The organism is Bacillus sp. AFS029533, from assembly GCF_002585125.1.
GTDB classification, from domain to species: Bacteria; Bacillota; Bacilli; order Bacillales; family Bacillaceae_G; genus Gottfriedia; species Gottfriedia luciferensis_B.
Window position 1 is genome coordinate 115344 of sequence record NZ_NUQC01000004.1, and the last position, 115343, is coordinate 230686.

The 115343-nt window shown below is 34.0% G+C and carries 109 protein-coding genes (1 of these 109 only partly in view); 89 read left to right on the forward strand and 20 right to left on the reverse strand.

Annotated elements, in window-relative coordinates:
• The 3 genes from treP to treR form a co-directional block, all read left to right on the forward strand.
• Nucleotides 1–773, forward strand: partial view of a PTS system trehalose-specific EIIBC component gene (gene treP, locus COE53_RS02160; protein ID WP_025568338.1) — the 3' portion only. 646 nt of this gene lie to the left of the window's left edge; 773 of the gene's 1419 nt are visible here — the last part of the coding sequence; its start codon lies off the left edge, out of view; it ends in the stop codon at nt 771–773.
• Between the two features lie 69 nt (nt 774–842).
• Nucleotides 843–2519 carry an alpha,alpha-phosphotrehalase gene (gene treC, locus COE53_RS02165; RefSeq protein ID WP_098947372.1) on the forward strand — a complete coding sequence of 559 codons (1677 nt, stop codon included), beginning with the start codon at nt 843–845 and terminating at the stop codon, nt 2517–2519.
• A 23-nt stretch (nt 2520–2542) separates the two neighbouring features.
• Nucleotides 2543–3268, forward strand: a complete 726-nt coding sequence (gene treR / locus COE53_RS02170; RefSeq protein ID WP_025568340.1) for a trehalose operon repressor — start codon at nt 2543–2545, stop codon at nt 3266–3268.
• Nucleotides 3269–3489: 221 nt separating this feature from the next.
• Here the strand turns inward: treR and COE53_RS02175 are convergent, their stop codons facing one another.
• Complete coding sequence (locus COE53_RS02175; RefSeq protein WP_025568341.1) at nt 3490–4359, reverse strand: acyltransferase; 870 nt, start codon at nt 4357–4359, stop codon at nt 3490–3492.
• A gap of 409 nt (nt 4360–4768) precedes the next feature.
• On the opposite strand from COE53_RS02175, the gene COE53_RS02180 reads away from it, so the two are divergent.
• A complete protein-coding gene (locus COE53_RS02180) occupies nt 4769–5965 on the forward strand; it encodes a class I SAM-dependent rRNA methyltransferase (protein ID WP_098947374.1) in 1197 nt (398 codons plus the stop codon).
• 36 nt (nt 5966–6001) lie between these two features.
• Here COE53_RS02180 and pepT read toward each other — a convergent pair whose 3' ends face one another.
• The 3 genes from pepT to COE53_RS24240 form a co-directional block, all read right to left on the reverse strand.
• On the reverse strand, nt 6002–7243 hold the full coding sequence (gene pepT, locus COE53_RS02185) for a peptidase T (RefSeq protein ID WP_098947376.1): 1242 nt from the start codon (nt 7241–7243) through the stop codon (nt 6002–6004).
• Between the two features lie 117 nt (nt 7244–7360).
• Complete coding sequence (locus COE53_RS02190) at nt 7361–7996, reverse strand: lysoplasmalogenase (protein WP_098947378.1); 636 nt, start codon at nt 7994–7996, stop codon at nt 7361–7363.
• A 131-nt stretch (nt 7997–8127) separates the two neighbouring features.
• Nucleotides 8128–9699: a L,D-transpeptidase gene (locus tag COE53_RS24240; RefSeq protein ID WP_025568345.1), complete on the reverse strand. Its 1572-nt coding sequence runs from the start codon at nt 9697–9699 to the stop codon at nt 8128–8130.
• 346 nt (nt 9700–10045) lie between these two features.
• Here COE53_RS24240 and COE53_RS02200 point away from each other — a divergent pair, with 346 nt between their 5' ends.
• Nucleotides 10046–12226, forward strand: coding sequence for a DNA topoisomerase III (locus tag COE53_RS02200; RefSeq protein ID WP_025568346.1), 2181 nt, complete (start codon nt 10046–10048; stop codon nt 12224–12226).
• Nucleotides 12227–12263: 37 nt separating this feature from the next.
• Here COE53_RS02200 and COE53_RS02205 read toward each other — a convergent pair whose 3' ends face one another.
• Nucleotides 12264–12761: a precorrin-2 dehydrogenase/sirohydrochlorin ferrochelatase family protein gene (locus tag COE53_RS02205; protein ID WP_025568347.1), complete on the reverse strand. Its 498-nt coding sequence runs from the start codon at nt 12759–12761 to the stop codon at nt 12264–12266.
• 270 nt (nt 12762–13031) lie between these two features.
• Between COE53_RS02205 and COE53_RS02210 the strand changes: the two genes are divergently transcribed.
• Nucleotides 13032–13571 (forward strand): PTS sugar transporter subunit IIA, encoded by a 540-nt coding sequence (locus COE53_RS02210; RefSeq protein ID WP_025568348.1) that lies wholly within the window; start codon nt 13032–13034, stop codon nt 13569–13571.
• A 27-nt stretch (nt 13572–13598) separates the two neighbouring features.
• Here COE53_RS02210 and COE53_RS02215 read toward each other — a convergent pair whose 3' ends face one another.
• Nucleotides 13599–14648 carry an acyltransferase family protein gene (locus COE53_RS02215; RefSeq protein WP_025568349.1) on the reverse strand — a complete coding sequence of 350 codons (1050 nt, stop codon included), beginning with the start codon at nt 14646–14648 and terminating at the stop codon, nt 13599–13601.
• 359 nt (nt 14649–15007) lie between these two features.
• Between COE53_RS02215 and COE53_RS02220 the strand changes: the two genes are divergently transcribed.
• From COE53_RS02220 to COE53_RS02245, 6 genes are all read left to right on the forward strand, one after another.
• Nucleotides 15008–15928: an ABC transporter ATP-binding protein gene (locus COE53_RS02220; protein WP_069033694.1), complete on the forward strand. Its 921-nt coding sequence runs from the start codon at nt 15008–15010 to the stop codon at nt 15926–15928.
• Nucleotides 15925–17022 (forward strand): ABC transporter permease, encoded by a 1098-nt coding sequence (locus COE53_RS02225; protein ID WP_025568351.1) that lies wholly within the window; start codon nt 15925–15927, stop codon nt 17020–17022. Before COE53_RS02220 ends, COE53_RS02225 begins: the two co-directional genes overlap by 4 nt.
• A gap of 246 nt (nt 17023–17268) precedes the next feature.
• On the forward strand, nt 17269–19416 hold the full coding sequence (locus COE53_RS02230) for a YhgE/Pip domain-containing protein (RefSeq protein WP_098947380.1): 2148 nt from the start codon (nt 17269–17271) through the stop codon (nt 19414–19416).
• 108 nt (nt 19417–19524) lie between these two features.
• Entirely contained in the window at nt 19525–20451 is a 927-nt protein-coding gene (locus COE53_RS02235; protein WP_025568353.1) for a glycosyltransferase family 2 protein, read from the forward strand.
• Nucleotides 20452–20563: 112 nt separating this feature from the next.
• Nucleotides 20564–21547, forward strand: coding sequence for a YeiH family protein (locus COE53_RS02240; protein WP_069033697.1), 984 nt, complete (start codon nt 20564–20566; stop codon nt 21545–21547).
• Between the two features lie 77 nt (nt 21548–21624).
• A complete protein-coding gene (locus tag COE53_RS02245) occupies nt 21625–22293 on the forward strand; it encodes a uracil-DNA glycosylase (RefSeq protein WP_098947382.1) in 669 nt (222 codons plus the stop codon).
• Nucleotides 22294–22347: 54 nt separating this feature from the next.
• On the opposite strand, the gene COE53_RS02250 is transcribed toward COE53_RS02245, so the two are convergent.
• Nucleotides 22348–23160 (reverse strand): Cof-type HAD-IIB family hydrolase, encoded by an 813-nt coding sequence (locus COE53_RS02250; RefSeq protein ID WP_025569109.1) that lies wholly within the window; start codon nt 23158–23160, stop codon nt 22348–22350.
• A 136-nt stretch (nt 23161–23296) separates the two neighbouring features.
• On the opposite strand from COE53_RS02250, the gene COE53_RS02255 reads away from it, so the two are divergent.
• Both COE53_RS02255 and COE53_RS02260 read left to right on the forward strand, forming a co-directional pair.
• Nucleotides 23297–23587 (forward strand): YwdI family protein, encoded by a 291-nt coding sequence (locus tag COE53_RS02255; RefSeq protein WP_254664593.1) that lies wholly within the window; start codon nt 23297–23299, stop codon nt 23585–23587.
• 18 nt (nt 23588–23605) lie between these two features.
• Nucleotides 23606–23971 carry a DUF423 domain-containing protein gene (locus COE53_RS02260; RefSeq protein ID WP_025569111.1) on the forward strand — a complete coding sequence of 122 codons (366 nt, stop codon included), beginning with the start codon at nt 23606–23608 and terminating at the stop codon, nt 23969–23971.
• 51 nt (nt 23972–24022) lie between these two features.
• Here the strand turns inward: COE53_RS02260 and gerQ are convergent, their stop codons facing one another.
• The 3 genes from gerQ to hemQ all read right to left on the reverse strand — a co-directional run bounded on the left by gerQ (nt 24023) and on the right by hemQ (nt 25834).
• On the reverse strand, nt 24023–24409 hold the full coding sequence (gerQ, locus tag COE53_RS24550) for a spore coat protein GerQ (RefSeq protein ID WP_025569112.1): 387 nt from the start codon (nt 24407–24409) through the stop codon (nt 24023–24025).
• Nucleotides 24410–24437: 28 nt separating this feature from the next.
• Nucleotides 24438–24866, reverse strand: coding sequence for a cell wall hydrolase (locus COE53_RS02270; RefSeq protein WP_025569113.1), 429 nt, complete (start codon nt 24864–24866; stop codon nt 24438–24440).
• A gap of 221 nt (nt 24867–25087) precedes the next feature.
• Nucleotides 25088–25834: a hydrogen peroxide-dependent heme synthase gene (gene hemQ, locus COE53_RS02275; protein ID WP_025569114.1), complete on the reverse strand. Its 747-nt coding sequence runs from the start codon at nt 25832–25834 to the stop codon at nt 25088–25090.
• Nucleotides 25835–26069: 235 nt separating this feature from the next.
• Here hemQ and pta point away from each other — a divergent pair, with 235 nt between their 5' ends.
• Nucleotides 26070–27041, forward strand: coding sequence for a phosphate acetyltransferase (gene pta, locus COE53_RS02280; protein WP_098947384.1), 972 nt, complete (start codon nt 26070–26072; stop codon nt 27039–27041).
• 410 nt (nt 27042–27451) lie between these two features.
• On the opposite strand, the gene lipL is transcribed toward pta, so the two are convergent.
• Together lipL and COE53_RS02295 are read right to left on the reverse strand one after the other, a co-directional pair.
• Nucleotides 27452–28297 (reverse strand): octanoyl-[GcvH]:protein N-octanoyltransferase, encoded by an 846-nt coding sequence (gene lipL / locus COE53_RS02285; protein WP_091024668.1) that lies wholly within the window; start codon nt 28295–28297, stop codon nt 27452–27454.
• Nucleotides 28298–28656: 359 nt separating this feature from the next.
• Nucleotides 28657–29502: an RsfA family transcriptional regulator gene (locus COE53_RS02295; protein WP_069033832.1), complete on the reverse strand. Its 846-nt coding sequence runs from the start codon at nt 29500–29502 to the stop codon at nt 28657–28659.
• A 219-nt stretch (nt 29503–29721) separates the two neighbouring features.
• Between COE53_RS02295 and COE53_RS02300 the strand changes: the two genes are divergently transcribed.
• Together COE53_RS02300 and COE53_RS02305 are read left to right on the forward strand one after the other, a co-directional pair.
• Nucleotides 29722–29949, forward strand: coding sequence for a YuzB family protein (locus COE53_RS02300; RefSeq protein WP_025671004.1), 228 nt, complete (start codon nt 29722–29724; stop codon nt 29947–29949).
• A gap of 121 nt (nt 29950–30070) precedes the next feature.
• On the forward strand, nt 30071–31384 hold the full coding sequence (locus tag COE53_RS02305; protein WP_091024670.1) for an HD domain-containing protein: 1314 nt from the start codon (nt 30071–30073) through the stop codon (nt 31382–31384).
• 50 nt (nt 31385–31434) lie between these two features.
• Here the strand turns inward: COE53_RS02305 and COE53_RS02310 are convergent, their stop codons facing one another.
• Nucleotides 31435–31620, reverse strand: a complete 186-nt coding sequence (locus tag COE53_RS02310) for a 2-hydroxymuconate tautomerase (RefSeq protein WP_025671006.1) — start codon at nt 31618–31620, stop codon at nt 31435–31437.
• Between the two features lie 163 nt (nt 31621–31783).
• Here COE53_RS02310 and COE53_RS02315 point away from each other — a divergent pair, with 163 nt between their 5' ends.
• Together COE53_RS02315 and COE53_RS02320 are read left to right on the forward strand one after the other, a co-directional pair.
• Entirely contained in the window at nt 31784–32452 is a 669-nt protein-coding gene (locus tag COE53_RS02315) for a site-2 protease family protein (RefSeq protein WP_069033700.1), read from the forward strand.
• A gap of 10 nt (nt 32453–32462) precedes the next feature.
• Nucleotides 32463–32975 (forward strand): YwhD family protein, encoded by a 513-nt coding sequence (locus tag COE53_RS02320; protein ID WP_069033701.1) that lies wholly within the window; start codon nt 32463–32465, stop codon nt 32973–32975.
• Between the two features lie 155 nt (nt 32976–33130).
• On the opposite strand, the gene COE53_RS02325 is transcribed toward COE53_RS02320, so the two are convergent.
• Nucleotides 33131–35149 carry a transglycosylase domain-containing protein gene (locus tag COE53_RS02325; RefSeq protein ID WP_180242378.1) on the reverse strand — a complete coding sequence of 673 codons (2019 nt, stop codon included), beginning with the start codon at nt 35147–35149 and terminating at the stop codon, nt 33131–33133.
• 313 nt (nt 35150–35462) lie between these two features.
• On the opposite strand from COE53_RS02325, the gene speE reads away from it, so the two are divergent.
• The 5 genes from speE to COE53_RS02350 all read left to right on the forward strand — a co-directional run bounded on the left by speE (nt 35463) and on the right by COE53_RS02350 (nt 40937).
• Nucleotides 35463–36290 (forward strand): spermidine synthase, encoded by an 828-nt coding sequence (gene speE, locus COE53_RS02330; RefSeq protein WP_025671010.1) that lies wholly within the window; start codon nt 35463–35465, stop codon nt 36288–36290.
• Nucleotides 36291–36302: 12 nt separating this feature from the next.
• Nucleotides 36303–37175 carry an agmatinase gene (gene speB / locus COE53_RS02335; RefSeq protein WP_098947388.1) on the forward strand — a complete coding sequence of 291 codons (873 nt, stop codon included), beginning with the start codon at nt 36303–36305 and terminating at the stop codon, nt 37173–37175.
• A gap of 190 nt (nt 37176–37365) precedes the next feature.
• A complete protein-coding gene (locus COE53_RS02340) occupies nt 37366–38487 on the forward strand; it encodes a PepSY-associated TM helix domain-containing protein (protein WP_180242379.1) in 1122 nt (373 codons plus the stop codon).
• 777 nt (nt 38488–39264) lie between these two features.
• A complete protein-coding gene (locus COE53_RS02345) occupies nt 39265–39687 on the forward strand; it encodes a MerR family transcriptional regulator (RefSeq protein WP_175403484.1) in 423 nt (140 codons plus the stop codon).
• A gap of 23 nt (nt 39688–39710) precedes the next feature.
• Entirely contained in the window at nt 39711–40937 is a 1227-nt protein-coding gene (locus COE53_RS02350) for an MFS transporter (RefSeq protein ID WP_069033706.1), read from the forward strand.
• A gap of 141 nt (nt 40938–41078) precedes the next feature.
• Here COE53_RS02350 and COE53_RS02355 read toward each other — a convergent pair whose 3' ends face one another.
• Nucleotides 41079–41333: a hypothetical protein gene (locus COE53_RS02355; RefSeq protein WP_069033707.1), complete on the reverse strand. Its 255-nt coding sequence runs from the start codon at nt 41331–41333 to the stop codon at nt 41079–41081.
• A 270-nt stretch (nt 41334–41603) separates the two neighbouring features.
• Here COE53_RS02355 and COE53_RS02360 point away from each other — a divergent pair, with 270 nt between their 5' ends.
• The 5 genes from COE53_RS02360 to COE53_RS02380 all read left to right on the forward strand — a co-directional run bounded on the left by COE53_RS02360 (nt 41604) and on the right by COE53_RS02380 (nt 47285).
• A complete protein-coding gene (locus COE53_RS02360) occupies nt 41604–42041 on the forward strand; it encodes a YwiB family protein (protein WP_165346951.1) in 438 nt (145 codons plus the stop codon).
• Nucleotides 42038–43708, forward strand: a complete 1671-nt coding sequence (argS, locus tag COE53_RS02365; protein WP_069033709.1) for an arginine--tRNA ligase — start codon at nt 42038–42040, stop codon at nt 43706–43708. Before COE53_RS02360 ends, argS begins: the two co-directional genes overlap by 4 nt.
• Before the next feature lie 263 nt (nt 43709–43971).
• Entirely contained in the window at nt 43972–45312 is a 1341-nt protein-coding gene (locus tag COE53_RS02370) for a DUF5667 domain-containing protein (protein WP_069033710.1), read from the forward strand.
• Between the two features lie 183 nt (nt 45313–45495).
• Nucleotides 45496–46224, forward strand: a complete 729-nt coding sequence (sigI, locus tag COE53_RS02375) for an RNA polymerase sigma-I factor (protein WP_069033711.1) — start codon at nt 45496–45498, stop codon at nt 46222–46224.
• 2 nt (nt 46225–46226) lie between these two features.
• The gene (locus COE53_RS02380) at nt 46227–47285 is read left to right on the forward strand and encodes an anti-sigma factor domain-containing protein (protein WP_069033712.1); all 1059 of its coding nucleotides are present in this window, start codon (nt 46227–46229) and stop codon (nt 47283–47285) included.
• A gap of 469 nt (nt 47286–47754) precedes the next feature.
• Here COE53_RS02380 and COE53_RS02385 read toward each other — a convergent pair whose 3' ends face one another.
• The 3 genes from COE53_RS02385 to cls form a co-directional block, all read right to left on the reverse strand.
• The gene (locus COE53_RS02385) at nt 47755–48123 is read right to left on the reverse strand and encodes a YybH family protein (RefSeq protein ID WP_069033713.1); all 369 of its coding nucleotides are present in this window, start codon (nt 48121–48123) and stop codon (nt 47755–47757) included.
• A 212-nt stretch (nt 48124–48335) separates the two neighbouring features.
• Nucleotides 48336–49292: a UV DNA damage repair endonuclease UvsE gene (gene uvsE, locus COE53_RS02390; protein WP_025569254.1), complete on the reverse strand. Its 957-nt coding sequence runs from the start codon at nt 49290–49292 to the stop codon at nt 48336–48338.
• Nucleotides 49293–49335: 43 nt separating this feature from the next.
• The gene (cls, locus tag COE53_RS02395; RefSeq protein WP_069033714.1) at nt 49336–50529 is read right to left on the reverse strand and encodes a cardiolipin synthase; all 1194 of its coding nucleotides are present in this window, start codon (nt 50527–50529) and stop codon (nt 49336–49338) included.
• Between the two features lie 213 nt (nt 50530–50742).
• On the opposite strand from cls, the gene COE53_RS02400 reads away from it, so the two are divergent.
• From COE53_RS02400 to COE53_RS02425, 6 genes are all read left to right on the forward strand, one after another.
• Nucleotides 50743–52851 (forward strand): heterodisulfide reductase-related iron-sulfur binding cluster, encoded by a 2109-nt coding sequence (locus COE53_RS02400; protein ID WP_069033715.1) that lies wholly within the window; start codon nt 50743–50745, stop codon nt 52849–52851.
• Nucleotides 52852–53011: 160 nt separating this feature from the next.
• Entirely contained in the window at nt 53012–54193 is a 1182-nt protein-coding gene (locus COE53_RS02405; RefSeq protein WP_069033716.1) for an acetyl-CoA C-acetyltransferase, read from the forward strand.
• A gap of 401 nt (nt 54194–54594) precedes the next feature.
• The gene (locus COE53_RS02410; protein ID WP_069033717.1) at nt 54595–55725 is read left to right on the forward strand and encodes an acyl-CoA dehydrogenase; all 1131 of its coding nucleotides are present in this window, start codon (nt 54595–54597) and stop codon (nt 55723–55725) included.
• A gap of 127 nt (nt 55726–55852) precedes the next feature.
• Nucleotides 55853–59092: a fused isobutyryl-CoA mutase/GTPase IcmF gene (gene icmF / locus COE53_RS02415; RefSeq protein WP_069033718.1), complete on the forward strand. Its 3240-nt coding sequence runs from the start codon at nt 55853–55855 to the stop codon at nt 59090–59092.
• 267 nt (nt 59093–59359) lie between these two features.
• On the forward strand, nt 59360–59908 hold the full coding sequence (rpoE, locus tag COE53_RS02420) for a DNA-directed RNA polymerase subunit delta (RefSeq protein ID WP_069033719.1): 549 nt from the start codon (nt 59360–59362) through the stop codon (nt 59906–59908).
• A 314-nt stretch (nt 59909–60222) separates the two neighbouring features.
• Nucleotides 60223–61824, forward strand: a complete 1602-nt coding sequence (locus tag COE53_RS02425; RefSeq protein ID WP_069033720.1) for a CTP synthase — start codon at nt 60223–60225, stop codon at nt 61822–61824.
• A 68-nt stretch (nt 61825–61892) separates the two neighbouring features.
• Here the strand turns inward: COE53_RS02425 and COE53_RS02430 are convergent, their stop codons facing one another.
• The gene (locus COE53_RS02430; RefSeq protein ID WP_175495665.1) at nt 61893–62417 is read right to left on the reverse strand and encodes a DUF2529 family protein; all 525 of its coding nucleotides are present in this window, start codon (nt 62415–62417) and stop codon (nt 61893–61895) included.
• A gap of 200 nt (nt 62418–62617) precedes the next feature.
• On the opposite strand from COE53_RS02430, the gene COE53_RS02435 reads away from it, so the two are divergent.
• The 38 genes from COE53_RS02435 to COE53_RS02620 all read left to right on the forward strand — a co-directional run bounded on the left by COE53_RS02435 (nt 62618) and on the right by COE53_RS02620 (nt 98379).
• Complete coding sequence (locus COE53_RS02435) at nt 62618–62995, forward strand: response regulator (RefSeq protein ID WP_025671030.1); 378 nt, start codon at nt 62618–62620, stop codon at nt 62993–62995.
• 295 nt (nt 62996–63290) lie between these two features.
• Complete coding sequence (locus tag COE53_RS02440; RefSeq protein ID WP_069033722.1) at nt 63291–64145, forward strand: class II fructose-bisphosphate aldolase; 855 nt, start codon at nt 63291–63293, stop codon at nt 64143–64145.
• Nucleotides 64146–64585: 440 nt separating this feature from the next.
• Entirely contained in the window at nt 64586–65884 is a 1299-nt protein-coding gene (locus COE53_RS02445; RefSeq protein WP_091024568.1) for a UDP-N-acetylglucosamine 1-carboxyvinyltransferase, read from the forward strand.
• Nucleotides 65885–65951: 67 nt separating this feature from the next.
• Nucleotides 65952–66917, forward strand: coding sequence for a class II fructose-bisphosphatase (gene glpX, locus COE53_RS02450; RefSeq protein WP_069033724.1), 966 nt, complete (start codon nt 65952–65954; stop codon nt 66915–66917).
• Nucleotides 66918–67272: 355 nt separating this feature from the next.
• Nucleotides 67273–68547 (forward strand): transcription termination factor Rho, encoded by a 1275-nt coding sequence (rho, locus tag COE53_RS02455; protein WP_069033725.1) that lies wholly within the window; start codon nt 67273–67275, stop codon nt 68545–68547.
• A gap of 159 nt (nt 68548–68706) precedes the next feature.
• A complete protein-coding gene (locus COE53_RS02460) occupies nt 68707–68952 on the forward strand; it encodes a type B 50S ribosomal protein L31 (RefSeq protein ID WP_025671035.1) in 246 nt (81 codons plus the stop codon).
• A 209-nt stretch (nt 68953–69161) separates the two neighbouring features.
• Nucleotides 69162–69776, forward strand: coding sequence for a thymidine kinase (locus COE53_RS02465; RefSeq protein WP_091024570.1), 615 nt, complete (start codon nt 69162–69164; stop codon nt 69774–69776).
• A 230-nt stretch (nt 69777–70006) separates the two neighbouring features.
• Nucleotides 70007–71074, forward strand: a complete 1068-nt coding sequence (gene prfA / locus COE53_RS02470; protein ID WP_025671037.1) for a peptide chain release factor 1 — start codon at nt 70007–70009, stop codon at nt 71072–71074.
• Nucleotides 71074–71934 carry a peptide chain release factor N(5)-glutamine methyltransferase gene (prmC, locus tag COE53_RS02475; protein ID WP_091024574.1) on the forward strand — a complete coding sequence of 287 codons (861 nt, stop codon included), beginning with the start codon at nt 71074–71076 and terminating at the stop codon, nt 71932–71934. The genes prfA and prmC overlap by 1 nt, the downstream gene beginning before the upstream one ends.
• Before the next feature lie 137 nt (nt 71935–72071).
• On the forward strand, nt 72072–72977 hold the full coding sequence (locus COE53_RS02480; protein ID WP_025569178.1) for an ATP-grasp domain-containing protein: 906 nt from the start codon (nt 72072–72074) through the stop codon (nt 72975–72977).
• A complete protein-coding gene (locus tag COE53_RS02485; RefSeq protein WP_091024576.1) occupies nt 72974–73831 on the forward strand; it encodes an ATP-grasp domain-containing protein in 858 nt (285 codons plus the stop codon). The genes COE53_RS02480 and COE53_RS02485 overlap by 4 nt, the downstream gene beginning before the upstream one ends.
• 283 nt (nt 73832–74114) lie before the next feature.
• Nucleotides 74115–74945: a stage II sporulation protein R gene (gene spoIIR / locus COE53_RS02490; protein WP_091024578.1), complete on the forward strand. Its 831-nt coding sequence runs from the start codon at nt 74115–74117 to the stop codon at nt 74943–74945.
• Nucleotides 74946–75002: 57 nt separating this feature from the next.
• A complete protein-coding gene (locus COE53_RS02495) occupies nt 75003–75461 on the forward strand; it encodes a GNAT family N-acetyltransferase (protein WP_025569174.1) in 459 nt (152 codons plus the stop codon).
• Between the two features lie 106 nt (nt 75462–75567).
• Entirely contained in the window at nt 75568–76608 is a 1041-nt protein-coding gene (locus COE53_RS02500) for an L-threonylcarbamoyladenylate synthase (protein ID WP_069033731.1), read from the forward strand.
• 173 nt (nt 76609–76781) lie between these two features.
• Entirely contained in the window at nt 76782–77339 is a 558-nt protein-coding gene (locus COE53_RS02505; RefSeq protein ID WP_029715294.1) for a manganese efflux pump MntP, read from the forward strand.
• A gap of 122 nt (nt 77340–77461) precedes the next feature.
• The gene (locus COE53_RS02510; protein WP_025568583.1) at nt 77462–77902 is read left to right on the forward strand and encodes a low molecular weight protein arginine phosphatase; all 441 of its coding nucleotides are present in this window, start codon (nt 77462–77464) and stop codon (nt 77900–77902) included.
• Nucleotides 77903–78026: 124 nt separating this feature from the next.
• A complete protein-coding gene (gene rpiB, locus COE53_RS02515) occupies nt 78027–78476 on the forward strand; it encodes a ribose 5-phosphate isomerase B (protein ID WP_025568584.1) in 450 nt (149 codons plus the stop codon).
• 107 nt (nt 78477–78583) lie between these two features.
• Nucleotides 78584–79150 (forward strand): TIGR01440 family protein, encoded by a 567-nt coding sequence (locus COE53_RS02520; RefSeq protein ID WP_025568585.1) that lies wholly within the window; start codon nt 78584–78586, stop codon nt 79148–79150.
• 168 nt (nt 79151–79318) lie between these two features.
• Nucleotides 79319–80560: a serine hydroxymethyltransferase gene (glyA, locus tag COE53_RS02525; RefSeq protein WP_142350389.1), complete on the forward strand. Its 1242-nt coding sequence runs from the start codon at nt 79319–79321 to the stop codon at nt 80558–80560.
• Between the two features lie 216 nt (nt 80561–80776).
• On the forward strand, nt 80777–81295 hold the full coding sequence (locus tag COE53_RS02530) for a DoxX family protein (RefSeq protein ID WP_025568587.1): 519 nt from the start codon (nt 80777–80779) through the stop codon (nt 81293–81295).
• 272 nt (nt 81296–81567) lie between these two features.
• Nucleotides 81568–82197 carry a uracil phosphoribosyltransferase gene (gene upp, locus COE53_RS02535; protein WP_025568588.1) on the forward strand — a complete coding sequence of 210 codons (630 nt, stop codon included), beginning with the start codon at nt 81568–81570 and terminating at the stop codon, nt 82195–82197.
• A 112-nt stretch (nt 82198–82309) separates the two neighbouring features.
• A complete protein-coding gene (locus COE53_RS02540; protein ID WP_025568589.1) occupies nt 82310–83251 on the forward strand; it encodes a DNA-binding transcriptional repressor DeoR in 942 nt (313 codons plus the stop codon).
• 313 nt (nt 83252–83564) lie between these two features.
• Complete coding sequence (gene deoC / locus COE53_RS02545; protein ID WP_025568590.1) at nt 83565–84230, forward strand: deoxyribose-phosphate aldolase; 666 nt, start codon at nt 83565–83567, stop codon at nt 84228–84230.
• A gap of 139 nt (nt 84231–84369) precedes the next feature.
• Nucleotides 84370–84774 carry a cytidine deaminase gene (locus COE53_RS02550; protein ID WP_069033737.1) on the forward strand — a complete coding sequence of 135 codons (405 nt, stop codon included), beginning with the start codon at nt 84370–84372 and terminating at the stop codon, nt 84772–84774.
• 120 nt (nt 84775–84894) lie between these two features.
• Nucleotides 84895–86079, forward strand: a complete 1185-nt coding sequence (locus COE53_RS02555; RefSeq protein ID WP_025568592.1) for a NupC/NupG family nucleoside CNT transporter — start codon at nt 84895–84897, stop codon at nt 86077–86079.
• 114 nt (nt 86080–86193) lie between these two features.
• Complete coding sequence (locus COE53_RS02560; protein ID WP_025568593.1) at nt 86194–86826, forward strand: AmiS/UreI family transporter; 633 nt, start codon at nt 86194–86196, stop codon at nt 86824–86826.
• 176 nt (nt 86827–87002) lie between these two features.
• Nucleotides 87003–89207 carry a S8 family serine peptidase gene (locus COE53_RS02565; RefSeq protein WP_091024584.1) on the forward strand — a complete coding sequence of 735 codons (2205 nt, stop codon included), beginning with the start codon at nt 87003–87005 and terminating at the stop codon, nt 89205–89207.
• Nucleotides 89208–89469: 262 nt separating this feature from the next.
• Nucleotides 89470–89694 carry an AtpZ/AtpI family protein gene (locus tag COE53_RS02570; protein WP_025568596.1) on the forward strand — a complete coding sequence of 75 codons (225 nt, stop codon included), beginning with the start codon at nt 89470–89472 and terminating at the stop codon, nt 89692–89694.
• A 4-nt stretch (nt 89695–89698) separates the two neighbouring features.
• Complete coding sequence (locus COE53_RS02575; RefSeq protein WP_025568597.1) at nt 89699–90079, forward strand: ATP synthase subunit I; 381 nt, start codon at nt 89699–89701, stop codon at nt 90077–90079.
• Nucleotides 90080–90143: 64 nt separating this feature from the next.
• The gene (gene atpB / locus COE53_RS02580; RefSeq protein WP_439097782.1) at nt 90144–90815 is read left to right on the forward strand and encodes a F0F1 ATP synthase subunit A; all 672 of its coding nucleotides are present in this window, start codon (nt 90144–90146) and stop codon (nt 90813–90815) included.
• Nucleotides 90816–90895: 80 nt separating this feature from the next.
• A complete protein-coding gene (gene atpE, locus COE53_RS02585) occupies nt 90896–91111 on the forward strand; it encodes a F0F1 ATP synthase subunit C (protein WP_025568599.1) in 216 nt (71 codons plus the stop codon).
• A gap of 205 nt (nt 91112–91316) precedes the next feature.
• Nucleotides 91317–91820, forward strand: coding sequence for a F0F1 ATP synthase subunit B (gene atpF / locus COE53_RS02590; protein ID WP_029715296.1), 504 nt, complete (start codon nt 91317–91319; stop codon nt 91818–91820).
• On the forward strand, nt 91817–92356 hold the full coding sequence (locus COE53_RS02595) for a F0F1 ATP synthase subunit delta (protein ID WP_025568601.1): 540 nt from the start codon (nt 91817–91819) through the stop codon (nt 92354–92356). The genes atpF and COE53_RS02595 overlap by 4 nt, the downstream gene beginning before the upstream one ends.
• A 22-nt stretch (nt 92357–92378) precedes the next feature.
• Nucleotides 92379–93887, forward strand: a complete 1509-nt coding sequence (atpA, locus tag COE53_RS02600) for a F0F1 ATP synthase subunit alpha (RefSeq protein WP_025568602.1) — start codon at nt 92379–92381, stop codon at nt 93885–93887.
• An 85-nt stretch (nt 93888–93972) separates the two neighbouring features.
• Complete coding sequence (atpG, locus tag COE53_RS02605; RefSeq protein ID WP_025568603.1) at nt 93973–94827, forward strand: ATP synthase F1 subunit gamma; 855 nt, start codon at nt 93973–93975, stop codon at nt 94825–94827.
• A gap of 63 nt (nt 94828–94890) precedes the next feature.
• Nucleotides 94891–96303 carry a F0F1 ATP synthase subunit beta gene (atpD, locus tag COE53_RS02610; protein ID WP_025568604.1) on the forward strand — a complete coding sequence of 471 codons (1413 nt, stop codon included), beginning with the start codon at nt 94891–94893 and terminating at the stop codon, nt 96301–96303.
• 83 nt (nt 96304–96386) lie between these two features.
• Entirely contained in the window at nt 96387–96788 is a 402-nt protein-coding gene (locus COE53_RS02615; RefSeq protein ID WP_098947394.1) for a F0F1 ATP synthase subunit epsilon, read from the forward strand.
• A 604-nt stretch (nt 96789–97392) separates the two neighbouring features.
• Nucleotides 97393–98379, forward strand: a complete 987-nt coding sequence (locus COE53_RS02620; protein WP_091024586.1) for a nuclease-related domain-containing protein — start codon at nt 97393–97395, stop codon at nt 98377–98379.
• Here COE53_RS02620 and COE53_RS02625 read toward each other — a convergent pair.
• A complete protein-coding gene (locus tag COE53_RS02625) occupies nt 98376–98996 on the reverse strand; it encodes a TetR/AcrR family transcriptional regulator (RefSeq protein ID WP_025568608.1) in 621 nt (206 codons plus the stop codon). The genes COE53_RS02620 and COE53_RS02625 overlap by 4 nt on opposite strands.
• Nucleotides 98997–99222: 226 nt before the next feature.
• On the opposite strand from COE53_RS02625, the gene COE53_RS02630 reads away from it, so the two are divergent.
• The 16 genes from COE53_RS02630 (at nt 99223) to murA (ending at nt 115066) form a co-directional block, all read left to right on the forward strand.
• Complete coding sequence (locus tag COE53_RS02630; protein WP_483295418.1) at nt 99223–99867, forward strand: HlyD family secretion protein; 645 nt, start codon at nt 99223–99225, stop codon at nt 99865–99867.
• 12 nt (nt 99868–99879) lie between these two features.
• The gene (locus COE53_RS02635) at nt 99880–101661 is read left to right on the forward strand and encodes a DHA2 family efflux MFS transporter permease subunit (protein ID WP_098947396.1); all 1782 of its coding nucleotides are present in this window, start codon (nt 99880–99882) and stop codon (nt 101659–101661) included.
• A gap of 385 nt (nt 101662–102046) precedes the next feature.
• Nucleotides 102047–102415: an NADH-quinone oxidoreductase subunit A gene (locus COE53_RS02640; RefSeq protein WP_056469320.1), complete on the forward strand. Its 369-nt coding sequence runs from the start codon at nt 102047–102049 to the stop codon at nt 102413–102415.
• A complete protein-coding gene (locus tag COE53_RS02645; protein WP_056469321.1) occupies nt 102406–102924 on the forward strand; it encodes a NuoB/complex I 20 kDa subunit family protein in 519 nt (172 codons plus the stop codon). The genes COE53_RS02640 and COE53_RS02645 overlap by 10 nt, the downstream gene beginning before the upstream one ends.
• On the forward strand, nt 102921–104249 hold the full coding sequence (locus tag COE53_RS02650) for an NADH-quinone oxidoreductase subunit C (protein ID WP_098947398.1): 1329 nt from the start codon (nt 102921–102923) through the stop codon (nt 104247–104249). The genes COE53_RS02645 and COE53_RS02650 overlap by 4 nt, the downstream gene beginning before the upstream one ends.
• An 8-nt stretch (nt 104250–104257) precedes the next feature.
• Complete coding sequence (locus COE53_RS02655) at nt 104258–105358, forward strand: NADH-quinone oxidoreductase subunit D (RefSeq protein WP_025568980.1); 1101 nt, start codon at nt 104258–104260, stop codon at nt 105356–105358.
• Nucleotides 105358–106359, forward strand: a complete 1002-nt coding sequence (gene nuoH, locus COE53_RS02660; RefSeq protein ID WP_097974912.1) for an NADH-quinone oxidoreductase subunit NuoH — start codon at nt 105358–105360, stop codon at nt 106357–106359. The genes COE53_RS02655 and nuoH overlap by 1 nt, the downstream gene beginning before the upstream one ends.
• Nucleotides 106360–106390: 31 nt before the next feature.
• A complete protein-coding gene (nuoI, locus tag COE53_RS02665) occupies nt 106391–106810 on the forward strand; it encodes an NADH-quinone oxidoreductase subunit NuoI (protein ID WP_025568978.1) in 420 nt (139 codons plus the stop codon).
• Nucleotides 106807–107325, forward strand: a complete 519-nt coding sequence (locus COE53_RS02670) for an NADH-quinone oxidoreductase subunit J (RefSeq protein ID WP_098947400.1) — start codon at nt 106807–106809, stop codon at nt 107323–107325. Before nuoI ends, COE53_RS02670 begins: the two co-directional genes overlap by 4 nt.
• Nucleotides 107322–107636 carry an NADH-quinone oxidoreductase subunit NuoK gene (nuoK, locus tag COE53_RS02675; RefSeq protein ID WP_025568976.1) on the forward strand — a complete coding sequence of 105 codons (315 nt, stop codon included), beginning with the start codon at nt 107322–107324 and terminating at the stop codon, nt 107634–107636. Before COE53_RS02670 ends, nuoK begins: the two co-directional genes overlap by 4 nt.
• 17 nt (nt 107637–107653) lie before the next feature.
• The gene (gene nuoL, locus COE53_RS02680) at nt 107654–109510 is read left to right on the forward strand and encodes an NADH-quinone oxidoreductase subunit L (RefSeq protein ID WP_098947402.1); all 1857 of its coding nucleotides are present in this window, start codon (nt 107654–107656) and stop codon (nt 109508–109510) included.
• Entirely contained in the window at nt 109507–111015 is a 1509-nt protein-coding gene (locus COE53_RS02685; RefSeq protein ID WP_098947404.1) for a complex I subunit 4 family protein, read from the forward strand. Before nuoL ends, COE53_RS02685 begins: the two co-directional genes overlap by 4 nt.
• Before the next feature lie 3 nt (nt 111016–111018).
• Nucleotides 111019–112515, forward strand: a complete 1497-nt coding sequence (nuoN, locus tag COE53_RS02690) for an NADH-quinone oxidoreductase subunit NuoN (protein ID WP_025568973.1) — start codon at nt 111019–111021, stop codon at nt 112513–112515.
• A gap of 177 nt (nt 112516–112692) precedes the next feature.
• Nucleotides 112693–112929 (forward strand): DUF1146 family protein, encoded by a 237-nt coding sequence (locus COE53_RS02695; protein WP_025568971.1) that lies wholly within the window; start codon nt 112693–112695, stop codon nt 112927–112929.
• An 80-nt stretch (nt 112930–113009) separates the two neighbouring features.
• Nucleotides 113010–113729, forward strand: a complete 720-nt coding sequence (locus COE53_RS02700; protein ID WP_098947406.1) for a YwmB family TATA-box binding protein — start codon at nt 113010–113012, stop codon at nt 113727–113729.
• A 32-nt stretch (nt 113730–113761) separates the two neighbouring features.
• The gene (gene murA, locus COE53_RS02705) at nt 113762–115066 is read left to right on the forward strand and encodes a UDP-N-acetylglucosamine 1-carboxyvinyltransferase (protein ID WP_025568969.1); all 1305 of its coding nucleotides are present in this window, start codon (nt 113762–113764) and stop codon (nt 115064–115066) included.
• The last annotated feature ends 277 nt before the right edge of the window (nt 115067–115343 follow it).

The following is a 115343-nucleotide window of genomic DNA, read 5'->3' on the forward strand; positions in this document are numbered from 1 at the left end:
TTTGGGACTTTGGTTTTGCTAAAATCGATATGATTGGTTATCAAGCGCAAGTTATTCCAGCTATTTTAGCCGGTTTCACTTTAGCGATTTTAGAGACAAACATTCGAAAAATCGTTCCAAGTGCAATTTCAATGATTGTAGTACCGTTCTTTGCGCTAGTACCAACAGTGTTAATTGCACATGTAGTATTAGGTCCAATTGGTTGGAAAATCGGTTCAGCTATCTCACATGTAGTTTATTCAGGATTAACTTCTTCATTTGGATGGTTATTTGCCTTAGTTTTTGGGTTCTTCTATGCACCACTAGTAATAACTGGATTGCATCATATGACTAACGCAATCGATCTTCAACTAATGAGTCAGCTTCACGGAACGAATCTGTGGCCGATGATTGCTTTATCAAATATCGCACAAGGCTCAGCTGTTTTAGCAATCCTTTACTTAAATAGAAAGAATGAAGAAGAAAAGCAAGTATCAATTCCTGCTGCTATCTCTTGTTTCTTAGGGGTAACAGAACCAGCAATGTTTGGTATTAACTTAAAGTATGCTTATCCATTCTTAGCTGCCATGATTGGCTCGGGTATTGCTGCTATTGTTTCAGTTGGTACAGGTGTAATGGCGAATTCAATTGGTGTTGGAGGTCTTCCAGCAATTTTATCTATTCAGCCAAAACATATTGGAATGTTTTCAATCGCTATGCTAGTTGCAGTCGTTGTCCCATTCACTTTAACGATTATCTTTAACAAGAAAAAACTGCTAGTGAAAAACTCATAATTATTTAAGGGGAAGGAAATTTATTTTCCTTCCTTTCGAATTTATTTATTAATCAAGGAGATTATCAAAATGAAGGATTTTAAGAACAGTGTCGTATACCAAATTTATCCTAAGTCTTTTTATGATTCGAATGGAGATGGTTTTGGAGACTTAAGAGGAGTTACAAAAAAGCTTGATTATTTAAAAGAATTAGGTGTTGACTACATTTGGCTTACTCCATTTTATGTATCTCCTCAAAATGATAATGGTTATGATGTCGCGGATTATCGAAATATTGATCCAGCATACGGAACAATGGAAGATTTTGATGAATTGGTGAAAGCTGCGAAACGTTGTGATATAGAAATAATGCTGGATATGGTATTTAATCATACTTCGTCAAAACATGAGTGGTTTGAGAGAGCCCTTGATGGAGATGAAAAATATAAAAATTATTATATTTTTAGAGAAGAAATGGACGGAAAAGAGCCAACGAATTGGATTTCCAAATTTGGTGGTTCAACTTGGGAAAAAGTTGAGAATTCAAATGAATATTATCTGCATCTTTTTGATAAAACTCAACCAGATTTAAACTGGGAAAATGATGAGGTACAAAACGAAATATTCGATATCGTTAATTTCTGGATTGATAAAGGAGTAAAAGGATTTCGTTTGGATGTCATTAATCTGATTTCTAAGCCAGAAGTTATGGTTGATGACGAAACAGGTGATGGTAGAAAATACTATACAGACGGACCTCGAATTCATGAGTTTTTAAAGAAGTTAAATAATGAGACTTTTGGTAAGAGGGAAGAAATCATTACTGTTGGTGAAATGTCTTCAACTTCAATCGACCATTGTATTCAATACTCAAATCCGTCAGAGAATGAGTTATCGATGGTTTTTAGCTTTCATCATTTAAAAATTGACTATAAAGATGGCCAAAAATGGTCATTAATGGATTTTGATTTTATGTCACTTAAGTCAATTCTGGATCAGTGGCAAAAAGGTATGCAATCAGGAAATGGATGGAACGCCTTATTTTGGTGTAACCATGACCAACCGCGTATTGTTTCACGAATTGGAAACGATCAAAAGTATCATAAAGAATCAGCCAAGATGCTTGCTACTTCAATGCATTTATTAAGGGGAACTCCATATATTTACCAAGGTGAAGAAATTGGTATGCCTAATCCTAAATTTGACGCAATTGAAGACTATCGAGATGTAGAAAGCTTAAATTATTATAAAATATTAAAAGAAAATGGGGTTCCAGAAAGGGAAATATTAGCCATTTTAAAAAGCAAATCAAGGGATAATTCTCGCACGCCTATGCAATGGAATGATTCAATACATGCAGGATTCACAACTGGAACACCTTGGATCTCAACAGGAAAAGATTACGAAGAAATAAATGTCGAAAAGTCTCTAGCTGATGAAGATTCAGTGTTTCATCATTATAAAAAACTAATTAATTTAAGAAAAAAATTCGACATTATTTCGACAGGTACGTATGATTCTTTATTACTAAATCATGAACAAATCTTTGCATACACTCGTAAGCTGGATGACCAAATGCTGTTAGTCGTTAATAATTTTTATGGCGAAGATACTCTTTTTAAATTACCAGAAGATATTACTATTGGAGAGTATAACAAGCAGATATTAATTTCAAATTATAATGATTCTAGTCAGGATTTAACCGAATTTACGTTGCGCCCATATGAGTCTATTTGTTACCTTCTTGAGAAAAATGTGAGAATATAATAAAATTTTTCTAGGTGATGAAAATGAACGCAAAGTATATTTCGATCTATCATAAGTTAATTGAACAGATTGAAAAAGGGGCTTTTACTGTTGGGAGTAAAATACCTTCTGAAAAGTTATTAATGGAGCAATTTGATGTTTCTAGAGATACAATTAGAAAATCATTACAAATGCTTGAGCAAAACGGATATATAAATAAAGTTAAAGGTAAAGGTTCGTTTATTTTAGACACTGCAAAATTAAATTTCCCGGTAACAGGTTTAATTAGTTTTAAAGAATTATCAAACCAAATCGGTAGAGAAGCAGAAACGATTGTAGAAATTCTTGAAAAGAAGTGGCCTAGTAAATTTATAAGAGAACAACTAGAAATAGACGACCAAACAGCGATTTGGAAAGTAGTTAGAGCTCGAAAAATCGACGGGAAAAAAATAATTTTAGACAAAGAGTATTACAATAGTTCATATGTCGAAAAACTTTCAAGGTCAATCTGCGAAGGATCAATTTTTGACTATATAGAAAATACTCTACACTTAAATATTGGCTTTGCGAAAAAAGAAATTGTAGTCCAAGCTTGCACAGAAGATGACCAAAAATATTTAGATTTAGATGGCTATGATATGGTAGTAGTTGTAAATACTTTCGTCTATTTAGACGATGGTTCTCTATTACAATATGGGCAATCTAGACATCGCCCGGATAAGTTTAAATTTGTTGATTTTGCTAGAAGAATTCAACAGGTTAATGAATGATATAAAATCTTACTTAGTTCGACTGCACCCCTTAAAACCTCTGTCGGATAACATTGGTTTTAAGGGGTGTTTTAATATTTTAAGAAATACGGAAAAACTAGTTAATAGCTCAAATGAATAAAACCAGAACTATTTCCAAAAGAAAATAACTCTGGTTTTTACATTTCTAGAGATCTTGCCTATTACTGAACTAAAGCGGCGTTCATTTATTTTTTTTAACATTAAATACTTTTGAACATTTTTTTAATTTTTTCTATAAAACTCTGGTTTACAATAGGTTTTCCAATGAAAAAACGGTTCTTCTTTCGGTTCATCTGTAAATTCTCTATTATAAAATCTAGTTTTTCTGAAACCAACTTAAATTCTGTTAATGATTTTTCAATTGAAGGAAATGGGAGCGCCTCATTCTGAGTATATGAATAAATAAATTCGTCACTCTCAAAAATTTCATGACTTCCTGTTTCTAATTCTGTAAACGCATGTACACTGTCACTAGTATAAAAAATCGATTCGCCAACTTTTCTCACTGGATTGCCGGCATATGAAGAATTAGATTCAATTTTTTTCCCACTAACTAATGACATGCCTCCGATAATGCTGCCTGAACCAATTTGAGTTCCTTTTAAAATAAATGCATGTTGACCAATCCAAACATGATCGCCAATATATATACTTTTACTTGGATTAACTCTTTTCTTTGTGAAAGAATCATAAATGAGATGAGGGTCCGCTGTTCTAAACCAACAGTCGAATGAAAATAAACAACCTTCACCCACAATTATATTTTTTTGTTCTGAAATAATTAAATTTAATTTGTTGTTAAAATAATTATCCTTTCCAAAAAATAATACAGAATTATTGTAAACAATTGCATTAAGTATATAGTTAAACCTGTTATTACAAAGAAAAATAATTGTGTCATTTCCATTAAACTCTATATTACTATTTACTAAATGAACATTTTCATTATCACAATATAGAAGATTTCCTTTTCCTCTAAAAATGATTTTTGAATTTGTTAGTTTAGGTTTCCCAATTATCTTATTCTCTTTTAAGTCCTCTATTTGTATTGTTTCATTAATAATTTCCATATTATAATCCCTTTCACTTTGAACAAGAATGTTCTGGCCTAGATAATTTGGCGCTTATTTTAGTATTGCCACTTTTACCATTACATCAAAAGGTATTTTTTGATATTAATATTACAATGACTAGTAGGAGAAAATCCATGGTCTTTTATGTGAAAGAATTTATTTTTAGTTTCTAAAAAAAAAAGACTACTATTATTGTTGCTTAGAAAAAAGCGAGATCGATTAATTTGTTTGTTCGTCATGTTATAATAAAAGACTTGATAGCGCGTTGTACGCAAAATGGTTTTTAGCGGTTAGTTCATAGAAAAAAATTATATATTAGCAAAGTTTGCAGTTTTGTCTAACAGACCACACTATAATAATTGATTATGGAAATAATGAGTAAAAAAGACAATGAATGGATGGGCTTATGGATAAAGAAATGAATTTAAAAATTAAACAAAAATTTGTAAAAGATTATAAAAACGGGTATCCACTAATTTCAAAAGAATCAATCGTGAATAGTAAAGATTTCATTAATGAAGGAACAATTATTAATCTAGTAGATGAACGTAATGGTTTTATTGGAAAGGGCTACTACGGAAAGCAAAATAAAGGTTTAGGCTGGATTCTAAGCCTGAAGGAGCATGAAAAGCTAGATCCTAAGTTCTTTGAAGATAAAATTAAACAAGCGATCGAAAACCGCCAACAATATTATATTAGCTCTGATACGACAGCATTTAGAGTATTTAATGGAGAAGGCGATGGAATTGGTGGATTAACAATTGATTTTTTCGATGGATTTTATTTGATTAGTTGGTATAGCGAAGGAATCTATCAATTCAAAGATTGGATTATTCAAGCAATAAAGAATATTGTCGAATTCAAAGGGATTTATCAGAAAAAGCGCTTTGATACAAAAGGTCAGTATATTGAAGAAGATGATTTTGTAATGGGAGAAAGAGGTCAATTTCCTATTATCGTAAAGGAAAATGGAGTTAATTTCGCCATTTATTTAAATGATGGCGCAATGGTAGGCGTATTTTTGGATCAACGTGAAGTTAGAAAACTAATTAGAGATAAATATGCTTACGATAAAACAGTATTAAATACTTTCTCTTATACAGGGGCATTCTCGGTTTTTGCAGCAGTTGGAGGGGCGAGTAAGACTACTAGTGTTGACTTAGCAAATCGGAGCCTAGATAAAACAAAAGAACAATTTAAAATTAATGGAATTGACCCTGCTACCGAGAGCATCGTCGTTGAGGATGTATTTCATTACTTTAAATATGCAGTTAAAAAAAACCTTACATTTGATATGGTTATTCTAGATCCACCAAGCTTTGCAAGATCTAAAAAACATACCTTTAGCGCCGAAAAGGACTATAAGAACCTGTTGAAAGAAGCGATTACGATTACAGAAAATGATGGTGTAATTGTTGCTTCAACGAATTGTAGTACTTTTGGAATGAATAAATTTAAAGGGTTTATTGACACAGCCTTTAAAGAATTAGGCGGGCAATATAAATTAATGGAAGAATTCAGCCTACCTAATGATTTTAAAACAACTAAACAGTTTAAAGAAGGTAACTATTTAAAAGTCGTATTTATTCGTAAAATTAAGTAAAAAAATGGACTGACAGATACATGTCAGTCCTACTTTTTACTTTGAAGTTGCTTTTTGTTCATATAATTTGATCACTTCAATCATAACATTCGTTGCTTTAACCATATTGTCGATTGAAATGTATTCAAATTTGCCGTGATAGTTTTCTCCTCCAGTAAAAATATTTGGAGTAGGTAGTCCCATATATGAAAGTTGTGAACCATCTGTACCACCACGAATTGGTTCTACAATTGGTGTAATTTCTAGATTTGTCATTGCCTCATGAGCAATATCAACAACCTCTTTAACAGGTAAGATTTTCTCACCCATATTATAGTACTGGTCTTTTAACTCTAAAATAATGCTGTTTTCACCATGTTTTTCTTTTAATTGATTTACAATATTCGACAATGTCTCTTTTCGATTAGCAAATTTTGTTTTATCATGATCTCTAATAATGTAGTGCATTTTTGTTACCTCTACATCACCTTCAATTGATACTAGATGATAAAAGCCTTCGTAACCTTCAGTTGATTCAGGCGCTTCTTCTACAGGTAATAAATTATTTATTTCCATGGCAATTTTCATAGAATTTATCATTTTACCTTTGGCCGTACCTGGGTGCACATTTTTACCTTTTACTGTAATCATTGCACCTGCAGCATTAAAGCTCTCGTATTGAAGCTCTCCTAGTGGACCACCGTCCATTGTGTAAGCATATTTAGCATCAAATGCCTTTACATCAAATTTATGTGGGCCTCTACCGATTTCTTCATCTGGTGTAAATGCGACTCTTATTTTGCCGTGTTTGATTTCAGGATGTTGAACTAAATACTCCATCGCAGTCATAATTTCAGCGATACCAGCCTTATTATCAGCACCAAGTAATGTTGTCCCATCAGTAGTCATTAATGTGTGACCTATATACTTACTTAACTCTGGTGAATGACTCGGAGATAATACAACATTTAAACTTTCATTTAAAACAATGTCATTTCCATCATAGTTTTCAACTAGCTGAGGGTTAACATTTTTTCCCGTAAAGTCTGTCGCTGTGTCTAAATGTGCTAAAAATCCAATTGTCGGAATATGTTTGTCGGAATTTGAAGGAAGTGTAGCCATTACATAGCCATTGTCATCCATTGTTACGTCAACTAATCCAATTTTGTTTAATTCTTCTACTAGCATGCGGCCCAAAGTTAATTGGCCAGGTGTAGAAGGGCACGTTTCACTACTTGCATTTGATTGTGTATCAACTTTTGCATAACTAATTAAACGATTAATTAACTCATTTTTCATATGAAAATCTCCTTTTTTACATTTCATAATTCGTATGTAATACGCTTTCATTTCTTGTTTTTAGTGAAAAGAGGCTACAGTTATATTGTAGTTCTTTCTTTATTTGAAAGTAAAATATTACGCAACGCTCTTTCTATTTAAAATGCTTTTAGAAATTAAAAACTGTGCTGTGTAGTAGGTGATCATAATTAATTCATGACCATATTTAACGCTTTCTACAAATAGGTCCCATGATAATATAGAATCTGAAATGATAAATAAGAGGCTCCCCAAAATGGCCCATTTGTTTCCAGTCATTATAGCTGTAAATACCATCATTGAAATTGCTACTGAATAGGCAATTACCGGAATAACTAAATTCTCCTGTCCACTTTCGTTTAAAGAGCCTACTAAATTAGAGCATAGAAAAAATGCATAAATTGCAATTGGGATAATCGATAATACGCGATAAATAGAAAATTTCCATCCTGATATAAAACCGGCAGCGTAAAACAAATGCCCAATTAGAAAAGCACTTAAACCGACAACAAACCATATTAACGTTCCGTCCCCAATCATACAAAAAATAAGACCTAAAAGTATAAGAGAGCGATATTTAGTTGATTGAAGTGGAATTTGTGAAAAGGCATAACTGATAATCAACACCATTGGAATTACCTTAAATAGTATTTTTATGCTTACAGGCTCTGAAGGAATAAAAAAGATATAGAGAATACCAAAAAACAAAATAAGTATAGGTAGATACCTCTTCAAAATAAAATTACCCCTTTCTAACTATTTCCTTTTTACTAAATATTATCAGTGAAAAGTGAAAAGAATGCTATTAGAAATAAAGATAGCAGTCTATTAAACTATAAAAAAAGCAAACCGGAAAGGTTTGCTTTTTACGCGATTGCTATTCCATATGAGTGAGCAATCTGCCCATTAGTACTAGAAGATTTTGCAATAATAACTGTTGTTCCAACATTTATTTGATCGAATAACCATTCGATCTCACTGTTATGCATTCGGATACAACCGTGACTAACTGATTTACCGATTGAGCTCTCATTAGCATTTCCGTGTATTCCGTATGCGCTACCGACACTTAAGCCCATCCATCTTTTACCTAGAGGATTATTTGGAGCTCCTCCAGGAATATTTTCTTTATACCAAGGTCTATTTTTAATTTTATTTACGATTTTAAACTTTCCAGTAGGTGTAGGACTCGAAGCTTTTCCTGTTGCTACTCTAAATGTTTTAACTAGTTTTCCCTTGTTATAATAAGAAAGTTTATTTGTATTTGTATTAATAATAATTAGCTGCCCATTCGAAAGTGGGTAAGAGCTCTTTGCCTCAGTATATGAAAACTTACTTTGATTTCCAGCAGCGTCAATTGACTGTACTTTTATAGGAGTAAATACTTTTAATTTACTGACCTTAAAACTATAACTACCATTTTTTGTTGCAGCCGTTTTAGCTGTATATTTACCGTTTAGAAACAGTTTAACAGAAGCATTTGGTTCTGTTTTCCCACTAATGACAGTGGCATTTTCTTTAACGGTTTGAATTGTAGGTACTGAAGGAGCAGTACGATCTAATACACGAATTGAAACGGGTTTACTTTGATTTTTACTCTTATCAACTGCAACGACTTGAAGAACTGTGTTTGCCTTTTGCTTCGCCATTTTAATAGTAAACTTACCTGCCGAGTTAACTTTACCTTTTGCTAATACTTTCTTGTTTAAGTAAATAAGAACATCAGCATTTGGTTCTGATTTACCTGATATACTTTGAGATTGATCTGAAATTGATGGTATGGAAGTGATAGAAGGTGCGATTACATCTGAAACATATGATGTAGTAGTTTTACTTTTTAATCCAATTGAAACACCAACTGCATTTATTTTAGTAAATTCTTTTAGAGGTTTAGTATTGAATTGAAAATTGCCTTTTGTATCCGTTTGTACAGTGCTGACCAGCTTATTGTTGATGAGAATTTGGACACTGCTTTTTTCTAAAAATGCTCCTGACACGGAAGTAGATTTATTAGTAATTGGATTGATTTTTGGGGTTGGTAAATCTTTAACCATAAATTTAATATTCTGGTCTGAAACAGTTAGAGTTTGATCATCAAGTGTAATTGAACTTAGTTGATAAGTTCCTTTTATAAAAGAAGCTGTAATCCCAATTTTCCCAGCATAGTAAAGATCTGAAGACGAAGGGTTTTTTAATAAAACTTCTGTCAAATTAGTTCCATTTTTAAATGTTAAAGATACATTGTCGAAATGTTCTTTAGTTGTTAAACCAACTTCAATCGATTGTCCAAAAGTGGCTTCAGTAGTGTTTAAATTTAGATTATCTATATATTTCGATAACTCACCATCACTAAAACCTTGAGAAAAAGAAGTTGCATTAGCAGTAGGTAAAAGGAATAAAAATACCCCCAAAAGTACAGATACAATCTTATTTATCATTTTCTCTCTCCTTATATATGGAATTTAATTACTAAATTTGCCATATGGAGAGTGAATTCCTTTGTTTTTCTAATAAAATAAAACGTCATTTTTCAGCAAAAAAAGAACATTTGTTGAAAAAACAGGAAGAACAGGGAATATAGTAAAATTAGGTAGAATAAAAGAGAAAATAGAAATTTTGTAGAATTAATGTATTTTTAAAATCTTATATTGTCATAACTTCCACGCTTTCTTTAATCATATAATTCAGCTTTTCTTTGATTATATTCCGTTCACTTCCCTTTCCCCTGTACTAAGTGTTAAAGTTAGTTAATAAGAAAATTGTAAATAAACTAAGGAGCATGATATGAGCAAAACAGTAGTATTAGCGGAAAAGCCTTCAGTTGCTAGAGATATAGCTAAAGTACTTGGATGCAATCAAAAAGGTAATGGTTTTTTAGAAGGGAAAAAGTATATTGTTACCTGGGCATTGGGGCATCTTGTGACTTTGGCTGATCCTGAAGGGTATGATAATAAATATAAGTCATGGAATTTAGAAGATTTACCAATGATTCCAGATAAATTAAAGCTTGTTGTTATTAAAAAGACAGGCAAGCAGTTTCAAGCTGTGAAAACCCAATTATTAAGAAAAGATGTTTCAGATATCGTTATCGCAACGGATGCGGGGCGAGAAGGTGAGCTTGTTGCAAGATGGATTCTTCAATTGGCAAAGGTTAATAAACCAATTAAAAGACTGTGGATATCATCTGCAACAGATCAGGCGGTAAAAAAGGGCTTTGAAAATTTACGTAGTGGCAAGGAATATGAAAATTTATATCTTTCTGCTGTAGCAAGAGCCGAGGCAGATTGGATCGTAGGGATTAATGCAACAAGAGCCCTTACTTGTAAGCATAATGCTCAACTTTCATGTGGTAGGGTTCAAACTCCGACACTTTCGATGATTTTAGAGCGTGAAAAGGAAATAAAAGAATTTAAGCAACAAACTTATTATGGGTTACAAGTATTAGCAAATAATGTAACCTTTACGTGGCAAAATCGTAAGTCGAATGACCAGAAAATTAAAACGACCGATGAATTACAAAAAATTATTGGAGCGATAAAAGGAAAACAGCTAAAGATTAAGGAAGTTTCGACTGCTGAAAAAAAATCTTTTGCTCCTCAGCTTTATGATTTAACTGAGCTCCAAAGAGAAGCGAATAAAAGATTTAACTTTTCACCTAAAGAAACATTGTCAATCATGCAAAAGCTATATGAACACCATAAAGTTGTTACGTATCCACGAACTGATTCTAGATACTTATCATCAGATTTAGTTGATACATTAAAGGAACGTTTATTAGCATGTAACATAAAACCTTATGGAAAAATCATTATGAAGTTAACGAATCAACCGATTAAGGTAAATAAGTCATTTGTAGATGACAATAAGGTTTCAGATCACCATGCGATTATACCAACAGAGCAGGCACCTATATTAAGTGAACTTTCTTCAAAAGAATTTAAGATATATGATTTAATCGTAAGAAGATTTTTAGCAGTCTTACTACCTCCATATGTATATGAACAAGAAAAAGTTATCGCAGAAATTGATAATGAGCTATTTGTTACGAAAGGTAAAAGGGTTATTTCACTGGGATGGAAAGAAGTCTTTAAAGACGAAGATGATCTTGATAGTACAGAGGATCAACGATTACCAATAATGAATGAAAATGAGCGTATAGAAGTAGCTAAAGTTATTGAAACTAAAGGGCATACGAAACCACCGGCATACTTTAATGAAGCCACACTTTTGAGTGCAATGGAAAATCCGGTCCATTTTATGTCAGGTAATAGTACTGATTTAAAGAAAACAATAGGCGAAACAGGCGGATTGGGAACAGTTGCAACTAGAGCGGATATTATTGAAAAGCTTTTTAGTAGCTTTTTAATTGAAAAAAAGGGAAAAGATATTTTCATCACTAATAAAGGCAAACAATTATTAAACCTTGTTCCAGAAGCCTTGAAGTCACCAGCCCTAACTGCCGAGTGGGAGCAGAAGCTTCAAGCCATCTCCAAAGGTAAATTAGCTAAATCAAAATTTATGAGTGAAATGATCCGTTTTTCTTCAGATGCTGTGAAAGAAATAAAACAAACTGAACAAAAATTTAAGCATGATAACATGACTAGCACTAAATGTCCCGACTGTGGAAAGCTTATGTTAGAAGTAAACGGTAAACGTGGAAAAATGTTAGTTTGCCAGGATAGGGAATGTGGTCACCGTAAAACAATCTCTCAGTCCACTAACGCGAGATGCCCTAATTGCTTCAAACGTTTAGAGCTAAGAGGTGAAGGTGAGGGTCAAATTTTTGTATGTGCATGTGGACATAGAGAAAAACTTTCTACTTTTAAAGATCGACGTTCGAAAGAAAAAAATAGTAAAGTTTCTAAACGAGATGTTCAAAAATATTTAAAGCAACAGAACAAACAAGAGGACGAACCATTTAATAACCCATTTGCAGAAGCCTTAGCAAAGCTGAAAAAAAAATAAAAGCATAGTCCCTGCACTTCTAACCAGTCATATGAGTTTACTCTATGACTGGTTTTTTTCGTTCAATTGCATATTCATCCACGACTTCACTATAATGATCGTCAAAATAAGTGTCCAGTTCCTTTTTTATCTTTTTAGATAAGACTGGACTTTTACCTGAAGTTGAGACTGATACAATAAGGTCTCCTCTACGAACCACTGCTGGTGTGTGGAAATCACTATTATTTTGATCACTTACATCATTAAACCATTGGAAGTCTGATGTACAATCTTTAACGAATTTATTTATATTTTTATCGTCTGTTGCTGCAATAACAATATGAGCTCCAATTAGATCGGCTTTTTCAAAATACTTATTTAGCCATTTTATTGTAGGTAACTGTTTAAATTCATCACATAGTTGAGGGCTAATAATCGTAATTGAAGCACCACTTTTTATAAATGCTTTTGCTTTTCGAAATGCAATTTTACCTCCACCGATGATCGCTATCTTTTTATTTTGAAGTGAAAAAACTAATGGAACCATTTCAGTCATCTAATCGCTCCTATCTATTAATTATGGACAAATATTTATTTAGCTAATTTTATCATATGTGTAACCAATTTTTAGAACTAGCTAATTTATGATTAAAGAGAGGATTTTTATGTCTTTTATTGTAAAAATGATACAGTTTGGTTAATAATTCAATAAAAGTTCATCTTTTCTTTAGCATAAAAGTATTTTTTCTGTTAGGATAATTAGTATTATTTTTTCTGAAAAGATAATGATAAGACTGGAATCTAAATTAAAGAAAAGGTGAGTAATATGTTTAACAAATTAAAAAAAATGTTCGGTTTAGAGGAAGAACAACAACAAGGATCTGCTCCTGTAACGAAAGAAGCAACTAAGGAAGTTGTCATTAAAGCGCCATTAACTGGAGAAATACATCCACTATCTGAAGTACCAGATCCTGTATTTGCAGAAAAAATGATGGGTGATGGATTTGCTATTACACCTTCAGAAGGTGTTGTTGTAGCTCCTTTTGATGGAGAAATCGTACAAGTATTCCATACGAAACACGCTATTGGAATTCGTTCAAATGAAGGTGTTGAAATCTTAATTCATGTTGGACTAGAAACAGTTAAACTAAATGGTGAAGGTTTCGATGCTCATATAACAGAAGGACAAAAAGTTAATGCCGGAGATCATTTATTAACATTCAATATGGACTATATAAAAGAAAATGCAAAAAGCACAATTACTCCAGTTATTTTTACAAATGGAGATGTGCTAGAAAATATTAAAGTTACAGCAACTGGCTCAATTCAAAGAGGATCAGATGCAGCTGTTGCTACATTAAAATAAAAAAAATAGCCCTGGGGCTATTTTTTTTTATGCTGTTCTAACTTTTAAATGTTGTTTTCGTTTTACATTTAAACCAATGAACAACGGTTTTATAGTAGGTTGTGACTCAATAATAAATTTCTTTGCAATCATAGGCACAGCTAAACCAATCAATGTATACAATAACGGTCCATAATCGAAAAATTGTGAAAAAACAGCATTTGCAAAAATATGGATGTACATTATTGTTAATGATTCTTTACCAAATATTGTGCAAGGCTGGATAAATTGTAGTTTTGCTAGCTTTTGACATAAATATAGTACGGCAATCGTCATTGTTATTGGAATTAAAGCATCTAAAAATAAATGGTTATATCTTAAATATTTAAGACTTAGATGGTAGTCTAATTTATTCAATTCATATAAGGTCATATAAACGATACTAAGCGTAATACATGATATTCCAAGGACGTTAGAAATTGATGCTATCAATTTTTTCGTAAAGAAGCCTAATCCTAAAAAGAAAATTGCTAGTAGAGCAACATCCATATTCCACGGAATCGAAATTTGATTAAAGGTATTTTTACCAATTTGTGGAATCAATTTAATTGTCTCAAAATGTGCAAGCAAATAGCAGGCAATTACAATGAATAGACGTGTACTATTCTTTTTAAAGTATAAACAGATTAACGCAAATAATATTTGTGTAATAAATAAACATGTCACATACCAAAATACGCCATGGACTCCAGTAATAAATCTTCCACCGATTAACAATGAAAGGACTTCTTTTGATAAATTCGATTGGTTAATAGTTCCGTCTATTACTTCAATTGTCATGTTATATAAACTAAATAAAACCAAATACGTACAGTAAGGTACAAGCAATCTAAATGTTAGTTTTTTTATAAAAAATTTGAGTTCATTAATTGAATTGACCGGTTTAAATAAATACCCACTAATAATAAAAAAGAGCGGCATATGGAACCAGTAAATAAATGTAATAGAATTCGGACCTTCTGTAGAATGACCATAAACAACCAAAAAGATACCGATCATTTTGGCAACATCCAACCATTTTTCACGTTCTATTTTCATTTTATCACCTTGTTTTTATGGCCCGCTTAAAGTAAAAAACTTCAAATCATAGCCAATTTTTTTAAATAATGTCCAACATATTGTAACCGATGAGTATTACAAAGTGACAACATGGACGTTACAATCAAGTTATAAAATGTAAATGAATATTTCATAAATGATACAAACAAATTTGGATATTAAGTGTAGCACGGGATGATACACACTGGTAAAAAATGTAAATTTTTATTAAAAATTATTAATAATCAGTTCTTTCGACAAATATATTCTGTTTTGCATTATATACTTAGCAGGCTGAATTATAAAAGATCGTGCACTTTTTAAATAATCATTTCATTAGTCGAGGTGAAGGAATAATAATGGGCTCAATTATTAAAGTTGAAAATCTTAAAAAGAAATATGGAGATTTTTACGCTGTAAATGGAATTAGTTTTGAGGTTGAAAAAGGTGAAGTATTTGGATTACTCGGTCCAAATGGAGCTGGTAAATCGACGACAATGGAGATGCTTGTAGGATTAAGAAAACCAGATGAAGGTACGGCTACTATTGCAGGGCATGTAATCGGCAAAGACTCATATAAAATCAAACAAGAGATTGGGATCCAACTCCAATCAACTTCATTATTTGAACTGTTAAAAGTAAAAGAAATCATTGAAATGTATGCAAGCTTTTATCCAAGTCATATCCCGATTCAACCGTTGATCGATGAAATGCTTTTATCTGAAAAACAAAATAGTCTAGTAAAAGGATTATCAGGAGGACAAAAACAGCGATTAGCGATTGCATTAGCATTAATTCATGATCCTCAAATTATATTTTTAGATGAGCCAACTACAGGACTTGATCCACAGGCTCGTAGAACGTTGTGGGATATCATTTTAAAACTAAAAGAACGAGGTAAAACAGTAGTTTTATCAACCCACTATATGGATGAGGCTCATGTACTAGCAGATCGCATTGGAATTATGGATAAAGGTAAATTAATTGCGCTAGATACACCAAACAATTTAGTTAGTTCAATTTCTGCAGAGAGTGCGATTGAATTTAAGACAAAGCTACCAGAGCAAGAAGAAAAGTTCGCACATTTAGACAATGTAATGAATGTCGTGATCAATCATGATTTCGTAACATTGTATACTCGTAATCTACAAGCTTCATTAATGGCCTTGCTTGAGTATACAAAAGAACAGGATATGATAATTTCGGATTTATCGACAAGAACTGCGACTCTTGAGGACGTATTTTTACATATGACTGGAAGGGGGTTACGTGAAGAATGAAGGCTTATTATCAATTAACTTTAGCCCAACTTCGGATTTATGTACGTAATCGTCAAGCACTAATTTGGACACTTTTATTCCCATTTTTCTTTATGATTATTTTTGGATTAATGTTTAACGATGGGAATACAACTAGTTATTCAGTGAACCTAATTGATTATGACAACACACAAGTAAGTAAACAAATTACAACTGTTTTAGAGAAACAAAAGTCACTTAAAATTCATAAAAAAACAAATGAATTAAAGTCTAGGAAATTATTATCTGATGGTAAAACTGACTTTGTAATCGTCATTAACAAAGGTTTTCAAAATCAAGTTACAACTAAACAACAATCTGCTCCTGCTCAAATAAAAGTACTATATAATGAAAGTAATGCAGGCCAGCTTCAAGGTGGAATAGCAACGATTACTGCATATGTTGATGCTGCTAGTAAACAAATGGCAGGTTATACACCTAAAATTGTAACAGACTTTAAAGGAGTAGCTGGAATTACCCTTTCATATTTAGACTTTTTAGTGCCCGGAATTATTGCAATGCAAATCATGAATAATAATATGAATGGTGTCGCAGGACAAATTGCCTCTTGGAGGGAACGAGGCGTGCTAAGACGAATGCAAGGCACCACATTAAGAGCCTCAACGTTTATTGCTGCTCAAATCACAGCAAGGCTAATATTAAATAGTTTACAAGCCATCTTAACAATTCTAATTGGCTACTTTGGATTCGACGTTAGTATTCGAGGATCATTCTTATTAGTAGTATTGTTAGTTGTATTAGGTACATTAACATTTATGAGCATCGGATTTATTATAGCAAGTTTAGCAAAAAGTCCAGAAAGTGCTGGACCAATTGCAGGCTTTATTTCGTTCCCACTTATGTTTTTAGGTGGAGTATTTTTCCCTGTAAATAACATGCCCGAATATTTACAACCGATTATAAAGACAATTCCTATTACGCACTTATCAACTGCAATGCGAGACATCATGAATGTCGGAGCATCATTTGGAGATTTACTCCCAGATTTCGGCTGGTTATGCGTCTGGATGGTCGTAAGCTTCTTAATCGCTGCTCGTACATTTAGATGGGAGTAAGGGCAGAACAAGGAGGCTCAAGAATATCGCCCCTTTGAAAGCGAGCACCCTGTAGTGGAAAACAACATCACATTACTTATGTAATTGACAACTTCTTTTTTCAACAGCATGAAGACTTTCGCTAATTTTAGTGAAAGTCTTTTTATTTTACCTTTTTTTTCCCGACTACTCCCATTCTTGTCTTTAAGAATAGTTATGCAGTATTTATTGCATACTATTTAAAAATTAAGATTAGGTGAGTTATAGGTGAGTTCAATATTCGAAATCTATTTTCGTGATGTAAAGCGGGTTATAACAAATTGGGCAGCATTGATGATTATCATTGGTTTAATTATCATGCCCTCAATGTATGCATGGTTTAATATAAAGTCTTCTTGGGATCCGTACGGCAATACAAAGGGCTTAAAGATCGCAATAGTAAATGAAGATCGTGGTGCTACGGTCTTAAATAATAAAATTAATATCGGCAACGAAGTAATACATTCTTTAAAACAAAATCCTTCTTTAGGCTGGAGGTTTACAAGTAAGCAAGTCGCAAATGAAGGGGTTAAACAAGGAAAATATTACGCTAGTATTTTAATTCCAAATGATTTTTCAAATAAAATTAGCACGGTTTTAACAGATCATCCACAAAAACCTGAACTAGTTTATCAAGTTAATGAAAAGCTGAATATAGTTGCTCCGAAATATACTGAAAAAGGTGCAACCAGTATTGCGGGTGAGATTACAAAGAAATTTGAAAAGACCGTAAGTAAGGAAGTATTGCAGGAGTTTAATAAAATAGGAATTGACTTACAAGCAAATTTACCTGAAATAAAAAAATTTGAGCAAATGGTTTTTAAGCTTGAAAAAGATTTACCGGAAATAAAGAAAACTGTGAATACAGCCTTAAATGACTATAAAAAAGTACAAAGCGTTATTCAAACTACAAAAAAAGACATGGAATTGATTAATAACATCGTAGCAAATAGTGAGAAATTAATGGCAAGTTTAAGTGGGTTTTTTAATCAAATTAACAAAGCAATTCAAGATTCAACTCCATTTATTAAAGAGACACTTAACCTACTTCAAAACCAGTCTGTTGTTATACAAAGTACATTATCACAATTACAGAATCAAACGATTAGTAAAGACGAGTCCATGCGGCTATCAAATGAAATCGGAAAAGTACTACCGAATTCAAAAAATATGGTTACTTCTTTAAATCAAGTGCTTCAATCGTTTAATAGCTTAGGTACTACAGCAGATTTTAGTAAAGATATTAGTTCATTAAAAGATCTAGAAGCAGACTTAATGATGATTCAAAATGAAAATTCTCAATTAAAAAGTGCAATACAAAGCGGAAACGGTCTACCGAATGATTTACTTCAAAAAATGAATGAGAGCGCGACAAGTATAAATAACAAAATAAACAGTTTAACTGGAAATTTTGATCAAGATTTAGCTCCAAAAATAAGTGAAGCTTCAAGATTAGTGAATGAATCATTAAAAAATACTCAGACTGTTTTAGCTGATGCAAAAACAAGTATACCTATAATAAAAGGTGTTCTCCAGGACACATCAAATTTATTAGCAACCAAAAAAGGTGATATACATCAATTAGTAAATGAATTACCAATAATTGAAGCGAAAATAAAAAAAATTGCTAATGAAATTAGAAAGGCTAATGCAAAAGGAAACATCGAGGATTTAATTAATTTTCTACGAACAGATATAGAAAAGGTTAGCGATTTTTATTCGAACCCAATCGTAATAAAAAAGGAGCGAATGTTTCCAATACCGAATTATGGTACAGGTTTGACCCCTTTTTATACAACATTGTCGTTATGGGTAGGAGCTTTATTAATGGTATCGTTATTAACAACTGAAGTTCATGAAGAAAAGCCATATAAAAGTAGAGAAGTTTATTTCGGAAGACTATTGACCTTTATAACTATAGGGGTATTACAGACATTAGTAGTGACAACGGGTAACTTCCTGATATTAGGGACTTATGCAGCAAATAAAGGTTATTTTATCTTATTTGCACTATTGATTAGCATTGTATTTACGATTATTGTCTATACGCTTGTTTCGGTTTTCGGAAATATTGGGAAAGGCATCGGTATTATCTTTCTGGTTCTCCAAATATCTGGAGCGGGAGGAGTTTATCCGATTCAAGTAACTCCGCCATTTTTCCAAAAAATAAATCCGTTTCTACCTTTTACCTATGCATTAAGCTTGTTAAGGGAGGCGACTGGTGGAATCGTTTGGGATACCATTTATAAGGACCTTCCAATACTAGTTCTTTTTGTCGTCATTGCAATTATATTGGGGGTAGGTCTTAAAGCAACTATTAATAAAAGAGCAAGTAAAGTTGCTGATCTTTCCAAGAAGAGCAGACTTATTCATTAATCGTTTGAAAAATAAATTCATATAAAAATCATTGAACTGTTTTACCAAGTGCTATAACATAGATAAAAGTTATATCTTTATAGCTTTTAGGAGAAGTAGGTGTTTTGTATGAAATTATCAGTTGTTGTGTATTGCTATAACAATGGAGAAAATTTTGAGAGATTTCACGTTAATTTATCAAATACAGTAAAGTTACTTAAAGAAGATTATGAAATTATTTATATAAACGACGGAAGTGATGATGATACACTACTAGCACTTCAAGTTGTTGCAAATCATAGCAGTCATTTGAAATATATCTCGTTTACTCGCCGCTTTGGAAGAGAGGGAGCAATTAGTGCTGGACTTGAACATGCAAAAGGCGAGGTAGTCATCCTAATGGATGGAAACTTTGTACATCCACCCAATGTTATTTTAGAGATGATGGATGAATACAAAAAAGGACATAACCATGTAGTTGCATCGAAAAAAATAGAGAATTCAGTTCTAAAAAAAGCAAAAAAAGGCATTTTTGAGAAGGTTGTTAAAAAATTTGTGGACCCTGATATTTTGCAAAACGAATCAGATTTTCGTTTGTTAAGCAGAAAAGTAGTAAATGCTATTTTAAGCATGCCAGAATCAAACCGCTATTCAAAAGGTATTTTTAACTGGGTTGGTTATAAAATAAAAACGATTGAGTATGAAATAACATCAAGAATCATTAACAAAGAGACAGAGGTCAAAAGACTAGATTCAATAAAAAGAGCCATTGAATATATATTGTGCTTTAATACAAGGCCATTGAGGTTGTTAACGAAAGTCGGGTTATTATTAATTGGAATAAGTATTGTAATCTTTATTATGATGAGCTTTAAAGTTCTTTTTGTTGGGATTAGAATTCCTGGTTTATATACGATCTCAAACTTCATTATGTTATTTGGCGGAGTTCAAATCTTGATGATTGGAGTATTAGGCGAATATTTAGGTAAGATTTATTACGAAACAAAGAGAAGACCCCAATATATCGTTGAGGCTTCAAGCTATGATGAAAAATAAATATTACGATATGATAAATTTGGAAATTCGGCAAGAATCTTGTCGAATTTCTTTTTTCGTTACATAATATTTAAAGATAGAATAATATTTTAATGAAAGCTTGGAGAATAAAATGGGGAGTATTTATAAAGCTATTCCGGGGGTAGTTCTTTGCCTTATTATTGCACTTACTAGTGAAACACTTTCTTATCTATTGCCTGTTGGAGCAGCTACATTTTCAATAATAATCGGATTGATTGTCGGTAATACAGTACACTTAAAGTCTTATTTTGAAGGTGGTAGAAAGTTTGCTGAAAGTAAATTATTAGAGGTCTCAATATTTTTATTAGGGGCAACGATCAGCATTCAAATGATTAGCTTACTAGGATTAAAAGGAATTTTGTTAATCGTGACACAAATGTGTTTAGTCATCATTTTTACGATTTGGTTTGGTGAAAAATTAGGTTTTGGTTTAAATTTTAGCTATCTAATGGCAAGTGGAAATGCAGTTTGCGGTTCATCAGCAATTGGCGCAACAGCCCCAGCTATACAAGCCACGCAAGAAGAAAAGGGACTGGCTGTCACACTTGTAAATATGATGGGAACAGTCTTAATGTTTATTCTGCCTTTAATAGCATCTGTATTATATCACTCAGAAACATTGCCTACCTCCGCACTAATCGGAAGTACATTACAATCAGTGGGACAAGTAGTTGCGAGTGGTAGTTTAGTGAATGATGAAGTAAAGAATTATGCCACTTTATTTAAACTGATTCGAGTAGTTTTTTTAGTTTTTGTAGTTTTTAGCCTATCTACTATAAAAAGAAGGCACATAGCAGAGGAATCTATTGAAAAAGTAAAAATTCAATTTCCTTGGTATGTAATTGGATTTGTGATCCTTTGTGTTTTTTATAGTTTAGGATTACTACCGAGTTGGGCTGCGAATTTTTCAAATAAGACTAGTCACTTATTTGAAATTATTGCACTCGCTGCAATAGGTTTAAATGTAAATTTAAAAATGATCATTAAACAAGGGAAGTCACTTTCACTTTATGCATTAAGCATTGTAGGTTTTCAAATCATCATCGCAATTTTGCTTATTCAAGTAATCTATTAATAATCGTGAAACAACGACAAGAAACAACAAATCATATCTATTTCTCGGGAAATTTCGTCAGGAAAGGTGGTATTTCATTGCTTCAACTATCATCAAATTGGAGAGAAAAATTAAAACTAGAGTTTGAAAAACCGTATTTTAAAGATTTATTGCAATTTCTTGAAAAAGAATACAAGGAACAAACAATATACCCTGCCAAAGAGCATTTATTTCAGGCTTTAAACGAGTGTTCATACGAAGATTGTAAAGTAGTGATTATTGGACAAGATCCTTATCATCAGCCAGGTCAAGCGCATGGGTTAAGTTTTTCTGTATTACCGGGAGTAAAAATACCGCCTTCTTTAAGAAATATTTATAAGGAATTAAATAGCGATTTAGGGATAGAAATACCAACGAGCGGTTACCTAATTAAGTGGGCGAAGCAGGGGATTTTATTATTAAATACTGTTTTAACTGTTCGTGAAGGGGAACCAAATTCGCATAAAAATAAAGGATGGGAACTATTTACGAATACAATCTTATCCGAGTTAAACAAGCAAGATCGTCCGATTATTTTTGTTCTATGGGGTAAACATGCTCAAGCTAAAGAAGAATTGATTACGAATAACCACCATGTAATATTAAAATCACATCATCCAAGTCCATTGTCAGCTAGTAGAGGATTCTTTGGAAGTAAACCATTTTCACAAATTAACCAAAAACTAGTAGAACTTCAACTAGAACCGATTGACTGGTCAGTTGAGTAGTCTATAAATAAGATTTAAAGAAGGGTTGTTGTGATCAACCCTTTCTTGTATTTATTACTTATTACTTAATATAAACTTTTCAACAACTTTAGCGACGCCATCTTCGTTATTTGTAGCAGTGACATAATCTGCTTGTTGCTTTATTTCTTCAGGAGCATTTCCCATCGCAACGCCTAGTCCCGCAAACTTAATCATCGGTAGGTCATTATATCCATCTCCTACTGCGATTACTTCGTCCTGTCGAATTCCTAAAATTTGAATTAAGTGATTTAGACTTTTACCTTTATCTACTTCACTGTTCGTTAATTCTAAAAAGAATGGCTTTGAGCGCATGACACTAATTTTACCTTCAAGCTCTTTTTGAAGTATTTTTTCAACTTGAGCTAATTTTTCTGGATCCTCCAACATTAAGAGTTTTACAACATCATTTTGCACATGCTCGGTAAAGCTGCTTACTTCTTTAATAGGCATGCCTGTGAGCTGGCCTTCAATATCAGTATATTGATTCCCTTTTTCTGTAATAATATCATTTTCAACATATGTATGAACGAAGACGTTATGTTTCTTACTAAGCTCATAAAGTTCATGTGCTTGCTCTTTTGTTAGTGTACATTCATAAACATTATTTTTTGTTTGATAATCAGTAATGATTCCTCCATTAAATGATAGGACATAGCTACCATAATCATGAAGTAATAGTTCCTCAGCTAACTTATGCATAGCAAAGGTTGGTCTGCCAGAAGCTAACACTACTTTTACACCCATATCTTGAGCTTTGAGTAAAGCTTCCTTCGTTTTTTGAGAAATAACATGTTGGTCCGTTAAAAGCGTGTCATCGATATCCAAAACGATCATTTTATAGTTCAAATTACAATACCTCCTAAAAATTAACTTTTTTAGTATACCACCGTTCGAATAAAATAGTGCTTAATTTGGTTGGTATTCGCTTTCAGAAAAAAGCCATAGTATAATAGGGTTTATTGGATGGTGTTAATAAAGTTTGGTGGTGATTTATCTGAATATCAGTGTAGAAAAAGTAATCCAGCAAATTGAAAATGAGTTACATAAGGCAAAAGTAAGTACACAAAAACCTGGACAGTTTCGGGAAAGAATTGCCAGTATTCGTTCTTTATGTGAGTTACTTCTTGAAGACGAGAGCGGTGTAGAGGTTCCAAAGAATATAGTAACTAGTAGTATTGTTCAATCAATACCAAGTCAGCCTATTATGTCTAGACCTTCTGTTATGCCTAAATTGGACGATTCGGAACAAAGTGGATCATTATTAGATTTTTAAGATAAAGGGGGAGAAGATGTGAAGCTATTTTTCTTACTAGGTAGTATTTTTGCATTTTTAGTAATCGCATTAGGTGCATTTGGAGCACATGGACTTGAGGGGAAAATCTCTGAAAGATCACTTCAAATTTGGCAAAAGGCTGTTCAATATCAAATGTTCCAAACTGGTGGACTATTTATTATTGCATTTTTAATTGATAAATTTGGTTCAACGACACAATTAATGTGGGCGGGATGGTTATCTGTAATAGGGATCATCTTATTCTCAGGTAGCTTGTACATATTAAGTGTATCTGGAATTAAAATACTAGGTGCAATTACTCCATTAGGTGGTTTAGCATTTTTAGTAGCTTGGATATTAGTAGGAATATCAGTAATGAAATAAAAAAAGTGTTCAATAAAAGTGCAATTATTGCACTATATTGAACACTTTTTTTTAAAGTTGATAAGGTAAAGCTATTTCTTCGTCAAATGTGACGTAATCTAAGTAAATTGTTAACAATATGAAAGTTTTAGTTGTATTTACATCTCTGAGTACAATATGATCACGTCCAGCTCCCATAATATACCCTACAAATACTTGTTGTTGGTGACCAGTGAACGTCATATAAACCGTAGCAATTTTCCCACGATTGGCTCTAAGTATATTTTCTACATAGGATTGTTCAAACATACTAGCTGAGGCGGTAACTTGACCTTGTTGGGTAATCATCCCCCCTGATGGAGCTGCAAATCCTTGCCCCTGTCCTGTTTGTTGTCCTTGACCTTGGGCAGGTTGCGCCGCACGATAAAGATTTGGATAATATTCGTAAGGATTACTCAAAGAAAAAACCTCCCTTAGTTAAATCAAATTAAACACTGTAAACTTTCGGACAATCTTGAGCAGTTGGTTGATAAAAGCAATGCGACTTAAATCTCCCTGCTAGTTTTTGGTTAAACCAAGTTCCTGGGCATGAACCTGCAGGTCTGAAGAACCATAGGCCATAAGTTGCTGGCCAAAAACGCTGTCCAGCTATTACTTTTCTAGATAACTCAATATCTTGGTCTCTGGCACGTTGATAAAAGTAAGATTTTTGAACAGCTTCGAATCCACCTGGATTCTGATAAACCATATCTTTTATACTTCGAATGTCTCTAAAATCTAAGCAATCACATAAAACCCTATTAACACATACATTTCCAACCATTAACATACCTTCTACACCTTCGCCTTCAGCTTCAGCACGCATTAATCTAGCAAGCAAAGCAACCTCAGCGTCAGTATAACGAATTACAGCCATAAAAAAGCCTCCTCATCCGAATTAAATATTCTGCATGAATCCCATTGGTGATCGGAAAGCGAGGACTAATTAGTTCGTTCACTACTGTAACTATATTAAAATTGAAAGAAACATATGACATCTTTTCCAACAGGAAAATAAAAAAACTTCTCAAAAAAGAGAAGTCTTTTTATTTATATACTATGATTTTTTGTATTAAGTGGATACCCTTAAGTATTCAATTAAACGTAAAGATATTTTGAGAATGCATCTTCTTTTAGGATTGTTCCAACAAAGAATGAACCAAATACTCCGTAACGAGCACTTACTTCATCAAAACGCATTTCATAAATTAATTTTTTGAATTGAAGTACGTCTTCTGCGAATAAAGTAACGCCCCATTCATAATCATCAAATCCTACAGAACCAGTAATAATTTGTTTAACTTTACCAGCGTAACCACGACCAATTTTTCCGTGGCTGTACATCATTTCTTTACGAGCAGCTGAAGGAAGCATATACCAATTATCTTCGCCTTCACGCTTTTTATCCATTGGATAGAAGCATACGTATTGAGATTTTGGTAAAGCAGGGTAAAGTCTAGCGCGAACATGCGGATTTTGATATGGATCGCCATCTTCTTCGCTTAAGTAATTACTTAATTCAACTACAGAAACGTATGAATAAGTTGGAATCATATACTGAGATAATGTAGTTTTATTAATTTCTGTTTCAATATGTAATAACTCATCCATTGTAGGTCTTAAAACCATAAACATAATGTCTGCTTTTTGACCTAAAATATTGTAAATAGCATGGCTACCTTCACCAGAATCAGCAACTTGATTCCATTTTGAGAAAACTTGTTGGAACTCTGTAATCGCCAGTTGACGCTCATCACTACTTAATTGTTTAAAAGCATGCCAATCCATACTTCTAAAATCATGTAAACAATACCAGCCATCTAAAGTTTTTGCAGCTTCACTCATTTTAAATCCCCCAAACGTTATCGTATTGATTTTCATTTATATAGCATACTACAAATAAAAGTATTTTGTAAAAACATACAAAATTATACAATATCCAAATTTAGTTAGAAAATTAGGAATTAATTTACTTTAAATGATAGCGCTTTATTAAATATATTATATTTTTCATTACTCTAAAAAGGTTTTATTCTAATTATGTACAAATAAAATAATTTTAAAGATTTTGGAGGCAATTATGAGCAACTTATTTGAAAGCATTAAACAAAAAGTATCAGGTAAAGGTATTTCAATCGTTTTACCAGAAGGTACAGATGAGAGAATTTTAACAGCTGCTGACAGACTTGCGAAAGAAGATGTATTAAAACCGATTTTAATAGGTAACGTAGAAAACGTAAAAGAAAAAGCAAATAGCTTAGGTTTAGAACTTCAAGGAGTAGAAATTTTAGACCCATCTACTTATGGAGAAATGGAGCAACTAGTTGCATCATTTGTTGAACGCCGTAAAGGAAAAGCAACTGAAGAGCAAGCTCGTAAAGCATTATTAGATCCAAACTACTTTGGAACAATGTTAGTATATGCAAACAAAGCTCAAGGATTAGTTAGTGGTGCTACACATTCAACTGCAGATACAGTACGACCAGCGCTTCAAATCATTAAAACAAAACCAGGCGTTGCAAAAACATCTGGAGTATTTATCATGGTTCGTGAGGATGAGAAATACGTATTCGCAGATTGCGCGATTAATATTGCTCCAAATAGCCAAGATTTAGCTGAAATTGCTATTGAAAGTGCAAAAACAGCTAAACTATTTGACATTGAACCTAAAATCGCAATGTTAAGCTTTTCAACTAAAGGATCTGCAAAATCGCCTGAAACTGAAAAGGTTGCAGAAGCAGTTAAAATTGCAAAAGAGCTTGCGCCTGAATTAACTTTAGATGGCGAGTTCCAATTTGATGCAGCATTTGTACCATCTGTTGCAAAAAGCAAAGCTCCTGATTCAGTTATTCAAGGTGATGCGAATACATTCGTATTCCCAAGCTTAGAAGCAGGTAACATTGGTTACAAAATTGCTCAACGTTTAGGTAACTTTGAAGCAATCGGACCAATCCTACAAGGCTTAAATATGCCTGTTAATGACTTATCTCGTGGTTGTAACAGTGAAGACGTTTATAAATTATCAATCATCACAGCTGCTCAAGCACTATAATTAGGGCAGATTAAGTAAAAAGAGTGCTCTTAAGTCAATGAACTTATGAGCACTCTTTTTTATGGAACACCTTGAGAAATTGGTTTACTTATTGATGCAACCTGATTTTAACAAAAAACCAAAAGGAATATTCAGTGATGGATAATCCTTTTTTATTAAGAAGTTGATTGGAACGAAAGGGTGCACGACTCCTATGGGATTAGCGGGAAGGCTAAAGACCCCACAGGCTGGCCGAGGAGGCTAAAGAATCTCGCCCCATGGAAAGCGAGCAAACTGTAGTGGAAATCATACCACACAACTTATTTATCAGTGATAAAATTAATTGACAAAGTCCTTTTTCAGCAGCATGAACCAAAAGGAAGATTCAATTCCCTTTTGGTTTTTCATTTTAAAGAGTTCTTTTGTTCTTATCAGTCTTGCATAGAACTTATATCCGAATTACGATCAATCATTCGTTGCAAATGATAATTATATAATTCTATTTCATCATCAAGTAAGGAGTTAGGTGTTAATTTTGGAGTTAATTTAATTAATGATTGAAGTAGTCTTGTCATTACATCCGTCACTGTTAGATTTAATGATAGTAGTTCGGAAAGAGATGCCATTGTATCAGGTATAATTGTAGGATATTTAAATGAAGTTTCTTTGTGATCAATCGCAATTTCATAAAAATCTTTAATAATAGAAGCACGTTTTGAACCACTTTCGTTAATGCATAAATAAATTTGAACAGCAACCCCTTTACGTATCCTACGTTGAGAGATACCCGCAAATTTCTTGTCATCAATACTTAAATCAAAATCTCCTGGACAATATGATCCTACTATTTCTTTTGCCACTATTTTATCTGTTAAATCCTTAAACATATCTTGAATTAGTGCATACATCGTTTCATAACCATCATTAATTTGCAGTTTATGTTCAGCCTCTGGAAAGAGGATCGATATATTTAGAACACCTTCATCTAAAACAACAGCTAGCCCACCTGAATTTCGTACGATTGCTTTGTATCCATGGTCATTAAGAAATTTAACCCCATTTGTTAGATTCGGTAGTCTAGTATCTTGTATTCCTAGAACTATTGTGTTGTGGTGTACCCAAGTTCGAATTGTTGTAGGAGACTCCATTTTCCCAATTTTTGTACATAATGTGTCATCTAGTGCAAAAGATTGGATCGCCTCAAAGGATGGCCCTAAAGTTGAGCCGTCTATAAAACGTATTTCATCTGTTTGTAACCGATTCAAATGTTGATTCATTAAATAAGCCCCTTGCGTTTTGCGTTTGTTTTCCTATTTTAGCATGATTTTAAACTAAATAAAAAAACTTCATATTCAGGAGATTTCATTATTTAAAGTAAATACGCAGATATATTATTCCAGAAAACAAGTACATATAAATCTATCCCAGCTGTAAAAAATAATCGTGTATATGAAATGCTTGGCAATGGCGCTTCGTTCAGTGAACCAGTTACACTTGAAAAACAGCTAGCATTCTTTAAAAAATCATTTTTAGGAAATTAATAGATTGTAGCGGGATTATCAAATTTAGTATGCATTAAAATAGAGGAACCAAATCAATATTAAGATTTAGTTCCTCTATCTTATAAATGACAATGTTATTCTGCAATTTTTTCTAAATTTCCGTTTTTATCCATTCTAAAGGATGTTGCCGCTGGTTTCTCTTCCTCTTCAAATAATACTAATTTTCTAGCACGGTTCATTATTTTCATCATTGTTTCATAGTCTTCTTGAACAGTAGTAGCATCTTTTTCAAGCTTTTCTACTTGTCTCTGTAATTGTGAATTTCGTTCCTGTAATTGCATAAGCTCTCTTTTTAGTTGATCATTTTCACGGACTAAACGATCGCTACCAATCTGACTGCTTGAGAGACCTTGTAAGAACTGGATGACATCAAACATTGTAATTGAACTTTTTCTTGTATTCATTGGTGGTGCTGGTGGTGGAGTCTGTGATTGATACTGATTTTGAACGGAAGGTATACTTGAAAATATCTCAGTCGTTGGTTCCTCGTTATGCGTTACTTCTACGCTTGCATCATTTTCATTATCAGTTTCCACAAAGGATGCAAATTCTTGATCGAGTTCAACACCATACTCTAAATCTTGTTCATCATTTAAATAACGATCAAAATTACTAGATACATCTGTTTGTATATAACTAGATTCAGAAGGTGTATATAATAATTTTTTCTTAGCATCTTCACCTTTAGCGTGTCGAAGCTTTTCTTTACGGAATTTCTTTGCTAATTGAAGTGCTTTTTCATAATTATAGCGAACTACGGCATTCCAACGAAAACCACATGCAGCCGAAGTACGTTCTAAAACATCGCCTACTTCTTCAAAGGCATTTAATTGGGTACTACCTTCTCGTACATGACGTAAAACGGTTTCCGCTAAAAGTAAATCATTTTCTTCAGTCCAAGCATCCTGTCTTAATTTCATCATAGGAATTTCCCCTCAACTTTCTTTTATTCAATTAATCGATTTAATAACTAGCTGATTAATAGAAGTTTGGACAAAAAAATAGAAAACTATACAAAAAATAGAAAATAGTAGAATACTATTTGGAGTGATTTAATTGGAAAACTTGCATGTCCTTTTTGGAACGAGTAAAATTACTGCTGAGTATGTTCAATTTAGAACAGAAAGGATTGTAAAAAAATGTCAAATGAATTTAGAATATGTGATGACTGCCAGGCGACAAATATTAAAACATTAGTCCCTCGCTTAAAAAGAATAGATGATGAAGCAGAGATTAAAATTGGTTGTCAATCTTACTGTGGGCCAGGACGTAAAAAATCATTTTGTTTCGTAAACAATCGTCCCTTATCTGCACCAAACGAAGATGATCTACTTGTAAAGATAAAGTCAAAACTAGGTAAGAATTAAACGCTCCTTCATCTTTAGGAGCGTTTTTTTGATATAATAGTAAAGATAGAAGAGTCCTGTTCAGAAAGTAAGCCCATTAGCATATAAAGAATTAGTATACATATTGAAAGGGGGCCAAGATATGTCATATCGTTTCCAAAAGCTTTATGAGGAAAAAGTATTTAAAGATCCTGTACATCGTTATATTCACGTAAGAGATCAAGTTATTTGGGATTTAATAGGTACGAAAGAATTTCAGAGACTACGCAGAATTAAACAGCTGGGTACTACATATCTGACGTTTCATGGAGCTGAGCATAGTCGATTTACTCACTCGCTTGGCGTTTATGAAATTATAAGACGTATGGTAGATGATGTTTTTTCTGGTCGTCCTGAATGGAATGATGATGATCGCTTATTAGCTCTTTGTGCTGGATTATTACATGATGTTGGTCATGGTCCTTTTTCGCATACATTTGAGAAGATATTTAATTTAGATCATGAAGAATTAACGAGAGAAATTATAGAGGGTTCAACAGAAATTAATGAAATCCTAAGAAAAGTTGGGGATGACTTTCCTAAGAAAGTATCAGAAGTGATTGAGAAAACATCGGTGAATAAGTTAGTTACAAGTATGATTTCAAGCCAAATCGATGCAGATCGAATGGATTATCTCCTTAGAGATGCTTACTACACTGGCGTAAGTTACGGCAATTTTGATATGGAACGAATTTTGAGAATTATGCGCCCTCGACCTGATGGTGTCGTTATTAAACAATCAGGTATGCATGCTGTTGAGCACTACTTAATTAGTCGATTCCAGATGTACTGGCAAGTTTATTTTCATCCAGTGTCTAGGAGCGCGGAAGCCATTTTACAAAAAATATTACAAAGGGCTAAATATTTGCATGAAACAGGTTACCATTTTAATTATGTACCAGTGCATTTTGGTCATTTATTTGAGGGAAAAGTTGATTTAGATGAATATATCAAATTAGATGAATCAGTTCTTTTGTATTATTTCCAAGTATGGCAGGAGGAATCTGACCAAATCTTGAGTGATCTATGTCAACGGTTCTTAAATAGGAAATTATTTCAATATGTAGACTTTGATACACAAAAACATACTGAAAAGTTTGCTGAATTAAAAGAGTTATTTTTAGAAATAGAGATAGACCCGGAATACTATTTAGTCATCGATACAATTTCTGACGAAGCTTATGATTATTTTAGATATGGTGAAGAAGGTGGAAAGAAGCCGATTTTACTATTGCAAACGAACGGTGATTTGAAAGAAATTTCGCGTAAATCAGAGCTAGTAGATGGAATAACTGGTAAAAAGTTATTCGATTCTAAGTTATATTTTCCTCATGATTTAATTTATAATAATCCTGATGAAAAGAAAAAGAAAGTAATCGAAATGATTGAAGAAATAGCAGGGGCTAAAAGAAGATAAAAACAGTAAACGGAAGTTATTCCGTTTACTGTTGATGTATGTAAGGAATTCTATTCGTCACTAAGGCGTTTACCTGCAACTGCATAATGGTTTTTTGTCATTTCTTCAATGAAAACAACAATCTTTTCAGTTGGAGCACCTGTTGTTTCACTTACAGCATCAGTAACTTTTTCAACTAATGCTTTCTTTTGTTCTTCAGTGCGACCTTCGAGCATTTTTACTGTAACGTATGGCATATTATGACCTCCTTCGTTTTATCATTTTTATTATAACTCAGGAAGTCAGAATAATAACGATTAAATCGATTAACATTGAAGAAATCATAAAGAATAAATTAAACTATTAATAAATTAACCGTTAAATTATATAAAAAGCAATTTTTCTCGAAAGGAGCAAAGAATGGGATCATTTTTTCAATATCCATTAAAAGATATACCATTAATATTATTAGTTGTTGCAATTTCGTTATCAGTTCACGAATTCGCGCACGCTTATGTAGCTTATAAATTTGGAGATGACACGGCAAAAAGACAAGGCAGATTAACGCTTTCTCCATTTAGACATTTAGATATTTTCGGTACAATTGCGATAATTATTTTAGGCTTTGGTTGGGCAAGACCAGTTCCTGTAAATCGACATAACTTTAAACATCCGAGATTAGCAGGAATCTTAACCACTGCAGCGGGGCCGATTAGTAATCTAATTCTGGCGACGCTAGGTTTAATCGCTTATTCACTATTATATAAGTACGGATTTTTTCATTCTTTCCCACAAGCACTATCACTTACTTTAGATTCTTTTTTTAATATTTTCATTCAAATGAATATAGTATTATTTGTATTTAACTTAATTCCTCTTCCACCACTAGATGGATATCGAATTTTAGAGGATTTAGCTCCTAATGATCTTCGTGCAAAAATGTCACAATATGAGCAATATGGAGCATTTGTATTTTTAGTTTTAGTATTAACTCCATTAGATAACTATACAATTCAACCAATTTTCCAGGTTGCTATACCTTCAGTTTTCCACTGGATTAATTCAATCGTTACACCATTAATTTTTTAGGAGGGGCACAATGTCTGATCAACCAAAAAAGAAATCACTAGGTTTTAATATATTAAAAAATGATTCAACAAGTGGGCATGGCGGATTTGGTGTTGGAGCAATTAGTTTAGAAAATATTTCTCCAGTCTTTATTGATATACAAGAGAATGATGTTTTTGTAGATATCGGTGCAATGCACGCAAGAAGTTCAGTTGAAAAGGGGATCAAGTTTTTAACGAATGAGGATGAAGTTCCTAATGGAAAACCTTATTGGTTAGTATGGGTCGCAACTGAGCGAACTGAAAACGGTCCTTATTATGCTGGGGTAACAGGTTGCTACATGACTGTTGATCGCGAAGCTAGAAGGGGATATAAGCTTCTTCCTGACCATGTAAATAAAATGGATAGAGCGATGAAACGTAAAATAATTGTTGAACAGATGGATGAAAAGTCTCGTAAATTATTAGCCAATTTCTTAAAATCGCACAATGAAGAGATGTGGAATAATTCATCTGAACAATTAAAAACTGAACTTTTAGGATAGTATACTTTTTCTGGTAAATTATATAAAAAATTTGAAGAAATCGTCGAATAATCTTTTTACATTTAAGACTAAATAAAGTAAACTAATAATAGCTTGGACAAAGCTAGGACTAGGACAAACAAAAGACCTTACCAATTTGGTGAGGTCTTTTGTTTTTAAAGTAAATATTGTGAATACCAAGGCTTACTGTCTTTATTTTCCTTTTTATGTTTTTGGTTTATTTTTTTATTCATACAAGGCTTTGTTGGTTGTGTCCCTTTACGAAAATAAAGTGAAACCTTATCGCCGCAGCCTTCCTTAAACAAAAGACCAGTCTTTTCATCTACAGCAACTTTAACTAGGTCATTAGGTAGTTTAGTGTCTATATTTTTATCCAATAAATTTGTCATAACTGATGCCCATACCTTCTTCGACAGTGAACTTTCCTCTACGGTTAAATTTTTTGAATGATCATAACCTACCCATACTCCAACAATAAGATTTGAATGGAATCCAATCATCCAGCTGTCCGTTTTTGTAGTGCCAGTTTTACCATAATAATCTTTTGATAGTTCAGGAATAATACTAGTACCTGTTACTGGCAAGTAGCTTGAAAAACTTGTATTGAACATGCCATTCATTAGTTGTTTAAGAATAATGGTTTGATCTTTATCTAATCTTTGTTTTTCATCAAACTTTTCTTTATAGAGCGTCTTTCCGGTTTGAGTTTTAATCTCTTTTACGAAATGAGGAATAACTTCTTTACCATTATTTGCAATTAAAGCATAAGCTCTTGTCATATCGAGCAATGAAGCATCTTGAGTGCCGAGTGCCATTGAAGGTAGTTTATTATTTGGTGTGGTTAAATGGAATAACTTCTGTGCTTTAATAAATTCATCAGCACCAACTGCCTGCTGGGTTTTTACAGCATATATATTGTCTGAAACAGCAATAGCTTTAGCTAGTGTAATTGAACCATGTGCGTATAGATTGCCACTATTTTTGGGACTATATGAATCTCCATTTTCAAAGTGAAATATAGTAGGCTTACTTTGAAGTCTTGTTGATGGGGTATATCCATTTTCAAGTGCACTATAATAAAGAATTGGTTTTATTGTACTTCCTACCTGCCTTTTCGATGCTATTGCTCGATTAAATAAAAACTGTCCTTTCTCACGGCCTCCAGTCATCCCTAATACTTCACCAGTTTGACTATTTAATACAACTACACTAGCCTGTAAATCAGGTTTTGGTCTAATATACTGATCAAATGCTTGATCAATGTGCTTTTGAATAGCAGGATTAAATGTTGTATAAATTTGGCTACCATTGTTATTGATTGATTGTCCAATAGAGGCTGTAATTTCTTTTTGAACGCTTTGTTGAAAATAGGACGTAAATGAAGAATTTGAATTATGTTTAATCGGTTTTAACTTAATCGTTTCATCAATTGCATTTTTAACACTTTTTGAATTGATTAATTTATTCTGTTCAAGTGCTGATAAAATTCGTTGTTGCCTTTTCTTTACAGATGAAAAATGAACATAAGGATCATATTTTGAAGGATTGGCCGGAATACTTAATAAAAATGTAGATTCACCAATTGTCAGCTCGTTCGTCTCTTTTCCTAAGAAGGTATTTGCCGCAGTTTCTAGACCATAAATACCATGTCCAAAATAGATGGTGTTTAAATATGCTTCTAATATTTTATTTTTACTGTAAGCTGATTCAAGTCTCATCGTTAAATAAGCCTCTTTTAATTTACGATTAAGCGTTTTTTGTTGTGAAAGATATAAATTTTTTGCAAGTTGCTGAGTTATTGTACTTCCGCCTTGAGCGTATTGTCCCTTCGTTATATTAATTAAAATAGCAGAACCCATCCTTTTTAAGTCGAAGCCATGATGATGAAAAAAATTACGATCCTCAGAAACTAAAATACTATTGATCGCAATCGGAGGCACATCTGCAATTTTAAGTGTTTTACGATTTTGAAGTAGCTTAGTTTTACTAATCAGTTTTTGATTGTGATCATAATAACTGGAATTTGACTCAATAAATAATGAAGGTTTTGTAGACGTCATAGCAAATAAATAGACACAAGATAAAAATAGTGTACCTGAAATTGAAATAATCGTAAGCAAAATACCGACCTTTTGAAGTGTACGCCAATGGTAAGAGTAGTTGATATTATACAAAAATGTATCCTCCTCTCGATTCATTTCTCTAATTTAATACTAGTATGGTAGATTAAGAGAAATTTTATTCAAATTACTGTAGTAAAAAATATCAAATAATTTAGCTTTAAAAATCTTGCATTTCACAAAAATTACTCTATACTTTTCTTTTGTACGGCAAAAAATTGTCGTAACAACACAAATCCGATAGGAATTAGGAAGAGTGGGGATAATACGAAACATAATCGAAAGAGTGGAGGCTCCTTAGTCAGCCCCGACAAAACGATACTTATGTTTCAAACTAAATCTTGATAAAGAAGGGTAGATGCATTAAATGGAATTATGGTTTACTGAAAAACAAACAAAAAACTTTGGAATTACTGCTAAAATTAATAAAACTTTACATACAGAGCAAACTGAGTTTCAAAAGCTTGACATGGTAGAGACAGAAGAGTTCGGAAACATGCTTATTTTAGATGGTATGGTTATGACAACTCAAAAAGATGAGTTCGTTTACCACGAAATGGTTGCACATGTACCTTTATTCACACACCCAAATCCTGAAAACGTATTAGTTGTAGGTGGCGGTGACGGCGGTGTTATTCGCGAAGTATTAAAACACCCAAGCGTAAAGAAAGCAACTCTAGTTGAAATCGATGGAAAAGTAATTGAGTACTCTAAAATATACTTACCTGAAATTGCAGGAAAATTAGAAGACCCACGTGTAGAAGTAAAAGTAGACGATGGATTTATGCATATTGCAAATAGTGAAAATGTATACGATGTAATTATGGTAGACTCAACTGAACCAGTTGGTCCTGCAGTTAATTTATTTACAAAAGGCTTCTATGCTGGCATCTCTAAAGCATTAAAAGAAGATGGTATTTTTGTAGCTCAAACGGACAACCCATGGTTTACTCCTGAGTTAATTACACAAGTTCAACGTGATGTAAGAGAAATCTTCCCAATCACTCGTTTATACATTGCAAACATTCCAACATATCCAAGTGGAATGTGGACATTTACAATCGGTTCGAAAAAACATGATCCACTTGAAGTAGAAGAGAATCGTTTCTTCGATATTGAGACAAAATATTATACTAAAGAGCTACACAAAGCAGCGTTCGTATTACCAAAATTTGTAGCTGATCTTACTAAATAAGGGGGCTTTATTATGCGTTTTGATGAAGCTTATTCTGGAAATGTATTTATAAAGAGTCATCCAAGTTTTGAAGAAAGCAAAGCAGTTATTTATGGTATGCCTATGGATTGGACTGTAAGTTTCAGACCAGGCTCTCGTTTTGGTCCTGCGCGTATTCGTGAAGTATCAATTGGATTAGAGGAATATAGTCCATATCAAGATAAAGAACTAGAAGAAGTTAAGTATTTTGACGCAGGAGATATTCCATTACCATTTGGTAATGCTCAAAGAAGCCTTGATATGATTGAAGATTATATTGACGGCTTATTAGCTGAAGGCAAGTTTCCTCTAGGAATGGGTGGAGAGCATCTTGTATCATGGCCAGTAATGAAAGCTATGTACAAGAAATACCCAGATTTAGCTATTATTCACTTTGATGCTCACACTGATTTACGTGATTCATATGAAGGTGAGCCATTATCTCACTCAACGCCAATTAAAAAAGTTTGTGATTTAATTGGACCAAAAAATGTTTATTCATTTGGAATCCGTTCTGGTATGAAGGAAGAATTTGAATGGGCTAAAGAAGTTGGAATGAATTTATTCAAATTCGAAGTGCTTGGGCCATTAAAGAAAGTACTTCCAACACTTGCTGGACGTCCAGTTTATGTAACGATTGATATCGATGTATTAGATCCTGCACATGCTCCTGGAACAGGAACTCTTGAAGCAGGTGGTATTACATCAAAAGAAATGCTTGATAGCATCTTAGCAATCGCAAACAGTGATATTAACGTTGTTGGGGCAGACTTAGTAGAAGTAGCTCCAGTTTACGATCATGCAGAGCAAACTCAAGTTGCGGCAAGTAAATTTATTCGTGAAATCTTATTAGGTTGGGTAAAATAATTAGATTTGTAAAAGGCGATTTTTCGTTCATCAGGACGAGAATCGCCTTTTTATATTGAATTTGAAATTGAAACAATTGAGGCCACTTAAATAAAATTTACTAAAAAATGTAAAATCCTTATTGATAATGATAATCATTACCTTTATAATTGAGAACGATTATTATTATCAAAATATAGGAGAAGAGAAGATGAAAAAGAAAAAAGGGGTAAGAAAATTTATTTTAACTCTACATTTAGTATGCAGCTTAGTTTTTGGACTTTTTATTATTGCTGTTTGTGCAACGGGTAGTGTATTAGTGTTTGGGAACCAGATTGAACATGTATTAAATCCGCAGTATTTTAAGCCTGCAAGTAGTGAAAGAAATATTGGAGTGAAAGAAGCAGAAAAGATTTTCCTTGAACATTATAAAGGTTTTCAAATTTCAAGGATGGATGTACCTTCAAAGTTAACAGATGTATATCACGCAAGTATGTCAAAAGGACATAATGAAATTGAAGCATATGTTGATCCTAGCAATGGCAAATTATTAGGCAATTTTGATAGGGAGAAATCAATCGTTTCTTTTGTTAAAGAATTACACACACATTTATTATTGGATGAAATTGGTGAAACAATTATTGGTATCGTTGCAATTGCATTTATTATCATTCTTATTACAGGTATATATTTATGGTATCCAGGTATTAAACGGATGTTTAAAAGCTTAAAAATTAAATGGAATAAAAGTCAAATGGCAAAAAATCTATCATTACATAATTTTGTAGGGGTTATTACTTTACCATTTTTACTTGTAGTAGCAATAACAGGAATGCTATTTCCATTCCAAGAAAAGATTGAAGAATCTTTGAAATTGAAATTTACCTCGAATTATCCAGAGGAACTTAAATCAGTTGATAATGGTAAACAACAAATAGGGTTAGATACGATAGTTGCCCAAATTAATAAATTACACCCGGAAGGTGAGTTATACAAGTTAAGACTTCCAGCAGATAAAGAAGGTGTTATAGAAGCCCAATTAAGTGATGGCAGTTATGACCCTGAAGGTAAAGGAAATACAAGCGAATTTTTCGATCAATTTTCTGGAAAGCATTTAGGAACTTTTTCAAAAAATACTGAAACAGCCTATGATAAATTCTTTATTTGGAGAGAAAGTTTGCATAGAGGAACTTTTGGTGGTGTGTTCGTAAAAATAATTTATGCCTTAGTTGGAATAGCTCCACTCGGTTTAGGAATAACTGGGATTACAATGTGGGCATTAAAGCGAAAGAATAAAGTTAAAAAAATGAGTAAATTACAGCAAACGGCTTAAGATATAATTTTATAAGGAAGTATGATTTAACGATCTCAGTTGAATTATTTGTTAGAACTCGAAAGAAAATGCGCAAAAGACGTATTTATCTCTTTCGGGTTTTTTGTTCGGGCACAAATATTATTGTTTCAGCGTTTTGATATAAAAAATTATCACAGGCTCATGAGTAAGTAAAACCGCAAAAATCAGAAAAGTACTTACTCATAACAGGCTCATGGATAAGTAAAACAGCAAAATCAGAGAAGTACTTACTCATAACAGGCTCATGAGTAAGTAAAACAATAAAAATCAGAGAAATACTTACTCATAACAGGCTCATGAGTAAGTAAAACAGCAAAAATTAGAGAAGTACTTACTCATAACAGGCTCATGAGTAAGTAAAACAGTAAAAATCAGAGAAATACTTACTCATAACAGGCCCATGAGTAAGTAAAACAGCAAAAATCAGAGAAATACTTACTCATAACAGGCTCATGAGTAAGTAAAACAGCAAAAATCAGAGAAGTACTTACTCATAACAGGCTCATGAGTAAGTAAAATAGCAAAAATCAAAGAAGTACTTACTCATAACAGGCTTTTGTAGAAATCAAACTCAACTAATTAACAAACGCATTTTTCAACAGTAACAAATATGATTATGTGTAGTAAAACAACTATTTTGTAGAAAGATAAAAATAGAAAAATGCACAAAGTTAACGTTGACGTTAACGATACATTAGGAGTAAGATAGATTAGTGATATATAAAAGTTAAATCCAAATCGAAAGGAGGTAATGAGTTGCTCTATAAGATAGATGAAGTAGCAAAAGAATGTGGATTAACAAAGCGATCGATTCGTTATTATGAAGAAATTGGTTTAATCTCCCCACCTGAGAGAAGTGAAGGAGGATTTCGACTTTATTCAGATCTGCATATTGAACGTCTAAAGAAAATCATGAATGTCCGTGATGTTCTTGGTTTTTCATTGCAGGAGGTTCAGGAATATATGGCAATTAGTGAGGCGTTTGAAGAATTCCGATTGCAATATAGAGAAAATAAGGAAAAGATGAATGAAGATGAAAGAAAAGAAAAACTTTTAGGAGCGGAAGCAATACTTGCTCAACAATTACAAATGATCGATGAAAAGCTTAAAAAAATGAACGATATTCGAGATGAAATGAATGAGATGTATCAAAGGGTGAAAAAAGCATTAGAACAATAAATAATATGGGAGATGGATGAAATATGTCAAACTTGGCAGATAGTAAAAAACAAAAGACAAATGTAAATCAAAAGTCAGGTCTTTTGAATCAGCCAAAAGCTATATGGGCTGTTGGTTTTGCTTGTATTATCGCATTCATGGGAATTGGATTAGTTGATCCAATCTTACCAGCAATTGCTGAAAAGATGCATGCTTCTAAAAGTGACGTAACGCTTCTTTTTACAAGTTATAATTTAGTAATGGCATTCGCGATGTTAATAACAGGTTTTATCTCCTCACGTATTGGAATTAAGTGGACACTACTTTTAGGTATTCTAATTATTGCAGTCTTCTCTGGTCTTGGAGGAAATTCAAGCAGTATATGGGAATTAGTATGGTTACGTGGAGGTTGGGGTCTAGGTAACGCGTTATTCGTTGCGACTGCATTATCTGCAATTGTTTCATTATCTAGATCAGGTGTTGCGCAATCAATTATTTTATACGAAACTGCGATTGGTCTAGGTATATCAGTTGGTCCACTTTTAGGTGGAGAATTAGGTTCGATTTCTTGGAGAGGTCCATTTTTTGGTGTGGCTTGCTTAATGGTAATTGCATTTTTATCTCTATCCTTTATGATGCCAAAAACACCTATTACACAAAATACGAAAAAAACATCGTTCCTTGATCCATTCCGTGCGCTTAAACATAGATCATTATTAACATTAGGTATTACAGCATTTTTATATAACTTTGGATTCTTTACATTATTAGCATTCTCACCATTCTTTATGGGATTAAAGGAACATGGTTTAGGATTTGTATTCTTAGGATGGGGACTTTTATTAGCAATTACATCTGTATTTATGGCGCCAAAATTACAAAAAAAATTCGGTACACTTAAATCGATGTATGCTATGTTAACACTTTTTGCTATAACACTTATAGTTATGGGAATTGGAACAGATACGAATAGTGTAATTATTGTTTGTGTAATAATTGCTGGTGCATTTTTAGGAAATAACAATACATTAATTACAACAGCAGTAATGCAAGCAGCTCCAGTTGAACGTTCAACAGCATCAGCTGCATATAGCTTTTTACGTTTCCTTGGTGGAGCAATTGCACCATATTTAGCAGGTAAACTTGCTGAATGGTATAATCCACATGTACCTTTCTATGTAGGTGGATGTTTTGTATTACTATCGGTTCTTTTCTTATTTATTAATAGAAAGCATTTAATTCATATTGATAAAGCAGAATCTGCACATTAATTATTTTGAGGTTGTCTCGAAATATGGCGAAAGCCCGCTAGGAATATGTATTCTTGGCGGGTTTTTTGCTTTTTTAAATTGTGGTATGTAATTGATCAGTTTTATGGAGAATACAAAAAAACAGCCTATACAAGCTGTTTGTCATGGTCCGAAATGACCGAACATTGCTAAATAAACGATGAAACCGATGAGTGCAAGTAATCCAATTATTACTGATGTAAAACTACCGAACATGATCGCTTTTCGTTTGAAAATGAACCATAATATGAGTCCCACTACGATTGGCACAAAAAAGGCGTACAAATAAACGAGAAAAATGCTCGATAACGAAATGATTCCAATGCCTAGTCCGATGAAAAATAATTTACTTGATGATTTTTGAGCGATTGTTTTCATAAAGTCTCCTTCTATTGATTGTATGTTCTTAATTGTCTCACAAATGGTTTTCAATTGAAAACAAAAATCCTCTTCATTTTCGTGTATAGAATGTTTTGTTAAAGTATATCGCCTTTTGAGATAATCTTATTATTTCGTTCATTTTAATGAATATTTTTCACATTTTTTTTGTTACCTATTTTATTTTTTTTATTAGATTATGCTAAAATGGGAAAAGATGATTTTTGGATGTGATTCGTTACGTTCATGGGGAGAAAAGGACGTGTAAAAGTGAAAGGACAACAAGGCATACCTGTCTCAATTGACTTTGAGACTTTGATAAAAGATCCGCACGGGCGTGATAAAATCAGTTTTCAAGCTAATGGCCTATATTATAAAAAAGATGATGTTTCATATTTATTATTTGATGAAAATCACGAGGACCGAAAAGTAAAGGCTACTATGAAAATAGGTAAAGGGGAAGTAACAATTATTCGAAATGGTGGAGTTATGATGCGTCATCAATACAGAGTAAATGAAACCACTGAAGGTACTTTCTCAAATGAATTAGGAGTATTTCAAACTAAGGCATATACAAAAAAACTGCAATTTCTAGTATCTGAAGGACCTTTAAAAGGGGTACTTCAATTAGGATATAAGTTGTTTGTAGGAGATGAAAATGCTGGGTCATATAACATTACAGTATCAATTAAGGAGGCAACGATATGAATACATTAGAACAAGTGAAAAGTCGTTTGAAAAATGAAATCGAAGCTGCGGTATTAAAAGCAGGATTAGCAACGGAGGAACAATTACCACAAGTCGTATTAGAATCACCAAAAGATAAAGCCCACGGAGATTTTTCAACAAATATGGCAATGCAATTAGCACGTGTTGCTAAAAAGGCTCCTAGAATGATTGCAGAGGAGTTAATTAATTCTTTTGACCAAAGTAAAGCAAGCATTAAAAAAGTAGAAATTGCTGGACCAGGGTTCATTAATTTTTATATGGATAATAGTTATCTTACTGATTTAATTCCAACGATTATTAAATCGGGAAATGAATATGGCCAAACAAACTTTGGTAACGGTGAAAAGATTTTAGTTGAGTTTGTTTCAGCAAATCCGACTGGAGATTTACATTTAGGTCATGCTCGTGGGGCTGCATTTGGAGATTCATTATGCAATATTTTAGATAAAGCAGGTTATGAAGTAACTCGTGAATATTATATTAATGATGCTGGAAACCAAATTAATAATTTAACATTTTCGGTTGAAGCTCGTTATATGCAAGCACTTGGAATGGATAAAGAAATGCCAGCAGATGGCTATCATGGCTCAGACATTATTGAGATCGGTAAAACTTTAGCTGCTGAATTCGGTGACCGTTATGTGAATGAACCAGAAGAGGCTCGTTACAAGTTCTTCCGCGAGTACGGTTTAAAATTAGAAATGGAAAAACTACAACGAGATCTACGTAATTTCAGAGTAGATTTTGATGTATGGTATTCAGAAACTTCATTATATCAAAATGGCAAAGTTTTAGAGGCTCTTGATGATTTAAAACAACGTGGTGAAACATATGAAGAAGAAGGAGCGACTTGGTTCCGTTCTACAACATATGGTGACGACAAAAACCGTGTACTAATTAAAAGCGATGGTTCTTATACTTATTTAACTCCGGATATCGCTTACCACCGAGACAAGCTTAGTCGTGGTGCTGATAAATTAATTGATATTCTTGGGGCTGACCATCACGGATACATTCCTCGAATGAAAGCAGCAATTCAAGCTTTAGGATATAATGCTGATACGCTTGAAGTAGAAATTATCCAAATGGTTCAGTTATATCAAGATGGTGAAAAAGTTAAAATGAGTAAACGTACAGGTAAAGCTGTAACATTACGTGATTTAATGGAAGAAGTAGGTACTGATGCAACTCGTTACTTCTTTGCAATGCGCGGTTGTGACTCACATTTAGACTTTGATATGGACTTAGCTGTTTCTAAATCAAATGAAAACCCTGTGTATTATTCACAATACGCTCACGCTCGTGTTTGTAGTATTCTTCGTCAAGGAGAAGAAATGGGTATTGTTTACAATGGAGAAGCAGATTACAGCCTTGTTTCGTCTGAAAAAGAATATGAGTTATTAAAGAAATTAGGAGAATTCCCAGCAGCGGTTTCATTAGCTGCTTCAAAACGTACTCCTCATCATATTACAAACTATGTATTTGAATTAGCGGGTACATTCCACAGCTTCTATAATGCAGAAAAAGTTTTAGATGCTGAAAATGTTGAAAAGACAAAAGCTAGACTAGCTTTAATGAAGGCGGTGCAAGTTACTCTACAAAATGCATTAGCTTTAGTTGGAGTTTCTGCTCCAGAAAAAATGTAAATAGTAAATTAAAAGTACCATGCCCTAATTTAGGGTATGGTACTTTTTTTAAAACTTAATCAAATTTCTAAAGTATTATTTTGTATTTTTTTAGTAAGTTATTTTGCACAACTTTGTCGGTAAATAGGGAAAGAAAACAAGTTTCACCATTTTTTTATAAATTTTTTAAAATTTTTTTAAAATGACCCCCTAAAAAATGAAATTCTCTGCGAATAGTTATAGTGAGAATAAATAAAGAAACTTTTACAAAGGGGAAAAAATTCATGAAAAAATTATTAGTACATACAACAGCAACAGCATTATTATTATCTCAGTTAGGATTCTCTAGTTCTGTACTTGCTGCAGAAAATGATACAGTTTCACCTACTGACCAAAAGGAAGAAGCACCTGCATTAGTTAAGGGCGATTTCTTCTATTTTGTAAAAACAACAGTAGAAAAAATTCAACTGTTACTAACAACAGACAAAGTGAAAGAAGCAGAACTTTTAGCACAATTTGCTCAAGAGCGCATTCATGAAGCAAGAGAACTAATTAAAGAAGGCAAAGAAGATTTAGCAAAAGAAACATTAAAAGAAGCTTTAAGTCAAATGGATACTGCTCAAGGTCAACTTGATGGTAAACTTCCAGCTGTTTCTGAGCCAACGACTTCAGAAACAACAACAGAAGGTACTGTTACTACGAACCCGGCAGTAGATTCAACTGAAGTAGAAAAAGAAGATACAGAAAAAGTTGAGACAGACAAACAAGATACTGACAAACAAGAAGTAGAAAAAGAAGACACAGAAAAAGTTGAGACAGACAAACAAGATACTGACAAACAAGAAGTAGAAAAAGAAGATCAAGAAAAAGCTGAGACAGACAAACAAGATTCAGATAAAGAAGATCAAGAAAAAGCTGAAACAGAAAAAGAACATGTTGAAAAACATGAAAAACAAAAATTAACAAAAGAGCAAAAAGAAATTGCAAAAATTCAACACCATTTAAATAACAATTTACTTGTTTTAGCAAATGTTTTAGATCAAGTTAAAAATCCAAAAGCAAAAGCTGCGATTGCTAAAAATATAGAAAAGAGCTTTAACAAAATTTCTGAAAGATTAGAGAAAGTCTTAAAGCATACAGAACAGGATTCAACTGCTCTAAAACCAGTTATTACAGTTCAATACCCTGATTCAACTACAGATCAGTCAACTACACCAGAAGTTATTACAACAGTGACTAAAATTGAAGACGTAAATGACACAGACGTGAAAAATGTTAATGAAGATGTTCAAGGTGAAAATGATGATAAAGATGATGCAGCAAAAGTTGCTACAAAACCTGTAACAGTAGAGCATAAGGAAGAACATCAACATAAGTCAAAAGAAGTAAAACCAGTTAAAGTAAAAAAGGTAAAAGTTGAAAAAGAAGAAAAACATGAAGAAAAACATGTAGTAAAACATGAAGTAAGACATGAAGTAAAACACGAAAATGGTACAAGCCATAGAAATCAAGGTGAACATGAAAATCGTGGAAACCATAAGGGAAATGAAAAGCAAGAGTGGAAAAAAAATGATAATTCAAATAACCAAGGTGAAAACCATGGAAATGGACATGGTAAACATTAATAAGTAATTATTTCCATTGACCTTTCAATAAAATCATATGAAACATTTCATAAGATGCGATATGCTTAAGTTTAACTGATTAAATTAAAATGGTGCCTCATACATTCATTTGATTATATAATGAGTGGAGGCGCCATTAAGTTTTAATGGCTAAGCAATCCTCTTTTGAAAGGAGATCGGGTCTTGTTACTTACAATTTTTCAGACGCTTTATAAAAGAAAAGAAAAAATTGAAGATATTGTATTAACAATACAACAGTCTTCATCAAAAGAACTAGATGATTTTATAGTTCAATATACTCCTTTTATTAACAAAACTGTTTCCACTATTTGTGGAAGATATATTACTAATCAAGAAGATGAATTTAGTATCGGTTTAAATGCATTTCATGAAGCCATTAAACTATATTCATATAAAAAAGGTGCTTCATTTCTATCTTTTGCTAAATTGATCATAAAACGAGAATTAATCGATTTCTTTAGGAAGGAATCTAAATACCAATCGTTGACCTCAGAACAAAACGGTTCAGATGATATACATAAACAATATGATGACCATGTGTATAGCTCTTATATAAAAAACTTTGATGAAGTAAACCGTAAAGAAGAAATTATTCATTTCAGTGAGATGCTAAAACAATTTGGAATTTCATTAGAAACTTTAGTAGAGGTTTCGCCTAAACATGAAGATACAAGGGAGCATATTTTTTCAGTTGTAGACCTTGTTACATCTGATGAAGAAATGTTAACTTTTCTATATAAAAAGAAAAAATTACCGATGAAAAAACTTGAAACTAAAGTTAATATAAGTCGAAAATCGCTAGAAAAACATAGAAAATATATAATTGCCATGAGTATCATTAGCGTCAATGAGTATATTTATTTAAAAAACTATTTAAAAAGGGGGAACTGAAGATGAACAATGGTATTGTATTAAAAGTGAATCATTCTTCCGTGGTTGTACTAACAGCTAACGGAGAATACTTAAAATGTAAAAAATTATTGTCATCTTATTCGATCGGTGAAGAAATTCAGTTCCCCAACAATGCAATCATTTTAAATAAAAAAATGAAATTGAGCATCCCTAAATTGATACCTGTCGTAATTGCGAGTGGATTAATTCTTTTTTCTTTTATATTTGTAAATTTGAACAACAATGAAGCATTGGCAGCAGGAAAGGTTACAATTGATTCAGAAGCAAAGGTATCTTTAATATTGGACAAACAGTTAAAGGTTATTGCATTAAAAGGTCACAATAACCAAGGTAAACAATTGATCGATAAAATGGATAACTGGAAAAATGAGCCACTACATTTAGTTATGGATGATTTAGTTGATGAAATGGAGAAATCTAAAGTAATTGAACCAGATGAAACAATTAAATTAACTGGTGAGATGAGAAAAGAATTTGGAAATAAACAAAGTGAGCTAAATCATGAATTGAAGGATATTCAGGATAGTAATAATCATTTTAATATCCAAAACTCTAAGGAATTAAATCAACCAAAGGTTAAAACTCAAAATCAAAGTCTAAATCAAAATAAACAAGAAAAAAGTATAAATTCTAATTCAACAAAAGTGACAAAAGGTGAAACCAATTACAAGAATAATTCTAGTTTAAAGTCACCTATAATCGAAAAAGAAAAAAATACTAATAATAGTCATTCAAAAGAAGAAGTTAAGAATGTTAGACATCAAGATGAGCACTGGGGAAATAAGCAGCGTCAATGGAATCATAAAAATCAAGGCGAACACCATGAATCATCGAAGCAAAATCAAAAGAAACAACATAATAACTATGAAAACCAGCAAGACAAAAAAAAAAATGACTATAAAGATGACCACGAATTAAGAAGAAGTAATAATGATCAAGGAAGAAATGAAAATAAAGAAGGCTGCCATGGCTGTAATAACCGTTATAAAAACGAGAAAAATAATGGCTGGCAAAATGGTAATGAAAAACACTCAGATTAATAATCTGAGTGTTTTCAGAGTGTTGAAAAATAAAATGGTCAATAGGGAAAACGGACATTAAATGAACATTTATTTAATGATGAAATTATCATTTTTTGGATGATCAATTAATAGTTTTAAATGTTAATATGTTTGAGTAATTTCATTGACTCCAATAATCACTAGTAATGATTTTTTTCAGAAGTTGAAAATATTATGACCTAATGTTTAGAAAAACAAATTCAGTTGATTAGTTTTTCTACATAACAGTTAGGTTACTCTAAGTAAAGGCTATTTGATTAGGGTTTATTTCAGACTTTTTTGGATGATTAAGTTGATTGGAGCGGATAGTGCTCGACTCCTATGGGANNGCCCCATGGAAAGCGAGCATCCTGTAGTGGAAATCAACATCACTCTACTCCTTTTACGAAAATTTGGTAATTTAACTGACAAGGTTGTTTTTTAACTAATCCCATGAAAGAATAAAGGCTTAGGAAATACCGCTCAAATGCTCATGAATAACCAGCCAAACACCATGGTCATTTTTTATAAATACATTGGTAGCTCTACCATGACCGGATACAAAGTTTCCTTTCAAATATCCTTCATATTGAAATTGATAAGTACATGTTGCAGAATTGTGATCGGTAGTTAACCATTTTACATTTGTAGCTTTGTAAACTTCATTTTGAATTACATTCCAAGCATTTTCAAAATACTGCTGAATTTCTAGTAAAGAAGTACAGGTTTTGTCTGAAAACCAATAAATGGCGTCCTTGTGTATATATTTTTTTACTTGATTAAAATCGTGTGTATTTGTTGCAGTTATGTATTGTTGTAACGCATTTTGATAGCTCATATACAAACCACCTTTATAGTAGAGTTGAAGTAAGTCTTGTAGGTGAATATCTATAATACATCATAGTATTCTTTGCATAAGTAATCAGTTAGTTTAAAGCAAAAGAAACCCTCAAGGTAAGTTAAACTTCCTTAAGGGCTGCGGTAAGCATAAATGAACCTATTAATTGCTTTCTTCATCTATTTCCTGCTGTTATGTCTTTGGTACTGAACTTAAGTAACTTCAATCATACCGCCACTTATTCGCTTATAACCTCTCCATTTCGCTATATCTTCCATTAATTGCAATAGAGCTAAATCCTTTTTTTTCGATTCAATCATTATATCGATATCACTTCCAATTGATCTGACGATGTCAAAAAAGGGCTTAATAAAGTCAATGTCAATTAAATCTGAATGTGCTCTGAACTCTTTATCGGATTTCGGAGATGAAATATGAATTTTAGGCTTCAAAAATGTATGCTCCCAAGTAGAAAATATAATGGGTAATAATTTCTCTAATGGTTCTTCACATAAGTTTGCCATATGATGATGATAGTCAAATACGAGCGGAATACCTTCGTTTTTACAAACCATTAGTGTTTCAGCTGTATTATACGTTTTATCGTCATTTTCTAGCGTCATTTGTTTTTTTATGTGAGTAGGGAGCTTTTTTATATTTTCATAAAAACGTTGGATCGCAAGCTCTTTATTTCCATACGCTCCTCCAATATGTATATTAATGACGCTTTGGTCAGAAATACCCATTGCTTCAAGAACTTTATAATGATACTCCATATCAATCACAGCATTATCAGTTATATGAGGTTTTTCACTTGTAAAAAGCGTGAATTGGTTAGGGTGAAAACTAACTCTTAATTCATGCTTCTTGATAAAATCACCTATTTCTTTAAACTGTTTGTGAAAAATATTTATATAATCGAATTCTACATCTGGATGAGTCGCTAAAGGGACCATTGAAGAGGACATTCTATATAAGGGAATTTGTTGTCCCACATTATAATGAAGTGCTCTATACGTATTTTCAATATTTTGCGATGTAACAGAAATTAATTTCTCTAAACGTTCTTCTAGGTCAAGGGCTTTATAACGTGTAAATGTAAGAGTTTTTGCAGGTGAACAATTATATAAAGATAATGCATGTGATACATATCCAAATCGAATGATCATATTTTGTTCACCTCTACCTTGGTTTTTGTATATGTACAAATGTTTACATTAATGGAGAAAGAAGCTTAGATAAAAGCTTGCGACATTTCCATAAGAATGTTGTATTTTTATAATGTTCAATAGGATATGATTTTGAGCGTTCTAAGTCCTTTGTAAATATTTCCTTAATCTTCAATATGAAAGACTCACTTGAAAAAATACAGCTCCATTCATCATTTATGCAAAGACTTCTACGATCAAAGTTAACGGATCCTACATCACAACAACAATCATCGATGAGTAGTACTTTGGCATGAAAGAACCCTTTCTGATAATGAAAAACTTCCCCACCACCTTCTAAAATTAAAAGGAGATGTGGAAAACTCGCCTCTTTAACTAGTCTGTGGTCTTCTTTTTCCGGCACCATTACGCATATGTGGACACCTCGTTTAAGAGCGGCAAGAAGTGCGTTCATCAGTTTTTTTGTCGGAATAAAGTAAGGTGTACCAATATAAATATGTTTTTTTGCCTGATCTATTAAATCTTTATATAGATTCTCAATGCGTACAAAGTCCGAAGAATAGAAGTGATGCTCGATTTTCCCTTTTGCTAATTCATCGTCATTAATTAACGTAAAGGATTCTCCGCCACTTCTAACCCAGTCTATTAAAAATTGAATGTGTAAATCTTTTACACCTTCACCTGTCATTCGAATATGATAATCTCTCCAATAACCTAAATCTTCATCAAAACCAATATATTCTTTGCCAATATTAAAACCACCAAAATAACCGACTTTTTGATCTATTACAGTAATCTTTCGATGGTTACGATGTTGAAAACGATAAAGGGTAAATGGAAATCCCGTTCGCCGATTAAAAAGTACTTCTACGCCATTTTCTATTAGTTTTTTTATTCTTTTACGCTTAAGCCTAAAGCTTCCGATCCAATCAACAAGGAGGCGTACTTGTAATCCTTCCTGAGCTTTTCTTTCAAGTAATGATAAAAATTTTTCGGATGTATCATCATTTCGAACAATATAAAAAAGCATCGAAATACTACTACTTGCTTCTGTTATATCGTCTAGAAGATGCTTGTACAAATCATTACCATCTGTTATTAACATTGTCTCACTATATCTTTTTTTAAATGGACAAGTTTTATCATATTTATGAAATGCTTTATAGCCAAAATAAAGATCTAAGCTAGCAAGGAGTATAAGAAAGAGTAGAGCAATTAAGCAAATGAAAAGAATCATATAATTAAACTCCTTTACCTTTTACGTGTTGATAGTATGACCATATCCATTGAAGAATATGAAAAAGAGCCAATTTAATATGAAAAAGTATTTGACTGAATAGTCATTCATAATATAATTAAATTATATATTTTCTGAATATTATTATGGTTATAAATTTTTAAACAGTAAGCGTTTTCTTTATAACCGGGAAAATTGGGGGAGGAATACATCATGAATCATGCACTTTTGTATTTGAACGCACTAGGGTTTGTGGCAATTACAGTTTATGCAATTTATTTATTCGTTTACCTGATTCAAACAAGACTTGCCTACATTAAATTAGGTAAAAAAGAAGAATTTGAAAGAAATTTGAAAGAACGTTTTCAAAAAATTTGGGTCAATGTTTTTGGACAAAAAAAGCTATTAAAGGATAAGAAAAGTGGATTTATTCATTTGTTATTCTTTTATGGATTCATTTTAGTTCAAGCAGGAGCTTTAGACTTTATTATAAGAGGTCTTGTTCCTAGCGCACATTTACCTCTTGGACCTTTATATGGTGCATTTACATTTTTTGAAGAAATCATTGCGTTACTTATATTGGTGGCAGTTGTTTGGGCCTTCCATAGACGATATATTGAGAAGTTAGTTCGACTAAAAAGAGGTTGGAAAAGCGGTTTAGTTCTTATTTTTATTGGTTTATTAATGTTATCAACGCTTTTTGGTAATGGTGTGGGAATCATTTGGCATGGTGAAGCAACAAGCTTTCATGAACCAATCGCATCATTAATTGCAACAGTTTTTAACGGTATTAGTAAGCCTTTATCAATTTCATTATTTTATGTTGCGTGGTGGACTCACTTAATTTCACTTTTAACGTTCTTAGTATATGTACCTCAATCAAAACACGCACATTTACTTGCTGGTCCAGCAAACGTGTATTTTAATCGTTTAACGAAAGCAGGAAAATTAGAAAAAATAGATTTTGAAGATGAAACACAAGAAACATTTGGTGTTGGAAAAATCAGCGACTTCCGTCAATCACAATTAATTGATTTATATGCTTGTGTAGAATGTGGTCGTTGTACTAATGTATGTCCAGCTACTGCAACTGGAAAAATGCTGTCACCGATGGATTTAATTTTAAAACTCCGTGATCATTTAACTGAAACAGGGGCAGTTGTAACATCTCGTGCACCTTGGGTTCCAACAGTTGCATTTTCTAAAACAAAAGGAAATCAATTAGCATTTGCTTCACAAGGAAAACAAGAATCAGCAGCAACATTGGAATATAGTCCAAGTTTAATTGGTGATGTAATTACTGAGGAAGAAATTTGGGCATGTACAACTTGTCGTAATTGTGAAGATCAATGTCCTGTAATGAATGAGCATGTTGAAAAGGTAATTGATTTACGTCGTTATTTAGTTTTAACGGAAGGTAAGATGCAACCAGATGCTCAACGTGCAATGACAAATATCGAACGTCAAGGAAACCCATGGGGATTAAATCGTAAAGACCGTGAAAACTGGAGAGAACTTGATGAAAGTATCCATATCCCAACAGTAAAAGAAGCTCAGAAAGCTGGAGAAGAAATTGAGTACTTATTCTGGGTTGGTGCAATGGGTTCATATGATAACCGTAGCCAGAAAATCGCATTAGCATTTGCGAAACTAATGAATGAAGCTGGAATTAAGTTTGCAATTTTAGGTAATAAGGAGAAAAATTCTGGTGATACACCTAGACGATTAGGTCAAGAATTCTTATTCCAAGAGTTAGCAAGTAATAATATCGCAGAAATTGAAAAATCGGGAGTAAGCAAATTAGTAACAATTGACCCGCATGCTTATAACACATTTAAAAATGAATATCCTGATTTTGGTTTATCAATAGAAGTTTATCATCATACAGAATTATTATCTCAATTGGTTAAAGAGGGTAAGTTAAAACCGGTTCATCAAGTTAATGAAGTGATTACTTACCACGATTCATGTTATTTAGGTCGATACAATGAAGTTTATGAAGCTCCTAGGGATATTCTTCGTGCAATTCCTGGTGTCAAACTAGTTGAAATGGAGCGTAAGCGCGAAACAGGTATGTGCTGTGGAGCGGGTGGAGGATTAATGTGGATGGAAGAGCATGTTGGTAATCGTATTAATGTAACACGTACTGAACAAGCACTTGCAGTTAGTCCAAATGTAATTGGAACAGGTTGCCCTTATTGCTTAACAATGCTATCAGATGGAACAAAAGCAAAAGAAGTCGAAGAAAATGTTAAAACACTAGATATAGCAGAGCTTTTAGAGTTATCGATTTTTGGTGACAAACAAAACCAAGCTTCATAAAAGTTCTATAACTTTTCAATCTTCATAAAATAGCAATGAAAGGTGTGCAACTTGTACACCTTTCAGACTGCCTGTCAGCGTTTTTTTATTTGGTGAATTGATTGATTATAGAATTTTATTATAGAGGAGAAATAGATAAAATTTTAAGGGGGAAAATGGGATGAGTAAAACAGTTATAGTAAGTGCAGTTCGTACACCAATCGGACGTTTTGGAGGCGCCTTAAAGGGCTTTAGTGCTGCTCAGTTAGGTGGTATCGCAATTAAAGAGACATTGAACCGTGTTAACCATCCATTAGAAATGATTGATGATGTAATAATGGGAACAGTTTTACAAGGTGGACAAGGACAATTACCTTCAAGACAAGCACTTCGTAATGCAGGATTACCTTGGGAAACAAGATCAGAGACAATAAATAAAGTATGTGCATCTGGTATGCGTAGCGTTATGCTTTCTGATTTATTGATTCGTTCTGGTGAAAGTAAACGTATTGTTGCAGGTGGAATGGAATCAATGAGCAATACACCTTATTATCAAACCTCTATAAGATGGGGAAATAAAATGGGGAACACAGAATTAAAGGATGGCCTTCTAGTAGATGGCTTAACTTGTTCATTTACTGGAGTTCATATGGGCACATACGGAAGTGAAGTTGCTAAACTTGAAGACATATCTCGTGAGCAACAAGATGAGTGGGCACTTCGTAGTCAACAACTTGCGGTTGAATCGATTAAAACAGGTAAATTTGAAGAAGAGATTGTAACGATTGAGTCAGTTGGCAAAAAAGGAGTCGTAACAAAAATAGAAGTAGACGAGTGTCCAAGGGAAGATACTACTATTGAAAAACTAGCTAAGCTATCTCCAGCATTTGATCGCGACGGAACAATCACAGCTGGAAATGCACCTGGATTAAATGACGCAGGTGCGGCACTTTTATTAATGAGTGAGGAAGAAGCAAAACTAAATGGCTATGTACCTTTAGCTACAATCGTTGCAACAGAATCAATGGCTGTAGAAGCAAAAGACTTTCCTAGAACTCCGGGATATGTCATTCAAAAATTATTACAAAAAACAAATAAAAAGATATCAGATATTGATTTATTTGAAATTAACGAAGCATTCGCAGCAGTAGTTTTAGCAAGTGCGAAAATTGCGGATATACCTTTAGAAAAAATAAATGTAAATGGTGGAGCGATTGCTCTAGGACATCCAATTGGAGCAAGTGGTGCAAGAATCATTGTAACCTTAATTAATGCATTAAAAGCACGAGGCGGAGGCCTTGGAATTGCTGCAATTTGTAGCGGTGGTGGTCAAGGAGACGCAGTCTTAGTAGAGGTACGATAAGAGGGAAAAGCAAGAATAGCAGTGTATGGAAGAGCAGGAAAGGTGTGGAGGGGAATGTTTCCTTCTATCTAAGTACTGCCTCCCTTAAGCTGTTATTTTTTTGCTTTTCTATTTTTGCGTATTAACTTGACCCTGTTTTTCCTTCCTTCCAGACTTAAAAATTTTTCTACAAAAAATAACAGGAATTTTCAGATTTTTGTCTAATATTATACGAAGTAGACTATCTTTTTAGTCAAAGTAGAAAATATTTTGTTAACGCTTACAAAAATCGACAAAAACAACATGGCAGTGATAAGGGAGCAATTAAGTTAAGGGGAATAGGATATAAAATAATTATCTTTAATTACAACCTTTCATTTGATTGTGATACTTGTCCTAGCAAAAATCGGGGGAAATGATCTATGCAATTTCGTTTAAGTGAAGAACATGAAATGATTCGTAAAATGGTAAGAGATTTTGCTAGAAATGAGGTTGCTCCGTCAGCTGCTGAGCGTGATGAGCATGAAAAATTTGATCGTTCAATTTTTGATCAAATGGCTGAGTTGGGATTAACAGGAATTCCATTCCCAGAGGAATATGGTGGAATCGGCAGTGATTATTTAGCTTACGTTATCGCTGTTGAAGAGCTTTCTCGGGTTTGTGCTTCAACAGGTGTAACGTTATCAGCCCACACTTCATTAGCTAGTTGGCCGATATATAAGTTTGGTACTGAAGAACAAAAACAAAAATTCTTAAAACCGTTAGCACAAGGAACAAAAATCGGTGCTTATGGATTAACTGAACCAGGATCTGGGTCAGATGCTGGTGGTATGAGAACGACTGCTAGAAAAGAAGGAAACGAATATATATTAAATGGTTCAAAAATATTTATTACAAACGGTGGAGAAGCGGAAATTTACGTAGTATTTGCTGTGACAGATCCTACAAATAAACACGGAGTTTCTGCATTTATCGTTGAAAGTGATACACCAGGTTTTTCAGTTGGTAAGAAAGAAAGTAAATTAGGTATTCGTTCATCGCCGACAACTGAAATTATCTTTGAAGAATGCCGCATCCCAGCTGAAAACTTATTAGGTGAAGAAGGTAAAGGATTTAAAGTTGCGATGCAAACGCTTGATGGTGGTAGAAATGGAATCGCTGCTCAAGCAGTAGGTATTGCACAAGGTGCTTTAGATGCTTCAGTTGATTACGCTAAAGAGCGTGTTCAATTTGGCAAACCAATTATTGCTCAGCAAGGTGTCTCATTTAAACTTGCTGATATGGCTACAAGTATCGAAGCTTCTCGTCTATTAACTTATCAAGCTGCTTGGTTAGAATCTAATGGACTTCCATATGGTAAGGAATCTGCTATGTCTAAATTACTAGCAGGAGATACTGCGATGAAGGTTACAACAGAGGCAGTACAAGTTTTCGGTGGCTATGGATATACAAAGGATTATCCAGTGGAACGCTTTATGAGAGATGCTAAAATAACTCAAATCTATGAAGGAACACAAGAAATTCAAAGACTAGTAATCTCAAGAATGCTATAAAAAATAATATTATTCTTCTTTTCGCATTACGAAAGATTAGGATCGCTTGGTACAAGGAATATGGATAGCCCTTTACCAAGTTTTCTTTTACAAAAAAAGGCAATTATATTTCTGGGGGATGATTAGTATGGTAGAAAAGTATCAAGCTAAGCACAAGATTCGTTTCGTTACTGCATCAAGCTTATTTGATGGCCATGACGTGTCAATCAATATGATTAGAAGATTATTGCAAGAAAATGGAGTTGAAGTAATTCATTTAGGCCATAACCGCTCTGTTGAAGAAATTATTAACGCAGCAATTCAAGAGGATGTACAAGGTATTTCAATTTCTTCCTACCAAGGTGGACATATGGAGTACTTTAAATATATGTACGATTTGCTTCAAGAAAGAGGCGCTTCTCACATCAAGTTATTTGGTGGAGGTGGTGGCGTAATTCTACCTAAGGAGCAAGAGGAGTTAGAAGCATACGGAATCACTAAAATCTATTCACCTGAAGATGGCCGTATAATGGGTCTTCAAGGGATGATTAATCATATGTTACAAAGCACAGATTTTCTTCCACCTTTGAAGGACTTAGAAAACGTTCAAAAACTATCTGCTACAAATCATAAAGAAATTGCTAGATTTATTACTTTAGCTGAAAATAAAGGTTCTCTAGATTCAAGCTTAGAGATGGCCGCAACATTAGAAAAATCAGAAACTGATAAAAGTGTAGTAATTGGTATGACTGGTACTGGTGGAGCGGGTAAGAGTTCATTAACAGATGAGCTAGTACGCCGTTTTATTCAAGAGTTTCCAGAAAAAACAATCGGTATTGTTTCAATTGACCCAACAAAACGTAAAACAGGTGGGGCACTATTAGGTGATCGTATTCGTATGAATTCAATCCATCATCCAAATGTGTATATGAGAAGTTTAGCTACTCGAGATAGTCAATCTGAAATCTCAAATGCATTAGAGGATACGATTTCAATCTTAAAATCAGCTGACTTTGACGTTATTTTTGTTGAGACAAGTGGTATAGGTCAAGGTGATGCTGCAATTACGCAGTACAGTGATATTCATCTGTACGTTATGACAAGTGAATTTGGAGCACCTTCGCAATTAGAAAAAATTGATATGATTGACTTTGCAGACTTGATTGCAATTAATAAATTTGAACGTCAAGGCTCAGAAGATGCATTACGTCTTGTTCAAAAACAATATCAACGTAGTCGTCATCTTTTCCATGATGATATCGCTACAATGCCTGTATATGGAACAATAGCTAGCCAGTTCAACGATGCAGGAACTAATAATTTATTTTTAGCTTTAACAAAATCAATTGAAAAACACACTACAAATGAGTGGAATACGACATATATTAAGCCGGGTAATGTTGAGAAACAACATGTCATTATTCCAAGTAATCGTCGTTTTTATTTAAGAGAAATTGCAGAAACTGTAAGAAACTATCACGAAAACACTGAAGTTGAGGCAGCAAAAGCTTCAAAGCTTTATCAAATTGAAGGAACACTGTCTGAAATAGAGTCACAAAATATTGAAGATGCAAAACATACATTAGTAGATTTGAAAAATAAATTTGAAGAATCTCTTGCTCCATCTACAAAACAAGCACTAAATCATTTTAAATTGATTAAAGAAGCATATTCACAAGATCAACTAATTCAAAAAATTAGAGATAAAGAAATTAAAGTTGAGTTAACAACTACAACTTTATCGGGCACAAAAATACCGAAAGTATCTGTACCTACTTATCGAGATTATGGAGATTTATTAAGATGGGTAGCAAAAGAAAACGTACCTGGATATTACCCATTTACAGCTGGAGTGTTCCCATTCAAGCGTCAAGATGAAGATCCAAAGAGACAATTTGCTGGTGAGGGGCCTCCAAGTAGAACGAATAAACGATTCCACTATCTATGTGAGAATGACCCAGCTAAACGTTTAAGTACAGCATTTGATTCAGTAACTCTATACGGAGAAGACCCAGCAATCCGTCCTGATATTTTTGGGAAAATTGGTGAGAGTGGAGTTAATGTATGTACTTTAGATAATATGATTGAGCTTTATAATGGTTTTGATTTATGTAGTCCTTCAACATCTGTTTCTATGACAATTAATGGTCCAGCACCAATTATTTTAGCTATGTTTTTAAATACTGCTATCCATCAACAAGTTGAAATAAAAGAAAAAGAATTAGGTCGTATTTTAACAGTTGAAGAATTTACAGAAATAAAGCGAGTAACTTTACAAAAAGTTCGTGGTACTGTTCAAGCTGACATTTTAAAAGAGGATCAAGGTCAAAATACATGTATTTTCTCAACAGAATTCGCTTTAAAAATGATGGGCGATATACAACAGTATTTTATTGATAATAGTGTTCGTAATTATTATTCGGTTTCAATTTCTGGATATCATATTGCTGAAGCTGGAGCAAATCCTATTTCACAACTTGCATTCACTTTATCAAATGGATTCACTTACGTTGAATATTATTTAAGTCGAGGCATGAAAATTGATGATTTTGCCCATAATTTATCATTCTTCTTTAGTAATGGGCTTGATGCTGAGTATTCTGTAATCGGACGTGTAGCGAGAAGAATTTGGGCTGTTACGATGAAAGAAAAATATGGTGCATCTGAACGTAGCCAAAAACTTAAATACCATGTTCAAACATCAGGTCGCTCATTACATGCTCAAGAGATGGCGTTTAATGATATACGTACAACTTTACAAGCATTACTGGCTTTATACGATAACTGTAACTCACTTCATACGAATGCATATGATGAAGCTGTTACAACTCCTACTGAGGAATCTGTACGTCGAGCAATGGCGATTCAGCTTATTATTCAAAAAGAAAATGGTCTATCAAAAAATGAAAATCCAATCCAAGGATCATTTATCATTGAGCAGTTAACAGACTTAGTAGAAGAAGCAGTCTTAAAAGAGTTTGAGAGAATCAGTGACCGTGGTGGCGTATTAGGTGCGATGGAGCTTCAATATCAACGTGGCAAAATTCAAGAAGAATCACTTTATTATGAAACACTTAAACATAATGGTGAACTTCCAATTATAGGAGTAAACTCTTATATCAATCCTAACGAACAAATGGAATCAATTAATACGATGGAAATCGCTAGATCAAGCTACGAAGAAAAACAATCGCAAATTGATCATGTAGAACAATTCCAAGTGAAACATAAATCAGAAGCACAGGTTGCTTTAGAACAATTAAAACAAGTTGCTCGTCAAAATGGCAATTTATTCGAAGAGCTAATGAATACTGTTCGCGTTGCTAGTTTAGGACAAATCACTCAAGCATTATATGAAGTAGGCGGACAATACCGTAGAAATATGTAAAAAAGAATTGTGAAAGCCGGTTGTCCTGCTTTAAGACAGCATAAGTGGCATGTGACTGGAGTTAGGTAGAATGGGCGTCTTTTAGACGCTCATTTTACTATTTTCGCAAAAAATTAGTCTAATATTGAAAAATATAGACAAGGTGCTAGCATATTTAACTTAGTTTTGTTTATAATGAAAGATATGTATTTTATAGCTAACTAGTAAAATTTATACATAATGTTATTAAATTATGGTGAAAATATTATTTTTAAAGGAGTGCTTACCTTGAGTTTAAAGCAATACTCGGAAGAGCAATTAAAAGAATTATCGCTTATTGAATTAGCATATGAACTTTTTTCTGAAACAAAGGAACCTATTTCTTTTTACGATTTAGTTGACCAAATGGCAACAGTTTTAGGTGTAACTAGAGAGGCACTATTAGAAAAACTTCCTCAATTTTATACAGAATTAAATATTGATGGCCGTTTCGTATGTTTAGGTGAAAATCGCTGGGGATTACGTGCTTGGTATCCATACGATCAAGCAGAAGAAGAAGTATTACCTGTTGCAAAACCTAAGAAGAAACGTAAACAATTAGAAGAAGAAGATGAGTTCGAAGATTATGACGCATCTGAAGAAGATGATTTTGAAGAGGAAGAACTTGAATTAGACGAGTTAGATGAAGATCTAGTTGATGATGATGAAACTGATGAGTTTGATGACGAAGAAATCGATGAAGATGATGAAGATCTTGAAATAGATGATGAAGATTTAGAGCTAGAAGATGAAGAAGAAGAAGAATTAGATGAATTTGAAGAGGAAGAAGAACGATAAGTTCTTGACTTTTAAGTACTGAATGAGTAGAATTCTTATTGGGCTCTTTAAAAAGAACGAAATATATTTTGACGCTCCCTATTTTAAATAGGGGGCGTCTTTGTTTTTTTACAAATACTTAATGTAATAAAACAATAAATGAAATGTTTGCTTTCGATTCAAATGTTAAAAATTTGCATGAAAAAACCCAATTTTGGATGACAATAAAGCATGCATACAAAATGTTATTAAATAATTTTTTATAAAGGATTAGCTTTGTAATTTCTTGTAAGGAAAAATAAAATACGAATGCTAAAAATGAAAGGGGCTCAATTATGACAAAGTATATTTTTGTAACAGGTGGCGTAGTTTCTTCTCTTGGTAAAGGGATTGTTGCAGCATCTTTAGGACGACTACTAAAAAATAGAGGATTAAATGTAACAATTCAAAAGTTCGATCCTTACATTAACTTAGATCCAGGAACAATGAGTCCATACCAACATGGTGAAGTTTTCGTAACAGATGACGGTGCAGAAACAGACTTAGACTTAGGTCATTATGAAAGATTTGTTGATATTAACGTTACTAAATTCAACAATGTAACATGTGGTAAAGTTTATTCTACGGTATTACAAAAAGAACGTCGTGGAGATTACTTAGGAGGAACTGTACAAGTTATCCCACACATTACAAATGAGATTAAGGATAAAGTTTTCCGTGCTGGTCGCGAAACAAATGCAGATGTTGTTATCACTGAGATCGGTGGAACAGTTGGTGATATCGAGTCATTACCTTTTATCGAAGCTATTCGTCAAATTAAAGGTGATGTAGGCCGTGACAACGTAATGTATGTTCACTGTACACTTCTACCTTATATTAAAGCTGCTGGTGAGTTAAAAACTAAACCAACCCAACACAGTGTAAAAGAACTTCGTAGCATTGGTATTCAACCAAATGTGATCGTATTACGTTCAGAAACATCTGTACCACAAGAAATGAAAGATAAAATTGCTCAATTCTGTGATGTAGATGCTAAAGATGTGATCGAATGTGTAGATGCAGATACTCTTTACGAAATCCCATTAGCTTTACAAGCACAAGGATTAGATAGTATCGCATGTAATCATTTAAAACTACAAACAAATGAAGCAGATATGACAGAGTGGATTTCTTTAGTAGACAAAGTTAAAAACTTAACTAAATCAACAAAAATCGCTCTTGTTGGTAAATATGTAGAATTACAAGATGCTTATATTTCAGTAGCAGAGGCATTAAAGCACGCAGGATATGCTTTTGATAGTGAAATTGAAATTAAATGGATTAATGCAGAAGAAGTTACATCAGCTAATGTAAACGAACTTTTAAGCAATGTAGATGGAATTCTTGTACCAGGTGGATTCGGAGACCGTGGTGTAGAAGGCAAAATCTTAACTGCACAATTTGCTCGTGAAAATAACGTACCATTCTTAGGAATTTGTCTAGGTATGCAAATTGCGTCAATTGAATTTGCTAGAAATGTTTTAGGCTTGAAAGGTGCTCACTCAGCAGAAATTGATCCTACTACTAACTATCCAATTATCGATTTATTACCTGAACAAAAAGATGTAGAAGATTTAGGTGGTACATTACGTTTAGGTTTATATCCATGTAAATTAGTTGAAGGTTCAAAAGCATACGAAGCTTACGGGGAAGAAGTTGTTTACGAACGTCACCGTCATCGTTATGAGTTCAATAATGAATACCGTCAACAAATGGAACAAGAAGGATTTATCTTCTCAGGTACTAGCCCTGATGGTCGTTTAGTAGAAATTATTGAGTTGCCAAATCATCCATGGTTTGTAGCTTCACAATTCCACCCAGAGTTTATTTCTCGTCCAAATAGACCACAACCATTATTCAGAGATTTTGTAGGAGCATCACTACAAAACCGAGGATAAGAAAATAAAAAACACCCAACAGGATTTNNAAATCCTGTTGGGTGTTTTTGTTATTTTAGAATTGTTTTTCAGTCGAAATCTGATAGGATTTCACTCATTGTAAGTAGTAGGCAGTGATAAATAAATAATCCTGTAAGTAGGGTAGGTAAACAGATTCGGTCTCCCTCGTCAGTTGGAACAAGCTTTCTTGTTAATTCATAGTTAATAAATACATCAGCTAGTTCTGATAAATGGTCTTCACCATTGATCGTAGTAGAGACGATTACTAATCCAACGTTTGATTCTAATAGTTTATTAGCAAGAAGAATAGCTTCTTGATCGTCCGTCTGTCTTGTAAATAAAAGTACTCGATCTACTGGGGATAATGACTGGATTTCGCCGTTAATCAACAAAGGTTTAATTGAGTCGTTTTGTTCTGCTCCATCAGTTATTTCTGAAACAATACCAGCAAATTCTTTTGTGCCATGTACATAAACGCATCCTTCACCTATAACTGCCTGTGCTAGGAAGCGTGAAGCATCTTCAAATACTTCCTCTTGTTTAACTATTTTTTGAAAAACCCCATTCAATTGTGTCGAAAAAATTTTTAACATTAAATAATACTCCCTCTTATAAAAGTATGGTCTAACCATTATACTGTAATTTAGATAGATACAAAAAAATTAAAAAAGTAATTTTTTGTAAATTTTTCAAACTAATGCAGGAAAAAAGGTTTTTAAGTAGAATGTAAAAATTTAGGGGAATTTGTATTTTTTTAAGCAAGGTTATCTGGTTTAGAAAGGTGGTACTATTTTTGGGAAGTAAATTACTTATAGTAGACGATCAGTACGGAATTCGTTTGCTTTTACACGAAATTTTCAAAAAAGAAGGCTATGAGGTATTTCAGGCAGCTAATGGTTTTCAAGCAATTGATATTGTAGTGAAGGATTGTCCCGACTTAGTTATTCTTGATATGAAAATACCAGGTATGGACGGAGTGGAGATTCTAAAGCGAATCAAAGAAATTAATAAAGATATTAAAGTTATTTTGATGACGGCTTATGGTGAACTCGATATTATTGAAGAAGCTAAAAAATTAGGAGCACTACAATATTTTCCAAAACCATTTGATATTGATGAAATTAAAAAGGTTGTTAGAGAACATACTTCACAACCACAATCTCAGCAGTAAAATAGCAGATGGGGTAGCGGACCATCTGCTTTTATTTTTACCCATTAACTGAAAGCGTTTTCGGAAATAGCCGATAAAACCGTTAGAAACAATGTTTAATTGTCTAAAATGTTACGATAATACGAACATTAGATGATATTTGTTGTGTTTTCATTTCATTTTTTGTATTCTTATGTTGTGATATAAATACCTTATAATTTACATAATAAAGAACACTTTGTAGCATTATATTCTTGTTAGTAAAATTATGGGTGCAGATTAATTTTCATAAAAGAGTATATAAGGAGGGCTTAAAATGCCTTTAGTATCTATGACTGAAATGCTTAATAAAGCAAAAGAAGGTAAATACGCTGTTGGTCAATACAATATTAATAACTTAGAGTGGACTTTTGCTATTCTTACTGCAGCTGAAAAAGAACAATCACCTGTAATTCTTGGTGTTTCTGAAGGTGCAGCTAAATACATGGGTGGATTTAATACTGTTGTAAAGATGGTAGAAGGTTTATTAATTGATTTAAAAATTACTGTACCTGTAGCAATTCATCTTGATCACGGTTCAAGCTTTGAAGCATGTAAAGCTGCAATCGACGCTGGATTTACTTCAGTTATGATTGATGCTTCTCACGATCCATTTGAGCAAAACGTTGAAACAACTAAAAAAGTTGTAGACTACGCTCACTCTCATGGTGTATCTGTAGAAGCTGAATTAGGAACTGTTGGTGGACAAGAAGATCATGTTGTTGGAGACATTATTTATGCTGACCCAGCAGAGTGTAAAGAACTAGTTGAGCGTACTGGCATTGATTGCTTAGCTCCAGCTTTAGGTTCTGTTCATGGACCATACAAAGGTGAACCGAAATTAGGTTTCGACGAAATGGAACAAATCGGTAACGAGACGAACGTACCATTAGTTTTACACGGTGGAACTGGAATCCCAACTGAACAAATTCAAAAAGCAATCGCTCGTGGAACTGCAAAAATTAACGTAAACACTGAGAACCAAATTGCTTTCAATAAAGCTGTTCGTGAATTTGTTGCAAATGATCAAAAACAATACGATCCACGTAAAGTTCTTGGACCAGGTCGCGAAGCAATTATCGCAACAGTGGCTGGCAAAATCCGTGAGTTCGGTACTAGCAACAAAGCATAATATTTTAAGTTTTTTAGCTTAAAATATGATATATTATAATAAATTAAAGCCGTCTAAATTATGTTTAGACGGTTTTCTTGTTTAACAAAGCCATTTTTAGCAATAAAATTAACTGTTTTTTCATTTAGACTTGAAGATATAAGATAATAATGATTAGAATTAGTTTAGGTCTAGTTTAAGAATTTACCAAATATCTATTTCTACTTTATTAGCTAATCAAAATTCATTTAAAGGTTTTACTCAATTTTTATTGAATTTCAAGATATTGTAAATAACAAAACCGAAGCAAAAGTCTTTACATTAGACTGTAGCTCTCGTATAAACTAAGATTAGAGAAGTAGAATTTTGGAGAAAATAGGTAGAAACTATTCGACAGTTGAGAAGTTTAAAAACTATACTTCTCTACTATTTTCTTCTGCTCATTTAGAAGGGAGTATACTATGGAAAAGCTTGTATTAGAAGGCGGTATACCTTTAAAAGGGACAATTCGTGTTAGCGGTGCCAAAAATAGTGCAGTGGCTTTAATCCCAGCAACTATCTTAGCAAGCTCACCTGTAACACTTGAAGGAGTTCCTTCTATTTCAGATGTTAAAACACTATGTGACCTTTTAGAGGAAATAGGTGGACAAGTAGAAGTATCTGATGAAAAAATAATGATTGATCCAACAAATATGGTTGCAATGCCACTTCCAAGTGGGAAGGTAAAAAAATTGCGAGCGTCTTATTATTTAATGGGTGCAATGTTAGGTAGATTTAAGCAAGCGGTTATAGGCTTACCAGGAGGCTGTTATCTTGGACCAAGACCTATTGATCAACATATAAAAGGTTTTGAAGCATTAGGTGCAAAAGTAACAAATGAGCAAGGTGCAATTTATTTAAGGGCAGAAGAACTAAAAGGTGCACGTATATACTTAGATGTAGTAAGTGTTGGTGCAACGATTAATATCATGTTAGCAGCGGTTTTAGCAAATGGTAGAACTGTTATTGAAAACGCTGCAAAAGAGCCTGAGATTGTCGATGTAGCTACTTTATTAACAAGTATGGGTGCTAAAATTAAAGGTGCTGGTACTGATGTAATTCGAATTGATGGAGTAGAATCACTATCTGGCTGCACACATACAATTATCCCTGATCGCATTGAAGCAGGAACTTATACAATATTAGCTGCTGCAACTGTGCAAGAAGGGGACAAGGTTATTGTTGATAATGTTATTCCACACCATTTGGAATCACTTATTGCGAAAATGAGAGAAATGAATATAGATATTGATACAAATGACGATCAAATTATCGTTTCAGGATCAAATAAAGAACTAAAATCAGTAGATATCAAAACTTTAGTTTATCCAGGGTTTCCAACTGACCTACAGCAGCCGTTTTCTGTGCTGTTAACGAAAGCAAATGGGACAGCCGTTATTACTGATACAATATATGGTGCAAGATTTAAGCATATTGATGAGCTTAGAAGAATGAGTGCAACGATTAAAGTCGAAGGTAGTACGGCTATTATTTCCGGCCCTTCACAGTTACAAGGCGGCCGTGTAAAAGCAAGTGATTTACGTGCTGGAGCAGCTTTAGTTATAGCAGGCTTGATTGCAGAAGGTAAAACAGAACTAACTGGATTAGAGCACGTTGACAGAGGATATGAGGATTTAGTTGAAAAGCTTTTAGGATTAGGAGCTAATGTTTGGCGTGTTCAGCTAACCAAGCAAGAAGTTGAACAATTAAAAAATGCGTAAAATTGGGTGTTTACATACTCATAACATAATTAGATAGTTTTCATTTACATCAAAGGGGGAGTTTGGAATGGAAAGAAGTTTATCAATGGAGTTAGTACGTGTTACTGAGGCAGCAGCACTAGCATCTGCAAAATGGATGGGTTTAGGTAAAAAGGATGAAGCAGATGATGCTGCTACAACAGCAATGCGTGACGTATTTGATACGATTCCTATGAAGGGAACAGTTGTAATTGGAGAAGGGGAAATGGACGAGGCTCCAATGCTTTATATCGGTGAAAAACTTGGGAATGGATATGGTCCAAGAGTGGACGTAGCAGTTGACCCACTTGAAGGTACAAATATCGTGGCATCTGGTGGATGGAATGCTTTAGCAGTTATTGCAATTGCTGACCATGGCAATTTATTGCATGCTCCTGATATGTACATGGAGAAACTTGCAGTAGGACCTGAAGCGGTTGGTAAAGTTGATATCAATGCATCTGTTCTTGATAACTTAACAGCTGTAGCAAAAGCAAAAGGAAAAAATATTAATGAAGTTGTTGCAACAGTATTAAATAGAGAACGCCATGCGAAATTAATTGAAGAAATTCGCTCAGCAGGTGCTCGAATTAAACTGATCAACGATGGTGATGTTGCGGGTGCAATTAACACAGCTTTTGATCACACAGGTGTTGATATTTTATTTGGAAGCGGTGGAGCGCCAGAAGGAGTTATCGCTGCAGTTGCTTTAAAATGCTTAGGTGGAGAACTTCAAGGGAAGTTATTACCTCAAAATGAAGAAGAGATCGAACGTTGCAAACGCATGGGTATAGAAGATCCAAACCGTATATTATATATGGACGATTTAGTTAAGGGTGACGATGCAATTTTTGCTGCTACTGGTGTAACTGATGGAGAATTACTAAAAGGTGTACAATACAAAGGGAATGTAGGTTCTACGCAATCATTAGTTATGCGTGCTAAATCAGGAACTGTTCGTTTTGTAGATGGACGTCACAGCCTAAACAAAAAACCAAACCTAGTTATAAAATAATCAATCCGTAAAAAAGCTTGGTTTTGATGAGGGTTAATAATGAATCAAAATTCTTTGTTAATGAAATCGGGACCTAGATATTAATTTAGTAAAATAATGACTCTTTCCTTTATTTACCAAGGGGAAGAGTCATTAAATAGTTTAGTCGAAAAATAGTTGGCATAAAAAACTCTTTCGAATTATAATCTCAATAGATAGTAAACCTATTAATTCTAATTACTTAGAATATTTTTAGGGGAAAAGGTTACACTAAAGAGTAATACTTTATGTAAGTTTCCTTCAAAAAACCTTCTAAATAACCTTCCGAATTAAGAAAACCCTAATTTGAACGAATAAAAGTAAAGAGTGGTGTTATATGAGTTTAACAATCTCTGCATTAGAAAACATGAAATTAAAAGATTTGTATGAACACGCGAAGGTAATGAAAATTTCGTATTACAGCAAATTAACGAAAAAAGAACTTATTTTTGCAATCCTTAAAGCGCAAGCGGAAAAAGATGGATTAATGTTCATGGAAGGTGTACTAGAAATTATCCCATCAGAAGGATATGGATTCTTACGTCCAATTAATTATTCACCTAGTTCAGAAGATATTTATATTTCTGCATCTCAAATTCGTCGTTTTGATATGCGAAATGGTGATAAGGTTTCTGGAAAAGTACGTCCACCTAAAGAAAATGAAAGATACTTTGGTCTACTTCAAGTAGAAGCAGTCAATGGAGATGATCCTGAGAATGCTAAAGAACGAGTTCACTTCCCGGGATTAACTGCATTATATCCAAATAGACAAATGAAGCTTGAAACATCTCCTGCTAAGTTTTCTACAAGAATTATTGATATGATCTCCCCAGTAGGATTTGGTCAACGTGGTTTAATTGTTGCCCCTCCAAAAGCCGGTAAGACAGAGTTATTAAAAGAAATTGCAAATAGCATCACGACAAATCACCCAGAAGCTGAACTAATTGTATTACTAATTGATGAGCGACCAGAAGAGGTAACGGACATTGAACGTTCTGTAAAAGGAGATGTTGTAAGTTCGACTTTCGACGAAACTCCTGATAGTCATATTAAGGTTGCTGAACTAGTATTAGAGCGCGCTATGAGACTAGTAGAGCACAAGAAAGATGTAATTATTTTGATGGATAGTATTACTAGGCTTGCTCGTGCGTATAATTTAGTTATTCCACCAAGTGGTCGTACGTTATCAGGTGGTATTGATCCTGCTGCATTCCATAGACCAAAAAGATTCTTTGGTGCTGCACGTAATATCGAAGAAGGTGGAAGTTTAACGATTTTAGCAACAGCTCTAATCGACACTGGCTCACGTATGGATGATGTTATTTATGAGGAGTTCAAAGGTACTGGTAATATGGAGCTTCACTTAGATCGTTCATTAGCTGAACGTCGTATCTTCCCAGCAATTGACATTCGTCGTTCTGGAACACGTAAAGAAGATCTATTAATACCAAAAGATCATCTGGACAAGCTATGGTTAATGCGAAAAACTATGTCGGATATCCCAGACTTTGTTGAACGTTATTTCAGAATGCTTCGTCAAACGAAAACAAATGAAGATTTCTTCAATACGATGACTGAAGAAAGTAGAAAAACGCCTGTATCTAATAAATAGATGGAAGATATAAGCAATCTGAAAGAGAAATAGTGGGTTGCATTCTCCCGGGTTAGTTGCTATAATTTCATTTGTATGTGAAATGTAAACTATGTGGTATACACATGGTTTCTTATAACTCTGATTTCAAGGATTTCAGGGCGGAAGGAGATGAAAAACATGAAAGCGAATATTCATCCTAATTACAAGAAAGTAGTGTTTATGGATATTAACACTGGTTTCAAATTCTTAAGCGGATCAACAAAATATTCTAACGAAACAATCGAATGGGAAGATGGCGAAACTTACCCTCTAATCAAAGTTGAGGTTTCTTCTGATTCTCACCCATTCTACACTGGACGTCAGAAATTTGCTAACGCTGCAGGACGTGTTGAACGTTTCAACAAAAAATACGGCCTTAAGTAATATTGATGAAAAGCAGGCGAGTTATTGCTACTTTGCCTGCTTTTTTTACGCATTTATAGTCAAATAACATATAAGTCTAATTCAATTTAGTGAATTTTTATATAAATACTCAAGATACTTACACGAATTATAAATAGTGCTGAATTAACCAGCGTTTAAAATAAATAATAAAATAGTCTTTGTACTGATATAGAAAGGTGAGACACATAATGTTCTTTATGATGAAAAAAAATGGTTGGATTGAAATGATTTGCGGAAGTATGTTTTCTGGAAAATCAGAGGAACTAATTCGCCGTGTTCGTCGTACGCAGTTTGCTAAGCAAAGCTGTGTTACATTCAAGCCATCAATTGATAATCGATACAGTGAAGTAGAAGTCGTGTCTCACACAGGTATGAAAGTACCTGCTTATGCAGTAACACACTCATCACATATACTTCAATACGTTACAGAAGAAGTTGAAGTAGTTGCAATTGACGAGATTCAATTCTTTGACGAAGAAATAGTTATGGTAGTTCAACAACTTGCTAACTCTGGGAAACGTGTGATTTGTGCAGGTTTAGACCAGGATTTTAGAGGCTTACCATTTGGTAAAGTACCTGAAATATTATCAATTGCAGAACATGTAACGAAATTAAATGCAGTTTGCGCTTCATGCGGATCACCTGCAAGTAGAACACAAAGATTAATAAATGGTAAACCAGCTTTATTTGAAGACCCTATTATTTTAGTAGGAGCATCTGAATCATACGAACCAAGATGTCGTCACTGTCACGAAGTACCAACGAAAACAATTCAACCAGCACTTCAAAGTCAGAACGATTAATTTTACTGTAGGTTGAAAATTAGCTATTAAGACCATATACTAAGAAATGTGGAGAAAGCTCGCCCAGCTCTGACTGAGATATGATCGAAGAGCTAGCTTGCAGAACTGAAGAATAATAATTGTGGATAAAGTGTTATACGCGCTTTTACCTTAGAATTTAGAATTAAAGAAGCGATTTAGAATCGCTTTTTTCGATATATATTTAAGACGAAAATGTCGAGGTGAAAATTATGTTTGATCGATTACAAGCTGTAGAGGATCGCTATGATAGATTAAACGATTTACTTAGTGACCCGGAAATTATAAACGATTCAAAAAAGTTACGTGAATACTCAAAAGAACAATCAGACATACAAGAAACGGTTGATGTATACCGTCAATACAAATCAGTTAAAGAGCAAATTAAAGATGCAAAAGCTATGCTTGAAGAGAAGCTTGATGCTGATATGCGCGAAATGGTTAAAGAAGAATTAAATGATTTAGAAAACGAATCAAAGGATCTAGAAGAACGTTTAAAAATCCTTTTAATTCCTAAAGATCCTAACGATGATAAAAACGTTATCGTTGAGATTCGTGGTGCTGCGGGCGGAGACGAAGCTGCATTATTTGCTGCTACGTTATATCGTATGTACAGCCGTTTTGCTGAGGTTAACGGATGGAAAACAGAAATCATTGAAGGTAACTATACAGAGCTAGGTGGCTTTAAAGAGGTTATCTTTATGATAAATGGTAAAGGTGCATATTCAAAACTAAAATTTGAAAATGGTGCACACCGTGTTCAACGTGTTCCTGAAACAGAATCAGGTGGACGAATTCATACTTCAACTGCAACAGTAGCAGTTTTACCAGAAGCTGAAGAAGTTGAAATTGAAATTCATGAAAAAGATATTCGTGTAGATACATTTGCTTCAAGTGGTCCTGGTGGTCAATCAGTAAATACAACGATGTCTGCAGTGCGTTTAACTCATATTCCAACAAATACTGTTGTATCATGTCAGGATGAAAAATCACAAATTAAGAATAAAGAAAAAGCGATGAAGGTTCTTCGCGCTAGGGTTTATGATAAATTCCAAAGAGAAGTACAAGCAGAATACGATCAAAATCGTAAGCAAGCTGTAGGTACAGGTGACCGTTCTGAACGTATCCGTACTTATAACTACCCACAAAACCGTGTAACTGACCACCGAATTGGATTAACAATTCAAAAGCTTGATCAAATCGTTGAAGGTAAAATCGACGAAATTATTAATGCGTTAATTATGGATGATCAAGCAAAACGCATGGAACAAAGTCAATAATGACAACAAAAATATATGAAGCCCTAAAATGGGCTTCTTCTTTTTTACAAGAACATGGTCGTGATGAAAATGTGGGTGAAATTGTATTAAAACATCTTTTGGACTACAATCGAACAGAATTATTGCTAAATATGAGAGAAGATTTAGAAGAGAATGATTGGATGCAGTTTCAAGAACTGATTCACAAGCACGTTAAGGGCCAACCAATCCAGTATTTAATAGGATATGAATACTTTTATGGCCGAAAGTTCTTCGTTAATGAAGAAGTACTAATTCCGAGACCAGAAACAGAGGAGTTAGTGGAAGGTGTATTGCATCGTATTCAAAAGCATTGGAAAAATACAGAACAACTTGAACTAGTAGATGTTGGTACAGGTAGTGGGGCGATTGCAATCTCACTTGCGCTTGAAAATAAACAATTAACAGTTCATACAGTCGATATTGCAGAAGAATCTATCCAAGTCGCTAAACGAAATGCGCAAGAGTTACAGGTAAATGTCCACTTTATTCACAATGATTTACTGAATTACTTTATTGAAGAAAACAAGAAAGTTGATATTGTTGTATCAAATCCGCCGTATATTCCGCATGAGGATTGGTTGGGTTTAGATGAAGTAGTTAAGGATCATGAACCATACCGTGCTTTAGTAGGCGGCGAAGATGGTTTAGAATTTTACCGCCGTTTTGCAAATGACTTACCTAAAGTATTAAAAGAAAAATCATTGGTTGCATTTGAAGTAGGTGTCAATCAAGGTGAACAGGTTGCAGACATTTTAAGGAAAGCTTATCCGAATTCAAATGTTGAAGTTGTTTTCGATATAAATGGCAAAGACCGTATGGTTTATATGGTAAATGGCTAATTTAAATAGTGAATCGTAATGATATTGACTAGAAAAAGTCCATGTATTACGATTCTTTTTTTTGTGTTAAAGTTGTAAAAGATGAGGAAAATTTCAATCAAGAAAAAACAAAAACATTACGAAAGAAGATAGTTAGAATGAAAAAGTTTAAAGGTTGGATTGTATTTAATGGTCATATTACAGCTACAAAATTTACTGAACTTTTCGAATGGTTACAAGATACAGCAATCGCAAAAGGAATAGATGTTTCCTTAGTTAAACATTATGAACTAATCCCAGTAATTGAAAAGGGTCAAGCAATTTTAAAAGGGAAATTCGCGAATGAGAAACCTGATTTTGTAATTTTTTGGGACAAGGATGTTCATTTAGCAAGGCATTTAGAAAATATGGGGCTAAAACTATATAATTCTGCGAGAACGATAGAAGTCTGTGATGATAAGGCTTTAACTTTTCAAGCATTATCTAACTTTAATATACCTATGCCAAAAACAATTACGGCTCCGCTATTATTCCCTAATTGTGATTTAACAAATTATGATTTTTACGATGAAGTTATACAGGAATTAGGTTTTCCTTTAATAATAAAAGAGTCATTCGGTTCATTCGGTAGACAAGTTTATTTAGTTGAGAATAGAGAAGACTTTTTTAAGAAGGTAGACGAACTAAAGCACAAACCGCATATTTATCAAGAGTTTATAGAATCAAGTAGAGGGACTGATATTCGTATCCAAGTAGTAGGTAAACAAGTAGTAACAGCAGTGTTAAGAAAATCAGAATCAGATTTTCGGGCAAATGTTACAAACGGTGGAAAAATGTATAAGTATGAGCCGACAGAAGACCAAATCAACTTAGCACTTAAATGCTCTGAAATAGTAGGAGCAGATTTTGCAGGGATTGACTTATTATTTGGAGAAGATGGAAAAACATATATATGTGAAGTTAACTCAAACGCACATTTCAAAAATATTTATCTATGTACAGACGTGGATACAACGAAATATATTATTGATTATATTACCTGGGACTTGGAGAAAAACGTATGATTGGTTGGTTAATCTATTCCGAAGCAGATGCAGAAAGAAACAGAACGTATATCGACTGGCTAGTAAGCGGAGCATTGGAAAATGGATTTGAGTTAAAGTTACTTTATACAGATGATATTGTAATAGGTACTCGAAACGGTGTTAATATACTTTACTATCAAGGTAAAGAATTAAACAAACCGGCTTTTGTAATCATGAGGACTATATCACAAATATTATCTTCCCACTTTGAAGAAATGGGAATCAGAACATTTAATAACCAGGCGATTTCAACAATGGCCAATCACAAGTTTCTAACACACCAGAAGCTTTCTAGTCTAGGTATTCCAATGCTGGACACATTTTATTATAAAAAAAGTACAATTATAAAATCTCTAGATACAGTCCATTTCCCTTGTGTACTTAAAAATTGCACAGGAAGAGGCGGAAGTGAAGTATATTTTATAAATAATCAAGAAGAGTTACTGGAGATAGTACAGAACTCAAATTTCGATGAACTATTAATTCAAAACGTTGCAGAGCAGTTAGGTAAAGACTTAAGAGTTTTCATTATCGGTAAAGAAATTATTGCAGCTGTTTTAAGATATTCAGAAAAAGACTTTCGAGCGAATTTTTCACTAGGTGGAGGCGCAGTGCTTTACGAGCTTTCCCAAAATGAAAAAGAACTAATTCAGAAAATAGTAGATCACTTTGATTTCGACTTCGTAGGAATTGATTTTATGTTCGATGCAAACAATCAACTGATTCTAAATGAAATTGAAGACGTAGTAGGAAGTAGAACATTATATACAGTATCAGATATAGATATTGTTTCGTTGTATATGAAATATATTAAAGAGCAGATAAACTGTTAAAGAAAAAAGAATTAAAAAAATCTAGGAAATAAACAAAGCTTTTTAAGGTTTTTCCTGGTTTTAATTCACACTTTCTTTTTCAATTGATAGTTAATGGAACAGTTAGGATAACCTTTTTATCTATGAGTAGCTCAACAACTGCACAACTAAAAAACGGGTAGCCTGAACTGGAAATCATCGTTTACTATCTAATCTAATAAAGAATCTATTAAAAAAAATAGAATACTAGTGTTTAAGAAATAATCAAATTGTCTACACTGTTCCTAGAGGGATGGTGGAGAGAATGAAAACTAAAAATAAAACAAAAATAACATATAAAATTATTTCTTTATTTATCATATTATTGATTAGTTCATCAGTGTTAATGCCACTTCGAGATACAAATGCAAAAGGTAATGAGATGGTCGTAATTCCTAAGAAAGCTGTACGACTACGAATTCTAGCAAATAGCGATTCTAGTGAAGATCAAGCTCTTAAACGTAAAGTTCGAGATGAAGTTAATGCTCAAATTAATACTTGGGTAAAAGATTTAACAACTTTTGAAGAAGGACAAAAGGTTATTAAAAGTCATATTCCAGACTTACAAAAAACGGTTGCACGTGTTATTAAAGAAGAAGGCTCAAATCAACCATTTACAATTACTTACTCTAAAAAAGTTAAATTCCCTACAAAATTATATGGTAGTTTCTTATATCCTGCTGGTGATTACGAAGCGGTTTTAATTAAACTTGGTGCAGGTCAAGGGGCAAACTGGTGGTGCGTATTGTTCCCACCATTATGTTTCCTAGATTTTTCAAACGGTGATGCAACTTTAAGTAAAGAGTCACTACAATCGCAACAAAGGGTTGATCATGAAACAAAAATCGAAAGTGAACCAAAAAGTGAACCAAAAAATGAAGCAAAAAATGAGTTTAAACAACAAGAAGCATTACGTTTAAGTGATGTTGATTCTATTGCTACAACAAAACAAAACAATGAATCATCTTTACAGGATGATGCTGATGTCAAGAGCAGTGAAGATGCGGTTGTAGCTTCCACTCTACCTGGTGATGAACCAAAAGAAGATATTAAGGTAGAGAGCTTCTTTGTACAAATGTTAAAGCAATTATTTTAGTTCTAGCAATCTCCCTATGTGCATAAAGTATTACAAGCATACTAGGGAGGTTTTTTTATGAAAATACGTTCAGCGATTCAGGATGATTTTGAAACAATTTTTTCATTCTTAGGACAAGCAGGGTTATCTACAAACGGACTTGAGGAGCAACAAGAAGCTTTTTTCATAATGGAAGATGAGTTTGGGAAAGCACAAGCTGTAATAGGATATGAACAAGATGGAGAAGAAGCGTTATTAAGATCACTAGTAGTTGCACCTACCATTTACTCACATCATATGGTACTCTTTTTACAAAGTGTTCTTGAAAAACTAAAAGATGAAATGATTAGTAAAGTATATTTATTAACAAGGCAGCATGTAGTTCAAGACTTATTCCTTTTACTAGGTTTTGGGCAAGTCGAACAGGAAAATGTTTCAAACAGTATTAAAGAAATGAAGCATTACCAAACTACTATTACGAATGAAGAAGTATTAGTTTATCAAAAAGAACTATACACAAAGTTATCCACAAATTAGCAAGTTTTGTCCACAATTTGTGGATAAAACTTGCTTTTCATTCTTTGGATAATGTCTAAATTTGTAAAATATACACTATTATTCACTCTAGAGAGAGGTGCTACGTATGGAAACGAAAATATGGTATGTGGATAATCCTGTGAATAAAGAAGAAGTTTACCCACAGATTGTGGATGCAGCAAAAAATTTACAGTTAGGACAAGTTGTCGCTTTTCCAACAGAAACTGTTTATGGATTAGGGGCAAATGCTCTTTCGGATGAAGCGGTTCAACGAATCTTCCAAGCAAAAGGTAGACCAAGTGATAATCCCCTTATTGTACATATTGCCAACGAAGAACAGTTAGATCATCTAGTTGAAGAAATTCCGTTAAATGCAAAAAAACTCATGGATGCTTTTTGGCCAGGACCATTAACGTTAATTTTAAAAAGTAAAAAACATGTTTCAAAATATGTAACGGCAGGGTTATCCACTGTTGGAATAAGAATGCCTGATCATCCAGTTGCTTTAGCGTTAATTGAAGCTTGTAATTTGCCAATAGCAGCACCAAGTGCAAATACTTCAGGCAAACCTAGTCCAACGTCTGCTAAGCATGTATTTGAAGATTTAAATGGACAAATTGTAGGTATTGTAGATGGTGGTAGTACAGGAGTCGGATTGGAATCAACAGTTATTGACTGTTCCCAAGATATTTTTACAATATTAAGACCAGGTAGTATTACACCAGAAATGATCAAAGAAATAATTCCTACAGTGGAAGTAGATCCAGCAACAATGAAGGAGAATGAAGCACCAAAATCACCGGGGATGAAATATAAACATTATGCACCAGATGCTCAAATGCATCTTGTAAATGGAAGTATTGAGTTTATGCACAAACTTATACACAATTCCAAAACAGAAGGAAAAAGAGTAGGGATATTAACAACGGAAGAAAATGCAACGAAATATGATGCAGATGTTGTTCTTACATGTGGAAAACGTAGTGACTTATCAACGGTAGCAGCAGCATTATATGATTGTATACGTCAATTTAATGAAGAACACGTTGATATCATTTATTGCGAAACTTTCCCTTATGAAGGTATTGGAATTGCCATTATGAATCGTCTGTGGAAAGCTTGTGGACATTCGGTTATACAGGAATAGAACGGGCTACTATTGTTTTCGTCTATAAACAAAGCCCAAAAACTTTATTTTCAGACAGGCGAAGTAACGAAGAAAGCGAGCGTTTGTCAACAGTCTGAAAAATTATATTAATTTCCCTCATATGATTTGTAGGACGTGCATATCTTTTAATAGCAAGTCCTAGGGGGGAAAGCATGAGTAGCTCGTTAATCAATGAACTAATTACATTAAGTATTATGGGATCTGCGCTAGGTTTAGATGCATTCTCAGTAGGGTTAGGAATGGGCGTTATCCAACTAAAATTTAAACAGATCATTCATATTGGCATTGTAATCGGACTATTTCATGTAATAATGCCCTTACTAGGAATGATCATTGGATATGAGTTATCCGAAAATCTAGGACGATTTGCTGTATTACTCGGCGGATTATTATTAATGGGAATAGGCTTTCACATGATTTATTCAACTTTATTTGGTAAAGAAGAAAATAAATATTCACCAACAGGAGTAGGTTTACTTCTTTTTGCATTTAGTGTAAGTGTGGACAGCTTTTCAGTTGGAATTAGCTTAGGAACATTCGGTGCTAAAACATGGCTAACCATTTTACTATTTGGTATTATTAGTACGATTTTAACTTGGGCAGGATTACTTTTAGGAAGAAGAGTAGAACAGGAACTCGGTAAATTTGGAGAACTATTAGGTGGTTCATTCTTATTGATTTTCGGTATAAAACTATTATTTTTTTCTTAAAAGATACATATGGTGAATAAGAGCTAAGGATGGAGAAAATTGGAGACAATTGCCCCATCCTTTTACTTTTTAGTAAAATAGATTAAATAAAACGTTCAGATAAATGAGGGTGAGGTATTAAGATGGAAAATATATTATTTGTTTGTACCGGAAATACATGTAGAAGCCCAATGGCAGAAGCGCTATTAAGACATCATGGGAATGAGCTCTATCAGGTCAAGTCTGCTGGAGTATTTGCTATGTCAGGCGACCCTGCCTCTCAAAATGCAATATTGGCACTAAAAAATAAAGGGATCGAAACAAAGCATTCCTCGCAGCAAATAAATGAAAATCTTTTAGAATGGTCTTCGAAAGTCTTATCAATGACATTGAGCCATAAACAAATGTTAGTTTCTAGGTTTCCTCAATATAAGGATAGAATCTTTACGTTTTATGAATATATAAACGGTCAAGCTAAAGATATTTCTGACCCGTATGGAGGGTCATTAACAACTTATGAAAATACTTTGACGGAATTAGAAGAGTTGGTAAAACAGATTGTACAGAAACCGAACGAATATTAATTTAAACAGTGATTGGATGTTAATTAGATGCCCTAAATCTGAACATAATAGTGTAAGATAGAAATTGAAGTTAATTCAATACAGAAGAAAATTCAATCAAAGAGATCAATACGGGGGTTATCTAATGAAAGTAGCAATAGCATCTGATCATGGTGGATTAAATATTCGTCAAGAAATCATGAATTTAATGGATGAAATGGGTATTGAATACGAAGATTATGGTTGTGAGTGTGGTACATCTGTAGACTACCCAGACTATGCATTCCCAGTTGCACAAAAAGTTGCAAATGGAGAAGTAGACCGTGGAATATTAATTTGTGGGACAGGAATTGGTATGTCAATTGCCGCAAATAAAGTTGAAGGAATTCGATGTGCATTAGTACATGATACTTTCAGTGCAAAAGCAACTCGTGAACATAATGATACGAATATTCTAGCTATGGGGGAACGAGTAATCGGACCTGGTTTGGCAAGAGATATTGCAAAAATATGGTTAACGACTGAGTTTGAAGGCGGTCGACATGAAAATCGAGTAAACAAAATTAAAGACTACGAAAAAAATCATCAATTATAAAACTTAAACAAGAAGCCGTTAATCCAAAACATAATGTGAAGATTATCGGCTTTTTTAATAATGAGTAATAGAATTTAGTGAATTATTCTACGAAAGGAGCAAAATAAATGAATGAAGAGTTAAAGTTAGTAGCCGGGCAAATAAAAACATTATTAAACGAGCTAAATGATCATGTAAGTTTTACAAGTGACCATGTTTTAGTAATTGGATGTAGCACTAGTGAGGTTAGTGGGCAAAGAATTGGAACTTCAGGAACAATAGAAGTAGCGGAAGTTTTATTTAATGAGATTAAGGCATTTCAAGATGAAACAGGAGTACAATTAGCATTTCAATGCTGTGAACATTTGAATAGAGCAATAGTTGTTCAAAGAAAGACGGCAAAAAGTTTACAACTCGACGAGGTAACTGTGATACCAGTTCGTACCGCAGGAGGAGCACTTGCTTCATACGCATTTAGACATATAGATGATGCTGTAATTGTTGAACACATTAAAGCGGATGCAGGAATTGATATTGGAGATACTTTAATCGGTATGCATTTAAAGCACGTAGCAGTTCCTTTAAGAACAAGTATTAAACAAGTTGGACAAGCTCATATAACGGCGGCAAAGACTCGTCCAAAGTTGATTGGTGGAGCACGTGCAGTTTACTCAATAGATGAAGACGTGAAATAAAGCGCTTTTTATTATAATAGAATAGTTAAATGTTGGTTTTTTGAAAGATATATCTTTCATTTTTAATGCAAAACATGGTAAAATAGAAAGGAATTCGGTCGTTTTATCGAATAATATAGTAAATTTATACTAGTAATGTTCGTGTTTTATAAAAAGGGGGATATAACTGTGGAAAATTTAAAAAAGCAAGATCCATCATTGTATGAGGCAATACAGTTAGAGTTAGGTAGACAACGTACTAAAATCGAGTTAATTGCTTCTGAAAACTTTGTTAGCGAAGCAGTAATGGAAGCCCAAGGTTCAGTATTAACAAATAAATATGCTGAAGGATATCCAAGTAAACGATACTATGGCGGATGTGAATATGTAGATATCACAGAGAACATTGCAAGAGACCGTGCAAAAGAAATTTTCGGAGCAGAACACGTAAATGTTCAACCTCATTCAGGTGCTCAAGCGAATATGGCAGTTTATTTCACTATTTTAAAACATGGTGATACAGTATTAGGTATGAATTTATCACATGGCGGTCATTTAACTCACGGAAGTCCAGTAAACTTCAGTGGGGTACAATATAACTTCGTTGAGTATGGAGTAGATCCAGAAACTCAAGTTATCAACTATGAAGATGTACTAGAAAAGGCTAAAGCACATAAGCCTAAATTAATTGTAGCTGGTGCAAGTGCTTATCCAAGAGCAATTGACTTTAAAAAATTCAGAGAAATTGCAGATGAAGTTGGAGCTTACTTAATGGTTGATATGGCACATATCGCTGGTTTAGTCGCAACAGGCCTTCATCAGAATCCAGTTCCATATGCTGATTTTGTTACAACAACTACTCATAAAACATTACGTGGACCACGTGGTGGTATGATTTTATGTAAAGAAGAATTTGCAAAAGCGATTGATAAATCAATCTTCCCTGGAATTCAAGGTGGACCATTAATGCACGTAATTGCAGCAAAAGCTGTAGCATTTGGAGAAGCATTACAAGAAGATTTTAAAAAGTATGCACAAGCGATCATCGATAACGCTGCTCGTTTAGCAGAAGCTTTAAAATCTCACGGCTTAAATTTAGTATCTGGTGGCACAGATAATCACTTAATTTTAATTGACGTACGTTCATTGGAATTAACTGGTAAAGTTGCTGAGCATGTATTAGATGAAGTTGGTATTACATGTAACAAAAATACAATTCCATTTGATCCAGCAAGTCCGTTTGTAACAAGTGGTATCCGTATCGGTACTGCTGCTGTAACTTCAAGAGGATTTACTTTAGAAGATATGGATGAAATTGCATCAATTATTGCTGAAACATTAAAAAACCACGAAAATCAAGAAGTACTAGAAGCATCTCGTAATCGAGTTAATGCTTTATCAAGCAAATACGAATTATATCCTACGTTATAATAAATAAAGTATAAAGTAAGCTATCTTTAGAACTGTATTTTCAACATTGAAGGTGCAGTAATACTAAAGATAGCTTTATTTTTATAAAAAGTTTGTGATTAAATTCACAAAAAGTTCATATAAACTTGTGAATAACTTCACATTTGCTATTTGAAATAGAGTACAATAATTCATGTAAACAGCAATTAAAAATTATCCAAACGGAGGCAAAAAATTATGTTTATTAATTTTTTAAGAACTAATAAAATTGCATCTGGTTTCTTAATTATTATTCGTCTTTATTTAGGTTATGAGTGGATCCATGCAGGTTGGGGTAAGTTATCAGCTGGCGGATTCGATGCTTCAGGATTTTTAGGATTTGCAGTTAAAAGTGCCTCAGGTGAACATCCAGCAGTTCAGGGCTGGTGGGCTGACTTCCTTACAAACTTTGCAATACCAAACATCGATTTATTTAACTTTTTAGTACCTATTGGAGAATTCGCAATCGGACTTGGACTTATTCTTGGATGTTTTACAAAAACAGCAATGTTCTTTGGTTTAATGATGAACTTCGCATTTATGTTTAGTGGTACAACTAGCACGAATCCACAAATGGTCTTATTAGGAATCTTTATAATCATTGCTGGTTCAAATGCAGGACGTATCGGATTAGATCATTATATTAGCAAGTTTACTAATAGAAAAACTTTTTTCACTCCAAAAGGATCAGACAATAATTTCAGTAAAGCATCTTAACTATACCACCAAAGAGGGAACCAATTGGTTCTCTCTTTGGTGTGTAAGAGAAAAACTTCTCTGACTTATAATAATGAAGAAGAGGAGTTTTTCTAATCAAAATGGGTCAAAATAGCAATTAGATTAGTAAAAAAAGGAAATATGGAGCTTTGTATGTAAAAAGATCTAAATTTATTCAAAGTGATTGTATGATGTGGCTTGAATTATTTAACCGCTTTCGGTATTCTTTTTAAGAATAATAAATTACTAAGTATTTGCAAGGAGCGATAAAAGTGAGTAAAGTATACGTTTTTGATCATCCGTTAATTCAGCATAAAGTTTCTTTAATTCGTAAAAAAGACACTGGAACAAAAGAATTTCGTGCACTAGTTGATGAGGTTGCAGGTTTAATGGCATTTGAAATCACACGCGATCTACCACTACAAGAAGTGGAAATCGAAACGCCAGTAGCAATTGCAAAGTCGAAAGTTATTGCTGGTAAAAAATTAGGCATTGTACCAATTTTACGTGCAGGTTTAGGGATGGTTGATGGCTTCCTTCAATTAGTCCCAGCAGCTAAAGTTGGACATGTTGGATTATACCGCGATCCAGAAACATTAAAACCGGTTGAATATTATGTTAAACTTCCTACGGATGTAGAAGAGCGTGACTTCATTGTAATTGATCCAATGCTTGCGACAGGTGGATCAGCAGTTGAAGCGATTAACTCTTTAAAAACACGAGGTGCTAAAAATATTAAGTTTATGTGCTTAATTGCAGCTCCAGAAGGTGTTGAAGTTTTACAAAAAGCACACCCAGATGTTGATATTTACATAGCTGCCCTTGATGAAAAATTAAACGATCATGGTTATATTGTTCCTGGTCTTGGTGACGCTGGAGATCGTTTATTCGGTACAAAGTAATTACATTTTTAAAGCTTTCCTAGCATAGGAGAGCTTTTTTTATTTAAAAGGGGTATAATAATTAAAAATTTGAACGTGAATTAAGGATTGGCAAGTTAAAGGGGATTAGGGAATGTCACTTGAAAAACAAAGGTTAATAATAGATGCAGCAAGACTATACTATGATTCTGACTTTAGTCAACAAGAGATAGCGACACAATTAGGAATCTCTCGTCCAACTGTATCTAGATTACTTCAACAAGCTAAGGAATTGGGATATGTACGCATTGAAATTATTGACCCCCTAGAAGGAAATCAAGATTTAGCCCGAGAGTTGAAGAAGAAATATAATTTACAATCTGTTGAAGTTTGCTATTCACCTATTGATGACTACAATGAAGTTTTGCAAACAATTACTAAAAAAGCTGCGGATGTGTTAGTAGATTTAGTCCATGATGGTGACGTTGTAGGGGTAACTTGGGGAACAACGATGTATCATATTGCAACGAAGTTAAGCAATAAACAAGTAAAGGGTGTAGAAGTAATACAGCTAAACGGTGGAGTAAGTTACTCTAAAACGAATACTTATGCATCTGAAACGGTAAATTTGTTTGCCGAAGCATTTAACACCGTTCCAAGATATTTACCACTACCGGTTATATTTGATAATCCACAAGTAAAACAAATGGTCGAGGAAGATCGCCATATTGGTCGACTAATCGCTTTGGGAAAACAATCTAATGTCGCAATTTTTACCGTAGGAACTGTTAAAAAAGATGCCCTGTTATTTAAAGTTGGCTACTTAAACGAGAAGGAAGAGACGGATTTACAAACATATGCCGTAGGAGACATTTGCTCACGCTTTTTTGATAAAGAAGGAAATATTTATTCTGAACTTCTTGATCGACGTACGATTGGAATTGAGTTAGATGAGCTAAGAAGTAAAGAAAAGTCAATTTTAGTTGCTGGTGGAGAAAGAAAAATAAACGCTATTCACGGTGCTTTAATGGGTAAATATGCAAACATACTAATAACCGATCAATTTACTGCAAAAAGATTGCTAGAACAGGAATAAGCAAGGGAGAGATTAAGTAACTAAAAGAATTTGTTCTTTTTCTATGTCATGTTCCCTACTAGTCAGCTTTTAAAAAATAGTAGTGACCCTTGAAATTGGATATTTTTACAATTAAAAAAGAGGTGTCTTTTGTGTCAGTTAATCTGACTTATGAGACAACCTCTCTTCTATTTAATAGGTAAAATTATCCTTGAACATAAGTTCAATTAGTGTTTTACAAAATTTCATAGCGATGTTATAGTATAGACATATTCAAAGTAACTTAGTAAATAAACATTTTTTTATACTAAAACCATTAAGGGAGCGACTATATATGAATTACGCAAAATTAGTAGACCACACATTATTACGAGCTGACGCAAAAAGAGAAGAAATTGCAAAACTAGCTGAGGAAGCAAAAGAATTTAGCTTTGCATCAGTTTGTATCAATCCTACTTGGGTTTCTTATGCAAGTGAATTATTAAAGGATTCTTCTGTAAAGGTTTGTACGGTAATTGGTTTCCCTCTAGGAGCAAACACTCCTGAAGTAAAAGCATTTGAAACGACAAACGCAATTGAAAATGGTGCCGAGGAAGTTGATATGGTTATCAATATTTCTGCATTAAAAGAAAAAAATGACGAATTAGTTGAAAGAGATGTACGTGCAGTTGTTGAAGCTGCTAAAGGCAAAGCTTTAGTAAAAGTAATAATTGAGACTTGTCTTTTAACTGACGAAGAAAAAGTTAGAGCGTGTGAATTATCAGTTAAAGCTGGTGCTGACTTTGTAAAAACATCAACAGGATTCTCAACTGGTGGAGCAACAGCAGAAGACGTTGCATTAATGCGTAAAACTGTTGGAGAAAACGTAGGCGTTAAAGCTTCTGGCGGTGTTCGTAACTTAAAAGATGTAGAAAATGTAGTAGCTGCTGGTGCAAACCGTATCGGAACAAGTTCAGGTGTTAAACTCGTTCAAGGTGAAGAAGCAAACACAGCTTATTAATTTCAAAATAATTTTAAAATAAAAAAAAGTGAGTGAGTTATTGCTCTTTAGCTCTTACGTTGGTAATATGGTAAAGCGAAGACAAAACTCACACACTTTAATCAAGAATTACCTAACAATTCGTTAAAGGGTGATAAATATGAATACACAATCATTAATCAACGAAGCTTTAAAGGCTCGTGAAAACGCATACGCTCCTTACTCAAAGTTTAAAGTAGGTGCAGCAATTTTATTGAATAACCAAACAGTCTACACAGGATGTAACGTTGAAAATGCTTCTTATGGACTAACAAATTGTGCAGAAAGAACTGCTATATTTAGTGCGGTAGCTGCGGGTAACGGATCAGCAAAGATCGAATCAATCGCAATAGTAGGGGATACTGAAGGCCCAATTTCACCATGTGGTGCATGTAGACAAGTTATCGCAGAATTTAGTGATGAAAATACAAAAGTATACTTAACTAACTTAAAAGGTGACATCGCTGAAACAACAGTTAAGGAATTACTTCCTGGATCATTTAGTTCAAAAGATTTACAAGGTTAATCCTTGTCTGACATCTAACTTCTATATGATGTCTGACATCCAACAAATAAAAAGTTGTGTTCGTTTTGAAAGCGCTTATATTAATTAAAAATAAATTTATTGGATTTTCGGGGGAGAAACATGAAATATATTATAGCTCTTGTTGGATTACTAGTTGTTTTCGGTCTAGCATTCATCGCTAGTAGTGATCGTAAAAACATTAAATATCGTCCAGTTGTAATCATGGTCGTTGTTCAAATCATTTTAGCGTTCTTATTATTAAATACAGAAGTAGGTTTAATTTTAATTAAAGGGATTTCTAACGGATTTGGAAAGTTATTAGAATACGCTGGTGAAGGTGTTAATTTCGTATTTGGTGGTATGGCAAATGAAGGTGCTTTCCCATTCTTCACAGGAGTATTATTACCAATCGTATTTATTTCTGCATTAATCGGTATTTTACAATTCACAAAGATTTTACCATTTTTTATTAAATACATTGGGTTAATCTTAAGCAAAATCAATGGTATGGGTAAATTAGAGTCTTACAATGCAGTAGCATCTGCAATTTTAGGACAATCTGAAGTATTTATTTCAGTAAAAAAACAATTAGGTCATTTACCAAAAAATCGTTTATATACTCTTTGTGCATCAGCAATGTCAACAGTATCTATGTCAATCGTAGGTGCATATATGACGATGGTTGAACCAAAATATGTAGTAACGGCAATTGTATTAAACTTATTTGGTGGATTTATTATTTCTTCAATTATTAATCCTTACACTGTTACACCTGAAGAAGATATCTTAACGGTACAAGAAGAAGAAAAACAAACATTCTTCGAGATGCTTGGTGAGTATATTTTAGATGGTTTCAAAGTAGCAATCATCGTTGCAGCAATGTTAATCGGTTTTGTTGCATTAATTGGTGCAATTAATAATATTTTTGATATGATTTTTGGAATCTCATTCCAAGGGATTTTAGGTTATGTTTTTGCTCCATTCGCTTTCATTATGGGTGTACCATTTAAAGAAGCGGTTGATGCAGGTAGTATTATGGCAACAAAACTTGTTTCAAATGAGTTCGTTGCAATGATGGATTTAGCAAAACATGGTAAAGAGTTCTCAACTCGTACATTAGGAATTGTGTCAGTTTTCCTTGTATCATTTGCTAACTTCTCATCAATTGGTATTATTGCAGGCGCGGTTAAAGGTTTACATGAGAAACAAGGTAATGTTGTCGCTCGTTTCGGTTTAAAATTATTATTTGGTGCAACATTAGTAAGTGTTTTAACGGCAATTATTGTAGGGATCGTTTTAAAATAATTTAATCCAAGCGTTTGACTTAGATCAAGCGCTTGTATTTTTTTTTCTAATCTTAAAGTAGGAGGGTTGAGTTAAAAAGTGAATTTTTAACAATTTTCTTTTTAACAAGTCACTATGGGAGCTGTAGGTTTACTTTTATCTGGTGCAACTCTATTTTTAAATAGTCTTGTTTTATTAAATAAAGCGAATGCAAAAAGTGCAGCTTTATTAAACTTATTTGTTGGTACATTACAAGTCCTTTTTCCTATCTACTTATTAATGCATTTAGGTGCTGGTAAGTGGGAATTATTTAATACGGCAAGTATTTTCTTTTTTGGTATTACTTATTTATATAATGGATTTACAAATCTTAAAGGTTTTAATGGAACAGGCTTAGGCTGGTTCTCACTTTGGGTATCCATCATGTCTGTACTTTGGGCTTTCGTGAACTTCGCTATTATTCATGATGTTGTAAGTGGACTATTATGGGTTATGTGGGCATATTTATGGTATCTATTCTTTGCTGGCCTAGTATTAGGTAAGAAAATAGAACGATACACTGGAATCGTTGCAATGATACAATCTTGGACTACAATTACTCTTCCTGCATTTTTTATGCTTTTAGGGATTTGGCAGGAGACGGTAATTTCAAATGCATGGATCGTAGTTTTAGGAGCTTCTATTTTGTATTTTGTCATACATGAGATTAAAGCGTATGTTACAAATAAAAGATTCCAGTTGTTTAACCAACCTGAATTAAAAAATTAATGATAATACAAAAAGACTAACTTTTTAGGTAAGCTTAATGCTTTACCTAGAGTTAGTCTTTTTTTATTTTTGAAAACTTTGTAGGTTCTAGAGAAAATTACCTTTTTATACATGAATGAACGATTAGTGAGAAAGCTAAAAAGAAAATATCTTATAAAAAGGAGAACCTGCATTGAATGAAAAATTACTTTCTTAAAATAATTATTTGTTTAGTTTTTTTACTATTTCCATTTAAAGATGTATATGTAAATGCACATGAACAACAAAAACAAGTAGCTTTAATTTCGGTTAAAGATGGAATGATTACACAGGCGATAAAATATATTGCTGAACGTTTCCCTAATGTAACCGTAAGACAACAATACACTGAGACGTATTATGGTTTTTCTGTATCGGGTTCTCTTGAAGAGTTATCACAGTTAGCTAAAATGCCGTTAGTAAATGATATGCACTTTGTTACAACTTATAGAGCTCATTTAGAAGATAGTATCCCTTTTATTGGAGCGGACGAAGCTCAATTATATAAGGATCAAAGGGGAAGAAAGATTACTGGTGAAGGCGTTAAGGTAGGAGTAATCGATACTGGTGTAGATTACAGGCATCCTGATTTGAAATCAAATTATGGTGGCGGTTACGATACAATTGATTTAGATAAAGATCCAATGGAGACTAAACTTGAAGAAAAAAGCACATTTCATGGTACCCATGTAGCTGGTGTAATAGCGGCAAATGGAAAAAGAAAAGGTGTAGCCCCTAAAGCTACAATCTATGCATACCGTGCTCTTGGCCCTGGTGGCGTTGGTACATCTGAAACTGTTATGGCTGCAATTGAGCGAGCAGTGAAGGATAAAGTAGATATTATTAATTTATCGCTAGGAAATGATGTCAACGGACCAGACTGGCCGACAAGTATTGCGTTAGATAAGGCAGTAGAGAAGGGTGTACTTGCAATTACGGCTGCTGGAAACTCTGGACCAGGACTATGGACTGTTGGGTCTCCCGCTACTGCATCAAAGGCTTTAACAGTTGGTGCGAGCTATCCACCTGTTCTTTTCCCATCTATCCACGTGAAAAATAAAGAGACAATTATTAGTCCTATGATTGGATCTGCTAAATGGGGTAAAGGTTTAAATGGGCGATTTGTATTTAAGAAATATGGAGAAAAGCGTGATTTAAAAAGAGTAAAAGACAAAATTGTCTTGCTTGAAAGAGGAAAAATCACATTCACTGATAAAGTAAAAAATGCTCAAGATGCTGGTGCTAAGGCGGTTATTGTCTTTAATAATATTGATGGAAATTTCATCGGACAAATTAAAGGGAAATTTACTGTTCCAGCTGCGACTATCTCAAGAAAAGAAGGCTTAATGATTAAGAAAATCATTGAGAAAAGTAAAGTGGAAGCTAAGACTGGACATGAAAAGAAGGTTGATATACTTGCGGATTTCAGCTCTAGAGGGCCGGTAACAGGTACTTGGCAAATGAAGCCGGATTTATTAGCTCCAGGTGTACAAATAAAAAGTACAATTCCGGGTGGGTATTTAGCGCTTCAAGGAACGAGTATGGCAAGTCCACATGTTGCCGGAGCAGCTGCTCTAGTAAGACAACTGCACCCAGATTGGAGTATGGATGATTTAAAAAGTGTGCTAGTCAATACAGCAACACCATTATATAAGAATAATAAAAAGATGTATCATGCGTACGAACAAGGGGCTGGAAGATTAGATATTGAAAAGGCACTTGAGACTGAGACAACATTATTCCCTACGTCTTTATCTTTAGGAGTAACTAGAAAAACCGATTTACAAATTAAGAAAGATTTTGTCGTAAGAATATCGAATAAATCAAATATGCCAAAACAAGTTACGGCTATAAATAATCAGCCAGCCACAGGAATACAATGGGTATTACCGAAGCCTTTTACAATTCCAGCACACACTAGCAAAAAGATTAATCTTACTGCAACAGTTGATACGAAAGTATTAAGAGATGGATTTTATGATGGGGCAATAACGTTCAGCACAAATGATGATGAAAATTTAAGAATGCCGTTTTTATTATTACAAGGAGAACCGAATTTTCCGTCAGTAATGGGATTTCACTTTGGAAGAGTGAAAGGTAAAAATCGCTATAAATATGAACTCTATTTACCAAGTAAGGTTGAGGAATACAAAATTGCTGTTTTTGAATCAGAAACATTCCGATTGTTAGGTGTAATTGATGAGCAGGAGAACAGTAAGAGGGGGATTATCAAAAAGGAATTAGTTTTAAAAGATTTTCCTAAAAGTGGAATTTATAAGTTTGTGATATTTTATAAACGTAAACAATATGAAAGTGCAACGGAATCTTACGTCAATGTCGCTAAAATTTATGTTGAAGACTAAAAATTGGTAAGTATTTTTTAATAGTTTTTTAATTTAGGTAATTGACACATTTTTGTAACATATTGTATGCTTAACATGAATGTTTAAAAGGGTTTTCAATGTATGTAAATACTATGTTATTAAAATTTTTTGAACGTTTTGTGAACAATTTGTGAACGTTTTCAATGTTTAGAGATTTTAGCAGATATTTGTTGTAGAATTAACCATGATAAGACTTTTGGCAATTTTTTGGAGAATGAAAATTGACATGGAGGGATTTTGTATGAAAAACAACAATCAACATCCTCTTAAAGCAATGGCACTCATGTCTTCCATTCTAGCTCAGCTTGTCGGTTCTATTCTCATAGGCATCTTTTTAGGAAGATGGATTGATTCATTTTTTAATTGGCCAGTACCAGTATTTATGATCATCTTTTTACTGTTAGGATTATTTACTGGAATCTACGGCACGCTTAAATTAGTTAAGCAATTCACACCAGGGGACTAGTTACATGCAAAAAGATAATTTTAGACGATTCACACGAGATATGTTGTATATTATTGCTTTAGCTGTTTTAGGTTGGGCATTTACCGACTATAAAACAATATTCACAGGCTATATTCTCGGAACAGTAACTAGCTTTTATTGTATATGGATTCTACACAGAAAGATAAATACCTTCTTTGACCGAGTTTTAAAGCAACAAAAAGTTCGATCTTTAGGTACTGTAATTTGTCTTTCAGCGGTGGCTCTAGCTATGGTCATCGCGCTTCGGTATGAAAATTTTGTGAGCATACCGGCACTAACTGCGGGACTAATGACAGGACACCTTGTCATTATGATACATTTTGCATTACAACAAACGTCTTTTGCAAGGAAGAGAGGTGAATAAATTGGAACACGGCACTTATGGTTTTAAATTTATTGGTTTAGATTTTACGTTAACAAATGTTCTAATGACTACCATTGCTGCAGTAATCGTCTTTATCATCGCAGTTACATGCGCAAGAAGTCTACAAATACGCCCATCAGGAAAGCAAAACTTTTTAGAGTGGGTTATAGATTTCGTTAAAGGCATTATCAACAGTACAATGGATTGGGAAACTGGTGGTCGCTTCCTTACACTAGGTGTGACATTACTTATGTACATATTTGTTTCAAATATGTTAGGTCTACCATTCGATATCTCATTTGATGGAAACTCAGTTTGGAAATCACCTACATCAGACCCAGTCATTACTTTATCATTAGCAATCTTTATAGTTGGTTTATCACATTATTATGGTATTAAGATGCGCGGTTTTGGAGCGTATGGTAAAACATTCTTCCAACCAATGCCATTCTTATTCCCATTAAAAATTATTGAGGAATTAGCAAACACATTAACGCTAGGTCTTCGACTTTACGGTAACATTTACGCGGGGGAAATCTTACTAGGTTTACTTGCAACAATGGGTACACATGCTTATGCAGCAAGCGCAGGAGAAGGCGTTCTTTGGACAATTGCAGCGGCAATACCAATGATCGTATGGCAGGGATTCTCTGTATTCGTTGGTTCAATCCAAGCGTTTATCTTCGTAATGTTAACAATGGTTTACTTGTCACATAAAGTGGCGGACGAGCATTAATCTGCTCATTAAAATTGGTAGTTAGATAAAAATTATAAAAAAAAATATATTTCTTATGATTAAGAAGGAGGAAATTTAAAATGGCTTTAATCGCAGCGGCAATCGCAATAGGTTTAGGTGCACTAGGTGCAGGTATTGGTAACGGTTTAATTGTATCACGTACAGTAGAAGGTGTTGCTCGTCAACCAGAATTACGTTCAACTCTTCAAACTTTAATGTTCATCGGGGTTGCATTAGTTGAGGCACTTCCAATCATCGCGGTAGTTATCGCATTCATGGCATTTGGTAAAGCTTAAGATTTATACAAGTAGTTAAAAAATGGCGAAGTTTGTGTTCACATTTACTTCGCCATTCCTTTATGACACTTTTGTTGTAAAGATTGAATTTTGAATTTAAAGCAAAGGTCGGTAAGAGTCCTAAGCTTTGTTATAAAAAAGAAAAATTATTAAAAGATACCCTCGAAGGGAGTGAAGGCTTGTGTTAAACGGTTCATTATTCGTAATCGGTGAAGCAAACGGACATGGTATACCTTGGGGCGATGTAGCGTTTCAATTAGTAATCTTCTTAATCCTACTTGCTTTATTACGTAAGTATGCATTAGGACCTGTAATGGGAATTATGAAACAACGTGAAGATCACATCGCTAATCAATTAGACTCAGCTGAGAAAAACAACGCTGATGCAATGAAACTAGTTGAAGAGCAAAAGCAAGAGTTAGTTGCTGCTCGAACTGAAGCTCGTGAGCTTCTTGAGAAAGCTAGAAAGCAAGCTGATGTACAACGTGAAGAAATCGTTGCAGCAGCAAAAGCAGAAGCTGAAAACTTGAAAGAAAGTGCTAAACGTGAAATTACACGTGAAAAAGAGCTTGCAGTACAATCAGTTCAACAACAAGTGGCTTCATTATCTGTATTAATTGCTTCTAAAGTACTTGAAAAAGAAGTGAAGTCTGAAGACCAATCTGCTATTTTTGATCAATATCTTAAAGAAGTAGGCGAAGCTAAATGAGTAACGAATTAGTTGCAAAACGCTACGCAAACGCTCTTTTTGAATTAGCAACTGAACAAAATTTAGTAGAAACTGTTGAACATGACTTACAAGTTGTGAAAAAGGAGTATGTAGGAAACTTAGAATTAAATAAGTTTTTACAACACCCTGGTATCACAAAAGAAAGCAAAAAGTCTGTCTTAAATGACACGTTTGCTTCAATCTCTGAAACGGTATTAAATCTAGTATGTTTATTAGTCGATCGTGGGCGAATGAGCACTATTTCTAACTTAGTAACTGAATATGTAAAAATTGCGAATGAAACTCGTAATATTGCAGATGCAACAGTTTACTCTGTAACGGAAATGTCTTCTGAAGAACTAGATAAAATTGGAGCGTTATTCGCTTCTAAATTAGGTAAAAACTCAATACGTTTGAAAAACGAAATTGACCCATCTTTAATTGGTGGTTATAAAGTTCGTGTTGGAAACCGTATTTTTGACGGCAGTTTAAAAAATAAACTTGTTCGAATTGAACGTGAATTAATCGCAAAATAGTTTGTAGATAGGGGTGAAATGCATGAGCATCAAAGCTGAAGAAATCAGTGCGCTGATTAAAAAGCAAATCGAAAATTACCAAACTGAAATAGAAGTTAGTGATGTTGGTACAGTTATCCAAGTTGGTGACGGTATCGCTCGTGCTCATGGTCTTGACCAATGTATGTCTGGAGAGCTAGTTGAGTTCTCTAACGGCGTTATGGGACTAGCACAAAACTTAGAAGAAAACAACGTAGGTATTATCATCTTAGGACCTTACACAGGCATTAAAGAAGGCGACGAAGTTCGTCGTACTGGACGCATCATGCAAGTTCCAGTTGGTGAAGCATTAGTAGGACGTGTAGTAAACTCATTAGGTCTACCAGTTGATGGTTTAGGCCCAATCGAAACGACAAAATCTCGTCCAATTGAAAATGCTGCTCCAGGTGTAATGGCACGTAAATCAGTACATGAGCCATTACAAACAGGTATCAAAGCGATCGACGCTCTTGTACCAATCGGACGTGGACAACGTGAGTTAATCATCGGTGACCGTCAAACTGGTAAAACAGCTGTTGCTATCGATACAATCCTTAACCAAGCTGACCAAAACATGATCTGTATCTATGTTGCAATCGGTCAAAAAGAATCAACAGTTCGTGGACTTGTTGAAACTTTACGTAAGCATGGCGCATTAGATTACACAATCGTTGTAACTGCACCTGCTTCATCTCCAGCTCCAATGTTATACTTAGCTCCTTTCGCTGGTGTAACGATGGGTGAAGAGTTTATGTACAATGGTAAACACGTATTAGTAGTATACGATGATTTATCAAAACAAGCGGTAGCTTACCGTGAGCTTTCATTACTATTAAAACGTCCTCCAGGTCGTGAAGCATATCCAGGGGATGTATTCTACTTACACTCTCGCTTATTAGAGCGTGCAGCTAAGTTAAATGATGAGTTAGGTGGCGGTTCATTAACTGCATTACCATTCATCGAAACACAAGCTGGTGATATCTCAGCTTATATTCCAACAAACGTAATCTCGATTACTGACGGACAAATCTTCTTACAGTCTGACTTATTCTTCTCTGGCGTACGTCCAGCGATCAATGCAGGTCTTTCTGTATCACGTGTTGGTGGTTCAGCGCAAACTAAAGCGATGAAATCAGTAGCAGGTACTCTACGTCTTGACTTAGCGTCATTCCGTGAGCTTGAAGCATTTGCTGCGTTCGGTTCTGACTTAGATAAAGCAACTCAAGCTAAACTTAACCGTGGTGCTCGTACAGTTGAAATCCTTAAACAAGGTTTACACAAACCGTTAAAAGTAGAAAAACAAGTAACTTCTTTATATGCGTTAACACGTGGTCACTTAGACAGCGTAGCAGTTGAAGACATTACTCGTTTTGAAGAAGAAATGTTAGCTTGGATGGACGTTAACGCAAAAGGTCTTTTAGATGCTATTCGTGATACTGGTAAATTACCAAACGAAGCTGACCTTGACGCTGCAATTACAAGCTTTAAAAAGAACTTTATTGCTTCTAAATAAGAAGGCGATTTAAATATCTGGATTTGAAGGATCGGGCTCTAGCTCGTCCTTCATTTAACTGTTTACCAAAAGGTGGTGAAAACCTGTGGCATCATTACGCGATATAAAAACAAAAATTAATTCAACAAAAAAGACAAGCCAAATCACAAAAGCGATGGAGATGGTATCTGCTGCGAAATTAAACCGTGCTGAGCAAAACTCTAAGCAATTCGTTCCTTACATGGAAAAAATGCAAGAGGTAGTTGGTAGCGTGGCAAAAGGCGTAAACAGTAGACATCCGATGCTAGTAACTCGTCCAGTTAAAAAGACTGGTTACATTGTCATCACTTCTGACCGTGGTTTAGCGGGTGCATTTAATAGTAACGTATTACGTGCGGTAACAAATACAATTAAAGAGCGTCATAAATCAAATGATGAATTTGCAATTATTGTACTAGGTCGAGTTGGACGTGACTACTTTAAGCGTTTAGGTTACCCAATCGTTGAAGAGGTTCTTGGGCTTCCAGATCAACCTTTATTCGATGATATTCAAAAATTTGCTAATCGTACAGTTCAAATGTATACAGACGGCATTTTTGATGAGCTTTACTTATCATATAATCATTTCGTAAGTAAGATTTCTCAAGAAGTTACTGAGAAAAAGCTATTACCTTTAACAGATATTGACACAGGTAAGGCAACAACTAATTACGAATTTGAACCATCTGATGATGAAATCTTAGAAGTGTTACTGCCTCAATATGCAGAAAGCTTAATCTTTGGTGCATTATTAGACAGTAAAGCTAGTGAACACGCTTCACGTATGACAGCGATGAAAAGTGCAACTGATAATGCGAAAGAAGTTATTAGTAAGCTTACTCTTCACTATAACCGTGCGCGTCAAGCAGCAATTACACAAGAAATTACTGAAATCGTCGGTGGAGCAGCAGCACTTGGCTAATCTGCTTACAACGGCTATATAAATTGAACGGCTTTTAATGAAACAATGCTAGGAGGAAAAGCGATGAGCAATGGTATTATTACTCAGGTATTAGGTCCAGTAGTAGACGTAAAGTTCGAAAACGGCCAATTACCACAAATATATAATGCGTTACGTGTTCGTAAAGAAGCGGGCGACGCAAACGAAGTAAACATTGATTTAACATTAGAAGTTGCTCTTCACTTAGGTGACGATACTGTTCGTACAGTTGCAATGGCTTCAACTGATGGATTAGTACGTGGAATGGAAGCAGTTAACACAGGGAAACCAATTTCGGTTCCAGTTGGAGACGCTACATTAGGACGCGTATTTAATGTGTTAGGTGATAACATTGACTTAGACGAAGAACTTGGAGAAGACGTACGTCGCGACCCAATTCACCGTCAAGCACCTAAATTTGAAGAATTAACTACAAAAGTAGAAATCCTTGAAACTGGTATCAAAGTAGTAGACTTATTAGCTCCTTACATCAAAGGTGGTAAAATCGGTCTATTCGGTGGTGCGGGTGTAGGTAAAACTGTATTAATTCAAGAATTAATTAACAACATCGCACAAGAGCACGGCGGTATCTCAGTATTCGCTGGTGTAGGTGAGCGTACTCGTGAAGGTAACGACTTATACCACGAAATGAGCGACTCTGGTGTTATCAAGAAAACAGCGATGGTATTCGGACAAATGAACGAGCCACCTGGTGCACGTCAACGTGTTGCCTTAACTGGTTTAACAATGGCTGAATATTTCCGTGATGAGCAAGGACAAGACGTGTTATTCTTCATCGATAACATCTTCCGTTTCACTCAAGCAGGTTCTGAGGTTTCTGCCCTATTAGGTCGTATGCCTTCTGCGGTAGGTTACCAACCAACTCTTGCTACTGAAATGGGTCAATTACAAGAGCGTATCACTTCAACAAACAAAGGTTCTGTAACTTCGATTCAAGCGATTTACGTTCCTGCCGATGACTATACGGATCCAGCACCAGCTACAGCGTTCGCTCACTTAGATGCAACAACTAACTTAGAGCGTCGTTTATCTGAGATGGGTATTTACCCAGCGGTAGATCCATTAGCATCTACATCTCGTGCATTAAACCCAGAAATCGTTGGTGAAGAGCACTATGAAGTAGCTCGTCAAGTACAATCAACTTTACAACGTTATAGAGAACTTCAAGATATCATCGCAATCTTAGGTATGGATGAGTTATCAGAAGAAGATAAATTAGTCGTAGCTCGTGCTCGTCGTATTCAATTCTTCTTATCTCAAAACTTCCACGTTGCGGAGCAATTCACAGGACAAAAAGGTTCTTACGTACCAGTTAAAGAAACTGTTAGTGGATTCAAAGAGATCTTAGAAGGTAAATATGATACTCTTCCTGAAGATGCATTCCGTCTTGTTGGACGCATTGAAGAAGTAGTAGAAAAAGCAAAAACATTAGTATAATAATTGTCTAATCGAAAGGCTTGTTCATCATTCTATTTGAATGAACTTGATTAGCTCACGAAGCTAGACAGGAGGAGTTCACTATGAAGACAATGAAAGTCAGTATCGTCACTCCGAATGGACCGGCTTATGAAGGCGAAACAGAATTCGTTAGCACGAAAGCAACTAGCGGTGAGCTAGGTATTTTACCTGGACACATTTCAACTGTGGCACCGTTAGCAACAGCACCTGTTAAAATTAAATCACCAGCTGGAACTTATTACGTTGCAGTTAGTGGCGGATTCATTGAAATTCGACCTGAAGCCGTTACAATATTGGCTCAATCTGCTGAAGCATCAACTGAAATCGACGTTGAGCGCGCAGTAGAAGCAAAAAAACGTGCAGAAAAACGTCTACAAGAAAGACGACCTGACACAGATATCAAACGTGCAGAACTTGCTTTACACAAAGCAATGAACCGTTTAAACGTAGCACAATATAAGTAATTAAAAATAGAGCCCTTTTTGGGGCTCTTTTTTTGTTGGATGGGAGTGGGGTTGGGTGGGGTCGTTAGTAGGATGATGGGTGCAATTAAGGATAATGAAAGTGCAAATAACTAGGTTGAGCGTGCAAATAAATTTAATTAAGTGAAGGAAAAACTGATCGGTGTAAATAAAATCATGAGTATCGACATTAACTCAAACAAGTGCGCAAATAAATTATGAAAACCGCAAATAAAATTGAAGAATCACAATTAAAAATTGAAAATAGCAATTAAAAATGGTAAACCGCAAATAAATTTTGTGAATCACAAATAAAAAAGCAAAATAGCAATTATTTATAAGGAAATCGCTATATAAAGTAGAAGAATCGCAAATAAAGTACATTACCATTTAAAATTAATCAAAAATTTTCCTTGTAGATTATTATTTTGACTAGATTTAGTACGATATTTCAAGAAAATTAATTAAAATAAGGCAATATTGCTTTAAAACATATAAAAAAACTGAAGAATAGATACCAATTCACTTTAACTTTTCACAATCAAGATTAGGAGGTGACACGGAAATTATGTCGAACTTTATCATAAAATAAAAAAGAGGTGATTAAATGATTTTGAAAGAAAGAACTGTTCCATTGACTATTAGGAAACTTGAAGCTCTACTTAGAAGATTACCCAAAGAACACAACCAAAGATTAAGAATAGAGGATGATTTTGCAAAATTTAAAGCGGGGTTTCATGGTGAAAAATCACTAGATTATCATTTGAGTTTTTTCAATAAAGAACGGTATATTATAATTCAAGATTTAAGATTGTTAGACAACGAAAAACGGTTTTTTCAAATCGATACAATAATTCTTTCACCAAGCTTTATTTTAATTATTGAAGTGAAGAATTTAGTTGGAATACTTTACTTTGATCAAAGTTTCAATCAACTTATTCGAATGAATGAGGGAAAGGAAGAAGCTTTCATGAACCCAATTATTCAAGTTGAGCGGCAAAAACGGCAACTTCGAAGTTGGTTAGAGCAAAATAAGTTTATGAATTACCCAATAATTCCATGGGTTGTATTAAGTAATTCTAAATCGATCATAAAAGCATCATCTAATGTAATACAGATTGCTAACACGGTTATTCATTCAGATTCACTCTACAGAAAACTTGAGGAATTAGAAAAAAAGTTGCATATAAACATTTTCACATCTAAAGAAATTCGTAAGTTAGCAAAGCTCTTAATAAAACAAAATCAACTACTAGATCAAAATATACTCGAGAAATACAATATATCTAAAAATGAATTATTGACTGGCGTAATTTGTGACAACTGTAAATTGTATTCTATGTTCAGAACTAAGGGTTCTTGGTATTGCCCGCAATGCTTCAACGTTTCAAAAGATGCTCATTTACATTCGTTATATGATTTTTATTTATTAATTGGAAATACCATTAAAAATAGCCAACTTCGCGAATTCCTACATATAACTTCAATATACTCAGCTTCAAGACTCCTCCGTAAACTAAACCTACCATCATCAGGAACAAAAAAAGACAAAACACACTATTTAGACGAGTTGTCACAGCAATCCTCTTTTTAGTTTAATTCCAATCCCGCTGTTGTTAAAACACCATTTCTTGAAATTTTTAAAAGGTATTCTGCCATGTGTTTTTTTGTGTATGGCATGTCATTTTCAACCCAAAATGAAATTACGCTGAGGGTTGCGCCTGATATATAGCTTATTAGTAGGTCACCTGGTACAAGGTATTTATTCTTCTTTGGTTGTATGAATGCAATGCCTTTTTCGAACGTTGTTGATAATACTTCGTAAAGTTTTCTTCTAAAAATATTTGGTCCTTGTCGTTTTAGTAGGACTTTGTAGAAGTAACTGTTTTTTTCGATATGTTCGAATAGGTGGAAGTAGGATTTTAAGGCCATTTCATCGAGTGAGTTTGGGTTTCCGTCATAGTTACTAAAATCTACATTTTTCATGGCGCTGTCCAAATCAACTAGTTTTTCTCTAACGATTTGGCGGATCATTTGGTATTTGTCTTCGTAATGGCTATAAAAGGTTGCTCTGTTAACATTTGCTTTTTTAGTTATATCTTGTACACTAATCGCTTCAAATTCTTTATCTGATAGTAACGTAATTAATGCATCTTGTAAAAGTTGTCTAGTGCGAATGACACGAGGGTCAAGATTATTTTTTATGCTCATTTTAAAACTCCTTTATTAAATAACTTTAAGAAATCAAACAGTTAATGATAGTAGTGTTGCTTAAACAACAATTTTTTAATTATTAACGGTTGAGTACGTTTATAAATCAATTATAATTAAAAACTATGAGAAGTAAAACGACAATGTGTTGCTTTACTTTTGTTACCTATATAGAGAAACGATTAAAAATTTAGGAGGAATTTTATTTATGGGGAACATGAAGAAAATGGTGTTTGTTAACATAATTACTTTAATCATATTAGTTGCTGGTGGATTTGCTGGTTATTACTATTATGATCAATCAACAAATTATATCAAAACTGATAATGCAAAAATAGATGGGCAACAAATTGTTATTTCATCTCCTGCTGCTGGTAAGCTTGAGTCATGGTCAGGTACTTTCGGAAAAACATTTTCACCAAATGAATCAATCGGGAAAGTTTTAACTGCGCCTCAAACTGCTGGAGATACTGCACATGAAGTATCAGTTTCAGTACCAACAAATGCTACGATTGTTCAAGCAAATGCAATTAAAGATCAATTGGTTGGAACAGGTTCAACTCTTGGTTATGCATATAACTTAGATAACCTTTGGGTTACTGCAAATATTAAAGAAACTGAAGTAGAAGATGTGAAAAAAGGTCAAGTGGTTGATGTGTATGTTGACGCATATCCAGATACTACTTTAACAGGTACTGTTGAATTTGTTGGATTAACAACTGCAAATACATTTAGTTTATTACCTTCTGGAAACTCTAATGCAAACTATACGAAAGTTGAGCAGGTTGTACCTGTAAGAATTGCTTTAGATCATAATAAGTCATTTGAAATTGTTCCAGGAATGAATGCTTCTGTTCGTATCCATAAGTAAGGAGGAATTTCTATGTCTACAGGAATGATCATAGCATATGGAGGGTTTTGCTTAATTGTTTTCTTTATTATTAATCGAATCGTATTAAGAAATAAAGAAAATGACCTAAAAATAGATAAAAGAGAAGAAATGGTCCAATCGGAAGAACCGAATAAAATAGAAAAAACTGAAGAAATTCAAAAGAAATCAATCCCATCTGAGTCAAGTGAAAAACAGAGCTTTAGCATGGGAAAAGTTTTGACAGTACTATTACTAGGAATGTTCGTGTCTATTTTAAATCAGACATTAATAAATGTTGCTTTACCGAAGTTAATGGCAGATTTTAATGTTACGACTTCGACCGCACAATGGTTATCTACTGGTTTTATGTTAGTGAATGGTATTTTAATTCCGGTCAGTGCTTACTTAGTTGATACATTCACTTATCGAAAATTATTTATCTTTTCGATGATTGCTTTTACGATTGGTTCAATTATTTGTGCTTTATCAGGTAACTTCCCAATTATGATGGTAGGTCGTGTTGTCCAAGCTGTCGGAGCGGGTATTTTAATGCCACTTGGTATGAATATCTTTATGACGATTTTCCCACCTGAAAAACGTGGAGCAGCAATGGGATTAATGGGGATTGCAATGATTCTTGCGCCAGCTATTGGTCCTACAATAACTGGTTATGTAGTTCAAGATTATTCTTGGCATTTCTTATTTTATGGGATGGCTGTGTTAGGTGTCATTTCAATTATTTTGTCTAATGCTTGGTTTCATATTTCACGTAAACGTTCATTCCCAACTTTGGATATTTGGGGAGTAATAAGTTCGTCACTTGGATTCGGAAGTTTATTATATGGATTCAGTGAAGCCGGTAATAAAGGTTGGGGTAGTACTGAAGTAGTTCTTTCTTTAGTAATTGCATGTATCAGTTTAGGTTTATTTGTGTGGAGAGAATTAACTGCTAAACAACCGTTAATAAATTTAAAAGTATTTAAATCTTTTTCGTTTACTTACACATTATTAATTAACTTAATCGTTACAACAGCATTATATGGAGGGATGATTTTACTACCTCTTTATTTACAAAATATTCGTGGGTTTACACCAATTAGAGCAGGATTATTATTACTTCCTGGTTCATTGATAATGGGTGCGCTCGGACCACTTACGGGTAAATTGTTTGATAAATATGGTATCCGTCCTTTAGCTATTTTTGGTCTACTTATTATGACTTTTACAACTTATGAGTTCACTAAGTTGTCTATTGATACACCATATTTAAAAATTATGTTTTTCTATACTTTACGTTCATTCGGTATGTCATTTATTATGATGCCAATTATGACGGCTGGTTTAAATAAATTGCCAGTTAAGATGATTTCTCACGGTACTGCAACTCAAAATACACTACGACAAGTTGCAGGTTCGGTCGGTACAGCGGTCCTCGTTACAATTATGACGACTCAAACGACAAATCATTTGGCTGACTTTTCAAATGAAGTAACTTCAACGAATTCTTTCATTATGGATTGGGTTCATCAAACAGGCGCACAGTTATCCGCTGCAGCTGGAGTAACTCCTTCCCAAGGTGGAGCTTTGGCAGTTACAACACTTTATAGTCAGGCGTCTAAATTAGCATCTATCAATGGGATCAATGATGCATTTATTTTTGCAACTGTATTATCAGGTATAGCATTGGTGCTTTCATTCTTTATGGGAAGTACAAAGAGCAGAAAGATTGCACAACCTAAATCTAAATCTAAAAATCAAAATAAACAGCAATCTTCAGAAACGATTGCATCTTAAAAAAGAGCCAGTTCATGTATTGAACTGGTTTTTTTTTCGACAATTATCACTATATTTTAACTTGTGGGAATTGTGAATAACTTCCTGTGGATTTGTGGATAACTCTTATACTGATATATAATTTTAGTAACTGGTAATGACAATTGAAAGATTAGAAATTTATTAGAACGACATACATATAAGATAAATAAAGAATAATGGAATTTATTTTCCAACTATATCATTCAATTTTCAGATTAATGGCAATAAATATCGACACGTTTTTGTCACATTTGTTATAATGGATACGATTACAAAACTGAATAGTAAAAATTAATGAAAAATACATTATATTTATAATAAGTATATAATGTAGAGCTCTGTAGTTAGAGGAGGGACAAGTTTCGTGAATGCTTATTTAAATAATTATGTGATCGTAGTTGTGTTTCTAGTTATAGGAATTGCACTTCCAGTTGTCGCACTCTCGGTTATAGGTAAAATTTTAAGACCAAATGTACCAACTGAAGCAAAAGCAACGACCTACGAAAGTGGTATTGAACCATTTCATGATGCGAAGGTTCGTTTCCACGCTGGATATTACATTTTTGCACTATTATTCGTTATTTTTGATGTTGAAACTGTTTTCTTATATCCGTGGGCGGTTGCATATGATCAATTAGGGCTTTTTGCTTTTGTAGAGATGATTATTTTTATTCTTATGCTATTACTTGGACTTATTTATGCTTGGAAGAAGAAGGTGTTGAAATGGTTATGAAGTTAGATGGGATTTCTGTTGCTGAAATGGAAGAACTCCAAAAGAATATTTTTTTCACGACTTTGGAAGAAGTGAAGGCATGGGCAAGAAGTAACTCGTTGTGGCCATTAACATTCGGGTTAGCTTGTTGTGCAATTGAAATGATGGGTGTAGGTTCATCTCATTATGACTTAGACCGATTTGGATCATTTTTCCGTACTTCTCCTCGTCAATCTGACTGTATGATTGTTTCTGGAACTGTTACGAAAAAGATGGCGCCAATTGTTAAACGCTTATACGATCAAATGCCTGAACCAAAATGGGTAATTGCGATGGGCTCATGTGCAACTGCTGGTGGACCATATGTTAACTCGTATGCAGTTGTTAAAGGAGTGGACCAGATTGTTCCTGTGGACGTGTATATCCCTGGATGCCCTCCGAATCCAGCAGCTTTAATTTATGGTATTAACAAATTGAAAGAGAAGATTCGTTACGAAGCTAAAACTGGAAAGCAGGTGACGAATAAGTGAGTGAAGATAAGTCAAAAGAACAGTTAAAGAAAGAAGCAGCTGAGAGGGCTAAAGAAGCGGCTCGACGAAAAATGGAACAGTTGAAGGCAGAAAAGGAAGCTGCAAAAAATACTGAAGTTCAAAAAGAAGAAGTACCTGTAGTTGAGGAGCCTACTGTTGAAAATGAAGTTAAACAAGAGGAACCAGCTTCAGAAGATGAAAAAGCGAAAGCACTTGCACTAGCGAAAGCAAAAGCAGTGGCAGCGGCGAAGGCAAAGGCGGCAGCAATCGCAAAACAAAAAGCAGCAGAAGCAAGCGAACAGACTGAAGCAGAAGAGTCAGAGGAGACTTCTGATGATGATAAGGCAAAGGCTTTAGCAGCGGCGAAGGCAAAAGCAGTAGCAGCAGCAAAAGCAAAGGCAGCAGCAATTGCGAAACAAAAAGCAGCGGAATCAGGCGAACAGGCTCCAGCAGAAGAGCAAGAGGCGGCTTCTGATGAAGATAAGGCAAAGGCCTTAGCAGCGGCGAAGGCAAAAGCAGTAGCGGCAGCAAAAGCAAAGGCAGCGGCATTAGCAAAGCAAAAAGCAACAGAAGGTGGAGAAGGTCCAACAGAAGGTGCAGATGATGAAAAAGCGAAAGCAATTGCAGCAGCAAAGGCAAAAGCAGTAGCGGCAGCAAAAGCAAAGGCAGCGGCATTGGCAAAACAAAAAGCAGCGGGTGGAGAAGACACTGCTGGTTCAGACGATGAAGCGGCAAAAGCAAAAGCGAAGGCGATTGCAATTGCGAAGGCAAAAGCAGCAGCAGCGGCAAAGGCAAAAGGTAAAACAGACGGTGGTAAAGAGGCTCCAGTTGAAGAAGTAAAACCTTCTCATAATCAATCTTTGTTAGATGAAGTAAAGGCACTGATTGAAAAAGAGTTTGGAGCGGATGTTATTGAGGAAGCAATTATTAATACGCTTTCTAAACATGATCCAACTTTTACAATTAAAAGGGATGCTTATTTTAAAGTAGCACAGTTCTTAAAGAATAATGAACAGCTACAATTTACTTATTTATCTGGATTACACGGAACTGATTTTGTTGAGTACATGGAAGTTTACTCTTACATATATTCATATAAACGTAAACATGGAATCGCTTTAAAAGTAAGAGCAGACCGTGAACAACCTAATGTTGATAGTATTACTCCAATATGGGAAGGTGCAAACTGGCCAGAGCGTGAGACTTACGACTTACTTGGTATTCAGTTTGAAGGACATCCAAAGTTGGAGCGTATATTGCTGCCAGATAATTGGGTTGGCTATCCACTAAGAAAAGATTACGTTCAATTTGACGAGGGGGTGTAGGATAAGCCATGATTCGTACGGAAGAAATGCTATTAAATGTCGGACCTCAGCATCCAAGTACACACGGTGTATTTCGTCTTGTGTTAAAGATTGATGGAGAGATCATTAAAGAAGCGACACCTGTCATCGGTTATCTACACCGTGGTACAGAGAAAATCGCTGAAAATCTTCAATATACACAGATTATTCCATATACAGACCGTATGGATTATCTATCAGCAATGACAAATAACTATGTTATCTGTCACGCTGTTGAAACAATGATGGATATTAAAGTTCCAGATCGCGCAGAGTATCTACGCGTTATTTCAATGGAATTAGGGCGCGTTGCTAGTCACTTAGTTTGGTGGGGTACAAACCTTCTAGATATTGGGGCAGTGAGTCCATTCCTTTATGCTTTCCGAGAGCGTGAAATGATTATCAATCTATTAAACGAACTTTGTGGAGCGAGATTGACTTTTAACTACATGCGTGTTGGTGGGGTTAAGTGGGATGCTCCTGAAGGTTGGATTGAAAAAGTAAAAGAATTTATTCCATATATGAGAGAGCAATTAAAAGGATATCACGATTTAGTTTCCGGTAATGAAATCTTTATTAATCGTGTAAAAGGTATTGGTGCATATTCACAAGAAGATGCAATTAATTTTTCATTAAGTGGTGCAAATCTTCGTTGTACTGGTGTTAAATATGATCTACGAAAAGATGCTCCATATTCTATTTACGATCGCTTTGATTTCGATGTCCCAGTGGGAACAGTTGGCGATGCATGGGATCGATATATGTGCAGAATGCTAGAAATTGAAGAGTCATTAAAGATTTTAGAACAAGCTGTTGAACAATTCCCTGCTGAAGGTGATATTTTAGCAAAAGTTCCTAAAATCATCAAAGCCCCAAAAGGTGAAGGATACGTTAGAATTGAGTCACCGCGTGGAGAAATTGGTTGCTATATTGCAAGTGATGGAAAAAAAGAGCCGTATCGTTTGAAGTTTAGACGACCATCTTTTTATAACCTGCAAATTCTTCCAAAGTTATTAAAAGGTGAAAACATCGCAAACTTAATTACTATTTTAGGTGGTATTGATATTGTACTTGGGGAGGTAGACGGATAATGATAGAAAATCTTCTACAAAGTACACCGTCTTGGATAAATTTTCTCATCTATTTAGGTTTAGGCGTTATTTTTCTATTTGTAGTTTTAGGTTTCGTAACATTTGGAATCCTATCAGAACGTAAAGTAATGGGTTTCATGCAAGGGCGTATTGGACCTAACCAAGTTGGTGGACGTTATGGTTTACTTCAAACTGTTGCTGACGTATTAAAACTACTTTTAAAAGAAGATACAATTCCGAAAGCGGCAGACAAACCATTATTTATACTTGCACCGATCATCGCATTTGCACCAGCGTTTATGGTATTAGCAACTCTACCTTTCACAGAGAACTTACAGTTTGCTGATATAGGTGTTGGATTACTTTACTATATTGCTGTTTCAGGATTAACAACAGTTGGTGTTGTTACAGCGGGTTGGGCTTCAAATAACAAATACTCACTTATTGGTGGTATGCGTGCAGCAGCACAAATGATTTCATATGAAATTCCGTTAGTAATGAGCGTATTAGGTGTTATTTTATTAACTGGAAGCTTGAATTTAAATGATATTGTTAATGCACAAGAGAATGTATGGTTCATTGTAACTCAGCCGATTGCTTTTATCGTTTTCTTAATTGCAGCTGTAGCTGAATTAAACCGTACACCTTTTGACTTACCAGAGGCTGAGTCAGAGCTTGTAGCAGGTTATCATACAGAGTTTTCAGGATTCCGTTGGGCATTCTTTATGCTTTCAGAGTATGTTTACTTTTTTGCAATGTGTTCGTTAATTACGATTCTATTTTTAGGCGGATGGAAACCAATTGCGGGTCTAGACTTTATTCCTGGAGCTGTATGGTTCTCTTTAAAGTTTAGTGTAATTTTATATTTATTAATTTGGTTCCGTGTAACGTTCCCACGTTTACGTGCTGACCAATTAATGGAGTTCGGTTGGAAGGTATTATTACCAGTTTCATTAGCTAATATTTTAATAACTGCATTAGTAAAAAGCTTGTTCTTCTAAACAAATAGACCAATCTAAAGGGGTGTGAGTCATGATTGGGTTAGTAAAAGGTTTAAAATATACTCTTCAAAATTTAACGCGCGAGAAAGTGACGTATGATTATCCAAATCAGCCGATTCCGTTACCAGATCGTTTTCGTGGAATTCAAAAGTTTTATCCAGAAAAATGTATTGTTTGTAATCAATGTTCAGCAATTTGTCCAACAGACTGTATTACATTAACTGGAAAAAAACATCCTGATCCTACGAAAAAAGGAAAAATTATCGACACATACGATATAAATTTCGAAATTTGCATTCTATGTGATTTATGTACAGAAGTTTGTCCAACAGAAGCGATTATTATGACAAATAACTTTGAACTTGCTGAATATTCACGTGATGAATTGTTTAAAGACCTTCAATGGCTTGATGAAAACGATCAAAACATTCGAAAGGAGAATAAAGCATGAGTGGTTTTGTAGTTGCTTTCTTTCTTCTTTCTTTATCAGCCATTTTAGGTGGCGTAATGATGTTAAACTCAACGAAAGTTATGCATATGATGCTTTCACTTGTATTAACATTCATTAGTATCGCTGGGATTTATGTCCTTCTATCAGCTGAATTTGTAGCTGTTGTTCAAATTCTTATTTATTCAGGTGCAGTAACAATCTTAATGATTTTTGGAATCATGTTAACGAAACATGATATTGAAAGTGAAAAACCAAAAAGAAATTGGAGAAATATTGCGGCATTAATCGGTATTGTTGCATTTGGAGTCGTTATGTTTTTAGGTGTAAATGGACTTTCAATCGACTCATCAGATGTTGATTTAGCAACAAATAATACGAAAAATATTGGATTGCAGTTATTTACAAATCATATCGTGCCATTTGAAGTAATGTCTGTTTTATTACTAATTGCTTTAGTAGGTGCGATCATTTTAGCAAAATCAGATGATTCAAAAGAGGAGGGTACGAAGGAATGAGTTCAGTTCCAATTAATGCTTATCTTCTTTTAGCGCTAATATTATTTTGTATCGGATTATATGGTGCATTAACAAAACGAAATACAGTAATCGTGTTAATTTGTATTGAGTTAATGTTAAATGCCGCAAATATTAATTTAGTAGCATTTAGTAAGCTTGGTGTAGCACCGTCGTTAACAGGGCAAATTTTTTCATTATTTACGATTTCAGTTGCAGCGGCTGAAGCTGCAGTGGGCGTGGCAATTCTAATTGCATGGTATCGTCATCGTCAGACAGTCAATATCGATGAAGCTGATTCATTGAAAAGATAAATAGGAGGTGGAATTTGATGATGCAGTATGCTTGGCTTGTTCCGGTACTTCCGCTAATTTCCTTTATAATCCTAATATTAGCTGGTACAAAAGGAAAGAAAGGTAGTGGGATTTTAGGAGCAACTTTAACAGGAATCTCATTCATCATCTCCTTGTTCGTCTTATTTGACCGTCTACAAGGGGATACAGTGCAGAAACTATACACTTGGTTAACAATTGGAAATATCGATATTCACGTTGGATATGTAGTAAATGCACTAAATTCGTTAATGTTAGTAATCGTTACGTTTGTTAGTACATTAGTACATATTTATTCAACAGCATATATGGAAGATGATGACCGAATTACAGTGTTCTTCGCATACTTAGGCTTATTTACATTTGCGATGTTAGCACTTGTCATTTCACCTAGCATTCTACAACTTTATGTATTCTGGGAGTTAGTAGGTTTAGGTTCATTTTTACTTGTTGGTTTCTACTTTTATAAAGAGGAAGCAAAAGCAGCGGCTAAAAAGGCGTTCATTATGACTAGAATAGGGGACGTTGGTTTATTTATCGGGATGGTACTTTTATTTTGGAAAACAAAGAGCTTTGATTTCGATCAAATTTTCAATGTAATCCAAGGTGGACAAGTGAGTACTGGTATGTTAACACTTATTGCGATCTTGATTTTCGTAGGGGCAATGGGTAAATCAGGTCAGTTCCCGCTTCATACATGGCTTCCTGATGCGATGGAAGGTCCAACACCTGTTTCTGCATTAATTCACGCAGCAACAATGGTAGCAGCCGGTGTTTACTTAGTAGCAACAACTTATCCAATCTTTATTGCTAGTGGTACAGCTTTAACGGTAGTTGCAATTGTCGGAGGATTTACTGCGATTTTTGCAGCGAGTATTGGTCTTGTGCAAAGAGATATTAAGCGAGTACTAGCATACTCTACAGTCAGTCAATTAGGCTATATGATGCTTGCATTAGGTGTAGGTGGTTATACAGCAAGTATTTTCCACTTAACAACTCATGCGTTTTTTAAAGCATTGTTATTCTTAGCTGCAGGTAGTGTTATTCATGCCGTACACACTCAAGACATCTTTAAAATGGGTGGATTACGTCAGAAAATGAAATGGACATCTACACTATTCTTAATTGGTACATTAGCTATTACAGGTGTACCGTTATTATCTGGTTTCTTTAGTAAGGATGAGATTTTAGCTGCAACTTGGGAAAATGGAAATTACGTTTTATTCGTAGTAGCTTTAATTGCGGCATTCTTTACTTCTTTCTATATGTTCCGATTATTTTTCTTAGTATTTACTGGAGAAGAGAAGACAAAAGGTGCGCACGAGTCACCAATGTCAATGGTCCTTCCAATGTCACTATTAGGGATCCTTGCAATATTCGCAGGTTATATTAATACACCTTTCTTTGGTCGTCACTTAAATGAGTTTTTATTAGATGGAGCACCATTTACAATTGCAGAGCATAGTCATGAACCGGTTTGGATTATGATCGTAGCAACGCTTGTTTCTTTATCTGGTATTACGCTTGCTTACAATATGTATGGAAGAAAAGTGCAGCAAACTAAACATGAAGAAAATGGATTATTCTATGAAATTCTTCTTAATAAATATTATATTGACGAATTATATAACGGTTCAATCGTAAAAGGAATGTTTGCAATTGGACATGTAATGTTTGCTATTGAGCGTTTTGTAATTGAAGGGCTTGCAGTTCTAGTAAAAGGAATTGTAAGTAGTGTCGGTGGAATTGGTTCAAGGCTTCAAAGTGGTCAAGTTCAAACTTATGGATTTATCACATTACTTGGTCTTGCCCTAATTTTATTAGCAATCGTCGTGACAGGGGGGTACAACTTATGATGTCTCATTTCTTATTATGGGTTGTTTTCTCACCTTTATTGGGATTATTACTAGTTTCTTTTGCTCCAAAGAATTCTTATAAGCTTTGGGCATTATTGACTTCGGTTTTATCATTTGCAGTTACTATACTAGCTTATGTAGCAGGTCAAAACCATTCTAGTTTAAAAGATTGGAATATTTCATATGATTGGTTTTCATTTGGAAAGTTTTTCGCTGGATCAACTAGATTGTTTCAAGTTAAGTTTGAGCTTGGAGTAGACGGTCTATCATTAGTGATGATTTTACTTACTGGTATTATCTCCTTAATCGCTGTAATAGCAGGTTACTCTATTAATAAAGGCTCAAAAGGCTTCTATCAACTTCTATTTATTTTACAAGTAGGTATGTTTGGGGTATTTGCAGCTCAGAACTTAGTGTTATTCTTCTTATTCTTTGAATTAACACTAATTCCAATGTTCTTCTTAATTGGCAAGTGGGGCCGATTTGATAGTGAACGTGCTGGATACCAATTCTTAATTTATAACGGATTAGGATCAGCTTTCTTGTTATTTGTTATTGCTGTCCTATTTGCTCGCACAGGTACAACAAATTATGAAGTTTTAGCTAATATCATTCCAATGGGACAACAAACAATTAGTCCAATTTCAGAGCATTTAAAAATGGTTCTACTAATTTGTTTATTAATTGCATTTGCAATCAAACTACCATTATTCCCGTTCCATCGATGGATGGTGAATGTTCATACTCAAGCAAATCCTGCTGTAGTAATCATTCACGCTGGTATCCTATTAAAAATTGGAACTTACGGTTTAATTCGTTTTGCTTTAGGGATATTCCCAGAGCAATTTGAAAAAATGTCGACGGCTCTTGCGATTATTGGTGTAATTAATTTACTTTACGGGGCTTATATTGCTTTAATCCAAAAGGAATTACGTTCTGTATTGGCCTATTCAAGTTTCTCACACATGGGGATTGTTATTATTGGATTAGCAGCAATGAATAGCGCTGGAATTCAAGGAGCAATTTTACAATCTGTATCTCACGGTTTAATTGCAGCACTTCTATTTTTAATAGTTGGCATGATAGAAAACCGAGGTGATACTACTAGTTTTGACCGTATTTCTGGTCTTTCAAAATCAACTCCAAGACTTGCCGGCTTATTACTTTTTGGCGGTATGGCATCGCTAGGATTACCAGGTCTATCAGGGTTCGTAGGAGAATGGCTATCTTTTGTTGGTCTTTTCCAATCTCATAAAGCAATTGCAACTGTAGGTACGTTAGGAATCATCTTAACTGCAGCTTATATTTTAAGAGCAATTTTACAATTAAGCTTCGGTAAAAGTAGTGAATTTATTTCATCATTCACTGATTTGTCAAAACGTGAAGCAATCGCTTCAGTTATTTTAGTATTTGCGATTGTTCTGCTTGGTGTATACCCAGCTTTCGTAAACGATATGATTGTTTCATCAGTGGATTTTATCATTCAAGGGATTAGAGGTGTATAGAAGATGACATGGAAAGCATTATCTGAATTTCAATGGGGAACAATGGGTCCTGAGATTATTCTAGTAGCTGCTGCGCTTCTTCTATTAATCCTTGAACTCTTACTACCTAAAAATGCGAGTCGTAAAATAGTCGGTTGGGTTGGTTTACTAAGCGTTGTTGGATCACTAGTATGGTTAATTACGCTTTATTCACATAAACCAATCAGTCTATTAGCGGGATCGTTTAAATTTGATTCATTTGGGCTTCTCTTTAAAACGATTTTATTAATAGGAGCAATCTTAGTTTTATTACTTGCTCTTGGAGATAAATCGATTGCAGAGCGCTCAGAATACTACACATTGTTTATTACAGCGTTAATTGGAGCAATGTATATGGCTTCAAGTAGTGATTTAATCACATTATTTGTTGGATTAGAGCTACTTTCGATTTCATCTTATATTCTAGTTGGCATTCAAAAGAGAAGAGAAGGCTCCTCTGAGGCTGCACTTAAGTATGTAATTAACGGCGGTATTTCAACTGCAATAACATTATTCGGACTAAGCTATACTTATGGCTTAACAGGTACAACAAATATTACTGAAATGAATTTGGCACTTCAACAAGGAATTCCGAGCAGTAATGGATTTCTAATGATCTTAGCATTTGTGCTAGTATTTGTTGGATTATCATTTAAACTTGCGTCTGTTCCGTTCCATATGTGGGCTCCAGATGTATATGAAGGTGCTCCAACCCCTGTAACAGCATTTTTAGCAACAGTTTCAAAAACAGGTGGGTTTATTATCGTACTTCGCATCTTCTTAGCAATTTTCACGGGTGCATTATTGATGAAGGAACAAAAATCTGTTTTTGAAGTAATGCAACCAGTTGTTGCTACATTGGCTGCGTTATCGATGATTATTGGTAATACAATTGCTTTAAAACAAAACAGTCTAAAGCGTATACTTGCTTACTCAGGTATTGCACACGGTGGTTATGTTCTAGTTGCATTTGTAAGTATTTCGCCATTCATGTTTGAGGGAATCTGGTTCTATTTATTAGCTTATACATTCATGACAATCGGTATTTTAACAATTGTCTACAATGTACAACAACAAAGGGGATCTGACTCTTTATCATCATTTGCAGGGTTAATTAAAACGAATCCATTTTTAGCGATTACAATGACAATATTTGTGTTATCGCTAGCAGGTATTCCATTAACTGCAGGGTTTATAGGGAAGTTAAATATTTTCTTGGGGGCTTTCGTGCAAGTTAAAGGATATTATGTATTAGGTGGAATTCTACTTTTAACTACAGTAGTATCTTATTTTTACTATTTTGGCATCCTTCAAAATATTTTCTTTAGAAGTGGTGAAGAACGTAAAATTGTACTTCCTAAGACACATCTATTCGTTGTATTGGTTTGTGCTGTTTTAACAATTGTATTGGGGATTAAACCATCATTAGCATTAGATGTATTTCATAAGCTAGACATTGTGAAAGACTTCTTTATGGCGTAAAATATATTTAAATTAAAAGTGTAGGTTGATTCCTACACTTTTTAATTTGTAGAAAAAGTATAAAATTAGTTTTTCAGACTGTTTGAAATTGCTTGTACTAAAAAAACATAAGCTAAAAATGCAACTAGGCAATCTGAAAGTTTTTCTATAAAAATCGAGCGAAAAGAGGACGAAAAATTGGAAGCTTTAGTTGGGACAGAAGCGTTATTAGCAATAATTGTCCATTTATTTTTCATTATTTTAACTTGGTGGGCTTTAACCGCAATTAAGTGGGAGAGTATTATGAAAAAAGGTCATGTCGCCCAAATTCGACTTTTTATGGTGCTATTGACGATTACAATTTCCTCTGCTGTAAGTAGTTTTTTCTTAGACTATCTTCAATATACAAAAAACATTACATATTTATTGAAATAATTTGTCAAAAAGTATGTTACGATGTATCGTATAAACCCCTCTCTACCTGTGAAAAATGGAAGTAAGAGAGGGGATTATTTATGAAAAAGACTATGTACTTATTTTTAATTACTATTACTTTTGCTTCTGTACTATTTTTTAATTGGGGTAAGATCGGTATGGCTGACACTGGTGTAGGCCAATTGAACCGTTTTGCAGACGTATTAAATAAAAAAGACATTTCGGTTACAAGTTGGAATTTATACGCAAGAGAAGCTAAAATGAATACTTCGGTGTCCAAAATAATCAGTAAATATAAAAATGATTTTAAAAATTTTAAGTGGACGAAAACTGACAATGGTAATAAAATAATTGGTACGTTTAACCATAAATTGGTCACAGAAAGAATCGTTGTTACATCTACTGGCAATAACAGCAGCTATGTAATTTATGAACTTAGTGGGACTAAATGGGACCAGCATGCTGAAAAAGAAACAAATAAACTGATCAAGAACTCATTGGAAAATATTTTTAGTAAAGAACCTACTTTTTTTACTTGTATAAAGGGGACAATGGGTGGTAAACTTGAAGGTGTTTTGCAGGGTATAAAAAATGATTTTTTGGGGACTTTTAAAGCAACAAAAATTGAAGAAATAAAAGAAGGGGCATTCGTCTCTGTTTCAGCATATACTGAACAGTGGAATGACGCTCTGGTTGCAAATGGCAAAAAAATTAATTTACAAATTGCAATACGTGAAAACAATGTTGATAAATCAACGACAATTATTATTGGCACACCGATTATAACAGTAGAATATTGATAGATCTATTTTAGGACACGGAGGGGAAAAGTTTGGATAAAATCATTGTCCGTGGCGGGAAACAGCTTCAAGGCACAGTTCGTGTAGAGGGTGCAAAAAATGCTGTCTTACCAGTTCTTGCTGCAGCGCTACTAGCTAGTGAAGGAAAAAATATAATTCATGACGTACCAACTCTATCTGACGTTTACACGATTAACGAAGTTCTTCGTAATTTAAATACAGAGGTTGGGTTCAAAAATAATACAGTAACAGTTGATGCTTCAAAGGATTTACATGTTGAAGCACCATTTGAATATGTTCGTAAAATGCGAGCATCTATTCTTGTAATGGGACCACTTTTAGCAAGAAATGGTCATGCACGTGTAGCGTTACCAGGTGGATGTGCGATTGGATCTAGACCAATTGAACAGCACTTAAAAGGATTTGAAGCGATGGGAGCTCAAATTACGGTTGGTAATGGTTTTGTAGAAGCAAAATCAAACGGTCGTTTAAAAGGAGCTAAAATCTATTTAGATTTCCCAAGCGTAGGTGCAACAGAAAATATTATGTCTGCAGCAGCACTTGCAGAAGGAACAACAATTCTTGAAAATGCTGCAAAAGAACCTGAAATTGTTGACTTAGCAAATTTCATTAATGCAATGGGTGGTAAAGTTCGTGGTGCTGGAACAGGCACTATTCGAATTGAAGGTGTACCAACATTATTTGGTACAACTCATCACATTATTCCAGACCGTATTGAAGCTGGAACATTTATGGTAGCAGCAGCAATTACGAATGGAAACGTACTAATTGAAAATGCGGTTCCAGAACATTTAAGCTCAGTTGTAGCGAAAATGCGTGAAATGGGAGTAACAATTATCGAAGAGGAAGAAGGTCTTCGTGTAATTGGTACAGACAATTTAAAACCTGTAGACATCAAAACAATGCCTCATCCAGGCTTCCCAACAGATATGCAATCACAAATGATGGCACTTCTATTAAAAGCTAATGGAACAGGCATGATTACTGAAACAGTATTCGAAAATCGTTTTATGCATGTGGAAGAATTCCGACGCATGAATGCAAATATTAAAATTGAAGGTCGATCAACTATTATTCATGGACCAAATGATCTTCAAGGAGCAGAAGTAGCTGCTACGGATTTACGTGCTGCTGCATCACTTATCCTTGCTGGTCTTGTTGTAGATGGATATACTCGTGTTACTGAATTAAAACATTTAGATCGTGGTTATGTAAATTTCCATGAAAAGCTTGCTGCACTTGGAGCGGACATTGAACGTGTAAACGAACCAAGCACAGCTGTAGAGGAAGAAACACTAAAAGATTTACAAGCGTAAACTAAAAACTAATTCAAATGCCTGGCACTTTGTGTTACCCCACATAGAGTCGGGCATTTTTGCATTTTCATGCAACTTTCTACTATCAGTTATAGACAGAAACCTTATAAAATATTCTAAAAATAAAAAAAAATAATACATTTTGTTAAAAGAATCTAATTTGGAATCAATCTATTATTTGTTCTAAATGCTTGTCCATATACATAAATTATCTTTAGAAAGGGAATTAGTTGGAAATTGTCATTTAAAGTTGTTTTGAAATGGATAGGAGGAAAAT

What these genes read in the sequence shown, in the direction of transcription:
- COE53_RS02615 (WP_098947394.1), top strand. Translation starts at nt 96,387, where the DNA reads ATGAAGACAATGAAAGTCAGTATCGTCACTCCGAATGGACCGGCTTAT.
- COE53_RS02465 (WP_091024570.1), top strand. Translation starts at nt 69,162, where the DNA reads ATGTTCTTTATGATGAAAAAAAATGGTTGGATTGAAATGATTTGCGGA.
- COE53_RS02485 (WP_091024576.1), top strand. Translation starts at nt 72,974, where the DNA reads ATGATTGGTTGGTTAATCTATTCCGAAGCAGATGCAGAAAGAAACAGA.
- COE53_RS02595 (WP_025568601.1), top strand. Translation starts at nt 91,817, where the DNA reads ATGAGTAACGAATTAGTTGCAAAACGCTACGCAAACGCTCTTTTTGAA.
- COE53_RS02300 (WP_025671004.1), top strand. Translation starts at nt 29,722, where the DNA reads ATGTCAAATGAATTTAGAATATGTGATGACTGCCAGGCGACAAATATT.
- COE53_RS02565 (WP_091024584.1), top strand. Translation starts at nt 87,003, where the DNA reads ATGAAAAATTACTTTCTTAAAATAATTATTTGTTTAGTTTTTTTACTA.
- prmC (WP_091024574.1), top strand. Translation starts at nt 71,074, where the DNA reads ATGACAACAAAAATATATGAAGCCCTAAAATGGGCTTCTTCTTTTTTA.
- COE53_RS02685 (WP_098947404.1), top strand. Translation starts at nt 109,507, where the DNA reads ATGATGTCTCATTTCTTATTATGGGTTGTTTTCTCACCTTTATTGGGA.
- COE53_RS02235 (WP_025568353.1), top strand. Translation starts at nt 19,525, where the DNA reads ATGAAATTATCAGTTGTTGTGTATTGCTATAACAATGGAGAAAATTTT.
- COE53_RS02410 (WP_069033717.1), top strand. Translation starts at nt 54,595, where the DNA reads ATGCAATTTCGTTTAAGTGAAGAACATGAAATGATTCGTAAAATGGTA.
- COE53_RS02270 (WP_025569113.1), bottom strand. Translation starts at nt 24,866, where the DNA reads ATGGCTGTAATTCGTTATACTGACGCTGAGGTTGCTTTGCTTGCTAGA.
- COE53_RS02440 (WP_069033722.1), top strand. Translation starts at nt 63,291, where the DNA reads ATGCCTTTAGTATCTATGACTGAAATGCTTAATAAAGCAAAAGAAGGT.
- pepT (WP_098947376.1), bottom strand. Translation starts at nt 7,243, where the DNA reads ATGAAAAATGAGTTAATTAATCGTTTAATTAGTTATGCAAAAGTTGAT.
- pta (WP_098947384.1), top strand. Translation starts at nt 26,070, where the DNA reads ATGAGCAACTTATTTGAAAGCATTAAACAAAAAGTATCAGGTAAAGGT.
- glpX (WP_069033724.1), top strand. Translation starts at nt 65,952, where the DNA reads ATGGAAAGAAGTTTATCAATGGAGTTAGTACGTGTTACTGAGGCAGCA.
- COE53_RS02505 (WP_029715294.1), top strand. Translation starts at nt 76,782, where the DNA reads ATGAGTAGCTCGTTAATCAATGAACTAATTACATTAAGTATTATGGGA.
- COE53_RS02445 (WP_091024568.1), top strand. Translation starts at nt 64,586, where the DNA reads ATGGAAAAGCTTGTATTAGAAGGCGGTATACCTTTAAAAGGGACAATT.
- COE53_RS02570 (WP_025568596.1), top strand. Translation starts at nt 89,470, where the DNA reads ATGAAAAACAACAATCAACATCCTCTTAAAGCAATGGCACTCATGTCT.
- nuoN (WP_025568973.1), top strand. Translation starts at nt 111,019, where the DNA reads ATGACATGGAAAGCATTATCTGAATTTCAATGGGGAACAATGGGTCCT.
- COE53_RS02645 (WP_056469321.1), top strand. Translation starts at nt 102,406, where the DNA reads ATGGTTATGAAGTTAGATGGGATTTCTGTTGCTGAAATGGAAGAACTC.
- COE53_RS02460 (WP_025671035.1), top strand. Translation starts at nt 68,707, where the DNA reads ATGAAAGCGAATATTCATCCTAATTACAAGAAAGTAGTGTTTATGGAT.
- COE53_RS02340 (WP_180242379.1), top strand. Translation starts at nt 37,366, where the DNA reads ATGAAAAAGAAAAAAGGGGTAAGAAAATTTATTTTAACTCTACATTTA.
- COE53_RS02575 (WP_025568597.1), top strand. Translation starts at nt 89,699, where the DNA reads ATGCAAAAAGATAATTTTAGACGATTCACACGAGATATGTTGTATATT.
- COE53_RS02620 (WP_091024586.1), top strand. Translation starts at nt 97,393, where the DNA reads ATGATTTTGAAAGAAAGAACTGTTCCATTGACTATTAGGAAACTTGAA.
- rpiB (WP_025568584.1), top strand. Translation starts at nt 78,027, where the DNA reads ATGAAAGTAGCAATAGCATCTGATCATGGTGGATTAAATATTCGTCAA.
- COE53_RS02425 (WP_069033720.1), top strand. Translation starts at nt 60,223, where the DNA reads ATGACAAAGTATATTTTTGTAACAGGTGGCGTAGTTTCTTCTCTTGGT.
- COE53_RS02380 (WP_069033712.1), top strand. Translation starts at nt 46,227, where the DNA reads ATGAACAATGGTATTGTATTAAAAGTGAATCATTCTTCCGTGGTTGTA.
- argS (WP_069033709.1), top strand. Translation starts at nt 42,038, where the DNA reads ATGAATACATTAGAACAAGTGAAAAGTCGTTTGAAAAATGAAATCGAA.
- treC (WP_098947372.1), top strand. Translation starts at nt 843, where the DNA reads ATGAAGGATTTTAAGAACAGTGTCGTATACCAAATTTATCCTAAGTCT.
- COE53_RS02500 (WP_069033731.1), top strand. Translation starts at nt 75,568, where the DNA reads ATGGAAACGAAAATATGGTATGTGGATAATCCTGTGAATAAAGAAGAA.
- COE53_RS02370 (WP_069033710.1), top strand. Translation starts at nt 43,972, where the DNA reads ATGAAAAAATTATTAGTACATACAACAGCAACAGCATTATTATTATCT.
- COE53_RS02530 (WP_025568587.1), top strand. Translation starts at nt 80,777, where the DNA reads ATGTTTATTAATTTTTTAAGAACTAATAAAATTGCATCTGGTTTCTTA.
- COE53_RS02385 (WP_069033713.1), bottom strand. Translation starts at nt 48,123, where the DNA reads ATGAGCTATCAAAATGCGTTACAACAATACATAACTGCAACAAATACA.
- COE53_RS02670 (WP_098947400.1), top strand. Translation starts at nt 106,807, where the DNA reads ATGAGTGGTTTTGTAGTTGCTTTCTTTCTTCTTTCTTTATCAGCCATT.
- COE53_RS02180 (WP_098947374.1), top strand. Translation starts at nt 4,769, where the DNA reads ATGGATAAAGAAATGAATTTAAAAATTAAACAAAAATTTGTAAAAGAT.
- COE53_RS02310 (WP_025671006.1), bottom strand. Translation starts at nt 31,620, where the DNA reads ATGCCATACGTTACAGTAAAAATGCTCGAAGGTCGCACTGAAGAACAA.
- COE53_RS02350 (WP_069033706.1), top strand. Translation starts at nt 39,711, where the DNA reads ATGTCAAACTTGGCAGATAGTAAAAAACAAAAGACAAATGTAAATCAA.
- COE53_RS02295 (WP_069033832.1), bottom strand. Translation starts at nt 29,502, where the DNA reads ATGAAATTAAGACAGGATGCTTGGACTGAAGAAAATGATTTACTTTTA.
- COE53_RS02430 (WP_175495665.1), bottom strand. Translation starts at nt 62,417, where the DNA reads ATGTTAAAAATTTTTTCGACACAATTGAATGGGGTTTTTCAAAAAATA.
- COE53_RS02560 (WP_025568593.1), top strand. Translation starts at nt 86,194, where the DNA reads ATGGGAGCTGTAGGTTTACTTTTATCTGGTGCAACTCTATTTTTAAAT.
- COE53_RS02520 (WP_025568585.1), top strand. Translation starts at nt 78,584, where the DNA reads ATGAATGAAGAGTTAAAGTTAGTAGCCGGGCAAATAAAAACATTATTA.
- COE53_RS02555 (WP_025568592.1), top strand. Translation starts at nt 84,895, where the DNA reads ATGAAATATATTATAGCTCTTGTTGGATTACTAGTTGTTTTCGGTCTA.
- nuoL (WP_098947402.1), top strand. Translation starts at nt 107,654, where the DNA reads ATGATGCAGTATGCTTGGCTTGTTCCGGTACTTCCGCTAATTTCCTTT.
- COE53_RS02495 (WP_025569174.1), top strand. Translation starts at nt 75,003, where the DNA reads ATGAAAATACGTTCAGCGATTCAGGATGATTTTGAAACAATTTTTTCA.
- COE53_RS02355 (WP_069033707.1), bottom strand. Translation starts at nt 41,333, where the DNA reads ATGAAAACAATCGCTCAAAAATCATCAAGTAAATTATTTTTCATCGGA.
- hemQ (WP_025569114.1), bottom strand. Translation starts at nt 25,834, where the DNA reads ATGAGTGAAGCTGCAAAAACTTTAGATGGCTGGTATTGTTTACATGAT.
- prfA (WP_025671037.1), top strand. Translation starts at nt 70,007, where the DNA reads ATGTTTGATCGATTACAAGCTGTAGAGGATCGCTATGATAGATTAAAC.
- COE53_RS02210 (WP_025568348.1), top strand. Translation starts at nt 13,032, where the DNA reads ATGTTTAACAAATTAAAAAAAATGTTCGGTTTAGAGGAAGAACAACAA.
- COE53_RS02225 (WP_025568351.1), top strand. Translation starts at nt 15,925, where the DNA reads ATGAAGGCTTATTATCAATTAACTTTAGCCCAACTTCGGATTTATGTA.
- spoIIR (WP_091024578.1), top strand. Translation starts at nt 74,115, where the DNA reads ATGAAAACTAAAAATAAAACAAAAATAACATATAAAATTATTTCTTTA.
- COE53_RS02405 (WP_069033716.1), top strand. Translation starts at nt 53,012, where the DNA reads ATGAGTAAAACAGTTATAGTAAGTGCAGTTCGTACACCAATCGGACGT.
- COE53_RS02305 (WP_091024670.1), top strand. Translation starts at nt 30,071, where the DNA reads ATGTCATATCGTTTCCAAAAGCTTTATGAGGAAAAAGTATTTAAAGAT.
- rho (WP_069033725.1), top strand. Translation starts at nt 67,273, where the DNA reads ATGAGTTTAACAATCTCTGCATTAGAAAACATGAAATTAAAAGATTTG.
- icmF (WP_069033718.1), top strand. Translation starts at nt 55,853, where the DNA reads ATGGTAGAAAAGTATCAAGCTAAGCACAAGATTCGTTTCGTTACTGCA.
- treR (WP_025568340.1), top strand. Translation starts at nt 2,543, where the DNA reads ATGAACGCAAAGTATATTTCGATCTATCATAAGTTAATTGAACAGATT.
- COE53_RS02320 (WP_069033701.1), top strand. Translation starts at nt 32,463, where the DNA reads ATGTCTGATCAACCAAAAAAGAAATCACTAGGTTTTAATATATTAAAA.
- COE53_RS02175 (WP_025568341.1), bottom strand. Translation starts at nt 4,359, where the DNA reads ATGGAAATTATTAATGAAACAATACAAATAGAGGACTTAAAAGAGAAT.
- nuoI (WP_025568978.1), top strand. Translation starts at nt 106,391, where the DNA reads ATGATTGGGTTAGTAAAAGGTTTAAAATATACTCTTCAAAATTTAACG.
- atpE (WP_025568599.1), top strand. Translation starts at nt 90,896, where the DNA reads ATGGCTTTAATCGCAGCGGCAATCGCAATAGGTTTAGGTGCACTAGGT.
- COE53_RS02315 (WP_069033700.1), top strand. Translation starts at nt 31,784, where the DNA reads ATGGGATCATTTTTTCAATATCCATTAAAAGATATACCATTAATATTA.
- nuoH (WP_097974912.1), top strand. Translation starts at nt 105,358, where the DNA reads ATGATAGAAAATCTTCTACAAAGTACACCGTCTTGGATAAATTTTCTC.
- atpA (WP_025568602.1), top strand. Translation starts at nt 92,379, where the DNA reads ATGAGCATCAAAGCTGAAGAAATCAGTGCGCTGATTAAAAAGCAAATC.
- COE53_RS02200 (WP_025568346.1), top strand. Translation starts at nt 10,046, where the DNA reads ATGAGCAAAACAGTAGTATTAGCGGAAAAGCCTTCAGTTGCTAGAGAT.
- cls (WP_069033714.1), bottom strand. Translation starts at nt 50,529, where the DNA reads ATGATTCTTTTCATTTGCTTAATTGCTCTACTCTTTCTTATACTCCTT.
- COE53_RS02540 (WP_025568589.1), top strand. Translation starts at nt 82,310, where the DNA reads ATGTCACTTGAAAAACAAAGGTTAATAATAGATGCAGCAAGACTATAC.
- COE53_RS02510 (WP_025568583.1), top strand. Translation starts at nt 77,462, where the DNA reads ATGGAAAATATATTATTTGTTTGTACCGGAAATACATGTAGAAGCCCA.
- COE53_RS02480 (WP_025569178.1), top strand. Translation starts at nt 72,072, where the DNA reads ATGAAAAAGTTTAAAGGTTGGATTGTATTTAATGGTCATATTACAGCT.
- COE53_RS02655 (WP_025568980.1), top strand. Translation starts at nt 104,258, where the DNA reads ATGATTCGTACGGAAGAAATGCTATTAAATGTCGGACCTCAGCATCCA.
- COE53_RS02635 (WP_098947396.1), top strand. Translation starts at nt 99,880, where the DNA reads ATGTCTACAGGAATGATCATAGCATATGGAGGGTTTTGCTTAATTGTT.
- uvsE (WP_025569254.1), bottom strand. Translation starts at nt 49,292, where the DNA reads ATGATCATTCGATTTGGATATGTATCACATGCATTATCTTTATATAAT.
- COE53_RS02400 (WP_069033715.1), top strand. Translation starts at nt 50,743, where the DNA reads ATGAATCATGCACTTTTGTATTTGAACGCACTAGGGTTTGTGGCAATT.
- deoC (WP_025568590.1), top strand. Translation starts at nt 83,565, where the DNA reads ATGAATTACGCAAAATTAGTAGACCACACATTATTACGAGCTGACGCA.
- COE53_RS02550 (WP_069033737.1), top strand. Translation starts at nt 84,370, where the DNA reads ATGAATACACAATCATTAATCAACGAAGCTTTAAAGGCTCGTGAAAAC.
- COE53_RS02220 (WP_069033694.1), top strand. Translation starts at nt 15,008, where the DNA reads ATGGGCTCAATTATTAAAGTTGAAAATCTTAAAAAGAAATATGGAGAT.
- lipL (WP_091024668.1), bottom strand. Translation starts at nt 28,297, where the DNA reads ATGAATCAACATTTGAATCGGTTACAAACAGATGAAATACGTTTTATA.
- atpD (WP_025568604.1), top strand. Translation starts at nt 94,891, where the DNA reads ATGAGCAATGGTATTATTACTCAGGTATTAGGTCCAGTAGTAGACGTA.
- COE53_RS02205 (WP_025568347.1), bottom strand. Translation starts at nt 12,761, where the DNA reads ATGACTGAAATGGTTCCATTAGTTTTTTCACTTCAAAATAAAAAGATA.
- COE53_RS02630 (WP_483295418.1), top strand. Translation starts at nt 99,223, where the DNA reads ATGGTGTTTGTTAACATAATTACTTTAATCATATTAGTTGCTGGTGGA.
- COE53_RS02240 (WP_069033697.1), top strand. Translation starts at nt 20,564, where the DNA reads ATGGGGAGTATTTATAAAGCTATTCCGGGGGTAGTTCTTTGCCTTATT.
- COE53_RS24240 (WP_025568345.1), bottom strand. Translation starts at nt 9,699, where the DNA reads ATGATAAATAAGATTGTATCTGTACTTTTGGGGGTATTTTTATTCCTT.
- nuoK (WP_025568976.1), top strand. Translation starts at nt 107,322, where the DNA reads ATGAGTTCAGTTCCAATTAATGCTTATCTTCTTTTAGCGCTAATATTA.
- speE (WP_025671010.1), top strand. Translation starts at nt 35,463, where the DNA reads ATGGAATTATGGTTTACTGAAAAACAAACAAAAAACTTTGGAATTACT.
- COE53_RS02215 (WP_025568349.1), bottom strand. Translation starts at nt 14,648, where the DNA reads ATGAAAATAGAACGTGAAAAATGGTTGGATGTTGCCAAAATGATCGGT.
- speB (WP_098947388.1), top strand. Translation starts at nt 36,303, where the DNA reads ATGCGTTTTGATGAAGCTTATTCTGGAAATGTATTTATAAAGAGTCAT.
- atpB (WP_439097782.1), top strand. Translation starts at nt 90,144, where the DNA reads ATGACTACCATTGCTGCAGTAATCGTCTTTATCATCGCAGTTACATGC.
- COE53_RS02625 (WP_025568608.1), bottom strand. Translation starts at nt 98,996, where the DNA reads ATGAGCATAAAAAATAATCTTGACCCTCGTGTCATTCGCACTAGACAA.
- COE53_RS02700 (WP_098947406.1), top strand. Translation starts at nt 113,010, where the DNA reads ATGAAAAAGACTATGTACTTATTTTTAATTACTATTACTTTTGCTTCT.